Below are 115,343 nucleotides of genomic sequence, written 5' to 3'. Positions count from 1 at the left end.
GTTTCTGGACTCTCTAAGCTGACGTCTCTATCTTGCGCCGCGGGCCCGTTGTTTCGACGCGCGCCTCAGTCGCCACCCTTAAGGACGTCCATGCTTCCAGAATCGCTGCCGCTGTTGTTCGTCTGCGCCTTGCTGATCTGGGTATTGGTGGCGTTCGTAAGAGAGAGCTGGAGCCCGGATATCGTCGTGGCGATTGCCGTGGCGGTGCTGCTGGCGACGCAGCTGCTGACGCCCGGGGAAGTGCTCGGCGTGCTGTCCAACTCGGCCCCGGTCACCATCGCCTGCATGTTCATCATTTCGGCGGCGCTCGAACGCACTGGCTGCATCGATGCGCTGGGCAACTGGCTCGGTAATCTGGTGGGCACCAGCCCGACACGAGTGCTGTTCGGCCTGACGATCACCGCATTGGTGATTTCCGCCTGCCTGAACAATACGCCGGTAGTGGCGATCCTCACGCCGGTGGCGATTTCCCTGGCCAAGCGTGCCGGCACGACGCCCTCGAAACTGCTGATTCCGCTGTCGTACGCCACGATTCTCGGCGGCACGCTGACGATGATCGGCACCTCGACCAACATCCTCGTCGATGGTGTGGCGCGCAAGGCTGGGCTGACGCCGTTCGGCATGTTCGAGATCACCGGGGCGGGCTTGATCATGGCCGCCGCCGGCATGGTCTATCTGCTGACCATCGGCAAGCACCTGCTGCCGGAGCGCGACACGCTGTCCAAGCTGCTCGGTCCGCGCCTTGATCGCAACTTCATGACCGAGCTGCGCGTGCCGTCGAACTCACCAGTGATCGGAAAGACCCTCGCCGAGGCCAACCTGAACGGCGGCAGCGGGCTGCAGGTGCTGCAGGTAAACCGCAACGCGCAGCTGTTCAGCCGCCCGGAGCATGACTTCACCCTGACCGCCGGCGATCTGCTGGTGATCCATGGCCAGGTAAAGGACGTGGTGGAGCTGCGCGAAAGCGGCCACCTGACCTTTAACCGGGGCGACGCCTTCGAAACCATCAGCAGCGAAGACGTGATCCTTGCCGAAGCCATCGTCGGCCGCGGCTCGCGCTACAGCCACCGACCGATGCGCGACCTCGACCTGTCCGCGCGCTACGGCATCAGCGTCTTGGCCGTGCACCGGCAGGACGAGAACATTCAGGGCAACTTCGACGATTTCCAGCTGCAGTTCGGCGATGTGATGCTGGTCGAGGGCACGCCTGCGCAGATCAAGCGTTTTGCCGACAACGGCGAGCTGATCAGCCTCAACGCGGTACAGGAGCGCGCCTTTCGCCGCGACAAGGCACCGATCGCGATCATCGCCACCCTGGCGGTCATGGTGTTGGCAGCCTTTGGCGTGATGCCGATCGAAGGCCTGGCGATCATTGGTGCGGCCGCGGTGTTGGCGACGCGCTGTCTGGACGTCGAGGACGCCTACAAGGCAGTCGACTGGAAGATCCTCAGCCTGATCTTCGGCATGCTGGCAATCAGCATCGCCATGGACAAAGTTGGCTTGGTACAGCTGGTTGTGCAGAACGTGACGGCCATTACCCCCTGGGCCGGCCCGCTGTTCATGCTGTCGTTCATCTACCTGCTGACCTCAATGCTCACCGAGATGCTGTCGAACAACGCGGTGGCCGTACTCATCACTCCGATCGCAATCGGCCTGGCCCAGCATCTGGGAGTCGACCCGCGCGCGTTCGTGGTCGCCGTGATGTTCGCCGCCAGCGCCAGTTTCGCAACGCCGATCGGCTATCAGACCAACACCTTCGTCTACAACGCCGGTGGCTACCGCTTCACCGACTTCCTCAAGGTGGGCATACCACTGAACCTGCTGTTGTGGGTCGTGGCGACGCTGGTGATTCCGCTGTTCTGGCCGCTCACGCCACTCTGACGGTAAGGCTTGCCCTGGATCATTGACCGTCCAGGCGTTCAGTTTCATGCTCTCGGGCCTTTGCCCCCGACGAACAAGAACAAGGAGCGCGCCATGAAACTGGAAACCCTCGCCATCCATGCAGGCTACAGCCCGGACCCGACCACCCGGGCGGTGGCGGTACCGATCTACCAGACCACTTCCTATGCCTTCGACGACACCCAGCACGGCGCCGACCTGTTCGATCTGAAGGTGCCGGGCAACATCTATACACGCATCATGAATCCCACCACCGACGTGCTCGAGCAGCGCGTCGCGGCACTGGAAGGCGGGGTGGCGGCACTGGCCGTTGCCTCAGGAATGGCGGCAATCACCTACGCCATCCAGACCATCGCCGAAGTCGGCGACAACATCGTCTCGGTCGCCAAGCTCTACGGCGGTACCTACAACCTGTTCGCCCATACCCTGCCGCGCCAGGGCATCGAAGTACGCTTCGCCGCCCACGATGACATCGCCGCCCTGGAAGCGCTGATAGACGAACGCACCAAGGCGGTGTTCTGCGAATCCATCGGCAACCCGGCGGGCAACGTCATCGACCTAGCCGCCCTGGCCGAAGCCGCACACCGCCACGGCGTGCCGCTGATCGTTGACAACACCGTCGCCACGCCGATGCTCTGCCGCCCCTTCGAGCATGGCGCGGACATCGTCGTGCACTCGCTGACCAAGTACATGGGCGGCCACGGCACCAGCATCGGCGGCATCGTGGTCGACTCCGGCAAGTTTCCCTGGGCGCAGCACAAGGAGCGCTTCGCGCTGCTGAACACGCCCGATGTGTCCTACCACGGCGTCACCTACACCGAAGCGTTCGGTCCCGCCGCCTTCATCGGCCGCTGCCGCGTGGTGCCGCTGCGCAACATGGGCGCGGCCATTTCGCCATTCAATTCGTTCCTGATCCTGCAGGGGCTGGAAACCCTGGCGCTGCGCATGGAACGCCATTGCGAGAATGCACTGAAGGTCGCCGAGTTCCTGCAGGCACATCCGCAAGTGGCCTGGGTCAAATACGCCGGGCTACCGGATCACCCCGAGCACGAACTGGCTCGCCGTTATATGGGAGGCATGCCGGCGTCGATCCTCTGCTTCGGTATCGAGGGCGGCATGGAGGCCGGCGCGCGCTTTATCGACGCGCTCAAGCTGGTGGTGCGGCTGGTGAACATCGGCGACGCCAAGTCCCTGGCCTGCCATCCAGCCAGCACCACGCACCGCCAGCTGAATGCCGAGGAACTGGCCCGCGCCGGTGTGTCACAGGACCTGATCCGGCTATCCATCGGTATCGAGCACATCGACGACATCCTCGCCGATCTGGCCCAGGCGCTGAGCGCGTCCAAGGGCTGACTCGCGCTTGATATCCGCCGCCGAGGCTCCACATTAATGGCATACCGCCGTGGAGCCTCGTCATGACCGAATCACTGATCGTCCCCTGCGCGCACTGCGCCAGCCTCAATCGTATCCCCGCGGACCGGCTGCACGACGCACCGCGCTGCGGTCGGTGCAAGGCCGAGGCGTTGCCAAACGCTCCGTTCGACTTGCAACAGAGCCAGTTCGCCAACCAGATCAAGGGCGACCTGCCGCTACTGATAGATGTCTGGGCCAGCTGGTGCGGGCCCTGCCACAGTTTCGCCCCGACCTTTGCGCAGGCTGCCAGCCAGCTCCAGGGCCGCTGCCGCCTGGCCAAGCTCGACAGCGAGGCCAATGCACAGCTGTCGACGCAACTTGGCATCCGCTCGATTCCCAGCCTGATCCTGTTCCGCAAAGGCCGTGAAGTCGCCAGACAGAGCGGCGCCATGCCGTTGCCGCAGCTGATGGCGTGGCTGGCGCAGCACGGCGTGAAGTAAGTCACCGCAAGGAGGAAGTTCCGCTGAAATGTGCACGCAGCGCGTATACCGGAACGATTGTCGACGCCGTCGAGTCCACTGAACATCAGTGACTCAACAGGAGCGCCTTATGTTCGACAAGCCTTCGCATACATTCGAAATTAACTACATCTACCAGAACGATCCGCGCGCCGAGACCTATGACGCCGATGTGGGCAGCCTGTCTCAGGGCGAAGCGGCTCGCCATCTCATCGAGCTACACAATGGCGACGCCGAGAACAGTCTGGTGATGCCTAAAGCGGGTGCTGACGAAGCACAGTTACTTGAGCAGGCCGAAGTCATGGGCATCACCGACATCCGCGTTACCCGTGTGCCCAAGCAGGAGAAAGGCGAAACCCCTGCCCATTACAAACAGCCCTGACCTGATAGCTCGCCCTGCAAGCAGGCAGGGCCCCTCAGTAGTAGTACCAGCGCAGTTGTAACTGGACTTCAGTTTCGGCCTCGGCGCGATGGCTGAAGCTACGCTCCAGGCCCAGACGCAGGCCGATATCGTCATACAGTTCGAACTGCTGAGCGAAGCTGATGCGTCGGCGCACTTCGCCGTTGTGGAAATAGTCGCCGCGCGCTTCAAGGAGCAGATTTCCCGCTCTATTCCGCCAGAGCAGTCCGCTATCGAAACCCGCGGCCGGACTGATGGCGGCGCCGAAATCCGGGTTGTGCTCAAGCCGGGCCGTAGCCAAAGCAAAGCCGAGCAGACCGTCTCCAAACTGCCACGTGAAGCCACCGCCGCCGTTGAGATGCCCCACCAGTCGATCCTGATCAGCCTCCGGCACGCGTTCCAACCCCGCGGCGACCTGCCAGGACCAGGGCCTCAGCAACGGCGTAACGGGCGTCAACGAACGAATTCCGGCCAGGTCCAGCCGTTGCAGCGTCCAGCGGTTGCCTTCGTACTGACGCATCCGCAGCTGGGCGATTTCAATCTGCGCGCCCATCGGAAAGCCTTCAAGGTTGTCTAGCAGGTCGTGATAGGCCATGCGCAGCCCATACTCAGCGAAGGTTTGATCGCCGCGGCTGCCGAGGCCGAACTGCAACGTACGTGACTCATGGCCATATTCAGGCAGAACCGGTCGCTCGACCTCCAGGCGAGGCGGCGGGTTCCGATTGATTGCCTGCAACAGACGATAGCTTTGAGCGGCGTTGGCCGCATCGCGCTCCTCTCCAGTGACGCGATAGCGAACCAGGCGGTAAGCGCTGTCCTGAATCAAGGCGCGGCGATCTGCCGGCAGTTCGAGATAGTCGCTCTGCTCAAGCACCTGTGGATCGTCGGCCAGCTGGCGAGCCCAGTTCAGTTCCTCGGTTTCGAGTGGCTCGGTGCGAGCCAGCAATTCTCGCTCACGCGAAGGGCGGTAATCGATACTCTCGACAAGCCCTGCATCGATCACGGCACGTACGGTGTCGGCCGGTATTGCAGTCAACGGAAACTGCGCAGTCAGCCTAAGCCCGGGCCGGGCGATTTCCAGCAATTCAAGCAGGCGGTACGAGCAATTCTCGTCAAAGAAGAAGTAATCGAAGCGTATCTGCTTGAGTTCCCAGACATGCTCAAGCATCCGCCCCGTCTCATCCGGCGTCAGATTCAGCCGGTATTCCCACAGATCACGATTCTCCAGGCGGCTGTATTCGCCGATCTTCTCGCGATACGGCAACAGCGAAAACAATCCGGGATAGCCTCCCATCAGGCCCTTCCAGGCATAGAGGATGCTGTTATCCAACCCTTCGATAAAGGCCCCGAAATTGAGCGCGGAACTCAGCAGCGGGCTGCCCTGAGTATCGATGTCGGCCTGATCGATGCGCAGCAGCGTATGACCGAACATTGATGATGGGCTATTGAGATAGGCCGCCGGGAAGACCAGCACGGCGCTGTGCGGCGCGACTTCGGCGTACCAGGTTGTGAATTCGGAGCACTCGACCGCTGGCAGATCGGTCAGGCTCAACTGCTCGCGTAACCAACGGGTGCGCGCGGGATAAACGCATTGAGCATGCCGGTCACCCTGATCCGCGGGAGCATAAAGGGCGGCAAGCGTCGCCGCGAGCTCAGCAGCGGGATCTTGTTCGCCGCCCTCGGCCAGGAAGAAGTCGTCATCATCGACATAGTTTCGCCAGCCGCCAAGCTTGCCGCGCTCGTAATGACCAAGCGAATGCCAGTAGGTCTCGTCGGCAAGCCGATGCAAGGCAGAAACAGGGGGTGGAGAAGCCAGCACGACGGCGCTTAGGCTATATAGCGCCAGCAATAGCAGGGGTCGAAGCATATTCGGCCAACGGCAAACGGATATGAAAGTGCCCGCCGGAGCGGGCACGATGGTAGGCGCGTGAAACTCAGGCCTGCTCGACGTACTGAGCCAGACGAGCATCCGCTTTGAGCACCGCCAGGGTAGCAGCATGGACCTGCTCGGCGGTCACATCGGCGGAGCTGAAGATTTCGTCGAAATGCGCCTGGGTGACGCTGGCGAAATGTGCGCGATCCTCAGGCTTGATGCCCAGCACGACGGCATAGGTCGTCAGCGCCTCGCCTTCGCCCATGGCCATGTCTTCGGACAGTTCGGTCATGATGCTGCCAAGCACCAGCATCGATTTGCCGTTGTACTGCAGCGCCCCATCGGTGGAGCAACCATTAGTACCAGAGGTCATGCCGAAAGTGGCGTTACCGGAGGTGCCATTGGTGATTGAGGCCACTAGGTGGGAAGGCAAACCGCGCTGGCCTTCGAACAACATATTGCCCCAGCCGCAACCCGGACCACCCGGAGCGGTGGCGAAGGAACTGGCGGAAGCAGTAAGGAGCAGGGACGCTAGCAGAATCCGTTTCATAATCGTTCTCTTTGCATGGTAGAAAACCGGCGCCCTCGCCGGCTGCGCTGTAGCTTTGGCAGGGCAGTGGACAGTGTCAAGCTAAAAAGGCCCGCACCGCTGAACAGTTCAAGCTAAAGCCGCCGAGACCTTTCCGCCTACCACATAGCCATACAGCCCCAGCTAGATACCAACGCGTCAGCATTAACTGTGCAGCGACATGTCATATCGCCATCTTTCATGATAGTTTCCGCGACCGCGCGTCAAGGAGCGCGCATGTTCGCAATTACAAGGAGCTGTCGTGAAACTAACCCTTATCATTCTCGCCGATGCGATTCTCGCATCTACCGGCTGCGCGAGCGCGCCTGAATTCATATCAGAAATCCGAACTTCGCCACTATGAAGCCGCCGGGCTGGCGGTCGAAGAGAAAAGCCCCGCCCTCGGGACGGCACTCGGCCTGCTACCCGGCGGTGGCTCGTTCTACGGTCGGGAGTACGGTTTCGGCGTGGTCAACTTGCTGTTCTGGCCCCTGTCCATCCTGTGGGACCCGGTAAGCGGGCACAGCGCGGCGGAAACGATCAACTATCACGCGACCAAGCAGCACGTCAGCAAGCTGGAAAACAGCGAGATGGACGCGCTGGAAGATCAATTGGCGCAGAACCAGATCGATCTGACCCACTATACCCTGCAAAAGCGCAAGATCGAAGCAAAGTACGACTTCAACTGATCGCTCGGCCGGCAACGGCCAAGGCCCGCAACCGGTTTCGCGCGAGCCGCTTGAGAGGTGTTTCAACTGCCCGAAAGCGCCTCGCGCGTCACCAGATCCATGAAAGCCTGCGCCAGGGGCGACTGCTCCTGGCGGCGCTTGACCAGCCACACGGCCGTGGTGGCGTCCTTGTCCAGCAGCGTACGGAACCTTACGCCATCGATGCGTATACGGCGAAAGGATGCCGGCAGCACCGAAACGCCCAGCCCTGCAGCAACCAACCCGATGATGGTCAGCGCCTCGTTTGCCTCCTGCGCAATCCGCGGACTGAACCCGGCCTGTCGCGCCAGATTGAGCAACTGATCGTAGAGCCCGGTGCCGTAGCTGCGCGGAAAGAACACGAAGGGCTCGTCGGCCAGCTCCGCCAGAGCCAGGCCCTCCTCCCCTGCTTCGGCAAGCGAATGCCCCGTATGCATCAGCGCTACCAGTGGCTCGCTGAACAGCTCGACGGTCTGCAGGCCCGGCGGCAAGGCAAAGGGACGGATCATGCCGACCTGCAGCGTCTCGTCCTGCACCGCGTCGATCACCTGCTTGCTGGTCATCTCCTGCAGCGCAAGGTGCACCGCCGGGAAGGCCTGGCGAAAGGCCAGAATCGCCCGCGGCAGAATCGACGTAAAGGGCGCCGACGAGGTGAAGCCGACCTGCAACTCGCCGATCTCACCCTGCTCGGCACGCCGCACCACATCGACCGACTTGTCCACCTGAGCCAGCGTGCGCCGGGTCTCGTCGAGAAACAGCCGCCCCGCGTCGGTCAGCGACACCCGGCGGTTGGTGCGGTCGAACAGGCGCACGCCCAGCTCCTGTTCCAGAGCCTGGATCTGCTGGCTAAGCGGCGGCTGAGAGATACGCAGCAGTTCGGCTGCTCGACCGAAGTGCAGCTCTTCGGCCACCGCCACGAAATAGCGTAGATGTCTCAGTTCCACGTGCGCTCCAAACGATTCGTAAAACATATCAATAAGGACGAATAATATATTGGATAGCTTAAAAAAAGCTTCCTATCATTTCGCCCATAATCCGAACAACAGCAGTCGCGCCCCTTGATCGAAAAGGGATCACAGGCGTAACGGGCTGCTTTTGGCCGGAAAAAGCGAATCGGACAGAGGTCTCCATCGTGAGCAGTACGCACGGCGCCAGTGGCGCGTCAGCAGAGATACCTGCGCCTGGCGCGCCCATCAGCCATACCGAGAAAGGCACGCAGCGCTTCGCGCGCACTGCCCTGGCCCTGTTCGCTGGCGGCTTCGCCACCTTCGCCCTGCTGTACTGCGTGCAGCCGATGATGCCCATGCTGTCGCAGGCGTTCGGTATCAACGCAGCGCAGAGCAGCCTGATCCTTTCGCTCTCGACCCTGACACTGGCCGTCGGATTGCTGATCACCGGACCGATCTCCGATGCCATCGGCCGCAAGCAGGTGCTGGTCGTCTCCCTGCTCGCTGCCGCCGTGTTCACCGTCGGCAGTGCACTCGCACCCAGCTGGGAAGGCGTACTGCTGATGCGCGCGCTGGTTGGCTTGGCGCTCAGCGGAGTGACTGCGGTGGCCATGACCTACTTGAGCGAAGAGATCCACCCGCACCACCTCGGCCTGGCGATGGGGCTGTATATCGGCGGCAATGCCATCGGCGGCATGAGCGGACGCTTGCTGAGCGGCGTGCTGGTGGACTACCTGTCGTGGCACAGCGTGCTCGGAGTGATGGGCGGTCTGGCGCTACTGGCGGCGCTGTTGCTCTGGCGCTTCCTGCCGGAGTCGCGGCACTTCCACCCACGCCCGTTGCGCCTACGCGGCTTGCTGCAGGGCTACACGCTGCATTTTCGCGATGCCGGCCTGCCGTGGCTGTTCCTGCAGGGGTTCCTGCTGATGGGCAGCTTCGTCACGCTGTACAACTACATCGGCTATCGGCTGATTGCCGAGCCGTTCCACCTCAGCCAGACCATGATCGGCCTGCTGGCGGTGCTCTATCTGTCGGGCATCTACAGTTCGGCACAGGTGGGCGCGCTCGCCGATCGCTTCGGCCGTCGCCGGGTGTTCTGGCTGGTGATCGCTCTGATGCTGGCAGGCGTGGCCCTGACCCTGTTCGACCGACTGCCGCTGGTACTGCTGGGCATGCTGCTGTTCACCTTCGGTTTCTTTGGCGCCCATTCGGTGGCCAGCAGCTGGATCGGCCGTCGCGCGCAACAGGCTCGGGGCCAGGCGTCATCGCTCTATCTGTTCAGCTACTACCTGGGCTCGAGCATCGCCGGCACGCTGGGCGGTGTCTTCTGGCATGCTGCCGGCTGGGACGGCGTAGGTCTGTTCATCGCCTCGCTGTTGCTGATCGCCCTCGCTGTAGCCCTGCACCTGGCGCGCCTGCGCCCACTGCCGGAACCGCAAGCGGCTCACTGAGCCGGTAAAGCAAAACGCCCCGCAAATGCGGGGCGTTTTCCTGGAGCCGCTGGCAAATCAGCCGTGGTACTGCGCCGACAGCTCGTGGACCGACTCGATGAAGGCGCCGGCATGAGCGGGATCGACTTCCGGCGTGATGCCGTGGCCCAGGTTGAACACGTGGCCTTCGCCATGGCCGAAACTGGCCAGAATGCGCGCCACCTCCGCGCGGATGGCGTCGGGCTTGGCATAGAGCACGCTCGGGTCCATGTTGCCCTGCAGCGCGACCTTGCCGCCGACGCGGCGGCGTGCCTCGCCGATATCGCAGGTCCAGTCCAGCCCCAGCGCCTCGACGCCCGAATCGGCCATCGATTCCAGCCAGAGACCACCGCCCTTGGTGAACATGATGACTGGCACGCGGCGGCCGTCATGTTCGCGAATCAGGCCATCGACGATCTTGCGCATGTAGGCCAGGGAGAACTCCTGATAGGCCGCGGCCGACAGGCTGCCACCCCAGGAATCGAAGATCTGCACCGCCTGGGCACCTGCGAGGATCTGGCCATTGAGGTAACTGGTGACCGACTGCGCCAGCTTGTCCAGCAGGGCGTGCATCGCTTGCGGGTTCTCGTAGAGCATCGCCTTGGACTTGCGAAAGTCCTTCGACGAGCCGCCCTCGACCATGTAGGTCGCCAGGGTCCAGGGGCTGCCGGAGAAACCGATCAGCGGCACGCGGCCATTGAGTTCGCGGCGGATGGTACGCACGGCATCCATTACATAGCCCAGGTCCTTCTCCGGATCGGGAATTGGCAGCGCCTCGATGTCCGCAACGCTACTCACCACCTTTTTGAAGCGCGGCCCTTCGCCGGTCTCGAAGTACAGACCCAAACCCATGGCGTCCGGCACGGTAAGGATGTCGGAGAACAGGATCGCGGCATCCAGCGGATAGCGATCCAGCGGCTGCAGCGTCACCTCGCAAGCGAGTTCGGGATTCATGCACAGGCTCATGAAGTCACCGGCCTTGGCGCGGCTGGCCCGGTACTCGGGCAGATAGCGGCCGGCCTGGCGCATCATCCACACCGGGGTGACGTCGACAGGCTGCTTGAGCAGGGCACGAAGGAAGCGGTCGTTCTTCAAGACGGTCATGGCAGGGTTCCAGCGTAAAAGTGCCGTGCATTGTCGCAAAGCAGAAAAAAAAAGGCACGGCGAGCGCCGTGCCATTTAGCTATGGGCTTGATTCAAATCAGGCCACTCCGGGCGCCCTTCGATGCCCGGCAACGCCCGATCAGACGCCGAGATAATCCATGATGCCTTCGGCAGCCTGACGACCTTCGAAGATCGCCGTCACCACCAGATCAGAGCCGCGGACCATGTCGCCGCCGGCAAAGATCTTCGGGTTGCTGGTCTGGTGCTTGAACTGACCCACCTCGGGTGCCACGACGCGGCCCTGGTTGTCGATCTGGATGCCCTGGGCTTCGAACCACGGTGCCGGGCTCGGACGGAAACCAAAGGCGATGACCACGGCATCGGCCGGCAGCACCTGCTCGGAACCCGGAATCGGCTCCGGGCTACGGCGACCGCGGGCGTCTGGCGCGCCGAGACGTGTCTCGACCACCTTTACACCCTCAACCTTGCCTTCGCCGACGATCGCGATGGGTTGGCGGTTGAAGAGGAACTTCACGCCCTCTTCCTTGGCGTTCTTCACTTCGCGGCGCGAGCCCGGCATGTTCGCCGCATCACGACGGTAGGCGCAGGTCACGCTCTTCGCACCCTGGCGAATGGAGGTGCGGTTGCAGTCCATCGCGGTATCACCGCCGCCCAGTACCACGACCTTCTTGCCCTTCATGTCGATGAAGTCTTCGGCAGACTTCTCGAAGCCGAGATTGCGGTTGACGTTGGCGATGAGGAAATCCAGCGCGTCGTACACGCCCGGCAGGTCTTCACCGGGGAAGCCGCCCTTCATGTAGGTGTAGGTGCCCATGCCCATGAACACGGCATCGTAATCGGCCAGCAGCTGGTCGATGGTGATGTCCTTGCCTACCTCGGTGTTAAGACGGAACTCGATGCCCATACCGCCGAAGATTTCGCGACGACGGCTGAGTACGGTCTTTTCCAGCTTGAATTCGGGAATGCCGAACGTCAGCAGACCGCCGATCTCGGGGTTCTTGTCGAACACCACCGGGGTCACGCCGTTACGCACGAGAATATCGGCACAGCCCAGCCCTGCCGGGCCGGCACCGATGATCGCGACTTTCTTGCCGGTCGGCTTGACCTTGGACATGTCGGGCCGCCAGCCCATGGCGAAGGCAGTATCGGCGATGTACTTCTCCACCGAGCCGATGGTGACGGCGCCGAAGCCGTCATTCAGGGTACAGGCGCCCTCGCAGAGACGATCCTGCGGGCAAACGCGACCGCAGACTTCTGGGAGGGTGTTGGTCTGGTGCGCCAGCTCGGCGGCCGCGAGGATGTTGCCCTCGGAGACCAGCTTGAGCCAGTTGGGAATGTAGTTGTGGACCGGGCACTTCCACTCGCAATAGGGGTTGCCGCAACCCAGGCAGCGGTGAGCCTGTTCGCAGGCCTGCTGCGGCTTGAAGGGTTCGTAGATCTCGACGAACTCCTTCTTGCGCTGGCGCAGCAGCTTCTTCTTCGGATCCTTGCGCCCGACCTCGATGAACTGGAAGTCGTTATTCAGACGTTCAGTCATTTCAAAACCTCTCAACAGCAACCGTAGGCAATACATACGGCTGCAAGACAATCAGGGTGAGCAGCGGCCCCGCGTTGGCTGGGGCCGCTGCCTGAAGCGGCTTATTGTTATTGCGGGTTGGCCCGGGTGCTCGACAGCAGCGAAGCCAGGTTGGCCGCCTTGGGCTTGACCAGCCAGAACCGACGCAGGTAGTCGTCGAGATTATCCAGCAGCTCAGCCCCCCACTCACTCGCGGTTTCAGCAACGTATTCGCGCAGCACGTCCTGCAGATGGCTGCGATAGGCTTCCATCGCCTCGCCGGTGATGCGCTGCAGGTTGACCAGCTCGTTGTTCACCCGGTCCACGAAACTGTTGTCCATGTCCAGCACATAGGCGAAACCACCGGTCATGCCCGAGCCAAAGTTGTGTCCGGTCTTGCCAAGCACGCAGACGAAGCCACCGGTCATGTACTCGCAGCAATGGTCGCCAGTACCCTCGACAACTGCGTGGGCGCCAGAGTTGCGCACCGCGAAACGCTCACCCGCGGTACCTGCAGCGAACAGCTTGCCGCCGGTAGCGCCGTACAGACAGGTGTTGCCGATGATCGCCGAATCCTGGGACCGATAGCTGGCGCCCTGCGGCGGCGTGACCACCAGTTTGCCGCCGGTCATGCCCTTGCCGACGTAATCGTTGGCATCGCCTTCCAGATAGAGATTGAGGCCACCGGCGTTCCAGACGCCGAAGCTCTGGCCGGCAGTGCCTTTGAAGCGGAAGGTGATCGGCGCACCGGCCATGCCCTGGTTGCCATGCTGGCGAGCGATTTCGCCGGAGACACGGGCACCAATGGAGCGGTCGCAGTTACAGATTTCCAGCTCGAACTCGCCACCGCTCTTGGCATCGATGGCGCCTTTGGCCAGCTTGACCATTTCTTCGGCCAGCAGCCCCTGGTCGAACGGCGGGTTCTTCTCGACCAAGCAGAATTGCGGCTTGTCGGCGGCAATGTTGCTGCTGCCGAGCAGGGGCGACAGATCCAGGTTGTTCTGCTTGGCCGTTTCACCCGGCAGCACTTCGAGCAGATCGGTACGCCCGATCAGCTCGCCCAGGCTACGCACGCCCAGCTTGGCCAGCCACTCGCGGGTTTCTTCGGCGACGAACTGGAAGAAGTTGACCACCATGTCAACGGTGCCGATGAAGTGATCCTTGCGCAGCTGCTCGTTCTGCGTGGCAACGCCGGTGGCGCAGTTGTTCAGGTGGCAGATGCGCAGGTACTTGCAGCCCAGGGCGATCATCGGCGCGGTCCCGAAGCCGAAGCTCTCGGCACCGAGGATCGCGGCCTTGATCACGTCGAGGCCAGTCTTCAGGCCGCCATCGGTCTGCACCCGGACCTTGCCGCGCAGGTCGTTGCCGCGCAGGGTCTGGTGGGTTTCGGCCAGGCCGAGCTCCCACGGCGAGCCGGCATAGCGAATGGACGTCAGCGGCGAAGCGCCGGTGCCACCGTCGTAGCCGGAGATGGTGATGAGGTCGGCATAGGCCTTGGCCACACCGGCGGCGATGGTGCCGACGCCCGGCTCGGCCACCAGTTTGACCGAAACCAGCGCCTGCGGGTTGACCTGCTTGAGGTCGAAGATCAGCTGAGCCAGGTCCTCGATGGAGTAGATGTCGTGGTGCGGCGGCGGAGAGATCAGTGTGACGCCCGGCACTGCATAGCGCAGCCGCGCGATCAGGCCGTTGACCTTGCCACCAGGCAACTGGCCGCCTTCGCCAGGCTTGGCGCCCTGGGCGACCTTGATCTGCAGCACTTCGGCATTGACCAGGTATTCCGGCGTGACACCGAAGCGGCCGGTCGCTACCTGCTTGATCTTCGAGCTGCGCTCGGTGCCGTAGCGGGCCGGGTCTTCACCGCCCTCACCAGAGTTCGAGCGCGCGCCGATGCGGTTCATCGCCGCGGCGATGGCTTCGTGGGCTTCCGGCGACAGGGCGCCCAGCGAAATACCAGCGGAATCAAACCGCTTGAGAATCGCCTCAAGCGGCTCGACCTCTTCCAGCACCAGCGGCTGCTCAGCCACCTTGACCTTGAGCAAGTCGCGGAGCATGGCCACCGGACGCTGGTCGACCAACGCGGTGTATTCCTTGAAGCGGCTGTAATCGCCGCTCTGCACCGCCACCTGAAGCGCGCTGACTACATCCGGGTTGTACGCGTGGTATTCGCCACCGTAGACGAACTTCAGCAGGCCACCCTGCTGAATCGGCTTGCGGCTGCTCCACGCTTCGGCGGCGAGGGCCTTCTGCTCGGCCTCCAGATCCTCGAAGCGCGCGCCCTTGATACGGCTGGCCACGCCGCGGAAGCTGAGGTCCACGACTTCTTCAGCCAAGCCAACAGCTTCGAACAGCTGCGCGCCGCGGTAGGAGGCGATGGTCGAGATGCCCATCTTGGAGATGATCTTCATCAGCCCCTTGGAGATGCCCTTGCGATAGTGCTTGAACACCTCACAGAGGTCGCCCAGCACTTCGCCAGTGCGGATCAGGTCGCCCAGCACTTCGAAAGCAAGGAACGGGTAGACCGCAGTCGCGCCGAAGCCGATCAGTACCGCGAAATGGTGCGGATCACGGGCGGTGGCGGTTTCGACCAAGATGTTGCAGCTGCAGCGCAGGCCAGTTTCCACCAGACGATGGTGAACCGCGCCCACGGCCAGCGAAGCATGCACCGGCAGCCTGCCTGGCGCGATATGACGATCGCTGAGTACCAGCAGGACCTTGCCGCCACGTACGGCTTCCTCGGCCTGATCGGCAATATTGCGAATCGCCGCCTCGAGGCCGACGGCCTCGTCGTAGTTCAGGTCGATGACCAGACGCTCGAATCCCGGACGCTCCAGGTTCATGATCGTCCGCCACTTCGCCGGCGAGATCACCGGAGTGGTCAGAATCGCGCGGTTGGCGTGCTCGGCGGTTTCCTCGAAGACATTGCGCTCGGCACCCAGACAGGTTTCCAGCGACATGACGATGGCTTCGCGCAGCGGGTCGATTGGCGGATTGGTGACCTGCGCGAACTGCTGGCGGAAGTAGTCGTAGGGCGAGCGCACACGACGCGACAGGACCGCCATGGGCGTATCGTCACCCATCGAGCCGACCGCTTCCTGGCCCTGCTCGGCCAACGGACGCAGTACCTGGTCACGCTCCTCGAAGGTGACCTGGTACATCTTCATGTACTGCTTGAGCTGGTCGGCATCGTAGAAGGCCGAACCATGGTCGTTGTCGTCCAGGGTCGACTGGATGCGCAGGGCGTTCTGCCGCAGCCACTTCTTGTAGGGCTGCTGTGCCTTGAGGCGGTTGTCGATGTCGTCGGTGTGCAGCACCTTGCCGGTGTGGGTGTCCACGGCGAGGATCTGCCCCGGCCCGACGCGGCCCTTGGCCAGGACGTCTTCCGGTTTGTAATCCCAGACGCCAACTTCGGAGGCGAGGGTAATGTAGCCGTTTTTGGTGGTCACCCAGCGCGCCGGGCGCAAGCCATTGCGGTCGAGCAGGCAGACTGCATGGCGACCGTCGGTCAGCACCACGCCAGCCGGACCATCCCAGGGTTCCATGTGCATGGAGTTGAATTCATAGAACGCCCGCAGATCGGGGTCCATGGTCTCGACGTTCTGCCACGCCGGCGGAATGATCATACGCAGGCCACGGAACAGATCCATTCCGCCGGTGACCAAGAGCTCAAGCATGTTGTCCATGCTGGAAGAATCCGAGCCGGTGCGATTGATCAGCGGCGACAGGCTTTCCAGGTCGGGCAGCAGCTCGTTGGCGAACTTCAAGCGACGTGCCTGAGCCCAGTTACGGTTGCCGGTGATGGTATTGATCTCACCGTTGTGCGCGAGGAAACGGAACGGCTGAGCCAGGCGCCATTGCGGCATGGTGTTGGTGGAGAAGCGCTGGTGGAATACGCAGATCGCAGTGGCGAGACGCTCATCGCCCAGGTCAGGATAAAACTGCGCCAGGTCGGCGGGCATCATCAGGCCCTTGTAGATGATGTCCTTGTCGGAGAGGCTGCAAACGTAGAAGGCGCTGTCGTCGGCGAGCGCGACTTCGGCGCGGCGGCGTGCGAAGAAAAGCTTGATGCCGAACTCGCGCTCGTCCAATCCATCGCCGGAGACAAAGACCTGCTCGATCCGCGGCAGACGCTCAAGAGCAAGCTGGCCCAGCACGCTGGTATCGACCGGCACTTCACGCCAGCCGACCAGCGTCAGACCTTGGGCGATAATCTCTTCACTGAGACGAGCGCGGGCCTTGTCCGCCTTGCTGGCGTCCTGATCTAGAAAGATCATCCCGACGGCATACTGCGCAGGCAGCTCGGCGTTGAAATGCTCCAGAGCCTGGGCACGCAGAAATGCGTCGGGCTTCTGCATCAGCAGACCGCAACCGTCACCGGTTTTGCCGTCAGCGTTGATGCCACCGCGGTGAGTCATGCAGGTCAGGGACTGAATGGCAGTCTTTAGCAGGTGATGGCTAGCCTCGCCCTGCATGTGGGCAATCAGACCGAAGCCGCAGTTATCCTTGAACTCTTCAGGACGAAAAAGACCTGCTCTCATAGGCACTCCACCAGCTAAATGCGTTGTAAATCAACCCCTTATTGACGGGCAGAGACTCACCCCGTCATTCACGTGGGCAAAAGGGGGAGCAGTTTACAAAGCCAGCTAGAGCGACACAATTTATTTTTGCAAGCCCCAAAAAGGTGCATTGCGCACTTTTCTGGGGCATTTTTCTATCGAGTCTGTTTGATTTCCTGTTGCACGCCTGCCAAATTTCGTACCCACGGCTTGCCAGCCTGCAACGAGACGGGCAGCGTCTTGACCGCTGCGACCGCAGCAGCACGATTCGCGAAGTTGCCGTAAGTCACGACGTAGAGCGGCTTGCCTTCATGCACTTTGGCGAAGTATCGGTAGTTACCGCCATGCTGCCGGACGATCGCTTGAGCGTTCTTCTCGACACGAGTCCCCAGAATCTGGACCAGATAATTGCTTCCCGGCTGACTCGCATACCAAGTGCTATTGGTTGAGCCCGAGGCAGTTGCTGCAGCAGGCGCACGCTCTGCGGCATTCGGCCGCACTTGGCGTGACGCTGGCGCCGGAGCGGGAGCCGGAGCAGCAACTTGCGGAGCGGGTGCGGGCTGAACACGCTCGCTCGGTGCTGGTGCTGGTGCTGGTGCTGGTGCTGGTGCAGGTGCAGGTGCAGGTGCAGGTGCAGGTGCAGGTGCAGGTGCAGGTGCAGGAATTGTAGGGATTGCGGCATTCGCGGTGGGCCCGCCATTCTCGTCCTCGCTCTCGCCACCAGCAGCGGCTGCCAGCGGCTCGCGCACCACCGGCTGTGCGTCGCCACCCAGTGGCAGGGACAACGGCCGCTCTTGTCCATCGAACTCGATGGCAGCCGGGTCCTGCTCCGCGGTCTCAGCAGCCGGCCCCGAGACAGGCGAAGCATCGAGCGGCAGGGAGGTCACTTCGGGGGCCGAAGGGCGCTCGGAATCGCCGCCACGCAAGAAAAGAAAGCCGACCGCTATAAGAACAAGGACTGCGACTACAGCGACCAAATGTTTTTTGGGTAGCGGAAATCCGATACCGCCCGATTTCCGCCGACCGCGCTTGCTCTGCATCGCGGCGATGAGCTCGTCTCGGGCCAACTGATTGATCGCCCCCGGCCAACCACCAGACTGCTCATGGATACGACCAATCTGCTCTTCGCTCAGACACTCTAGGCCGCTACCGGCACCCTCCAGCCGCAATGCCAGGTACTCCCTGGTTTCGTCCTCTTCATACGGCTGCAGCGCGATGGCATGGTAGCGCTCCTCGCCATCACTCAAGGCCTCGAGCCGCCCGCCAAGCGCAGACTCACCGAACAGGAACACATGCGGCCTGGCCTCAGGGGTGCCCGCAGCTAGACGCAGAAGAGTTTCCACCGCAGCACCCGTCAACTGCTCGGCGTCGTCGACCAATAGATAGACTTCCTGACCTGTCAACGCCAGCTGGATGACCTGGGCCATCACGCCGTCGAAATCGGCCTCCTGGCTGTTCAGTGCTTGAGCGATCTGTGCCAACAGCGCGCTCGCATCCATCGTAGCCTGAGGGGTAATGACTACGCTCTGAACCGCCTGCTTGTTGCTACTGGCAACCAGTGCCTGACGCAAAAGGGTTTTTCCACTTCCCTCCGGCCCGGTAACCAGCAGCAGCAACTGGCTGTAGCGCGCCAGATGATGAAGCTGCCCAAGCACCGGCTTGCGCTGCGCGGGGAAGAACTTGAAGCCCGGAACGCGAGCAGCAAACGGGTCATGGCTGAAGCCATAGTGATTCAGAAACGCGTCGTCCGCAGACAAACTGGTCATGGAAATTTTCTTATGCTCCAAGGTGTTCCGTCATTGCACCGTAACTGGCGCTCAAGGTGGTTTCCAGCACGTTGCGAGGAAAGTCCCCGGTCACAACAGCCTCGCCCATTCGCCGCAGCAAAACGAGGCGCAGCCGACCGTCCAGAACCTTCTTGTCGACGGCCATGTGCTCGAGAAAGTCCTGCGGCTTCATCTGCGCAGGGGGCACGACCGGAAGCGCCGCGCGCTGCAGCAACTTGATGGCCCGGTCACGCTCCATCCGCGTGATCCAGCCCAGCTGACAAGACATCTCCAACGCCATCACGGTTCCCGCCGACACGGCCTCACCATGCAACCAGACGCCATAGCCCATATGTGTTTCTATCGCGTGGCCAAATGTGTGACCTAGATTGAGAATCGCGCGCACGCCGGACTCGCGCTCATCAGCGTTCACCACCTTGGCCTTTGCAGCGCAGGAGCGATGGATCGCCTCCGTCAGCACCACAGGATCAAGCGCTCGAAGTCGATCAACATTTGCCTCAAGCCAGCCAAGGAAGGGCTCGTCGCAGATAAGCCCATACTTGATCACCTCAGCCAGCCCCGCAGAAAGCTCACGAGGCGGCAATGTCTTCAAGGTCGCGGTGTCAATGATGACCGCTCGGGGCTGATAGAACGCCCCGATCATGTTTTTGCCTAGAGGGTGATTGATACCGGTCTTGCCGCCGACCGAAGAGTCCACTTGCGACAATAGCGTGGTGGGAACCTGAATGAAGTCCACGCCACGCTGATAGCTGGACGCTGCATAGCCCGCCATATCGCCAATGACGCCGCCACCCAGCGCGATGACCGTGGTATTGCGATCGTGCCTAGCTCCGAGCAGAGCGTCGAAGATCAGCTGCAGGGTTTGCCAATTCTTGTGTTCCTCCCCGTCGGGAAGAATCACCGGAGTAACGGTGTAGTCGGAAAGGGTCTGAGTCAGTCGATCGAGATACAGCGGCGCAACAGTTTCATTAGTGACAACGGCCACCTGTCGCCCGCGGATCCTGTCGGAAAACAGCTCGGCGCGATCAATCAACCGCTCGCCAATATGAATGGGATAGCTACGCTCACCGAGATCGACCTGAAGAGTCTGCATGGGGCCCCCAACAATAAAGGGGTCTAGGATAGCGCAGATTCATCTCGGCTTTCACGAGGCGGTAAAGACGCGAGCCGGTCGAGAATTTCCGTCACAACCATCCGCGGCGGACGTTCGTCGGTTTCGATGATGACGTCCGCTATCGAGCGATATAGCGGATCGCGAATGGCCATGAGGGCGGACAGAACGCTGCGGGGATCACTAGCCTGCAATAGCGGCCGGTTGCGGTCGCGGGCGGTGCGTTCGAGCTGCTGGTCGACCGACGTGCAAAGATAGACGACTTGCCCACCCGCACGAAGGGCCTGCCGATTATCCTCTCGCAACACCGCACCACCACCAGTGGCCAGCACCACTCCCTCGAGCTGGCAGAGATCGGCGATCACCGCCCGCTCCCGCTCACGAAAGCCACCCTCACCCTCCACGTCAAAGATCAGTGGAATGCTGGCACCGGTCCGTTGTTCGATCTCCTTATCGGAATCCTTGAATGGGAGACGAAGCTCTTTGGCAAGCAAACGCCCGATGGTGCTTTTGCCAGCACCCATCGGGCCTACGAGAATGAAGTTCTGCATTAATCTCAGCGACTGGCTTGAATCGCCTGATTATTCATGATCCGAGGCGTGATGAACACAAGCAGCTCCGATTTTCGATCCTGCACCAAATCACGACGGAACAGACGCCCTACGAAGGGAAGATCACCTAGCAAAGGAACCTTATCCACGGACTTGCTCTGCGTATTGGAAAAGACACCGCCGATAACAATCGTTTCGCCATCAGTCACCAGGACCTTCGCATTAACTTCGTTCTTACGGATGGCTGGAACACCACCGGTGCTGGCAGCTTGAGAAAAGTCAGGCTCGTCCTTAGTAACCTTTACCTCCATGATGATCCGGTTATCCGGGGTAATCTGTGGAGTCACCTCCAGCGAAAGAGCTGCCTCTTTAAAAGAAGTGCTAGTTGCACCGCTGGAACTCGCCTCTTGGTAAGGAACCTCCGCACCCTTCAGAATCTTTGCCGTTTCCTTATCAGCGGTCACCACTTTAGGCTGCGAAACGACTTCACCGTTGCCGGTTTTCTCCATCGCTGACAATTGCAGGTCAAGAATGGCATTATCGGTCACGAAGCCCAGCCCAAATCCCGACGTTGCGCCTATGGCACCCATATCCACAAATGGCGTGTTTAGTGGAATTTCCCGAACCCCAGGAAAGCGTCCAACCTGACGCGAAGGAATATAGTCCTCATCACCAGGCTTACCAGAGGCATCCGGGTCGTCTGCCACTCCAAGATTCCCGTCACGCCCCCAAGCATTCCACTTGTCGCCAGCCCAAAGATTGCCTCCCCAACGCACGCCAAGGCTCTTGTCATAATCGACATTGGCTTCGACTATCCTTGCCTCAATCATCACCTGGCGCACGGGTATATCCAACTGCGCCACAATACGGCGTAACTCATCCAACCTATCCTGTGTTTGATAAGCAATTATATTGTTCGTACGGTCATCGACAGCAATAGATCCCCGCTCTTCAGCGCCTCCTCCATTGTCTGTCACCGACTGAAACAACTGGGCAATATCTGCAGCCTTTGCATAACTGACCTGCACGACCTCGCGACGAAGTGGAGCAAGCTCGGCGATCTGCCGCTGCGACTCAAGCTCCTGACGCTCACGGGCAGCAATCTCGTCGGCAGGCGCGACCAGCAGCACGTTACCAACCTGGCGCTTATCCAGACCTTTGGTTTTAAGCACCAGATCCAGCGCCTGGTCCCAAGGCACGTTTTGCAGACGCAGGGTTATGTTGCCAGCGACGGTATCGCTCGCCACCAGGTTCAGATCGGTGAAATCAGCGATCAGCTGCAGTACGGACCGAACGTCGATATCCTGAAAGTTGAGCGAGAGTTTCTCGCCCGAATAAGCAAAGCGCTCAGCCTTGCGCTTCTCGGCTTCATCCTCGGTCAGAGGCTTGATGCTGATGGTCAGTTTGTTGTCTGTCTGGTACGCCAGATAATCGTATCGACCGGTCGGCTCGATGGCGACACTAGCTCCACCGGCCTGAGCGGACGAATCGACAAATTTCACGGGCGTAGCGAAATCCTGAACATCAAGACGAACACGCAGCGCCTCCGGCAGTTGAGCTTTGTCGAAGAGGACACGAATCTTTCCGCCCTGCTCCTCAATGGTCGAGCCTACCGATGGGTCAGAGAGCGTAATAACGACGTTTCCGGCACCGTCTTCACCCCGACGGAAATCGATGTTCTCGATCGCCTTACCTACAGCCATCGCCTTGGCAGGCGCAGCCACTGGAGCAACGGGCGCAGCTGAAACAGCTGGGGCACGTACAGCACCCGAACTTTCGCCCAGTACCACAAAGAGATTGTTACCATCTACGCGAGTGGAGTAGGGCACCAGAGTATTGAGATTAACGATCAGTCGGGTACGGCCTTGGGCTTCAACGACGGTCACGCTCCGCGCATTGCCAACTCCTAGCTCGCGATTCTTCGCTCCGAGCTTATTGGATATGCCGGGTAGGTCGAGCGCGATCCGCGCAGGCTGATCGAGGGTATAACCACGCGGTGCAGCCACCGGTTCGTCGAACGCAAACCTCAATTCAACACGGTCGCCAGGCAGCGTAGCGACATCGAGGGCGTTCAGGTTGGCCGCCAGCAGGGCTGGAGAAATAAACGCCGCCAGCAAAGAGATACCTAGGCGTGAAAGGGTAGTGTTCATAAATTGCTTCCGTTGTGCAGACCGGTAAAGGTTTTCCATGCTTTTGCCCCGCGCTAGGTGCGCTCTTTCAAGGTCAGACTGCGCGGGCGCTCGAGCCACCCACCCTCTCCATCAGGTACGATTTCCACTACATCCACTCCCGCATCGCTGATCTCGACGATACGGCCATGGTTGCGCCCCAAATAGTCACCAATCTTGACGCGATGAACCCCGTCGCCGCCCTTGATCAAGGCGTACCGCCCCCCACCATTGGCTAACGTGCCTACCATCGTGAAGTTCTCGATATTGAACCCCTCAAGAAACTGCTTGACTCGCGACTCATCGGGCTGGATATCTTTTGAGCCCTTTTGCCGCTGGGTTAAATCAAGCTTGACGGGAGGCTGAAACGGATGTCGCAGGGCGGCAGCGCTATAGGTAAAGGCTTCGTAGGGAATGAATGCCGGTAGCGGCTCAATTGTCCCTTTCGGCTTCGCCCTGACCTCATTCATATATTGCTGCAGATCGCCGAAGTCGTTGCTGCTGCCGCAGCCAGTCAGCGCAACCAGACTTAAGCCCAACGCAGTAAGTCTCGCGCGATTCATTTCTGCAGCCCCTTGTCGTTATAACGATAAGTCTTAGCGACGATGTTCATCCGCAATTTTGATGTAGCTTCGTTCTTTTCAGTCTTGATCTCGAAATCATGTAGCGTGACGATACGCGGAAGGCTTGCCACACCACTCACGAAAGTTGCCAGATCGTGATACCCCCCAACGACCTTAATATTTATAGGCAACTCGATATAAAACTGCTGAGCCACCTCTGGCTGCAACTTGATTTCCTCGAACTCCAGCCCACTACCGAGACCTGTTCGAGTGATATCTTCCAGAAGCCCAGGGACCTCGGTATCGCTTGGCAGTTGCCGCAATAACGCACCAAACGACGTTTCCATCTCGGCCATTTGCGCTTTATAAGCTTCCAAATTGGCGGCCTGGAAGGCTTTGGTCGAGAACTGCTGCTTCAAGGTTTCTTCCTGAGCGCGCTGCTGCTCCAATTGCAGTTGCATATCCTGCAAATGAAAGTAATAACCTAGAGCAAGCACCGCTGCGAGAAGCATAACGCCGGCAATGAACTTGACCGGCGCAGGCCAAGAACCGAGGTTATTAAGATCGAGATCAGCGAAGTCTATCTTGCGAAAACTATCTAACGATTCAGCCAGACTCATGGCTTTGCTCCTTCCGTAGCGGCAACCGGCTGCGTTTGCTGAACCGTCAGCTGGAACACATTTTCCTGATCCACGGCACCGGCGGTGACGGCTTTCACCTCGTTCAGATTCGGCGCTTCGAGCCAATCAGAGGCATCAAGATTGCGCATAAGGTTGGAGACACGATTGTTCGATTCGGCGGCACCAATGATCGCAATATTCTTTCCGGTCATTTTTACCGAAGTGAAATACACTCCATCCGGAAGAGTCCTTACAAGCTGATCAAAAACTCGCCCAATAATAGGTCGATTACCTTGCAAGTCCTGGATGATTTTCATTCGCTCCAGTAGTTGCTGACGACGCTCTTTCAATTCCTTGATTTCTTTAATACGAGCATCAAGAACCGCAATTTCCTTTTTGACAAACTCGTTGCGCGCACTCTGCTGCTCAATCGCAGCTTGGAAATAACGATCTCCAAGAAAGACCAGACCAGCCGCTATGACCAGCACACCGACGAGAGACGCTAGGAAACGCTGCTTTCGTTCTTCACGCAGCTGTTCACGCCACGGAAGTAAGTTGATTTGCGCCATTAGTCGAAGCTCCTCAGCGCCAGGCCCCAAGCAATCATCAAGGCCGGCGCATCGCTAGCCAGCGCTCCAGCATTCACTTTGCTGCTCAAAGCCATATCGGCGAATGGATTCGCAACTAGAGTCTGAGTACCGATCTTCTGCTGAATCATGTGATCCAACCCAGATATCGATGCCGTCCCGCCCGCTAACAGGATGCAGTCGACATCATGGAACTGTCCTGCCGCAAAGAAGAACTGCAACGAGCGAGAAACCTGCTGCACAACTGCCTCTTTGAACGGAAGCAAAACCTCACTGTCGTAGTCGTCTGGGAGGCCGCCTTGCTTTTTGGCTAGACCAGCTTCTTCTTGTGAAAGGCCGTAGCGTCGCTGAATTTCCTCCGTCAGCTGACGCCCACCAAAAAGCTGTTCACGGGTATAAATAGTACGACCGTTATGCAGAACACTGAGGGTAGTCATGGTGGCACCGATATCCACCACGGCGACGGTCAGCTCTCCATGCGCCGCACCCAACTGTGGAGCGAGTAGCCCGTATGACCGCTCAAGCGCATAGGCTTCGACGTCAACCACCTTGGCAGTGAGCCCCGCCAGCGCAAGCGCTGCCTCACGAATTTCGATGTTTTCCTTGCGGCAAGCGGCGAGCAGGACTTCTGCTCGGCCAGGAGAGCGAGGAGCCGGCCCCTGGACTTCGAAGTCGATCGCCACTTCTTCCAGCGGATAGGGAATGTACTGGTCCGCCTCGATCTTCAGCTGATTCTCGAGCTCTTCGTCGGACAAACCAGCATCCATCTCGATGATCTTGGTGATTACCGCGGAACCTGAAACAGCCACTACCGCCGACTTGCATCCGGTCTTGGCCTTGGCAACCACCCGCTGCAATGCCTGGCCGACGCCCTCGAGCTCAGCGATGTTCTTTTCAACTACGGCGTTTGCCGGGAGCGGCTCGACAGCATACGCCTCGACGCGGTAGCGACTACCTGATCGACTTAATTCGAGGAGCTTGACTGAGGTCGAACTGATATCGATCCCAAGCAGCGTGTTCGCTTTCTTAGTGAAGAGCCCTAGCACGACCGATTTCCTATCTTTATCCGCAACTTACGGATTAATTATGTTTATCCACATTAGATAACAGCCTTGACAGAAGCGCAAATGGCTACCCGGCAAAAAAACCGCATATAATGTGAACGGTTTTCCCTTTCAGCATCGCCGCAGTCTTCCTCCCCCAAATTCTGGATTCCAAGAACCCTGATGCGTTTTTTGAAATTTTTTCTCTGGTCGTGCTTCGCAGTCTTTTGCGCACTCTTGCTGAGCATCAGCGGCGCATTTCTCTACCTCAGCCCCAACCTCCCCTCCGTCGATTCCCTGCGGAGCATACAGCTTCAAATTCCGCTGCGGGTTTATAGCGCGGATGACAAGCTGATCGCCGAGTTCGGGGAAATGCGACGCTCACCGATCCACTTCGAGGACATCCCTGAGGAATTCATCCACGCACTGCTAGCTGCCGAGGACGACAATTTCGCTAATCATTATGGCGTCGACATAACCGGCCTGATGCGCGCTGCCACGCAATTATTGAAAAGTGGGCAGATTCAGACCGGCGGCAGCACCATTACCATGCAGGTGGCGAAGAATTACTTCCTTACCAGTGAGCGGAGTTTCTCGCGCAAGATCAACGAGATACTGCTGGCATTGCAGATAGAGCGCGAGCTCAGCAAGAACGAAATCCTCGAGCTGTACGTCAACAAGATCTACCTTGGCAATCGTGCCTATGGAATCGAGGCGGCTTCTCAGGTGTATTACGGCAAGCCCATTTCGGAGCTTAGCGTCGCACAGCTGGCGATGATCGCCGGCCTGCCGAAGGCACCTTCTGCATTCAACCCATTGGTTAATCCGACCCGCAGCAAAGAACGACGCGACTGGATCCTGGGCCGCATGCACAGACTTGGCTCACTGGATGAAACTAGCTATCGGCAAGCACTCGCCGAACCTGAGACCGCTCGGTACCACGGCGCAGCCCCCGAGCTGGATGCCGCCTACATCGCGGAGATGGCGCGCGCCGAGATGGTGGGCCGCTTCGGCAGCGCTGCCTACACGGATGGCTTCCGGGTAAAGACCACGGTGTCCAGCGAGCGGCAGCTTGCTGCCAACCTCGCACTCGACAACGGACTGATTGAATACGACCAGCGGCACGGCTACCGCGGACCGGAAGCGCGCCTCGCAGAACTGCCGCGCGATAGCTGGCCCAGCGAGCTGGCCAAGTACCGAAGCCTTTCCGGGTTGCAGCCGGCCGTCGTCACGCAGGTAGAGACCAGCGGGATTCTGGTGCTGACGCGCGACGGAAACGAGCACGCAGTCGCTTGGGACAGCATGAAGTGGGCCCGTCCCTACCTCGGCATCAACAGCATGGGGCCAAGGCCGCAGCGCCCAGCCGACGTGGTCAAGCTAGGCGACGTGGTCCGCATTCGCTGGCAGGATGATGAAACAGCCGTATTCAGCCAGGTGCCGCAGGCGCAGGCGGCACTGGTTTCACTCGACCCTCAGGATGGTTCGATCGAAGCGCTCGCAGGCGGTTTCTCGTTTGGCCAGAGCAACTACAACCGCGCCATCCAGGCCAAGCGCCAACCCGGGTCAAGCTTCAAACCGTTCATTTACAGCGCAGCGCTGGACGCGGGCTACACCGCCGCGAGCCTGGTCAACGATTCCCCCATCGTCTTTGTCGAACAGGGCATGGACCGCATCTGGCGCCCGAAGAACGACAACAATACGTTCCTCGGTCCGATCCGCATGCGCGAGGCGCTGTACAAATCGAGGAATCTGGTTTCGATTCGTCTGCTGCAGACAATGGGCATCGACCACACGATCGATTACATCAGCCGCTTCGGTTTCAATCCGCAGGACCTGCCGCGCAACCTATCTCTGGCATTGGGTACGGCGACGCTTACACCTATGGAGATCGCCACCGGCTGGACGACCTTTGCAAACGGTGGGTACAAGATCGAGCCATACCTGATTGAGCGCATAGAAGACCGTGAAGGCAAGCTGCTCTTCGAGGCCAACCCGGCACGCGTGCCATCGCGAAATACCCAGATCGAGGAAACAGAGGCCGAGGCTTACGCAGCGCCTGACACTAGAGACCTGAATGACGGCGAGGCACTCGACGCCGAACCACGCCTTGCCGAGCAGGTACTCGATGAACGTACCGCCTACATCATGACCAGCATGCTGCAGGACGTTATCAAGCGCGGCACAGGGCGACGTGCGCTGGCCATGGGGCGCGGTGACATCGCAGGCAAAACCGGCACCACCAACGACTCCATCGACAGCTGGTTCTCCGGCTATAACGCCGACATCGTAACCACGGTATGGGCGGGCTTCGACCAGCCACAAAGCCTGGGGCGCAACGAATATGGCGGCACGGTCGCTCTGCCGATCTGGATGAGCTACATGAGCGCAGTGCTAAAGGACATGCCCGAGCACCCGCCAGCGGAGCCGGACGGGCTGCTCAAGCTGCGCATCGATCCGGTCAGCGGTCGCTCTGCCACACCCAGCACGCCTGACGCCTATTTCGAGGTCTTCAAGAGCGAGGATTCGCCGCCCCCCATGGGTGAATTCGACTCTGGAATCCAGGCACCTGGAAGCCCTCTTCCGGCCGATGAAGCCGCCCCGCTGGATCTGTTCTGATCGACCGATTTTCGCCAGCCAACAAAAAACCCCGCCTTGGCGGGGTTTGTTTTTTCAGCGCGGTCAGCCGTTGAAAACGTCGTTAACCGACTGCAGCGGATAATGCGACGGGTAAGGCAATGTCGCCACGCCACTTTCGATGGCTGCCTTGGCCACGGCATCAGACACCAACGTGATCAGACGCGGATCCATTGGCTTCGGAATGATGTACTCGCGGCCGAATTCCAGACTATCCACACCGTACGCAGCAGCCACTTCAGCCGGCACTGGCAACTTGGCGAGATCGCGCAGCGCAATGGCGGCCGCGATCTTCATCTCCTCGTTAATGCGCTTGGCGCGAACATCCAGCGCGCCACGGAAGATGAACGGGAAGCCCAATACGTTGTTGACCTGGTTCGGGTAGTCCGAGCGACCAGTTGCCATGATGACATCCGAACGCGTCGCATGCGCCAGCTCCGGACTGATCTCCGGATCAGGATTGGAGCAGGCGAAGACAACCGGATTGGCCGCCATGCGCTTGAGACCTTCCGGACTCAGCAGGTTGGCGCCTGACAGGCCGACGAAAACGTCGGCACCTTCGAGCGCATCGTCCAGAGTGCGCTTGTCGGTTTCATGGGCGAACACAGCCTTGTACTGGTTCAGATCGTCACGGCCGGCGTGGATGACGCCCTTGCGATCGATCATGAAGATGTTCTCGATTTTCGCACCCATGCTGACCAGCAGCTTCATGCACGAGGTTGCGGCAGCCCCAGCACCGAGGCAGACGATCTTGGCCTGCTCGAGAGTCTTGCCGGCGATTTCCAGCGCATTGAGCATGCCGGCAGCCGTCACGATGGCGGTGCCATGCTGGTCGTCATGGAAAACCGGGATATCGCACTGCTCGATCAGCGCCCGCTCGATCTCGAAGCACTCCGGCGCCTTGATATCTTCCAGATTGATGCCACCAAAGGTGATCGAGATGCGCTTGACGGTATCAATGAAGGCCTGCGGGCTTTCCGCATCGACTTCGATGTCGAATACGTCGACGCCAGCGAAACGCTTGAACAGCACGCCCTTGCCTTCCATCACCGGCTTGGAAGCCAGCGGGCCAAGGTTGCCCAAGCCGAGAATAGCGGTGCCGTCGGAGATAACAGCCACCAGGTTGCCTTTGCCAGTGTAGCGGTAAGCCAGCTCCGCATCGCGAGCGATCTCGCGCACAGGCTCGGCTACACCCGGGCTGTAGGCCAGGGAAAGATCACGAGCGGTGGCGGTGGGCTTGGTCAGCTCGACGCTCAATTTCCCTGGACGGGGCTGGGCATGGTATTCGAGCGCGGCAGTTTTCAGGTCAGTCATGTGGCATTTCCGCTTATTTTACTGGGACAGACAGGCGGTCGAGCATACGCCAAGAACAAGCGCACTCACAAGCCAGCGGGCCGGCTGACTGTCAAGCCCAAGCCGCTACGACTTTCCGGGTAGATTCACGCGCCGTTACGAACAGCCGATCAGCGCGTCAACCCCAGCATCGCCGGATGGGTGACGCGCAGCATCCAGCGGGCCTGCCCGGCCCCCACCCGTCCGCGGCGGTCGACTACCCAGCCCCTCAGCTCGAGTCGCTTCCCGGCAAGCACGGTCATTGTCCGGACATCGAATGCGTCAAGCGCCTGCGGCGGTATGTTCACCACCAGCGGACCATCCATTTCCAGCCAATAGCCGCCGCGATTGCGCTCGACCCGCTCGACCCTGCCTTCGAGCAGCGCGAAGCCACCACGCTTCAACGATTGCGGCGAGCCGGGCTTCAGCTCGCGCCAGACACCCAGACCGTTTTGCCGCGCCTGCTGCTCGGCCCGCTGCTGACAGGCCACCAGCCTCGTATTCGGCGCCACCGCGACCATGAAGCCAAGGCCATCGGCAAGCAGCACGGCTTCGAGATTACGTCCCTGCACGTCATAAGCATGGGCCAGCGTGCGCCCATAGCGATCCTGCCGCTCCTGACCCAGGACCAGACCGACCCGCCCGTCACTGGCCTGCACCAATGCCTGCAGTCGGCGCCGTGCGGCCAGCGCGAAAGGCTCGGCCTTGCGCCCGTCACGCCCCAGCTCCGGCGTGTTGATGCCGATCAGCCGCACGCTGCGACCATCGACCAGACGCAGCGTATCGCCGTCAACGACTTGGGCCACTTCCAGCGTCGACAAGCGCCCCGGCGACGGGCAGAAGGCAAGCGCTTGAATTTGCCAGAAGACGGAAACGAAAAAGGCGCCCACCAGGGACGCCTTTTTCATGTGCTCGGAAAACCCCATTGGATTCCCGATACGCCAGCTTACTTGGCGCCGAACACACCGAAACGCTGCTTGAAGCGATCGATACGACCACCGGTATCCAGCACCTTCTGCTTGCCGGTGTAGAACGGGTGGCACTCGGAGCAGACGTCGAGGCTCAGGTTCTTGCCCAGCGTGGAGCGGGTCTTGATGACGTTGCCACAGCTGCAGGTGGCCTCGATTTCGACGTAATTAGGATGGATATCGGCTTTCATGGTGAATCCTCTAGGATTGTGTGCCGCCACCCGACCCTATGTCGAGTACCGCACGAAGTAGGGCGCGAATCATACCAGAGCGCTAGGGTGATGCAAGCGCGGGCGACAGACGCGCTGAGCCGCTGGCGCGCGCGCGACGACGCCGAATCGCGTCATCGTTTACCATCGCCGCACATCACCAAGGATCATCGAGTGTCTTCCAGCATCCTCCGCCTGGCGCTGCCCTCACCCCTGCGTCGCCTGTTTGATTACCTGCCGCCGGCTGGCGTGTCACCCGCCGCTCTTCAACCAGGCGTACGCCTGCGCGTGCCCTTCGGTCGACGCGAAGTGGTCGGCATTCTGGTCGAGCTGAGCGACCACAGCGAAGTGCCGGCGGAAAAGCTCAAGCCGGCCCTGGAACTGCTGGATAGCAAACCACCCCTGCCCGCCCCGCTATTCAAGCTTTGCCTGTGGACCGCGCAGTATTATCAGCACAGCCTTGGCGACACCCTCAGCTGGGCACTGCCGGTACTGCTGCGCCAGGGCGAACCCGCTGAAGCGCGACAAGAGCGCTACTGGCACGTAGCCGAAGGCGCGAGCCCTGACGATCCGCGATTGGTTCGTGCTCCCAGGCAGCGCGAAGCGCTGAAGGCCATCGCCCAGCACGCTCACGGCTTGCCACATGCGCTGCTCAGCAAACTGCAACTGAACAAGGACAGCCTCGATCTGCTGCTGGAAAAGGGGCTGGTGCGTATCGAATCCCGCCGCAGCAGGCCGACGCGCGGGCACAGTGGCGGCTGGCTGCTACAGACCGAGCTCACCTTGAATACACAGCAACGCGCAGCCTTCGAGGCGGTGAGCGCCGGCCTCGGAGGATTTCAGGCGTTCCTGCTGGCGGGGGTGACCGGCAGCGGCAAGACCGAGGTCTACCTGCAACTGATTCATCGCGTATTGGAAGCCGGCAAGCAGGCGCTGGTGCTGATTCCCGAGATCAACCTGGGGCCACAGACGCTTGCCCGCTTCGAACAGCGCTTCAACGCCCGGATCGCGCTGCTGCACTCCAACGTCAACGATCGTGAACGACTCGATGCCTGGCTCGCCGCCCGCGATGGCGAGGCGGATATCATCATCGGTACCCGTTCGGCCCTGTTCACGCCGATGAAGAATCCCGGCCTGATCATCATCGACGAGGAGCACGACGCCTCTTATAAACAGCAGGAAGGCTTGCGCTACCACGCCCGCGACCTGGCCCTGCTGCGCGCGCGCCAGGAGAACCTGCCGATTGTGCTCGGTTCGGCCACGCCCTCTCTGGAAAGCCTGCACAACGCCCACAGCGGCCGCTATGCGCTGCTCAAGCTGACGCAACGGGCCGGCAATGCACAGTCGCCGCGCTTCCTGCGCCTGGATGTCAAGAGTCGCCCGCTGGACGCCGGCATATCCGGCCCGCTGCAACAGGCCATCGGCCAGACCCTCGGCGCCGGCCAGCAGGTTTTGGTCTACCTCAACCGACGTGGCTTCGCCCCCACCCTGCTCTGCCATGACTGCGGCTGGCTCAGCCAGTGCCCACGCTGCGACGCGCGGATGACCCTGCATCAACGTCACAACGAACTGCGCTGCCACCACTGCGGGCACGTCGAGCGACCGCCGCGCAACTGTCCGGACTGCGGCAAGGTGGATCTGCGCCCGGTTGGCGCCGGAACGGAACGCGCCGAGGAACGCCTGGGCATCCTCTTTCCCGACTATCCGGTGCTGCGTATCGACCGCGACAGCACCTCGCGCAAGGGCGCGATGGAGCAGATGATCGGCACCATCAACCGCGGCGAACCCTGCCTGCTGGTCGGCACGCAGATGCTCGCCAAGGGTCACCATTTTCCGCGCGTCACGCTGGTGGCGATTCTCGATGCCGACGGCGGGCTGTTCTCAGCCGACTTCCGCGCCAGCGAGCGCATGGCCCAGCTGATTGTCCAGGTCGCCGGGCGCGCCGGGCGCGCAGAGGAGCCTGGCAAGGTCATCATCCAGACGCATCTGGCCGACCATCCGCTGCTGGTGCAGCTGACCGAACAGGGTTATTTCGCCTTCGCCGAGCAGGCCCTGTCCGAGCGCCGCGCGGCCGGCCTGCCGCCGTTCAGCCATCTGGCGCTGCTGCGCGCCGAGGCACAGAAGCCCGGCCAGGCCGAAGCCTTCCTCGACGACGCCTGCAACCTCGCCGAACAGTTGCTCGACCAGCTGCAGCTCAACGGCGTCGACCTGCTCGGACCGGTTCCCGCACCGATGGAACGGCGTGCCGGCCGCTACAGGGCGCAATTACTGCTTCAGGGCAACGCGCGGGCGACCCTGCACCGGCTGATGGGCGCCTGGGTCCCGATGCTCGAACAACTGCCCGGCGGTCGTGCCGTGCGCTGGAGCCTGGATGTCGACCCGATCGATCTGTTCTGATCGCCTGATCGAAACCCGGACTTTTGCCGCCCTGCGCGCCACGCACCTTGAAGCGATACCCATCGCGACCCGATAATGCCGGGTTTTCGCGCACACTTGCGGACTGAGCCGACCATGAAAGACAGCATTCGCCACCTGATCCAGCAAGCCCTCGTCCGCCTGACCGCTGAAGGCGTCCTGCCTGAAGGGCTGACCCCTGCGATTCAGGTGGAAAACACCAGGGACAAGAGCCACGGCGATTTCGCCAGCAACATCGCCATGATGCTGGCCAAACCGGCCGGGCTGAAGCCGCGCGACCTGGCCGAGAAGCTAATCGCCGCGCTGCCGCAGGATGCGCAGATCAGCAAGGTGGAAATCGCCGGACCAGGCTTTCTGAACTTCTTCCAGAACAGCGACGCACTGGCCGAGCGCCTCGAAGCGGCCCTGGCCGATCCACAGCTGGCAGTGCGCAAGGCGTCGGCGCCTCAGCGCGTGGTGATCGACCTGTCATCGCCGAACCTGGCGAAAGAGATGCATGTTGGCCACCTGCGCTCGACCATTATTGGTGACGCCGTCGGTCGTGTGCTCGAGTACCTCGGCGACGAGGTGATCCGGCAGAACCACGTCGGCGACTGGGGCACCCAGTTCGGCATGCTGCTGGCTTACCTCGAGGAGAAACCGGCGGCGACGGAAAGCGAGCTGTCCGACCTGGAGCAGTTCTATCGCGCAGCGAAACAGCGCTTCGACGAGTCCGCCGGGTTCGCCGACCGCGCCCGCGAACTGGTGGTAAAGCTTCAAGCCGGGGACGCACAGTGCCTGAGCCTGTGGACACGCTTCAACGATATTTCCCTGTCGCACTGCCAGAAGATCTACGACCGCCTCAACGTCAAGCTGACCCCGGCCGACGTCAAGGGTGAGAGCGCCTACAACGCCGAGCTTGCGGATATCGTCGAAGCCCTGCGCAGTAAAGGTCTGCTCACCGAGGACAACGGCGCGCAGTGCGTCTTCCTCGACGAATTCAAGAACGCCGAAGGCAATCCGCTCCCGGTGATCGTGCAGAAGGCCGGCGGCGGCTACCTCTACGCCACCACCGACCTGGCAGCCATGCGTTACCGCAGCCAGGTCCTGCATGCCGATCGCGCGCTGTATTTCGTCGATCAGCGCCAGGCCCTGCATTTCCAGATGGCTTTCGAAGTGGCGCGTCGCGCCGGTTTTGTCCATGCCGGTATGCAGCTTGAGCACATGGGCTTCGGCACCATGAACGGCGCCGACGGCCGCCCGTTCAAGACCCGCGACGGCGGCACGGTAAAGCTGATCGATCTGCTCGACGAAGCCGAGCAGCGCGCCTATGCCTTGGTCAAGGGCAAGAATCCGGACCTCGATGAAGCCGAGCTGCGCCAGATCGCCCGCGCGGTGGGTATCAGCGCCGTCAAATATGCCGACCTGTCCAAGCACCGCACCAGCGACTATCGCTTCAACTTCGAACTGATGCTGAGCTTCGAAGGCAACACCGCGCCCTACCTGCTCTATGCCTACACCCGCGTGGCCAGCGTTTTCCGCAAGCAGGGTCAAGGCATCGATGAGATCGCCGGACAGATTCAGCTCGAGGCTGAGCAGGAACTGGCGCTCGCCGCCAAGCTCGCCCAGTTCGGCGAAGTGCTGAACAGCGTCGGTGAGAAAGGCGAACCGCACTTGCTGTGCGCTTACCTGTACGATCTGGCCGGGCTGTTCTCCAGTTTCTACGAGCACTGCCCGATCCTCAGCGCCGAACAACCAGAGCAGAAGCAGAGTCGACTGCGCCTCGCTGCCCTGACCGGCAAGACCCTCAAGCAGGGCCTGGAACTTCTCGGCCTGGAAACTCTGGAGCGCATGTAAGTGGCTGCAAGGAAGAAAGCCGCGCCCAAACGAGGCGCGAGCCGCTATCAGGCGCCGGCCAAACAGGCCGTACCAGGCTGGATCTGGCTGGTCTGTGGCCTGGTCATCGGCGGTTTCATCATGTTTCTGATGAGCCTTGAGCCGGGTGGCGAGGAGGTCAAGCGCAACAAGGACGCACCCAAGACCGCGATCAAGGAGCAGCCCAAGCGCACGCCAGCCAGCGAGCAGGCGACCAAGCCGAAGTACGACTTCTATACGCTGCTGCCGGAGTCGGAAGTGATTCTGCCGCCGGAAGCCAAGCAGCCGGAACCGCCGACCAAGCCGGTAACGCCGGAGGAAGCAGCGAAGATCGACGAAGCCCGCGCGCAGGCCGCACTCAATGGCCAGGTACCACCGCCGCCGCCCACAGTGGCCAAGGCACCAGTTACCCAGTTCTTTCTGCAGGCCGGCTCGTTCCGCCAGCAGGCGGAGGCTGATCGGGTACGCGCGCAGATCATCCTGCTTGGTCAGGACGTGCGCGTGGAAAGCGTCAAGGTGCGTGATGAGCCCTGGTATCGCGTCCTGGTCGGACCCTTCGGCAGCCGCGAGCAACTGAATGCCGCACAAAAGACGCTGGCCGCCAGCGGCTACAAGAACCTGCTGTTGCAACAGCGGCAGACGCGCTGAATGAAAAACGCCGGGCTTTCGACCCGGCGTTTTTCATTCTGGCGCAGCAAACCGAATCAGCTTTCCCGCGGCGCGTAGGCAAACACGTCAGCGCGCATCTGATGCGGGTCCATCCCCGCCTCCACCAACGCATCCAGCGTGCCATAGACCATCGACGGCGAGCCGCTGGCATAGATATGCAACGGTTTGAGATCGTTGAAATCCTCGCGAATCGCTTCGTGCAGCATGCCGCAGCGACCGTCCCAGCCGCAGACGTCGCTGACGACACGATGCAGATGCAGATTGCTCATGCCTTGCCACTCATCCCAGTGCGACAGCTGGTAGAAGTCTTCGGGATGGCGAACACCCCAGTACAGATGCACCGGATGCGAAAACCCGGCTGCGCGGCAATATTCGATCAGACTGTGCATCTGCGCCATGCCGGTGCCCGCTGCAACCAGCACCAAGGGACCGTCCGGCAGTTCTGCCAGATGCGTGTCGCCGAATGGCAGCTGGATCCGCGCAAAGCCCTGCCGCCGCAGGAATGACAGCAGCTCGATCGCGGATTCCTCACGCGCCAGCACGTGCAGCTCCAGCTCTCGGCCACTGCCGGGAGCAGAGGCGAGGGAAAACGCCGACCACTCACCGTCCTCCCGTTGCAGCAACAGATATTGACCGGCGTGATAGCGCGGCTGGCGACCGGCCGGCAGGCGTAGGCGCAAGCGCACCACATCGCCACCGACCTCTTCGTAGCCACTGAGCTGGCAGCTCAGCTCGCGTACCGGCAATTCGCCGGGCGCCAGCACGCCATCCCAGAGCAGCACGCAGTCTTCCAGTGGCTCGGCCAGGCAGGCCAGCAGCTCGCCGTGATCGCGCACCTCGCCGGCCTGCCGCACACGTCCTTCGACCAGCAGCGAGGCGCAGATGTGGCAATTGCCGTTGCGACAGCTCTGCGGGCATTCGTAGCCCAGACGCCTGGCGGCATCTAGAAATCGTTCGCCGGGCCGCACGTCGAGCACGGCGCCGGATGGCTGCAAAGTAACTTTCATGTGCACGTCTTATCAGTGAACGGGATGACCCGCCAAGGCTTTCGGGCGGGCTCGGGCCCGCCTCTTCGGATATGTCAGTCGATACCCAGCTGCGACCAGAGTTCATCAACCCGCTGCTTCACCGCCGGGTCCTGAACGATGACCCGCCCCCATTCGCGGTTGGTCTCGCCCGGCCATTTGTGGGTGGCATCCAGGCCCATCTTCGAGCCCAGCCCGGAGATCGGCGAGGCGAAATCCAGGTAGTCGATCGGCGTGTTGTCGATCATCACCGTGTCGCGCTTGGGATCCATGCGTGTGGTGATGGCCCAGATCACATCGTTCCAGTCGCGGGCATTGATGTCGTCGTCGGTGACGATGACAAACTTGGTGTACATGAACTGACGCAGGAAGCTCCACACGCCGAGCATGACCCGCTTGGCGTGGCCGGGATACTGCTTCTTCATGGTCACCACCGCCATGCGGTAGGAACAGCCTTCCGGCGGCAGGTAGAAATCGACGATTTCCGGGAACTGCTTCTGCAGGATCGGTACGAACACCTCGTTCAGCGCCACGCCGAGAATCGCCGGCTCATCCGGCGGACGCCCGGTATAGGTGCTGTGATAGATCGGGTTTCGGCGATGGGTAATGCGCTCGACGGTGAACACCGGGAAGCGGTCGACCTCGTTGTAGTAGCCGGTGTGGTCGCCGTAAGGTCCTTCATCGGCCATCTCGCCCGGATGGATATGCCCTTCGAGGACGATCTCGGCGTACGCCGGCACCTGCAGATCGGAGCCGATCGCCTTGACCAACTCGGTGCGCGAACCGCGCAACAGGCCGGCGAAGGCATATTCGGACAGTGTATCGGGCACAGGCGTCACCGCACCGAGAATCGTCGCCGGGTCCGCGCCCAGTGCCACGGCGACCGGGTACGGCCGATCCGGGTATTTATTGCACCATTCACGGAAATCCAAGGCCCCACCACGATGGCTGAGCCAGCGCATGATCACCTTGTTGCGGCCGATGACCTGCTGGCGGTAGATACCGAGGTTCTGCCGCTCCTTGTTCGGCCCCTTGGTAATGGTCAGACCCCAGGTGATCAGCGGCGCGGCGTCGCCCGGCCAGCAGTGCTGTACGGGGATTGTCCCCAGGTCGACGTCATCACCTTCGATGATCACTTCCTGGCAGGGCGCGTCCTTGAGCACCTTGGGCGCCATGCTGATGACCTTCTTGTAGATCGGCAGCTTGCTCCAGGCGTCCTTCAACCCCTTCGGCGGCTCCGGCTCCTTGAGAAACGCCAGCAGCTTGCCGATCTCACGCAGTTCGGAGACATCCTCGGCGCCCATACCGAGGGCGACCCGCTGCGGCGTGCCGAACAGATTGCCAAGCACCGGCATGTCGAAACCCGTCGGGTTCTCGAAGAGCAGTGCCGGGCCCTGCTTGCGCAGGGTGCGGTCACAGATTTCGGTCATTTCCAGAACCGGGGAGACAGCAGCCGTGACGCGCTTGAGCTCACCGCGTTTTTCCAGGCCGCTGATAAAGTCGCGCAGATCGCGATACTGCATGCTTGAGCCTCGCATGGGCCGGCAGGGACGAGGCGCAAAGTTTAGCGCCCGCGTCGGGTTTTCCAAAACCTGCAGACAAACGAAGGCCGGGTTTCCCCGGCCTTGTTGGCAACGACGAGTCGCTTACTTGCGCTTCATGGACATGAAGAATTCGTCGTTGGTCTTGGTGTCCTTGAGCTTGTCGAGCAGGAACTCAATCGCAGCGCTTTCATCCATCGGATGCAGCAGCTTGCGCAGGATCCAGATGCGCTGCAGCTCTTCCTCACTGGTCAGCAGCTCTTCGCGGCGAGTACCCGAACGGTTGATGTTGATGGCCGGGAAGACACGCTTCTCGGCAATGCGACGATCCAGTTGCAGCTCCAGGTTACCAGTGCCCTTGAACTCCTCGTAGATCACCTCGTCCATCTTCGAGCCGGTCTCCACCAGCGCGGTGGCGAGAATGGTCAGCGAACCGCCTTCCTCGATGTTGCGCGCGGCACCGAAGAAACGCTTGGGCTTCTCCAGGGCGTGGGCATCGACACCACCAGTGAGCACTTTGCCGGAGCTCGGGATCACGGTGTTGTAGGCACGCGCCAGACGGGTGATGGAGTCGAGCAGAATGACCACGTCCTTCTTGTGCTCGACCAGGCGCTTGGCCTTCTCGATCACCATCTCAGCGACCTGCACGTGACGGGTTGGCGGCTCGTCGAAGGTGGAGGCGACCACTTCGCCGCGCACGGTGCGCTGCATCTCGGTCACTTCTTCCGGACGCTCGTCGATCAGCAGAACGATCAGGTGGCACTCGGGGTTGTTGCGGGTGATGTTGCTGGCGATGTTCTGCAGCATGATCGTCTTGCCCGCCTTTGGCGGAGCGACGATCAAGCCGCGCTGGCCCTTGCCGATCGGAGCACAGAGGTCGATTACGCGACCGGTGAGGTCTTCGGTGGAACCGTTGCCGGCTTCCATCTTCAGGCGCTCGTTGGCGAACAGCGGGGTCAGGTTCTCGAAGAGGATCTTGTTCTTCGCGTTCTCCGGCCGATCGTAGTTGATCGAGTCGACCTTGAGCAGGGCGAAGTAGCGCTCACCTTCCTTCGGAGGGCGAATCTTGCCGATGATGGTGTCACCGGTGCGCAGGTTGAAGCGGCGAATCTGGCTGGGCGAGACGTAGATATCGTCCGGGCCGGCCAGGTAGGAAGAATCCGCAGAGCGCAGGAAGCCGAAGCCGTCCTGGAGAATCTCCAGCACGCCATCACCGGAGATTTCCTCGCCGCTTTTAGCGTGCTTCTTGAGCAGGGAGAAAATCACGTCCTGCTTGCGCGAACGGGCCATGTTATCGATGCCCATCTGTTCGGCCATTTCCAGCAGTTCGGTGATGGGCTTTTGCTTGAGTTCAGTCAGATTCATAGAGAGAGTCAGGAAGGATGTAGAAAGCGATTAGCTTGAGAAGCCGCGCAGCAAGAGACGAACAGGTTCGTTGTGCTTTATGAGGCTGAAGTGCGTCGGCGACGGCGTGCAGAGGGCGACGGAAGAATGCGTCGCGAGGCCGAATTTAGCACCGTGCAGACGAAGCGTCCACCCTGCCGATGAAAAAAGCCCCCGCGACTGCGAGGGCTTTAGAGGGGAACTTCGGCGAAGTCAGATGTTGCTGTCGAGGAACGCCGCCAGCTGCGACTTGGACAGTGCACCGACCTTGGTCGCCTCGACATTGCCGTTCTTGAACAGCATCAGCGTCGGGATACCGCGCACGCCGTACTTCGGCGGGGTTTCCTGGTTCTCGTCGATATTGAGCTTGCAAACCTTCAGACGACCTTCGTAGTCCTTGGCGATCTCGTCGAGTACCGGCGCGATCATCTTGCACGGACCACACCACTCGGCCCAGTAGTCGACCAGTACGGGACCGTCGGCCTGGAGGACGTCCTGCTCGAAACTGCTGTCGCTGACATTGTTGATGTATTCGCTCATGGATTTTCTCCAGGGTCGGAACGGAAAGGTCGCCATCATAGCCCTACTGTGAGCGGATCGAAAGCTGCAGACCCTCGGGTCGGCGACGATCGCCCGCGAGCGGCGCCTCCGTGCGTCAACGACTGCGTTGGCGGATGGGGGCGATCATGTCAGGATGTCTGAGTTTTGCATCGAGACTGCCCAATGCGCCATAACACCGCTGAGACCTTTCCCATGATCGCCGCCCTGGATCTGGGCTCGAACAGCTTTCACATGGTGCTCGCGCGCACCAGCAATGGCGAAATGCGCATCCTCGAACGGCTCGGCGAGAAGGTCCAGCTGGCTGCCGGGATCGACGAAAACCGTCTACTCGACGAGGCCGCCATGCAGCGTGGGCTGGACTGTCTGCGTCGCTTCGCCCAGCTGGTCAATCATCTGCCGCAGGGCGCCGTACGCATCGTCGGCACCAACGCACTGCGTGAAGCGCGCAATCGCGCCACCTTCATCCGCCGCGCCGAAGAGATCGTCAACCATCAGGTCGAGGTCATCTCCGGCCGCGAAGAAGCGCGCCTGATCTATCTCGGCGTGTCGCACACCATCCCGAGCAGTTCCGGCCGCCGCCTGGTGGCAGACATCGGCGGCGGCAGCACCGAGTTCATCATCGGCGAAGGGTTCGAATCGCAGCTGCGCGAAAGCCTGCAGATGGGCTGCGTGAGCTACACCCAGCGTTTCTTCCGTGACGGCAAGATCACCCCGGCACGCTACGCCCAGGCCTACACCGCCGCGCGGGTGGAGCTGATGGGCATCGAGCATGGTCTGCGCCGGCTCGGCTGGCAGGAATCCATCGGCGCGTCCGGCACCATCCGAGCCGTCGGTCTGGCGATCAAGAGCGGCGGCTTCGGCAACGGCGAGGTCAACCTCGAAGGGCTGGGATGGCTCAAACGCAAGCTGTTCAAGCTCGGCGACGTGGAGAAGATCGACATCGACGGCATCAAGCCGGACCGTCGCGGCGTGTTTCCTGCGGGCCTAGCGATTCTCGAGGCGATATTCGATGCGCTGGAGATCAGCAGCATGACCCACTCCGAAGGCGCCCTGCGCGAAGGGGTGCTCTACGACCTGCTAGGCCGTCACCATGACGAGGACATCCGTGACCGCTCGCTGAGCTTCCTGATGGAGCGCTACCACGTCGACATGGAACAGGCCGCGCGAGTCGAAGCCAAGGCGCTGGAGGCGTTCGACCAGGTGGCCGAGGCGTGGAGCCTGGATCAGGACTGGCACCGGGAGCTGCTCGCCTGGGCTGCACGGGTGCATGAAGTGGGCCTGGATATCGCGCACTACCACTACCACAAGCATGGCGCCTACCTGATCGAGCATTCCGACCTGCCCGGCTTCTCCCGTCAGGATCAGCTGATGCTGGCGCTGCTGGTGCGCGGCCACCGACGCAATATTCCTCAGGACAAGTTCGGCGAGACCGGGGTCGATGCCGATGCACTGGTGCGACTGTGCATCCTGCTGCGCTTCGCCATCCTGTTCCACCACATCCGCGGTGCCAACGCCGTCTCCGAGGTGCAGCTAAAGGCGACCGAACGGGGCCTGGAGCTGATCTTCCCGACCGGCTGGCTGGGCGCGAACCCACTGACCAGGGCCGACTTCGAGGCCGAAGCCGCCTGGCTCGCGCGCGTGGGCTACGAACTGCGGATGAAATGAAACAAGGGCCCTAGGGGCCCTTGATGATACAGGTAACCAGTCTTCGCCTCCTGAGCCAGGCCGACGCGGCACGCGCCAGCCACATGCCTGAAAACGCACCGTGGGAAACACCCGACTCAGCGCACGCCGACCTGCGGCCCGGTGAGACGCTCCAGCAACGTACTCTGTATGTTGCGCGCATTCTGATTACCGGTGGGGCTGTTGCGCAGGTAGCTGCCGTCAGGCTGCAGAATCCAGCTCTGGGTGTTGTCGCTGAGGAAGCCTTCCAGCTCCTTCTTAACCCGCATCACCAGTTTCTTGCCTTCCACCGGGAAACAGGTTTCCACCCGACGATCGAGGTTGCGCTCCATCCAGTCGGCACTGGACAGGTAGAGCTTCTCGTCACCGTCATTCTGGAAGTAGAACACCCGACTGTGCTCAAGGAACCGGCCGATGATCGAGCGCACATGGATGTTGTGCGAGACACCGGCGATGCCCGGCCGCAGGCAGCACATGCCACGCACGATGAGATCGACGCGCACGCCGGTCTGGCTGGCCTTGTACAGCGCCTTGATCATCTTCGGATCGGTCAGCGCATTGATCTTCAGAATGATATGCGCGGGCCGCCCCTCGGCCGCGTGCTGGGTTTCCTGCGCGATCAGGTCCAGCAGCGTCTTCTTCAGGGTAAATGGCGCGTGCAGCAGCTTCTTCATGCGCATGGTCTTGCCCATGCCGATCAATTGACTGAACAGCTTGGAGACGTCCTCACACAGAGCGTCATCGGATGTCAGCAGACTGTAGTCGGTATACAGCCGGGCGTTGGCCGCGTGGTAGTTGCCGGTGCCCAGATGCGCGTAACGGCACAGCTCGCCATTTTCGCGACGCAGGATCAGCATCATCTTGGCGTGGGTCTTGTAGCCGACCACGCCATAGATCACCACCGCGCCGGCCTGCTGCAGGCGGCTGGCGAGCTGCAGGTTGGATTCCTCGTCGAAGCGGGCGCGCAGTTCGATCACCGCGGTAACTTCCTTGCCGCTGCGCGCCGCATCGACCAGCGCATCGACGATCTCCGAATTGGCACCCGAGCGATACAGCGTCTGCTTGATCGCCAGCACGCACGGGTCCTTCGCCGCTTCACGCAGCAGATCGACCACCGGCGTGAAGGACTCGAACGGGTGCAGCAGCAGGATGTCCTGCTTGTTGATCACACTGAATATCTTGTCGCTGTTCTGCAGCAACTTCGGAATTGATGGTGTGAAGGGGCTGTATTGCAGCTCCGGGTGGCTGTCCAGCCCGGTGATGCTGAACAGGCGGGTCAGGTTGACGGGGCCGTTGACCCGGTACATTTCGCCCTCGCCCAGACTGAACTGCTTGAGCAGAAAATCGGCCAGGTGCTGCGGGCAGGTATCGGCCACTTCCAGGCGCACGGCATCGCCATAACGACGCGAGATCAGCTCGCCACGCAGCGCACGTGCCAGGTCCTCGACGTCCTCGGTGTCAACCGAAAGGTCGGCGTTACGGGTGAGGCGGAACTGGTAGCAGCCCTTGACCCGCATGCCGTGGAACAGGTCGTCGGCATGGGCATGGATCATCGAGGAGAGGAAGACGAAATTGTCGCCGGCGCCGCCGACCGACTCCGGCACACGGATCACCCGCGGCAGCAGGCGTGGCGCCGGGATGATCGCCAGACCGGAATCGCGGCCGAAGGCATCGACGCCTTCCAGCTCGACGATGAAGTTCAGGCTCTTGTTCACCAGCAGCGGGAACGGATGGGTCGGATCGAGACCGATCGGCGTGACGATCGGCGCAATCTCGTCGCGGAAATAGCGGCGCACCCAGGTCTTGAGTTTGGCCGTCCAGTGCCTGCGGCGAATGAAGCGGATCTGATGCTCGGCCAGCGCTGGCAGAAGCACGTCGTTGAGGATCGCGTACTGGCGGTCGACCTGTTCGTGGACCAGCTCGGAGATGCGCGCCAGCGCCTGATGCGGCTGCAGGCCGTCGGCGCCCGCCTGTTCGCGGGCGAAGGTGACGCGCTTCTTCAGTCCGGCGACGCGAATCTCGAAGAACTCATCGAGGTTGCTGGAGAAGATCAGCAGGAACTTCAGCCGCTCCAGCAGCGGATAGGACTCATCCAGCGCCTGCTCGAGCACGCGGACGTTGAACTGAAGCTGCGAAAGCTCGCGATGGATGTACAGCGCACTGTCGTCCAGGTTGGTCACCAGCGCGACCGGCGTCTCCTCGACGACTTCCAGTGGCGCAGACACCACCTCGGGCAACGTCTGTTCCAGCACCTCGCCGACCACGGCGTCCTGCAGATCCTTTTCGCTGAGTCCCTGGTTGATCATCGCTTTGCCTCGAAAGGGCTCACTGGCCCCGTTTTAATTGTTGTGCCGCCTGTTTGGCGAAGTAAGTCAGGATGCCATCGGCCCCGGCACGCTTGAAGCCGACCAAAGACTCAAGGATGACGGCCTCGCTCAGCCAGCCATTCTGGATGGCGGCCATGTGCATGGCGTACTCGCCGCTGACCTGATAGACGAAGGTCGGCGCCTTGAAGGCATCTTTGACCCGCCAGACGATATCCAGGTAGGGCAGACCGGGCTTGACCATCACCATGTCCGCGCCTTCGGCCAGGTCGGCGCCCACTTCGTGCAGCGCCTCGTCACCGTTGGCCGGGTCCATCTGATAGGTATTCTTGTTGCTCTTGCCGAGGTTGGCGGCAGAGCCCACCGCATCTCGGAACGGGCCGTAGTAGGCGCTGGCGTATTTCGCCGAATAGGCCATGATGCGCACGTTGTGGTGTTCGGCCACTTCCAGCGCCTCGCGAATCGCCTGGATACGACCATCCATCATGTCCGACGGCGCGACCACCTGAGCGCCGGCTTCGGCGTGGGACAGCGCCTGGCGGACCAGCGCGTCGACAGTGACATCGTTCTGCACGTATCCGCTGTCGTCGAGAATGCCGTCCTGGCCGTGCGTGGTGAATGGATCGAGGGCTACGTCGGTGATGATCCCCAGCTCAGGGAAACGCGCGCGCAAGGCGCGCGTGGCGCGCTGGGCGATGCCCTCCGGGTTCCAGGCTTCGGCCGCATCGAGGGACTTCTTCTCCAGCGGTGTCACCGGAAACAGCGCCAGCGCCGGAATGCCCAGCGCCACCAGCTCTTCGGCCTCCTCGAGCAGCAGGTCGATGGACAGGCGCTCCACTCCCGGCATCGACGGCACCGGCTCGCGGCGATTCTCGCCGTCGAGCACGAACACCGGCAGGATCAGGTCATCGACGGTCAGCACATTTTCGCGCACCAGACGGCGGGAAAAATCGTCACGACGATTGCGACGCAGACGAGTAGCGGGGAACAGCCGGCTGGCAGGAACGAAACTCACGACGGACTCCTGGCCCGCAGAGCGGGCGAATATGACGTTTATAGGCCCGACACATGACGAAATGATGACAACGCCAGGCCGCCGAGCCTCCGAAACCGCGCCCATTGTCGCCAGCCATGCCGGCGACTGCCAGTGCTTTGATCAGGCGCAAACTGCCGCGCCAGACCTGCGGCAATGAACACCGGCGCATCGCGCGAATCCAACGGAACGTGTGGGGCTTACCTGGAACCGTCCCAGGTATTAGCATCGAACGCATCCGCCGTGCCCGACGCAGGGCCGCTGAACTTGACCAGGAGTACCACCATGAACAAGAAAGTCGCCGTGATCCTCTCCGGCTGTGGCGTCTACGACGGCTCGGAGATCTACGAAAGCGTCATCACCCTGCTGCGCCTGGACCAGCGTGGCGTCAAGGTGCAGTGCTTCGCACCGAACATCCCGCAGATGCACGTGATCAATCACCTGACCGGCGACGAGATGCCGGAGTCGCGCAACGTGCTGACCGAGTCCGCTCGCCTGGCCCGCGGCGAGATCAAGGATCTGCGCGAGGCGCGCGCCGAGGATTTCGACGCGCTGATCATCCCCGGCGGTTTCGGCGCCGCGAAGAACCTCTCCAATTTCGCTACCGAAGGCGCCAGCAGCAAGGCACTGCCGGATGTGGTGGCGCTCGCGCAGGCCTTTGCCGAGGCACGCAAGCCGGTCGGGATGATGTGCATCGCGCCGACCATGGCCGCGCAGATCTTCGGCGCCGGCGTGGTCTGTACCCTTGGCAGTGACGAGGCCGATGCCGCCAAGGCGGTCGCGCAGATGGGCGCCGAGCATCAGGCGTGCGAAGTCAGCGACATCGTCGTCGACAAGCAGCATCGACTGGTCACCACACCGGCGTACATGCTGGCGCAGTCCATCAGCGAAGCCGCTTCGGGCATCTACAAGCTGGTCGACCGGGTACTGGAAATGACCACCGAAGACTGATCCGAACGCCGCCGAATGATCCCGGGTCCGCCCGGGATTTTTTTGCGCGAAAGCCGCCAAAGCCGCGGCTGCTCGTGCCGCCACTCTGTTCAGCGCGAACATCCTCGGGCAGCTTGATCGCTCATCCACAGGAACGCCGACCATGAACCACGACGACGCCCTGCTCGCCGAGCAGGCCCAGGCGGTACGCCAGATGTTCGAACGCATCCCCTTCAACCAGGCGCTGGGCATCGAACTGGACGAGGTATCGACCTCCCAGGTCGTCATGCACCTGCCGATGAAGCCGGAGCTGGTCGGCAACTTCGTCCACGGCATCCTGCATGGCGGGGTCATCGCCTCGCTGCTGGACGTGGCCGGCGGGGCAATGGCAATGCTCGGCGCCTTCGACAAGCATCGCCATCTGACCACCCAGGAGCGCGCCGCACGGCTTTCCCGGCTGGGAACCATCGATCTGCGCATCGACTACCTTCGCCCAGGCCGAGGCACCCGCTTCAGTGCCAGCGCGATGCTGCTGCGCTCGGGCAACAAGGTCGCGGTGGTGCGTTCTGAGCTGCACAACGAACTGGGCACCCTGATCGCCGTGGGCACCGGCACTTATCTTTGCGGTTGATCAGCCGATAGGAGATTGGCGGCCAGGGTGACCTCTCGTACACTCTGCCACAGATGGCCATGCGCCACTATTCTCACGAGGCAGGACGCCCGACTGTTCGAGTGCCGCCGCGTGTCCAGACTTCTGGTTTCCGACCTTCCCGCCGACCAGATAGCCCTGCTCGGCCACAGTCACGATCCTCTGCTGGTCGTTCTCTCCTACCTGGTCGCCAGCGCGGCGGCGTTCACCGCACTGGCGCTGGCCAAGCGGGTCAGCCGCAGCGGCAGCCCGCGCGGCCGCGACTTGTGGCGTTGGGTCGGCGCGTTCGCTCTGGGTGGCGGCATCTGGTCGATGCATTTCATCGGCATGCTGGCCTTCAGCGCGCCACTGGACATCAGCTACGACCATCGCATCACCCTGCTTTCGCTGCTGATCGCCATGGCCGTATCTTATGTGGTGATGCGTCTGCTCGGCCGCGATCGCCTCAGCGTGCCGCAGTACGCGCTGGCCGGCACCGCCGCCGGCATCGGCATCGCCGCCATGCACTACACCGGGATGGCGGCGATACGCTCGCTGGCCACGCTCTACTACGCACCGCTGGCCTTCGCCGCCTCTGTTCTGATCGCCATCGGCGCCTCGATCGCCGCGCTGGTGCTGGGATATCACTTCCGCGCCAGCCAGAGCCGGCACCAGCACTGGCAGCGCCTGCTCTGCAGCCTGTTGATGGGCGCGGCGATCGTTTCGATGCACTACACCGGCATGCATGCGCTGACCCTGGCAGTCCCCGCCCACATGCTGGAGCACACCGCCCCGTTCGGCAGTCATGGCGGCCAGCATGCCGTCCTCGCCTCGGCAATCGGTCTGGTCGCCCTGCTGGTGATCGTCACCGGCATCGCCGCCAGCTGGGCCGAGCAGCGCTTCAGCGAGCAACGCCAGGCACTCGACCAGGCCGAGCACCAGCTCAACGCGATGACCCATTACGACCCGCTGACCAACCTGTTCAACGGTCGCGCCTTCACCGAGATGGTCACCCAGGTCCTGGCCGCGCGCGAGGAACGTCAGGCGCTGGCCGTGCTGGTGGTGGATCTGGACAACTTCAAGCGCATCAACGACAGCCTCGGCCACCGCAGCGGCGACCTGGCATTGCAACAGGCGGCGCATCGAATCCGCGCGGTACTCGGTCAGCACGACATGCTGGCGCGCTTCTCCGGCGACGAGTTCTGCGTCTTGACCCTCGGCCAGTGGGAGCAGGCCCAGGCGCTGGCCAACCACATCCTCGAACAGCTGCGCCCGCCCTTCACCTTGGGCGACACCCAGCTGCGCCTGACCGCCAGCATCGGCATCAGCCAGTACCCCGAAGACGGCCTGAACTTCGATGCGCTGTTCCGCCACGCAGGCCTCGCGGTCGGCCAGTGCAAGGCCAGCGGCCGCAACCGCAGCCTGCGCTTCAACCCCGCGCTGGAACTGCGCGCCCAGGAGGATCTGTCGCTGGAACAGGACCTGCGCCGGGCACTGAACGAAAACCTCCTCAGCGTGAACTATCAGCCCATCGTCGATGGCCGCAGCGGCGAGCCGGTGAGTCTCGAGGCGCTGGTGCGCTGGCAGCATCCGCAGCAGGGTTTCATCAGCCCCGAGCGCTTCGTCGGACTGGCCGAGCAACACGGTTTCGTCGCCGAGCTGGACGCCTGGGTCGCGCGCCGCGCCTGTGCCGACCTGGTCGCCTTGCTCGATGAGGGCTACGACCTGCGGGTAGCGGTCAATTGCTCAGCGCTCAACCTGTCCAATCTGCAGATGCCGGAGGTCGTCGCGCGCATTCTCGAACGTACCGGTCTCGACCCGGCGCGGCTGACCGTGGAAGTCACCGAGAATGCGCTGATGAACAGCCTTGGCGCGGCGGTGCGCACCCTCGATGCCGTCCGTGAGCTCGGGGTGAAGGTGTCCATCGATGATTTCGGCAGCGGCTATTCCTCGCTGGCCTACCTGCGCAAGCTGCCGGTGGACACCCTCAAGGTCGACCGCGCCTTCGTTCAGGAAATCGCCGAGCAGGCCAATGACCGTGCCATCACCGCGGCGATCATCGCCATGGCGCATAAACTCGGTCTCAAGGTGGTGGCCGAAGGCGTCGAGGAGGAGGTACAGCTGGCCTACCTGCGCGAAAACGGCTGCGATTACATCCAGGGCTACTACTACAGCCGCCCGCTGCCATTGTCGGCACTGCGCGACTGGCTGGCCGCGCGGCGGCCGCTCACTGCGGGCGCGACAATCGCGTGAGCAGGCGGTCCAGGGAATTGGCGAAGGCCTGGCGGTCGCGCTCGCTGTAGGCCCCCTGGCCGCCGCCCATCTGGCCCTGATCGCGTAGATCGGTGAACAGGTTGCGCACCGCCAGCCGCTCGCCCATGTTGCGCTCGTCGAACTCGCGACCGCGCGGGTCGAGCGCCGCGACGCCCTTCTTCACCAGTCGATCGGCCAGCGGAACGTCGCTGCAGATCACCAGATCGCCGGGCTCGGCATGTTCGACCAGATAGTCATCGGCTGCATCCGGCCCGCTCGGCACCACGATCAGCCGCACGCAAGCGAACGCCGGCTTGACCTGGCTCTGGCCGGCAACCAGCAGCACCTCGAACCGCCGTTTGAGGGCGAACTTGATCACCTGGTCCTTGGCTGCACGCGGGCAGGCATCGGCATCGATCCACACGCGCATGGCGGTTGCCTCGCTCATGCCACCGCGCGCCTTACGGTCGCCAGCAGCGCCGCCGCGCCGGCGAACATTGCGGCGAAACTGCGGTTGACCAGGCGCTGCTGACGCGGCGTGCGCAACAGCCGCAGCACTTTCGCCGCCAGCCCGGTGTAGCCGGCCATGACGATCAGGTCGACCACCACCATGGTCGCGGCCATCTCGCTGTATTGCAGCAGCAACGGCCGCTGCGGGTCGAGAAACTGCGGCAGTACGGCGAGGATGAAAACGATTGCCTTGGGGTTGCTGGCGTTGACCACAAACCCGCGCAGCATCAGGCTCAGCGGCCTGCCGATGGGTCGCGGGGCGGCGGAATCATCCAGCGCCTCGGGCTGCGCCTGCCACTGCTTCCAGGCCAGCCAGAGCAGATAGCCGACGCCGAACCACTTGATCAGGCTGAATGCCAGTTCCGACGCGGCCAGCACCGCACCGACGCCCGCCGCGACCACGGCGATCTGCAGCACCAACGCCAGCTGCAGGCCGATGGCATTCCAGTAGCCGCGCCAGAAGCCGTACTGCAGCCCGCAGGACATCGACGCGATGGCGCCGGCACCCGGGGACAGGCTGATCACCCAACAGGCAACGAAGAACGCGAGCCAGGATTCCAGGGACATGCTGATTACCTCCATTCAACGAGCGCCGGCCGCCCGGTCGGCGCTTCGGTTCAGTCCGGCGAGCCCTTGCCCAGCTTTACCGGCTCCTTGAGCTTGCGCTTCATCGCCTTGCGCATGCGAATGTTCAGTGCCTCGACGCCCAGCGAGAAAGCCATCGCGAAGTAGACGTAGCCCTTCGGCACATGCACATCGAAGGCTTCGGCGATGAGCAGCGTGCCGACGACGATGAGGAACGACAGCGCCAGAATCTTCAGCGTCGGGTGCTGGTCGATAAACTCGCTGATGGTACCGGCAGCCAGCATCATCACCAGCACCGCGATGACGATCGCCGCGACCATCACCGGGACGTTCTGCACCAGACCGACCGCCGTGATCACCGAGTCCAGCGAGAAGATGATGTCGATCACCGCGATCTGCAGGATGATCCCGATAAACCCGGCCTTTACCACGGCGCCGCCCGCAGCCTGCTCCTCTTCCTCGCCTTCGACGCTGTGCCAGATCTCCATGGTGCTCTTGAACAGGAGGAACAGGCCTCCGAAGAAGAGGATCAGGTCCCGCCCGGAAACGCCCTCGTCCAGCACCGTGAACAAGTCATTGGTCAGGCGCATCACCCAGGCGATGGATAGCAGCAGCAGGATCCGCGTGCCCATGGCCAGCGCCAGGCCGAAGAAGCGCGCCTTCGGCTGCTGCTCCTTGGGCAGGCGGCTGACCAGAATCGAAATGAAGATGATGTTGTCGATGCCGAGGACGATTTCCAGGGCGGTCAGGGTCAGAAAGGCGACCCATATCTCAGGGTTGCTGAGCCATTCCATGAGGGTTCTTACTCGTTGGGGTTACGGTTATAGAGTTGCACTTCGCTGCCACGCCAACGGCGTACGGCCTTCTGGAAGAACAGGCTGTTGGGCACCTGAACGATGGCGCCGGTGCCGGCTTCGGCCACCTCTTCCAGGGTGGTGTAGACCAGATTGATGTCGATGACCCGACCCTTGACGATCGGCTTGTCGAACGCCTCGACAATTTCCACCACATCGCCCAGCCGGAACGGGCCGACAGTGAGGATGAGCACCGCACAGAGCAGGTTGGACAGCACGCTCCAGATCGCGAAGAACGCGATGGCCGCCACTGCGACGAAACCGGAGATGGCTGTCCACAGCACGGTGGCGGAGACGCCGAAGCGCTCCAGCACCATGAGCAGCGCGCCGCCGATGATGAACCAGCGAATACCGCCGCGCACCGGGATCAGCAATTCCGGCGGCAACGGATAACGCGACGACAGCCGAGTTAGTCCACGGGCGACCAAGCGCTGCAGGACATAGGCGACCAGCAGGATCAACAGCACCTGCAAGCCCAGCATCCACTGCAAACGCCATTCTTCAACCAATGTCAGCCAGGGTTCGCTCATGCACTGGCCTCCAGTTGCGCCTGCAGGCTCTCCAGTATTTCCAGCGCCTCCAGCCAGGCTTCCTCCAGCTCGCCTTCGCGAACCTTCAGCTCGGCCTGCTTGGCCAGCAGCTCACGCAACTCGTCCTTGCGAGCAGACTCATAAAGCGCACTGTCGCCCAGCTGCGCCTCGAGCGTCGCCAGCTTCTCGTGCACCATCGCCAGATCCTTCTCCAGTTTGTCCGCTTGGCGCTTGTGCGGCGCCAACTGCTGGCGCAGGGCGGCGGCGGCCTGACGCTGGGCGCGCTTGTCGGTCTTGTCCGCCGCCGGCTCGCCGCTGGCCACGGGTTGTTGGCGCGCACGGTAATCCACCAGCCAGCGTGCATAGTCTTCGAGATCGCCGTCAAAGCTCTGCACCTGACCATCGGCGACCAACAGGAACTCGTCGGTGGTGCTCTTGAGCAGATGACGGTCGTGGGATACGACCAGCACCGCACCTTCGAAATCCTGCAGGGCAAGCGTCAGGGCCAGGCGCATTTCCAGGTCGAGGTGGTTGGTCGGTTCGTCGAGCAGCAACAGGTTGGGCTTGCCCCAGGCGATCAGCGCCAGGGCCAGGCGCGCTTTCTCGCCGCCGGAAAAATTCAGCACCGGCTCGTCGCAGCGCGCGCCGCGGAAATCGAAGCCGCCGAGAAAATCACGCAGTGTCTGCTCGCGCTCGGCCGGAGCGATGCGCTGCAGGTGCAGCAAGGGGCTGGCCTTGGGATCGAGCGAATCCAGCTGATGCTGGGCGAAATAGCCGACCGCCAGGTTCTCGCCGCGCTGCAGACGACCGGACAACGGGGCCAGTTCTGCGGAGAGTGTCTTGATCAGCGTTGACTTGCCGGCACCATTCGGCCCCAGCAAACCAATACGCGCGCCGGGCACCAGCTGCAGCTTGACCTTGTCCAGCACCACCTTTTCGCCGTAGCCGAGGCGCCCTTCGGCGAGGTCCAGCAAGGGGCTGGACACCTTGTCCGCCTCGCGGAAGCGGAAGTCGAACGGCGAATCCACGTGCGCCGGCGCCAGTTCCTCGAGGCGCTCCAGCGCCTTGATCCGGCTCTGGGCCTGGCGTGCCTTGGTCGCCTGGGCCTTGAAGCGGCGGATATAGCTTTCCATGTGGGCGCGCTGCGCCTGCTGCTTCTCGAAGGCTTGCTGCTGCTGCGCCAGACGCTCGGCGCGGGTTCTCTCGAAGGCCGAGTAGCCGCCGCGGTAGAGCGTCAGTTTGCGCTGTTCCAGATGGATGACGTGATCGACCACCGAGTCGAGGAAATCGCGGTCGTGGGAAATCAGCAGCAGGGTGCCGGGATAGCCCTTGAGCCAGTCCTCGAGCCAGAGGATCGCATCGAGATCGAGGTGGTTGGTCGGTTCGTCCAGCAGCAGCAGGTCGGACGGGCACATCAGTGCCTGGGCGAGGTTGAGACGCATGCGCCAGCCACCGGAGAAGCTGCTGACCGGCAGCGTCATCTGCTCGTTGGCAAAGCCCAGCCCGGCGAGCAACTTGCGCGCACGGGCGTCGGCGCTGTAGCCGTCGACGTTGTCCAGCTCGGTGTGCAGACGCGCCAGTGCGTTGCCATCGTGGGCCTGCTCGGCGGCGGCAAGTTCGCGCTGAATGCGCCGTAGCTCGACGTCGCCATCGAGCACATAGTCCACGGCCAGGCGATCGAGGGTATCGATCTCCTGGCGCATGTGCGCGATGCGCCAGTCCGGCGGCAACTGGCAATCGCCGCCGTCGGGCACCAGCTCGCCACGCAGCAGCGCGAAGAGGGTGGATTTGCCAGCGCCATTGGCGCCGATCAGGCCAGCCTTCTGGCCGGGGTGCAGGGTCAGCTCGGCGCCTTCCAGCAAACGCTGAGGGCCACGCTGTAGAGTGAGGTTCTGGAGTCGGATCATAATGCCGGCGAGTTTATCAGTTCGCCTGGAAAGCCAGCCGGGCCACCCGCAAAAAAAGGCGTACCACTTATGCCCAACCTGGATCTCTGGACGTTTGCCCTCAACTGCTACGCACGAGAGGGGGTCGAGACTGCCTGCCTGGAACTGCAAAGTCAGGGGGCGGACGTCTGTGTGCTGATCTGCGCGGCCTGGCTGGAAGCACGCGGGGTGGCCTGCAATCTGGAGCGGATGTGTGTGCTGGAAGACGTCGCCGCACCCTGGCGACACATAGTGGTGGAGCCGCTGCGCGAACTGCGTCAGGCATGGCGCTCGCCGGCTGAACAGGACGAAGCGCTGCGAGAACTGCGCAAAACACTCAAGACACTGGAACTGCAAGCCGAGCGCAGCCTGCTGGAACGGCTACAGACGGCAAGCCGCGAATGGAACGAAAGCACTGACGCCAACCAGTGGTTGAGCGCTCTTGCGCCGAAAGGTAGTTGCCGCGTTGCGCTGGAAACCCTGCGCAACGCGGCCTATCAGACTCAGCTGGAGCTGGCCGGTGTCTGAGTCGCGGTGCGCTTGGCTGCAGGTTTGCGAGTGGCAGGCTTTTTCGCCACGGCCTTGGCTGCGGGCTTCGCAGTCGCAGGCTTGGCCGCTGAGTCAGCCGCGGCGGGCGCTGCACTGTCAGCTGATTGCGCGGCCGCAGCGGGTTTGGACACAGTAGCCGAGCGGGCGCGAGTCGGTGCCTTGGCCGTTGCAGGACGTGAGGCTGCAGGCTTGGCCGCGGCACCGCCAGCTGATGTCTTCGCTGCTGTCTTGGTCGGTGCTTTCGTTGGAGCCTTGGCTGGCGTTTTAGCCGCCGGCGCTGTCGCTGCCTTGGTGGTCGGAGCCTTGGCGGATGCTGCTGCCGATTTGGCTGCAGTCGGGGCGGCCTTGCTGGCCGGCTTGCGCGCTGCCGGACGGGAGGTTGCGGCGGGCTTGACGGCCGTCGCCTGCTGCTGGGCGCGCAAGGCCTTGTCAGCGTCATCTGCGACCTTGCGGATGCCCTGAGCCAGCTTCAGGCTCTGCTCGGCATCGCGCTTGAGGTCGGCCAGGTAGGTCAGGGTTTCGCTCTGCCGGCTCTGCAGCAATGCAAGGGATTCTTCCAGCTCGCCGAGCCGGGAGCGCGCTTTGGTCTGCGCCTTGGTCTTGCCCGTGCTGCCGGCCTCGTCGAGCTTGGCGCGCGCCTTGGTCAATTTGTCTTGTGCCTTGCCACGCTGCTTTTGCAGCTTGGCGAGCGCACTTTCGGCATCCTTGATCGCCTGGCTGCAGGCTTTGTCCAGATGCTCGATGAGACTGTGGGAAAGCTGCTGCAACAGATGCAGCGGAGTGGTGACCGACTTCTTCTTCGCGGGCATGAAAGTGCCTCCTGGCGGGAACGATGCCCCCATACTAGACGGCCCGCCAGGTGGCCGCCAGGGGACGCGAAGCGCCACACCCGCCGAAGCGGATGGAAGATCTCAGGCCGGAGCAGCCGCCTGCTTGTGCGCGGTATGCAGCACCTCGATCAGGCAGTCTTCCAGCTCGAACCGCTCATGCAACAGCTGACCGAGTTTCTTGAGCTCATCGGCCAAGCCCGGGCTACCCAGGCAATCGCCCTTCTCGCAACGATCGTTGAAGCCCAGCGAGACCTGGGTGATGGTTTCGATACGCGGATAGATCTGCTTGGCCAGTTCGATGGCGCGAGCATCACCGAAGGCTTCGGCCTCGGCGAGCAGTTGTTCATAGATTTCGAAGTGGCCGGCAGAGACGTAGTCGACCAGATATTCGCAAAACCGCTGCAGGGCCTGGCGAGCGGCGGCATCGTCACGCTCGGTATGCAGCCCGTCGTACGCATTGATAAGCGCGTGGCGCTCGTTCAACCAACGGTCGATCAGCAGATGTACACCACCCCAGCGTTCTTGGGCATTCCGACAGCTCTCGAGCATGATGACCTCACTTCCCTAATCGATGTTGCTTTACGCCATTCCGAGACGTTTTTGTCTTTCGGTATCGGCCTTTGGGTGAGTGACGGTGACGAGTGGCAAGAATCCGTCACCGCACGAGCAGACTATGCCGCGCTGCTCGAAGCATCAAGCAAAATGCCGACGAATCTTGCGAGCGCAGCGGCACCGGGTGGATGCCGCACGTCGAGAAGAAGACCGCACAAGCGTGACGGGAGTTCGCCGGGGGAAGGTAAAGATCGGTTCAGTCGCGACGCAACAGTTGCCACGCACAGACGATGGCCATGCCGATGAAGCCCAGCAGGCTCCACTCGGGGATGCTCAGGCCGAGCATGGTCCAGCTCACCTCGGCGCACTCGGCGGTACCGTGCAGCACCAAGCGCGCGATCTCCTGGAATGGCAACGCCTCCATCATGTATTCCAGGCTCGGCAGGCAGCTCGGCAGCTGATCGGCAGGCACGCTCTGCAACCAGATCTGGCGAATCGCCGTGGCCGCGCCGGTAGCCACGAAGAGCAAGGCGAAACCGGAGTAGACACGCCGCCCCGTCTTTGCCGGCCCGTGAATCGCCGCGGCCAGGCAGATCAGGCCGAAACCGATGACGCAGATGCGCTGGACAATACACAGTGGGCAAGGCGCAAGCCCCATCACGTGCTCCATGTAGAGCGCGATGGCGATCAGCAGGGCGCTGCCCAGAGAGGCGAGAGCGAACAGGGAACGAGGGCTGGCCAGGCGCATGATGGCTCCACTAGCTGGAAAAGTTCGCTACGGTAGTGGAAACGTCGATAGGCTTACAAGCCGCGCGGCAGCGTCAGGCCCGCCACATGGCGGACCTGACTAACCGATCACAAGGTGGCCGGGAGATTGCGATCGAGCAGAACCACGCCCTGCTGGAATAGCCGATTGCTGCTTTCGGTATCACCCAGCTGAGCCAGCAGCCGCGCCAGCTCGGCACAGGTTTCCGGACGATGATCGAAGCGCAGACTCGCTTCCAGGTAATCACGCGCCTTGCCCCACAGCTCGTTGCGCAGGCTGATCCGCCCCAGCGCCAGCAGCAGCACCGGGTTCTGCGGATGATCCTTGAGCCAGCCTTCGGCGTGTGCGAGCTGGCGCGCCGGATCGCGACCCTGCACCCTTCCATAGCGTTCGACCAGGCGATCATCGAGCTGGCGTTTGATCGCCGTGTAGAGCACCTCTTCGGCCTTCGCCTGGGCGCCGAGACGAGCGAGCCCGTCAGCATAGCCGCGCACCACCAATGGCTCGGCGCGCAGCGCGCTGGGCACGGTCTGCCAGCGCTGGTTCAGTGCTTCGAGACTGGTCTCGGCAGGCAGGTCGGAGGGCTGACCGGCCTGCTCCACCGCGGCAGTCCAGGCCAGCACTTCCAGCTCGTTCAGGCGTGCCGGTGGCAGCACGCGGTGCTTGCGCAGCTCCGGCAGCAACCGGCACAGCGCCGACCAGTCCTCCAGCTGCACGTAGAGTTGCTGGAGCAAGGTAAGAACGTAAGGGTGACGCGGATGGTCGTTTTGCAGTTCACCAAGCGATGCGCGCGCCTCGACATACTGGCCGCGGGCGATCTGCAGCTGCGCCTGCGTCAGGCCGATCGCCAGCGCCGCCTCGGGCTCGCGCTCGCGCGCCTTCTGCAGCAGCTCGTCGCTCTGCGCATATTCACCCAGCTCATTGGCTGCGCGCGCAGCACCCAGGTAATGCACCAGCGGCTGCTGATCCTTTTCTGCCGCCAGCTGCAGATGCCCCAGCGCCGGCGCCCACTGCCCCTCGGCAAGCTCGCGCAGCCCGCGGCGAGAAGCCTTCTCCACCCGCCGGGCGCGGTGCCGGCGCGACCAGGGGTTAACCAGCGCCCCGGAGACCTGCAGCAGCCCGAGTAACCAGTGCACCAGCATGGCCACCAGCCAGAGGCAGGCGACCAGGGCGAGGAATACCCAGAAGCTGGATTCGTAGCGGAACTGGTCGTAGGTGATCAGCACGTAGCCGGCACTCTGGCTGATTGCCCAGCCGAGAAAGCCCGCGATCGCCAGCAGAAGGATGAATACAAGAGCCAGACGTTTCATGTGCGCTGAGCCTCCTGCGCCTCATCCTCGGCCTCCGGCTGAGCCGGCGAATCTGAGGATTCAGACGATTCCGGCGCTTGCGCCTCATCGCCGCGCTCACGCTTCTGCACGTAGCCCTGCAGCGCCTGCAATGCTGGCGCGAGATCAGGCAGGGTCACCTCCACCTCGCGCCGTGACAGCTCGTCGAGACGCTTGCGCAGGCCACTCGCCTGGCCATTGTCTTCGCTGAAGTGATCCTTGAGCACAGAGCTGGCCTGCTCCAGCGACTGCCGGTAGACCTCGGCATTGCCATTGAGCACCGCCCACTGGGCCTGCTCGATGGCCAGCGAAAGGGCCAATCGCACCTGCCCCAGGGTCTGCCCGGCGAGCAGCGGCTTGACGTCGCCACTGGCATCGAACTCCACACGCACATAGCGCGTCAGCTCGTTCAGCCAGCGCTGCCAGCGGCTGTCCTGCGCGCTTTCCGACTGCGCCTCGCCATTGACGAACTCCGGCGCCAGCGCGCTGAGCTGAGCGGTCTGCCCGCGCAAGGCGCCGAGCTGCAGAAACAGCCCGGTGCGATCGAGCTCCGGCAGGCTGCGCAGGGCCTCGAGCCCTTCCAGCAGTTTCTGCCGCGTGCTGTAAGCACCGGGATCGTCCTGTTTCTGCAGAATCAGGTCAGCTTCGTGCACCAGCATCTCGGCGCTGTTCACGTCCTGCATGGCCGAGAGCTGCAGCATCGCCATGCGCAGCAGGTGTTCGGCCTCGGCCAGGCGCCACTCTTCGCGACTGGCACCGAGCACCTGCTCGACACGCCCGGAAAGGCGCTGTTGATCGCTCTGCAATGTCGCCAGCAAGCGCCGCCGCTCCTCCAGCTCGCTAGCCGAAGGCAGCTGCTCCAGCCGGCCCAGACGTGCCGCCAGCTCACGCTCACGCTCGGCCAGCTGGCGAGTCTTCTCATCGGCACTCTGCAGGGCTTCGAGCTGACGATCCTCGTCGGCGCCAAGCTGCTGCAGCTGCCAGACGCCATAGCCGCCAAGCGCCACACCGCCCAGCCCGACCAGCAGCGCCAGAGCCGCAAGAGACTTCCCGCCACCGCTGGACGCCGGCCTGGATGGCACAGGCTTGGCGGGTTTGACCGGATCAACAGCGGGGGTCGGCTCACTGGCGGGGGGTTGCAGCGGTTCTTTCTTGGAATCTGCTTCGCTCACGTTTCCATCCTTTGCTTCAGGAGGCAGGCACCGCGGTTTCCCGCAACGCCGCCAGCAAGGCCGCGACGCTGGCGCCACGGCAATCCACAATTCGTTTGGCGCCCAACTGCCGAGCCATCTCCGCTACCCGCGGACTGGGTACGAACAAGGGTAGCTCAAGCATTTCGGGCCAGGTATCGGCCGCCAGCTCACGCAGCGACAGCAAACCCTGCCCACTGCTGACCACCAGGCCGTTGAGCCGTTCCGAGCGGAGCGTGGCGGCGAGTGTTCCCGCGAGGTAATCGGGAAGGTAGCGCCGGTACAGCTCGAGGATATCCACCTGCACCCCGCGCGCGCGCAATGTCTCGGCGAGCAGCTCGCGGCCGCCCTCCCCACGCAGGATCAGCACCTTCGGATCGGGTCGGGCCAACGCCTCACCGAGCCGCGGCAGCGCCAGCAGCGCCTCGCTGTCGTCGCCGCGCTCCGGCCAGCTGGCGTCCAGTCCGTAGTCGGCGAGTATCGCGCCGGTAGCGGCACCGACGCTGAACCAGGCTGGGCCGAGCGGAGGTTGCGGCCAATAGCGATCGAGTAGCTCGATACCCAGCCGGGCCGCCGGCTTGCTGACCACAATGACCGCGCAGTAGCGATCCAGCTCGAGAACCGTCGCGCGCTGCTCGGCGGTTTCCGGCAAGGGTTCGATCGCAAGCAGCGGCAGGCTGGCACTGTGAATCCCGGCTTCAGCCAGTACGTCCGCAACCGCGCCGCACTCCTCGGCCGGCCGGGTCAGCAGCAGGCGCCAGCCGGTCACGCGTGACCAGCCTCGCCGTAGACTGCCTGGAGAATCTGCTCCGCGCCCTGATCCAGCAGCGCTTCGGCAACCTGCACACCCAACGCCTCGGCATCGGCGGCGGGCGCACGGCCCTCGGCGCGCAGCAGCACGGTGCCGTCCGGCTGGCCGACCAATCCGCGCAACCACAGCTGGTCGCCTTCGAGCACCGCGTAACAGGCGATCGGCACCTGGCAGCCGCCGTTCAAGCGCTTGTTCAAGGCGCGCTCGGCGACGACACGTGTCGCGGTCGGCGCGTGGTTCAGGCATTCCAGCAGCGCATGCAGTTCGCTGTCGGTGGTACGGCATTCGATGCCGACTGCACCCTGACCGCCGGCCGGCAGGCTCTCGTCGACGCTGATGCTGGAGCGGATGCGTTCACCGAAGCCAAGGCGGATCAGCCCGGCGGCAGCGAGGATGATGGCGTCGTACTCGCCAGCATCGAGCTTGGCCAGTCGGGTGTTAACGTTTCCGCGCAGGAACTGGATCTTCAGGTCCGGTCGACGCGCCAGCAGCTGGGCCTGACGGCGCAGCGACGAGGTGCCGACCACACTGCCGGGCGGCAGCGCATCGAGGTCGTCGAAATGATTGGAGACGAAGGCGTCGCGCGGGTCTTCACGCTCGCAGATGCAGTACAGGCCCAGCCCTTCGGGAAACTCCATCGGCACATCCTTCATGGAGTGCACGGCGATGTCCGCTTCGTTCTCCATCAGCGCTGTTTCCAGCTCCTTGACGAACAGGCCCTTGCCGCCGATCTTCGCCAGCGGCGCGTCAAGCAGCTTGTCGCCGCGGCTGACCATCGGCACCAGGCTGACCTTCAGCCCTGGGTGCGACGCCTCCAGGCGCGCCTTGACGTATTCGGCCTGCCACAGGGCCAGGGCACTCTTGCGGGTAGCGATGCGAATTTCGCGAGACATGGGCAATTCCAGAACAGTGAATTGCCGGCGATGATAACAGGCCGGACAACCAGCCTGGGTTGGCCGGAATCAAGTAAAAGGTGGTGTCACGCCACCGCGCCGGCGCCCGCCAGCTGCACGAGCTGACGGCCTCCAACGCAGCGAACCGTACTGGTTCAGAGGTTCTGCATCAGCTTGCGCACACCGGCCACATGGCGACGGCTCACCGTCAGCGCCTCACCCTCGAGCCCCTTGAGGAACAGCTGGAAATGCCCGAGCGGCGTGCGCTGCAGGCGCTCGATACGATCACGGAACACCAGCGCGTTGCGGTGAATACGCACGAAGCGCTCGCCGAACTCGTCTTCCAGAGACTTCAACGGCTCGTCCAGCAGCACCTCGCCACCGATATGGCGCAGGGTGACGTACTTGTGGTCGGCGATGAAGTAGATCACGTGGTCCAGCGGAATCAGCTCGATGCCCTTGCGGGTACGCGCGCTGATGTGGGTGCGAGGCCCGGCACCGGAAACCGCTGCCGGCCGGGTCAACGCAGCGAGCTGCACTCGGTTCGGCCGTTCCGCCTTCTTCAAGGCCTCGGTGAGGTGTTCCGGGCGCACCGGCTTGACCAGATAGCCAACCGCGCTGACCTGGAAAGCCTCCAGAGCAAATTCATCATGGGCAGTACAAAAGATCACGGCAGGCGGCGCATCCGTCTCGCAAAGCCTGGCTGCAACCTGCAGGCCATCTAGCCCCGGCATGCGGATATCCAGCAGCACGACATCAGGGCGCAGTTCCTCGATCAGCGTCAGTGCTTCTTCGCCATTGCTGGCAGCGGGCTCGAGGACACGATAGCCGTCGAGGTCACCTACCAGTCGGCTGAGGCGCTCGCGGGCTAGAGGTTCGTCATCGACAATCAGGACATTCATATAGATCTGGCTTCCTGCGTTTGTCTCGCACATGGATAGCGTAGACATGTGTAATGGCGGCCTTCACGGCGCTCCACGCTGAGACTCGCTAGCGGACCGAAAAGTGCCGCTAATCGTGCGTCGATGTTCTGCAGACCCTGCCGTGTCCCGCGTGAAGCCTGCGCTTGAGCGGTTTCGTCGAAGGGGTTGCTGACCACCAACTGAAACACGCCATCGACATAATCGGCGGTTACGCTCACCACACCTCCCTCGATACGGGGCTGGATGCCATACACCAGCGCATTCTCCAGCAACGGTTGCAGCGTCAGCTGCGGAATCGGCAGATCGTCCGGTACGCCGGCGACCTGCCAGTCCATCTGTAGACGGTCGCCCAGGCGATATTGTTCGATCGACAGGTAGCGCCGCGACAACTCCAGCTCCTCGCTCCAGGCCACCAACGTGCCGGGCCGCGCCAGGCTGGCACGGAACAGGTCCGACAGATCCAGCACCGCCTGCTCGGCCTTGACCGGATCGCTGGCCACCAGTGCGGCGATGCTGTTGAGGCTGTTGAACAGGAAATGCGGACGGATGCGTGCCTGCAGCGACTCGATCCGTGCCCGCAGTTCGGCCTGCTCCTGGCGGCGCCACTGACTCTGCAGATAGAAATAGCGTAGCAACAGCCCGGACATGATCAGGCTGATCAGCGCGTGACGCAGGTAGAGATTGACCTCCCCGTCGCGCGAAAGCGGGCCGCCGAGCTGGTAGATATCGGCCACCGCGGTGCAGGCCAGGGTCAGCCCGACCACCAGCGCGCAGCAGGCCAGCCCGGCGAAGGCAGTACGCAGACGCGCCAGCACGGGCCGCAGCAGACACATGGTGCCGGCCGAGAGCAGCACGATCCACTGCACGAACAACGACGTCAGCGCCAGCCGCATCCAGTCAAAGCCAGGCTGCATCGGCTCGGCCAGCACCAGCACGAACACCAGCAACTCGGCGAGCAGGACCAGGCCAAGCAAGGCATCGGGCTGGCACAGCTCGGGGACGAAGAAGTCATCGGATACGGCAGTGGATTTCACGCGCTTCAGCCTGTGGTTTACCTGCCCGGCAGTTTCCTTGCACACCCGGTCAACGGCAAGCCGGGCGCCGGTCAGCCCAAGTGGAATAATCCGGAATTGCCAGCCAGCTCACCCTTCGCCGCCGTAGCGGCGACGTCCCCGACAGCGGCACCATCCCTGTTATCATCGCCGCCTTTCCTCAGCCTTCGGATTTCAGCGAGCGCATACATGAGCACCGACAAGACCAACCAGTCCTGGGGCGGCCGTTTCAGCGAGCCCGTCGACGCCTTCGTCGCCCGATTCACCGCCTCCGTCGAGTTCGACAAGCGCCTCTACCGCCACGACATCATGGGTTCGATCGCCCATGCGACGATGCTGGAAAAAGCCGGCGTGCTGAACGCCGATGAGCGTGACCAGATCATCGCCAATCTGAAAGACATCCAGGGCGAAATCGAAGCCGGCACCTTCGACTGGCGCGTCGACCTGGAAGACGTGCACATGAACATCGAAGCACGCCTGACCGACCGCATCGGAGTGACCGGCAAGAAGCTGCACACCGGCCGCTCGCGCAACGACCAGGTCGCCACCGACATCCGCCTGTGGCTGCGTGACGAAATCGACCTGATCCTCGGCGAAATCAGCCGTCTTCAAGAAGGCCTTCTGGGTCTGGCGGAAGCCGAAGCGGACACCATCATGCCCGGCTTCACCCACCTGCAGACCGCGCAGCCGGTGACCTTCGGCCACCATCTGCTGGCCTGGTTCGAGATGCTCAGCCGCGACTACGAGCGCCTGGTCGACTGCCGCAAGCGCACCAACCGCATGCCGCTCGGTTCGGCCGCGCTGGCCGGCACCACCTACCCGATCCAGCGGGAGATCACCTGCGAACTGCTGGGTTTCGAGGCCATTTCCGGCAACTCGCTGGATGGCGTCTCGGATCGTGACTTCACCATCGAATTCTGCGCCGCTGCCTCGGTGGCGATGATGCACCTGTCGCGCTTCTCCGAAGAGCTGGTGCTCTGGACCAGCGCGCAGTTCCAGTTCATCGACCTGCCCGACCGTTTCTGCACCGGCTCCTCGATCATGCCGCAGAAGAAGAACCCGGACGTACCCGAGCTGGTACGCGGCAAGACCGGCCGCGTATTCGGCGCGCTGGCAGGCCTCCTGGTGCTGATGAAGGGCCAGCCGCTGGCCTACAACAAGGACAATCAGGAAGACAAGGAACCGCTGTTCGACGCCGCCGACACCCTGCGCGACAGTCTGCGCGCCTTTGCCGACATGGTTCCGGCGATCAAACCCAAGCGCGAAATCATGCGCGAAGCGGCGCTGCGTGGCTTCTCCACCGCGACGGATCTCGCCGATTACCTGGTGCGCAAGGGCCTGCCCTTCCGCGACTGCCACGAGATCGTCGGCCACGCGGTGAAGTACGGCGTGCAGACTGGCAAGGACCTGGCCGAGATGAGCCTCGACGAGCTGCGCCAGTTCAGCGACCAGATCACTGACGACGTGTTCGCCGTGCTGACCCTGGAAGGCTCGGTCAACGCCCGCGACCATATCGGCGGCACCGCGCCGAACCAGGTGCGCGCCGCGGTGGCTCGTGGCAAGAATCTGCTGGCGACTAGATGATCACGTCTGGCCGCCGTATTTCGGTGGTCGGCTGTTCAGGTACCGGCAAGACCATGCTGTCGCGCCGTCTGGCGCAGCAGCTCGGTTATCGCCATATCGAGCTGGATGCCCTGTTCCATCAACCGGGCTGGCAGCCGTTGCCCACCGAGCAGTTTCAGCAGGCGACCCGTGATGCGCTGCAGGGCGACGGCTGGGTCGCAGAAGGCAATTATTCGGCGGTGCGCCCGTTGGTGCGAGAGCGCTCGGACATGGTGATCTGGCTGGATCTGCCACGCTACAAGGTAATGCGCCAGGTCATCTGGCGCACCCTGCGACGCCTGGCCTGCCGTGAGGAGTTGTGGAATGGCAACCGCGAGCGCTGGAGCAATTTATTCAAATTGAACCCACGCCAATCCATCCTGGCTTGGTCGTGGACCCGCCACCCGGTTTACCGGCAGCGCTACGCCGAGGAAATGCGTAACGCACCGCCATCCTGCCGATACCTACGACTGGACTCACGGCAGGCCATCAACGCCTTTCTGGCGAACTGTCGTCCCGTTAAACCTTATTGAGGGCCTGCCTGTAATGTCTCTGCACATTCGCCCCGCAGTTCGCGAAGACGCCGCGCTGATCCTGCGCTTTATCACCGACCTGGCCATCTACGAAAAGGCCGAGCACGAGGTCACGAGCGACGTCGCCGGCATAGAGAATAGCCTGTTCGCCGACGGCAGCACCGCCCATGGCCTGATCTGCGAGCTGGACGGCGAGCCGATCGGTTATGCGGTGTATTTCTTCAACTACTCGACCTGGCTGGGCAAGCACGGCCTGTATCTGGAAGACCTTTACGTCACCCCGCAGCAGCGTGGCGTCGGTGCCGGCAAGGCGTTGCTGCGTCATCTGGCCAAACTGGCGGTGGCACGCGGCTGCGGGCGCTTCGAGTGGTCGGTGCTGGACTGGAATCAGCAAGCCATCGACTTCTACGAATCCATCGGCGCCCGGCCGCAGAGCGAGTGGATCGGCTACCGCCTTGCCGGCAACGCACTGTCAGAGTTCGCGGCAGGTTGAGCAATCGTTCCAGCACGCCTGCGCCACCCGCCGCGATGCCGCCGCGAAAAGCGCGCCTGCCCTTTGCCAATGCCTGGTTCTTCCCGGCTGCCGCGCTCTACGCGGCACTGATTCTGCCGTATTCGGTACTGGCACTACTTGGCCTGCTTCCCGCGTTGCCCGGGCTCGCCACATCCGCCGGTCACGCCCACGAAATGCTCTTCGGCTTCGCCCTGGCGGTGATCGCCGGCTACCTGCTCGGCCCGCAGCGACTGCGCTTTACCCTGGCGCTGCTCGGCTGCTGGGCGCTGGCACGACTGAGCTTCCTGCTGTGGCCGGGCTCGTGGCTGGCGCTGATCTGCGCCGCCGCCTTTGCCACCGGCCTTGCCTGGAAAGTGCTGCCGCGCTTTCTCGGCGCCGCGAAGAAATGGCGTAACCAAAGCGTCGCACCCGTGGTCGCTGGGCTGAGTCTGCTCAGCGCCATCGCCAGCGGCGGCTTTGGAGCTAGCTACGACCGCCTCATGCTGGAGGAGGCGCTGCTATTGCTCGCCACCCTGATGTTCTTCATGGGCGGACGGATCATCGCGCCAGCCATCGCCGGTTACGCGCAGAGCCGGGGATGGCGACTGGATGCGCGGGTGCAGCCGCAGATCGAAGGCGCCGCGCTGATCCTGCTCGGCCTCGCCCTGCTGTTGAATCTCCTGCCCTGGCCGCTCACGCGGCAACTCACCGGCGCCGTACTGGTCGCCGCTGCCGTACTCACGACGATCCGCCTAATGCGCTGGCAACCCTGGCGCTGCGCAAGTCCGGAGTTGCTGACGCTGCTGCTCGGCTATGCCTGGCTCGCCATTGGCCTGCTATTGCTTGGCGTGGGTACGCTGCTACCGGCGCTGCCATTGAACGCAACGCTGCACGCCTTGACCGTCGGCGCGCTGGGCAGCCTGACTTTCGCGGTCATGGCCCGCACGCGACTGATCTACCGTTTCCGCGATCCCGCGGCGCAGCCCTGGATACAGGGCGTGGCGTTGCTGATCCCCCTGGCGGCGCTGGCTCGCGTGCTGCCCGCCCTGCTGAGTCAGCCTCACCCAGCCTGGCTGCTGCTCGCTGCCGGTTGTTGGTCGCTGGCCTTTCTGGCGCTGACCTTGCTGCTCTGGCGTTGTCGCGACGCGCACGCGGACAGCCCTCGCGGCAACGCTGACAACTGAGTCATCAACCGGAACTCTCGCGCATTACGCTTGACCTACATGCAACCGCCGGCGACTCCTCCCATGTCCGCCGCCGCATTCGCCGAGGCCTGCATGACCGACCTGCGCACCCTGCTGCTGAACCAGGACACCCAGGGCGCCGAGCTCTTCGACTCGCCCAAGGAACGCCTGATCTTCTACCGCTCCGAAATCCATTTCGAATCTTCCCTGCTGGCCGAACGCACCAGCGCCTACCTGTCGTCGCAGTCGTTCCTGATGATTGCCTTTGCCTCGTCGATGGCCAACAGCAACCCTGAATGGGGCGAGCTGTTCCGCCTGGTGGTGCCGGCGATTCTCTCGGTACTCGGCCTGATCACATCGCTGCACGCGATGCCCGGTATCAAGTCCAATTTCGACGTCATCGAGCGCTGGCATCAGAAACAGTCCGAACTGCTGCAGCTCGAAGGCCGCGTCGGTATGCTGCCGAACAACGAATCGGCGCTGTTCGGCGAAGGCAGCAGCCCAGTCGGCGGGCCTCGCTACAAGCGCACCCTGCTGTTCTCGCTGCGCACGCCGATCATCTTCTCGCTGGTCTGGAGCGCATTCGGCCTGCTCTGCCTGGCCCTGAGCCTGATGGACTGACGCACCGCACACCGCCGCATTGCCCCACGCGGCAGCAGATGCTTAGCTGGACGCATCCGTATGGAGGAACCCCATGTCCGATTCAGACCGCCCCCGCTATCGCGTCGATGCTGATCGCCAGGCCGCCCAACGCCGGGTACGCTACGTCGAAACCAACCGCCCGGATGACGGCAGCTGCACGATATGCCAGCTGGACGAAGAAAACCCGGCACCGCTCGACGAGACCCCCGCCATGGCGCAAGAAAACCCCAGTAACGATGAAGATGAAGCCTTCGCCGAGTCGATCCTGATCCAGGCGATCGAGAACCAACTTGAAGCCGGCGAGCCCGCGGCTACCCAGGCCACGCTTAACAAGCTCACCCTGGTCGGCTACGAGCGGGACGAATGCCTGCAGATGATGGCGCTGGTCCTGGCCCATGAGATCCGCACGATGCTCAGTGAAGACCGCCCTTTCGACGGTGCCGCCTACGAGGCCATGCTGCGCAAGCTGCCGGAACTGCCGGAAGCATCCGAATAGGATCTGGATCAAGGCAGGGCCACCGACAGCATCTACACTCAGCAAACAGGGCATGAGCCCACCATCCGAGGAGCGAGCATGTCGTACACCCCTGAGCTGGTTGCTGAACTGGACGTACTCCGACAGTTCAATCTGGAAAATCTGCAGGAAGGGCTGAAGGTGCATCACGAAGCCAGCCCCGCCACCATCGCCGCTTTTGGCCGCCTCCACGCCAAGGGCCTGATCACCCAGGCCGACGGCGGTTACCTCACCAGCCTTGGCCGCGACGCGGCCGAACAGGCGCAAACGCTGCATACCATCCTCTCGGAAACCGTCACGGCCTGACATCGCCATGCCGTTCCGCTTCACCAGTCCAGGGCACGGATGACGCCGGCCCTGGCCGTTGGTCGCTCACTGCAGGCAAACTTGCGCCGCGCCTCAAGCCGCACGCCGATTGGCCGATGAACAGGGGTTAGCCTCGCCTGCACGAACCACAATGACCCGCACCCAGCACATCCACCCGATTCTCGAAGAAGGCATCGACCGCAAGGTGCTGACCACGCTGCGGGCGCGCTTTCTCGCGGTCAACTCCGCACGCCTGGAGCGCGCCCTGCAGGCCATGTCGACGCGCCAGCAGCAGGTACTCAAGCTGCTGCCGCTGCTGTTTCACGTCAACCATCCGATTCTCCCCGGCTATGTCTCGGCGACTACCCCTGCCGGACTCGCGCACTTCGTTCCGGACGCCGAACAGCTCGCCGAAGCACAGCGCCTGAGCCGCTCGTTCGCCTACAAGCCGGCGCGCGGAAAACTGCCGCAGCCGATACTCGGCCTGTTCCTCATGGGCAGCCTCGGCACCGTGGCGCAGGACGAGCACAGCGATCTGGACGTGTGGGTCTGCCACGATCCCGCCCTGGACGCCGGCCAGATCGAGGAACTGCGCCGCAAGTGCGAACTGCTGCAAGCCTGGGCGGCGAGCCAGGGCAGCGAAGCGCACTTCTTTCTGGTCGATCCGCAGCGCTTCAATCAGGGTCAGCGCGAAGCCAGGTTGACCTCCGATGACTGCGGCACCACCCAGCACTACCTGCTGCTCGACGAGTTCTACCGCACGGCACTCTGGCTCGGCGGGCGAATCCCGCTCTGGTGGCTGGTGCCGGACTACGAGGAGCACCGCTACGACGAATATGTGGCGACGCTGCTGGCCAAGCGTTTCGTGCGCGCAGACGAAGTGCTCGACCTCGGCCACCTGGGCCAGGTGCCGCCCGGCGAGTTCGTCGGCGCCGGACTCTGGCAGCTCTACAAGGCCATAGCCTCGCCCTACAAATCGCTGTTCAAGCTGCTGCTGGTGGAGGTCTACGCCAGCCAGTATCCGCAGCTGCGCTGCCTGGCGCTGGACTTCAAACAGGCCATCTATCAAGGGCGGATCGAACTGAACGAGCTCGACCCGTATATCGCCGCCTACCTTGCCATCGAGCGTTACCTCGGCGCGCGCGGCGACCACGAACGCCTGGAGCTGGCGCGGCGCTGCCTGTACCTGAAGATCAATCGACCGCTGAGCCGGCCGCCGGTCAACCGCAACAAGAGCTGGCAGCGCAGCCTGCTCGAGCGGCTGACCCACGACTGGCATTGGGACGAGCGGCAGTTCGCACTGCTCGACAACCGTGGCCACTGGAAAGTGCGGCAGGTCAGCCAGGAACGTCGCGTGCTAGTCAACGAACTGACCTACGGCTATCGCTTTCTCAGCGACTTCACCCGACGCCTTCAGGCCACCAGCCCGCTCAGCAGTCGCGACCTCGGCGTGCTGGGTCGTCGCCTGTACGCAGCGATCGAACGCAAGGCCGGCAAGGTCGAGGTGGTCAATCTTGGTATCTCGCCGGATATGGCTGAACACAGCCTGACCCTGGTGCACGATTACGACGCTGCGGGCGACGTGCGCTGGTCGCTCTATCAGGGCCAGCTCACCGCGCCGGAACTGAGCAATTTCGCCCCATTGAAGCGCTCTCGCGAGCTGGTCGCGCTGCTGGCCTGGTGTCACCGCAACGGCGTGGTGGATGTCAGCACCCACCTGTCGCTGTTCCCTGGCGACAGCGGCCTGAGCGAAGCGGAACTGTTCGCCCTGTTCAGCGACCTGCGCCGTGCGCTGCCGATGCCGCTATGCCCGGTGGACGAAGAAGCGCTACTGGCCGCGAGCAAACCAAGCCGGGTGCTGCTGCTGATCAACATCGGCCTGGACCCCACCCAGCAAGCCCCGACAGCATCTGCCATCGGCGAGCAGTCGGTGCTGAACGCGGCGCCGGAAAGCCTGGTGCTGAGCGTGGATCAGGTCACGCTCAACAGCTGGAACGAGATGCTGGTGACCCGCTACGAAGGGCCGAAGGCGCTGCCACTGTGCCTGCGCGATTATCTGGATAGCCTCGAGCGGGTCGTGCAGGCACCGCAGCTGCAGGTCTTCTGCTTCGCCCGCAATCGCGGACAGGCCATCGCGCGGCGAGTCGAGCAGATATTCGAGGATGCCCGCCAGAGCCTTGCCAGCGTCGCTCATGGACGCTACCTGCTTCAGGTTCGCCAGCATTTCCACATGCTGCAGCGCGAGGCGAACGCGCTGCGTCTCACCCATCTGAGCGATCGCGCCGCACTGCTCGAACACCTTGGCGAGGCTCACCACGCCTACAGCCCGTTCCGGCTCGATCGTGCGGCGCTGGACGGTGACGATCTGGCGCTGATTCTTGCGCAAGGCCGCCCGGGATGCCTGCAGGTGTTCTACCGCACGGCCGGGGAAATCGCCGAACTCAGCGTACTCGATGAATGCAATGCCCTCTGGCGCCAGCAGCTGCCCTATCGCGACGAGCGCACCCTGCTGCGCCCGCTGATGCGCTTTCTCGAGTCAATGCTGTATCGGCGTAACGCGCAGCAGCCCGGACAAAGCCAGGAGCTGGTCGACCCGGCGATCCTCTTCTACCGCATTCAACCCGGACAAGGCGCCCGACCGGCACAACTGGAACGAAGACCGGCGCCCCAGGGCGAGGTCAACGATCCGTTCTACGACGTGCAGGCGATTGTCGAGGCGGGCGAAAACGGTCGCTCGCAGGTCACCCTGTACTGTAACCATCAGGAGTTTTCCGGCCTGGAATATGGTGCCGAGCTGTTCGCCGCCGTGACACGCACGATCATTTCCCGGCGCCGCGACGGTGAACGCTACCCCTGCTACATCACCGACCTCGACCTCACTGGCCTGCACGGCAGCGGACGCAGCCAGACTGTGCAACACCTACGCTACAAGGCGCGCCTGGAGGCGGCGCTGAACGCGGCAATGGAGTCATAAGAGGGCGCTGACGGGGCTTCAGTCAGCGTCTCGACGAGGTTCCGGCCTGGCGAACCAGCTGCATTGCGCAGTGGCTATCCAACGCTTTTCGCGCCAACAAAGGCAGAGCTGCGGAAAGCTGCTACCAGCCCGATCGCAGCGGCGGCCAGGCTGATCATCTCGCAAGCGTCGCCCGTCAGAACGGATCGCCTGCCGCTTCGGGCTGGTATTCGATCGCGAGCAGGGTGAGCTTGATCATCTTGCCGGATGGAGTCGGCCAGTCGATGTGCTGGCCTACACTCATGCCCAGCAGCGCCGTACCGACCGGTGCGAGGACGGACACGGTGCCTTCCTTGCCGGCGTCGTGGGGATAGACCAGCGTCAGGTGGTAGTCCTTGCCCGTGCCTTCGTCGCGGCAGTGCACGCGCGAATTCATGGTCACGACGCCCGCAGGCATCTCGCTGCGTTCCACGATCTGCGCCCGCGACAGTTCCTGCTCGAGCGCTTCGGCGGCCGGACCGTAGTCGTCCAGACTGTCGAGCAGCCGCTCAAGGCGCTGCAGATCGAGTTGGGTAAGGATGATCGGCGGTGCACTGGTCATGGGTTCTGGCAAGCTCCTGCGAAAAAATAAAACACGAAAAAAGCAAAACCCCGCCCGAAGGCGGGGTTTTGTTGACCTGCGAAGACACTATCACAGCAGCCCGAATAAGCAAGGCCCCCACCGGCAGCGCCCGGCTCGCGGGGGCTGCACGCAGATTGCGTCAGATATCCTCGAATTCCAGCGCTTCGCCGCCCTGCTCCAGCGTCACCCGCGAGAGCAGCTCTCCGAGGCGCTCGCCGCTTGCATCGCACAGCCACAGCTGGCTGCCTTCGTCGTAGTCGAAATGAAAGCCGCCGGAGCGCGCCGCGACCCACAGCTGGCGCAACGCGGGCTGGCGGCTGAGGATCAGCTGACTGCCGTTATCGAAGCGCACTGTCAGCACACCACCGGAGTTCTCCAGGTCGACGTCCAGACTGGTGTCATCGAATACGTCCTCGACGCTCTCCTGCACAGCATCGACCAGATCGTGATAACGGGCTTCGCTCAGGCTCATGCAACACTTCCTCGAATTGTTCTGCACGCGACGCGGGCCGCATGCGATGGCGGCGAGCTTAGCAGGGCGCAGCCGGATCAAGCGAGCCGCCCGCCAGCACGGCCGCCGTGTGACGTGCTGCTCGCATAGGCAATCCGCCGGGTGCTGGGTATACTCCGGCGATTAGATTTTTCAAGGATTCCAGTCCCCATGAAGCGCCTTCTGCTTCCCTTCATCGCACTCGCCGTCTTCGCTGCCGCGCTCAGCGGTTGTGGCCAGAAAGGTCCGCTGTACCTGCCGGATGACGAGAAAACCGTCAAAGAACGTTCCAAAGACCGTTTCGAACTCTAAAGGAGGCTGTTCATGGAGGCCTTCTCGTACCGCGACGGTCAACTCTTCGCGGAAGGCGTGGCACTGCCCGCACTTGCGCAACGCTTCGGCACCCCGACCTACGTCTATTCCCGCGCGCACATCGAAGCCCAGTACCGGGCGTATGCCGATGCGCTGGATGGCATGCCGCATCTGGTCTGCTTCGCCGTCAAAGCCAATTCGAACCTGGGCGTACTGAACGTTCTGGCACGTCTCGGCGCCGGTTTCGACATCGTCTCGCGCGGTGAGCTGGAGCGCGTACTGGCCGCCGGCGGACAGCCGGACCGTATCGTCTTCTCTGGCGTCGGCAAGACCCGTGACGACATGCGCCGAGCGCTGGAAGTCGGCGTGCACTGCTTCAACGTGGAATCCACCGATGAGCTGGAGCGCCTGCAGCAGGTCGCCGCCGAGCTCGGCAAAAAGGCGCCGGTGTCGCTGCGGGTCAATCCGGACGTCGATGCCGGCACCCACCCGTACATTTCTACAGGTCTCAAAGAGAACAAGTTCGGCATTGATATCGACAACGCAGAGGCGGTCTATGTCCGAGCTGCCGAGCTGCCGAACCTGGAAGTGGTCGGCGTCGATTGCCATATCGGTTCGCAGCTGACCAGCCTGCCGCCCTTCCTCGACGCGCTCGATCGCCTGCTCGCACTGACCGATCGACTCGCCGCACGCGGCATCCAGATCCGCCATCTGGACCTCGGTGGCGGCCTCGGTGTGCGTTACCGCGACGAGCAGCCACCGCTGGCCGGCGACTACATCCAGGCCGTGCGCCAGCGCATCGAAGGCCGCGGGCTGGCGTTGGTATTCGAGCCGGGCCGCTCCATCGTCGCCAACGCAGGCGTACTGCTGACCCGCGTGGAATACCTCAAGCACACCGCGCACAAGGATTTTGCCATCGTCGATGCGGCGATGAACGACCTGATCCGTCCGGCGCTGTACCAGGCGTGGATGAACGTCATCGCAGTGCAGCCCCACGAAGGCGATACGCGCCGCTACGACATCGTCGGACCGATCTGCGAGACCGGCGACTTCCTCGCCAAGGATCGTGAGCTGGCGCTGGTCGAAGGCGACCTGCTGGCGGTGTGTTCGGCCGGTGCCTACGGCTTCGTCATGAGTTCCAACTACAACACCCGTGGCCGCGCCGCCGAGGTGCTGGTGGACGGTGACCAGGCGTTCGAAGTGCGCCGTCGCGAGAGCGTTCAGGAGCTATACGCCGGCGAAAGCCTGCTGCCCACTTGAGGCCAAGATCATGCTTCTGCGCTTTACCAAGATGCACGGTCTGGGCAACGACTTCATGGTCATCGACCTGGTCAGCCAGCACGCGCACATCCAGCCCAAGCACGCCAAGCAGTGGGGCGACCGTCACACCGGGGTCGGCTTCGATCAGCTGCTGATCGTCGAGCCGCCGCAGAACCCGGACGTGGATTTTCGCTACCGCATCTTCAATTCCGACGGTTCGGAAGTGGAGCAGTGCGGCAACGGTGCGCGCTGCTTCGCTCGCTTCGTGGTCGACAAGCGCCTGACCGTCAAACGCAAGATCAAGGTCGAAACCAAGGGCGGCATCATCGAACTGGATATCCGCCCTGACGGCCAGATCCGGGTCGATATGGGCCCGCCACGCCTGGTGCCAGCAGATATCCCTTTCCAGGCCGAGCAGGAAGCCCTGAGCTATCCGCTCGAAGTCGATGGCCAGCGCGTCGAGCTTGCCGCCGTATCCATGGGCAACCCCCATGCGGTGCTGCGCGTAGATTGTGTCGAGCAGGCGCCGGTGCACGAGCTGGGCCCGAAGATCGAACATCACTCGCGTTTTCCACAACGGGTCAACGTCGGCTTTTTGCAGGTCGTCGACCGCCGTCATGCGCGCCTGCGCGTATGGGAGCGCGGTGCCGGGGAAACCCAGGCCTGCGGCACCGGCGCCTGTGCGGCCGCAGTAGCCGCCATTCGCCAGGGCTGGATGGACTCGCCCGTGCAGCTCGACCTGACTGGCGGCCGTCTGTCCATCGAATGGGCAGGCCCCGGACAGCCGGTTATGATGACCGGCCCCGCCGTTCGTGTATTTGAAGGACAGGTTCGCCTATGACCGACCAGACCCAGGGCAGCACCCCGCTACCCGACGCCGAAGCCGTCGCCGCCTACCTGCGCGCCCATCCGGAATTTTTCGTCGACCACGACGAGCTGATTCCGGAGCTGCGCATCCCCCATCAACCTGGCACCGCCGTGTCGCTGGTGGAGCGCCAGGTCAAGCTGCTGCGCGAGCGCAACATCGAGATGCGCCATCGTCTTTCGCAATTGATGGACGTGGCACGCGACAACGACCGTCTGTTCGACAAAACCCGCCGCTTGGTGCTCGACCTGCTCGACGCTAGCAGCCTGGAAGAAGTCGTCAGTGCCGTGGAAGACAGCCTTCGCCATGAATTCCAGGTGCCCTACGTCAGCCTCATCCTGTTCAGTGACGCGACGCTGCCGGTAGGCCGCTGTGTCAGCACTGGCGAGGCTCAGCAGAGCATCGGTGGGCTGCTCGACGGCGGCAAGACCATCTGCGGCGTGCTGCGCCCGCATGAACTGAGCTTTCTCTTCGGCGCCGAAGACAGCGGTAGCGTTGGCTCCGCGGCAGTAGTCAGCCTGAACAATCAGCTGGGTGTACTCGCAATCGGCAGCCCGGACCCACAGCATTACAAGAGCTCGCTGGGCACCCTCTTCCTCGGCTATATCGCCGAAGTGCTGACCCGCGTATTGCCGCGCTTCGGCACGCCGCTGCGCTCGGTACGCTGAGCGCAATTGCAGACCAACGCCAAGCACCACGCACGCCTGCTCGCGGCCTGAGGCTGGAGCCTGCTTATGCAGAATGAACTCGACGCCTACTTCGAATACCTGCGCAGTGCCCGACAGCTGTCGGGCCACTCGCTGGATGGCTACCGGCGTGACCTGCACAAGCTGCTGGCCTATTGCGAGCGCGAAAACATCGGCGAATGGACCGCGCTCCAGGGCCGACACCTGCGCCAGCTGATCGGCGAGCTGCATCGCCAAGGCCAGTCCAGCCGCAGCCTGGCACGGCTGCTGTCATCGGTGCGCGGCCTCTACCGCTACTTGAATCAGGAAGGAATCTGCCAGCACGATCCGGCTACCGGTCTATCCGCGCCGAAAGGTGAACGCCGACTGCCGCGACTGCTGGATACCGACCGCGCCATGCAGCTGCTCGACGGCGGCGTGGAGGACGATTTCATCGGCCTGCGCGATCAGGCGATGCTCGAACTGTTCTACTCATCCGGCTTGCGGCTGTCGGAACTGGTCGGCCTGAACCTCGACCAGCTCGACCTGCCCGCGGGCATGGTCAGGGTGCTCGGCAAGGGCAACAAGGTGCGCGAGCTACCGGTCGGGCGCAAGGCACGCGAGGCCTTGCAAGCCTGGTTGCCAATACGTGCGCTGGCCAACCCGGCCGATGGCGCGGTATTCATTGGCCAACAGGGTCGTCGCCTCGGCGCGCGGGCCGTCCAGCTGCGGGTCCGTCAGGCCGGCGTGCGCGAGCTTGGCCAGCACCTGCATCCGCACATGTTGCGCCACAGCTTCGCCAGTCACCTGCTGGAGTCATCCCAGGACCTGCGTTCGGTGCAGGAACTGCTCGGCCACGCCGACATCGGCACCACGCAGATCTACACCCATCTGGACTTTCAGCACCTGGCCAAGGTCTACGATCAGGCGCATCCGCGCGCCAAGCGCAAGCAGGACACCGACACATGAGCATTCGCCTGATCACCTTCGACCTGGACGATACCTTCTGGGAAACCACGCCGGCCATCCAGAGCGCAGAGACCGCCCTGCGCAGCTGGCTGGGCGTGCATGCGCCGCGCCTGGGCGAATTTCCCGTCGAAGCCCTCGGCGCGATCCGCCGCATGCTGATCGAACGGGACCCGGCGCTGCGCCACCGTATCAGCGAGCTGCGCCGGCGCATCCTGCAGCATGCCCTGCAGGATGCCGGCTACCCCGCCGACGAGGCGTACGGCCTGGCCGAGCAGGCGTTCCAGGTGTTCCTCGATGCTCGTCACGAGGTGCAGATCTTCCCCGACGTGCAACCCACCCTGGAGTTCCTGGCCAATCACTACACCCTCGGCGTGATCACCAACGGCAACGCGGATGTGCGCCGCCTGGGCCTGGCGGACTACTTCCAGTTCACCCTGTGCGCTGAGGATCTGGGCGTCGGCAAACCGGATCCGCATCCATTCCAGCAGGCCCTGCGCCTGGGTGATGCGCGCCCGGAACAGGCGGTGCACATCGGCGACCATGCCCTGGACGACATCGCCGGCGCACAGCAGGCCGGGCTACGCGCGGTGTGGTTCAACCCGAAGCGGATCGCCTGGGCGCACGACTACCAGCCCGACGCCGAGATCCAGCGCCTGGCCGACCTGCCCAAGCTGCTGCTCGCCTGGCGCGACAACTGAGCCACCGCCAGCGCGCCGCTGAAACGAAGAAGCCCGCTCAATAGCGGGCTTCTTCGTGATCCGTGCAGCTCAGATAGGACGACTGCCGTACTTGCTATCCGGCTTCTTCGGCGGGTCGGCGACCACATTGGGTTCGACCTCCTGAACGCGGCCGCCACGTGCCAGGAACTCTTCTATGGCCCGCGCCAGCGCTTCGCGCTCCTTCTGCTTGGCTTCCAGGCTCGGCAGCTCGTCCGGCTCGGCGGACTTGGCCTTGGCCTTCTTGGTCGGGGTGGCCCGCTCGCTGTCGGTGCCCTCCTCGTCGTGGCTGTCGTCGCCGTCATCGGCAGCGTTCAGCTCCTCCCCTTCCTCCTCGTCGCCCACTTCCAGATCGTCTTGTTCTAGTTCTTCGTCGCTCATGTTCTACCTCATGGCTTGCCAAAGCGGAGTAAGTTATAGCCCAGCGATGCGGAATGACCGACATCACCAAAAAAAATTCAACTTGCCGTCCCGTGCAGCGTTGCCACTATCTGCCGCGCGCCACCCTGGTCGCGGTGCTCTCCGAGATAGACGCCCTGCCAAGTCCCCAGTGCCAGGCACCCCGCGCTTACCGGCAGGCTCAGCTGGCAGCCGAGCAGGCTGGCCTTGAAGTGTGCCGGCAAGTCGTCCGGCCCTTCGTAGTCATGCTCGTAACCGTCCTCGCCCTGCGGCACCAGACGATTGAAGAACCGTTCGAAATCGCGTCGTACCGCTGAGTCGGCATTCTCGTTGATCGTCAGCGAGGCCGAGGTATGCCGCAGCCACAGGTGTAACAGACCGACCTGACATTGCCGCAGTTCCGGCAGCGCGGCGAGCAGCTCGTCGGTGATCAGATGAAAACCGCGTGGGCGCGCGCGCAAGGTGATCAGGGTCTGTTGCCACATGTGCAGCACTCATGTTCGACGGCTGGTCGCGCGCATTCTAGCGTGGCGCCAAAAAAAACAAAGGGCGCCAAAAGGCGCCCTTGTCATGTATCAGCGAAACATTACTGGCGAGTGAACTCCGGGTACGCCTCCAGGCCGCACTCGACCACGTCCACGCCCTCGTACTCCTCTTCCTCGCTGACGCGCAGGCCCATCACCGCCTTGATGATGCCCCACACGATCAGGCTGGCTATGAATACCCAGAGGAAGATCGACACCAGGCCCAGCAGCTGCGCGCCGAAAGAAGCGTCGGCATTGGTCAGCGGCACGGCCAGCAGGCCCCACATGCCGGCGACACCATGCACGGAGATGGCACCGACCGGGTCATCGAGCTTGAGCTTGTCCAGACCGAGGATGCTGAACACCACCAGTACACCACCGACACCGCCGATCAGGGTGGCTTGCAGCGCGCTCGGGGTCAGCGGTTCGGCAGTGATCGCCACCAGGCCGGCCAGGGCGCCGTTGAGCACCATGGTCAGGTCGGACTTGCCGAACAGCAGGCGCGCGGTGATCAGGGCCGCGATCAGGCCACCGGCGGCACCCATGTTGGTGTTGACGAAGACCTGGGCCACCGCGTTGGCGTCCTCGATGGTGCTCATTTTCAGCTGCGAGCCACCGTTGAAGCCGAACCAGCCCATCCACAGGATGAAGGCACCGAGGGTCGCCAGCGGCATGTTGGCACCGGGGATGGCGTTGATCTGACCGTTCGCACCGTACTTGCCCTTACGCGGACCGAGCAGCAGCACACCCGCCAGAGCAGCAGCCGCACCGGCCATGTGTACGATGCCCGAGCCAGCGAAGTCGAGGAAACCCGCCGCGTCGAGGAAACCACCGCCCCACTTCCAGAAGCCCTGAACCGGGTAGATGAAGCCGGTCATCACCACCGCGAAGGCGATGAACGCCCACAGCTTCATGCGTTCGGCCACCGCACCGGAAACCACCGACATACAGGTCGCGGCGAACACGATCTGGAAGAAGAAGTCGGCACGCGCGGAGTAGTAAGGCGCGTCCTCACCACCGGCGGCGACCACGTCGACGGCGTTCTCGTCGCCGATCAGGAAGCCCAGGCTCGGCAGGATGCCGCCGTCCGGGCTGGAGTACATGATGTAGTAGCCGACCAGCAGATACATGATCGACGCCAGCGCGTAGAGCACGATGTTCTTGGTGAGGATCTCGGCGGTGTTCTTCGCCCGGACCAGACCGGCTTCGAGCATGGCGAAACCTGCCGCCATCCACATCACCAGCGCTCCGCAGATCACGAAGTAGAAGGTATCGAGTCCGTACTGGACGGGTATCAATGCAGTGCTATCCATGTTTCACCTCTTGCTGTCGCGCTTTGTGCGCTGTTCGGTCCACAGGCCATCGCATGCCGCGTCGATGGCCGGTGCCGCTTTTCGGATTGGCCCCGGGGTTGGCTCCGGGGTGCCCTGAATGGATTACAGGTTGTAGCCACGCTCGTTATGCAGGCTGAGGTCGAGGCCGATGGTCTCCTGCTCCTCGTTCACCCGCAGGCCCATCACCAGATCGATCGCCTTGAGGATCAGGTAGGTGACGATGCCGGTGTACACCACGGTGAACAGCACGCCCTTGAACTGAATCCACAGCTGCAGGCCGATGTTCTCAACTTCGCCGAAGCCACCCAGCATGGGTGCCGCGAAGATGCCGGTGAGCAGCGCACCGACGATGCCGCCGATGCCGTGCACACCGAAGGCGTCCAGCGAATCGTCGTAGCCGAGCTTGCGTTTCAGGCTGGTGGCGCAGAAGAAGCAGACCACCCCGGATACCAGGCCGATGACCAGAGCGCCCATCGGGCCCACTGTGCCGGCAGCCGGCGTGATAGCGACCAGACCGGCAACCACGCCCGAGGCGATGCCCAGTGCGCTGGGCTTGCCGTGGCCGATCCACTCGGCGAACATCCAGCCCAGCGCCGCGGCGGCGGTAGCGATCTGGGTGACCAGCATGGCCATGCCCGCGGTGCCGTTGGCGGCCACGGCGGAACCGGCATTGAAGCCGAACCAGCCGATCCAGAGCATTGCCGCGCCGACCAGGGTCAGGCCCAGGTTGTGCGGCGCCATCGGCGTGGTCGGATAGCCCTTGCGCTTGCCCAGCACCAGGCAGGCCACCAGTCCGGCGATACCGGCGTTGATGTGCACCACGGTGCCGCCAGCGAAGTCGAGCACCCCCCAATCCCACATCAGGCCGCCGTCGCCGCCCCAGACCATGTGCGCGATCGGCGCGTAGACCAGGGTGAACCAGACGCCCATGAACACCAGCATCGCGGAGAACTTCATGCGTTCGGCGAAGGCGCCGACGATGAGTGCCGGGGTGATGATGGCGAAGGTCATCTGGAAGGTGATGAACACGCTTTCAGGGAAGGCGCCGACCAGGCTGTCGGGCGTCAGACCGCTGAGAAAGGCGCGGTCCAGGCCGCCGACGAAGGAATTGAAGTTGGTGACCCCAGCTTCCATACCGGTGGTGTCGAACGCGAGGCTGTAGCCGTAGACCATCCAGAGGATGCTCATCAGGCCGGTGACCGCAAAGCACTGCATCATCACCGAGAGAATGTTCTTCGAGCGGACCATGCCGCCGTAGAACAGCGCCAGCCCAGGGATGGTCATGAACAGCACCAGCGCAGTGGCCGTCAGCATCCATGCCGTGTCGCCTGAATCCAGCGTTGCCTCCTGCGCCAGGGCCAGGCCTGGACTTATCAGAGACAAAAGGGCTCCTAGCCCTGCGAATTTTCGCAGAGTCATGGTTTTACTCCTGGGGCGTGGGGGTTCGGAGGTGCTGCTTAAATCGCGTCGGTATCGGTTTCGCCGGTACGGATGCGGATGGCCTGTTCAAGGTTGACCACGAAGATCTTGCCGTCGCCGATCTTGCCGGTGTTGGCCGCCTTGGTGATGGCCTCGATGACGCGATCGAGCTGATCGTCAGCGATGGCCACGTCGATCTTTACCTTCGGCAGGAAGTCGACGACGTATTCGGCACCGCGATACAGCTCGGTGTGGCCCTTCTGACGACCGAAGCCTTTGACTTCGGTTACGGTGATGCCCTGTACGCCAATTTCCGACAGCGACTCGCGCACGTCGTCCAGCTTGAACGGCTTGATGATGGCAGTGACTAGTTTCATGAAAACTTCTCCCGTTTTAGGTGGACTTGCCCCAGAAGTACGAACCCGGCTCAAGTCTAAGCTCAGTGTCTGGCTCTTGTAACGCTCCGGCTGTAGCCGGTCCGCAGTCCGACACCACCAACCTCTCCGACAAAGCGTCGCGAATCACCGATGCACCGCAACCCGTTGGTGCATGCGTCGCTGGGGACAAAGCAGAATCAGTGCCAGCTTTACGCAATGCCCGTTTTTACGGGGTGCGCACGGATGGAATGGATGCCCGACGGACGGTAGCGGCCAGAACACGCACAATATTGGTGCGCGCATGCACCAGCAGCTGCTCATTTTTTGTGCACGCCACCTGAGAAAGACCGGAAAAAGCCCGTGCTACACTGCGCCCGGTTCAACCACAGGTGTTTTCAATGTTGCCGCCAAAAGCTTTCCTAGATGCCATCGGCTCCCAGGCCTCGCGCCTGTTCAACGGCGAGACGCCGCTGCCGCGTGGCGAGTTCGAAGCCCAGCTCAAGGGCGTGGTCCAGGGCGCACTGAACAAGCTCGACGTGGTCAGCCGCGACGAATTCGACAGCCAGATGGTGGTGCTCGCCCGCACCCGCGCGCGCCTGGAGGCGCTCGAAGCCAAGGTTGCCGAACTGGAAGAAAAGCTCACGCCGCCCGCGTCCTGAAAGACCGGGCCGGCGAAACGATCAAAGGAGTGATCGGATGTCCCTGGCCATAGTTCATAGCCGCGCGCAGATTGGCGTCGAAGCGCCGTCGGTGACCGTCGAAGCACATCTGGCCAACGGCCTGCCGGCACTGACCCTGGTCGGCCTGCCGGAAACCGCGGTCAAGGAAAGCAAGGATCGCGTGCGCAGCGCCATTCTCACCTCCGGCTTCGATTTTCCCGCTCGACGCATCACCCTAAACCTCGCCCCCGCCGACCTGCCAAAGGACGGCGGCCGCTTCGACCTGTCCATTGCCCTGGGCATCCTCGCCGCCAGCGGTCAGCTGCCGGCCGAGCGGCTCGACAATCTGGAATGCCTCGGCGAACTGGCACTGTCCGGCGCCTTGCGCCCGGTCCAGGGAGTCCTGCCGGCTGCCCTCGCCGCTCGAGCGGCAGGGCGCGCGCTGCTGGTGCCACGGGCCAACGCCGAGGAAGCCAGCCTGGCCTCGGGGCTCACCGTCTATGCCGCCGAGCACTTGCTCGAGGTCGCTGCGCACTTCAACGGCATCACGCCGCTCGAACCCTATGTGGCCCAGGGCCTGCTACGACAGATTCAGCCTTACCCCGACCTGGCCGACGTGCAAGGTCAGCAGGCGGCCAAGCGCGGGCTGCTGATCGCCGCGGCTGGCGCGCACAACCTGCTGTTTTCCGGCCCGCCAGGCACCGGCAAGACGCTGCTGGCCAGCCGCCTGCCCGGTCTCTTGCCGCCGCTGGACGAGCAGGAGGCGCTGGAAGTCGCCGCCATCCATTCGGTGGCCAGTCACAGCCCTCTCGAGCATTGGCCGCAACGGCCTTTTCGGCAGCCCCATCACAGTGCATCCGGCCCGGCGTTGGTCGGTGGCGGCAGTCGCCCGCAGCCGGGGGAGATCACCCTGGCGCATCAGGGCGTACTGTTTCTCGACGAGCTGCCGGAGTTCGACCGCAAGGTGCTCGAGGTCTTGCGTGAGCCACTGGAGTCGGGGCATATCGTCATCGCCCGGGCCCGCGACAAGGTGCGTTTTCCGGCGCGCTTTCAGCTCGTGGCGGCGATGAATCCCTGCCCCTGTGGCTACCTCGGTGATCCCAACGGACGCTGCCGCTGCACGCCGGACCAGATCCAGCGCTATCGCAACAAGCTCTCCGGCCCGCTGCTCGACCGCATCGACCTGCACCTGACCGTTGCGCGCGAGGCCACGGCCCTCAACGCCCCGCCGCAGACGGGCCAGAGCAGTGCCGTACTCGCCGACCAGGTAGCCCAGGCGCGGCAGCTGCAACTCGCCCGTCAGGGCTGCGCCAATGCCTTTCTCGACCTCGCCGGATTGCGCAGCCATTGCCAGCTCGGCACCGAGGATCAGGCCTGGCTGGAGCGCGCCTGCGAACGCCTGGCGCTGTCGCTGCGCGCAGCGCACCGCCTGCTCAAGGTGGCGCGCACCCTCGCCGATCTGGAACAGGCCGAGCGAATCAGCCGCCAGCACCTCGCCGAAGCCCTGCAGTACCGGCCCGGCAGTCAAGGCTGAGCCTGCTCTAGCACGGGCTTCGGGTCGCATCGATCAGCGGCGGACAACGGGCATCCTTTGCGGTCTGTGTTAAGTTGGATGGCTTTCGCCACAGGCGGCCACTCCCCAGAAACAACCCGAAGGAGCGCAGCATGGAGGCAAAACAGCCCTCGTCGTCCCACCTCAACGCCCCGGTCTTCTACGGCTCGGCGGTCATCATCCTGGCGCTGGTGATCTACAGCGTCGCTTTCCAGAGTCATGCGCAAACGCTGTTTGGCGATACCCAGGCCTGGATCATCGCCAACGTCAGCTGGCTCTACATCCTCGCCGTTGCACTCATCCTGCTCATGGTGGTGCTGCTGGCGTTCAGTCGTTACGGCGACATCAAGCTCGGGCCGGATCACAGCGAACCGGATTACAGCGCCCTGACCTGGTTCGCCATGCTGTTCTCCGCCGGCATGGGCATCGGCCTGATGTTTTTCGGCGTCGCCGAGCCGGTGATGCACTTCCTCTCACCGCCGGTGGGCGAAGGCGGCACCAGCGCGGCCGCTTATGAGGCGATGAAGATCACCTTCTTCCACTGGGGCCTGCATGCCTGGGCGATCTACGCCATCGTGGCGATGATCCTGGCCTACTTCGCCTACCGCCACGGCCTGCCGCTCACCCTGCGCTCGGCGCTCTACCCGCTGATCGGCGAGCGCATCTATGGGCCGATCGGCCATGCCGTGGACATCTTCGCCATCATCGGCACGGTGCTCGGGGTCGCCACCTCACTGGGCCTCGGCGTCACCCAGATCAACACCGGGCTGAATCACCTGTACGGCCTGCCGGTATCCGTGCCGGTGCAGATCGGCCTGATCATCGCCACCACGCTGCTGGCGACGATTTCGGTGGTCACCGGCCTGGACAAGGGCGTGCGCCGGCTGTCGGAGCTGAACCTGACGCTGGCGGCGCTGCTGTTGCTGATGGTGCTGATCGCGGGGCCGACGGTGTTCATCCTGCAGACTTTCGTGCAGAACACCGGCAGCTACCTGTCGGATATCGTCAACAAGACCTTCAACCTCTATGCCTACGAGCCGAACGACTGGATCGGCGGCTGGACGCTGTTCTACTGGGGCTGGTGGCTGGCCTGGTCGCCCTTCGTCGGCCTGTTCATCGCGCGCATCTCGCGGGGCCGGACGATTCGCGAATTCGTCACCGGCGTGCTGCTGGTGCCGACCGCATTCACCCTGTTGTGGATGACCGTGTTCGGCGACACCGCGATCCACATGATCCTCTGGGAACACGTCTCCAGCCTTGGTGAAGCCATCGAGCAGGACAGTTCGCTGGCCCTGTTCGCCTTCCTCGAGCACTTCCCCTTCTCGGGCTTCATCTCGCTGATCGCGATCATCATGGTGGTGGTGTTCTTCGTCACCTCGGCGGACTCCGGCGCGTTGGTGGTGGACATGCTCGCCTCCGGCGGCCAGCAAGGCACTCCGGTCTGGCAACGCATCTTCTGGGCCGCATCCATGGGTGGGGTGGCCATCGCGCTGCTGCTCGCCGATGGCCTGACCGCGCTGCAGACGGCGACCATCGCCAGCGCCCTGCCCTTCACCATCGCGCTGCTGTGTTCGATGTGGGGTCTGCTCAAGGCGCTGCGCCTGGATGCCACGAAGCAGGGGCTGCGCTACCAGGCCCTGAGCACCTCGCCCAGCGCACCGCGCAGTGCCGGTGGCTGGCAACGTCGCCTGCGTACGCTGATGCTGTTCCCGCGACGCGCCCATGTGGTGCGCTTCATCACCGAAGTGGTGCGTCCGGCCTACGAGGACATCGCCGAGGAAATGCGCAAGCAGGGCTATGCGGTGGACATCAGCGAAGGTGATGATCGTCGCTTGCGCTTCGAGATCACCCACGAAGGCGAGCCAGACTTCATCTACGAAGTGCGCCCGCGGGCCTACGCCATGCCGAGCTTCGTCGCCACCAGCGAGGACGACGAGCGCGAGGAGCGCAAGTACTTCCGCGCCGAGGTGCATCTCAAGGAAGGCGGCCAGGATTATGACGTGATGGGCTGGAGCCGCGAGGATGTCATCAGTGACATCCTCGGCCAGTACGAGAAGCACATGCACTTCCTGCACATGGTTCGCTGAAGCCGAGCTGCGTCCTGGCGCCGGCCAGGACGCGGTCGATCAGTGTGCCAGGCCGGCTGCCAGTCGCTCGGCGCTCATGAAATGCAGCAGCTCGGCCAGCGGCAACGGCTGGCTGACCAGATAGCCCTGCACCTGCTGCGCGCCGAACTGGCGCAGCAGCTCGAGCTGCTCGGTGGTCTCGACACCCTCGGCCACCACATCCAGATCGAGGTTGTGCGCCAGGCCGACCATCGCCTGCACCAGCTGCGACTTCTCGGGCCGCACGACCATGCCGGCGACAAAGCTCTTGTCGATCTTCAGCAGGGTGATCGGCAGGCTGGACAGGTGCACGAACGACGAGAAGCCGGTGCCGAAATCGTCCAGCGAAAAGCGCACGCCGAGCTCGCCCAGCGCATGCATGGCGCTCTGCACCTGCTCGCTGCGGCGCATCACCGCGGTTTCGGTGAGTTCGAATTCCAGCCAGTGCGGGTCGATGCCGCGCTCGTCGATCAGCCGGTTGAGCGTCGGCAGCAACTGACTGTCCTGAAACTGGCGGAACGACAGGTTGATCGCCATGTGCAGTGAATCCGCGCCGCCCTCATGCAGGCTTTGCAGATCGCGCAGCGCGCGGGCGATCACCCAGTAGCCGAGCGGCACGATCAGGCCGCTCTCCTCAGCCATGGGAATGAAGGCATCCGGCCCCAGCAGCCCTCTTTCCGGGTGCAGCCAGCGCACCAGTGCCTCCAGTCCGACGATGCGCCCGCTTTCCAGGCACAGCCTCGGCTGGTAGTGCAGCTCCAGCTCACCGCGACGCAACGCACGGCGCAGCTCGCCTTCCTGATCGGCGAGGCTGCGCGCGCTGCGGCTGACCTGTTCATCGTAGAAACACCAGGTGCAACCCTGGGCCGCCTTGGCCTGGCGCATGGCGATCTGCGCGTGCCAGAGCAGCGGATCGGCGTCGATCCCCTCGCTGGCACGCGCCAGTCCGACGCTGCAGCCCAGCATCAGGCTCTCGCCCTCCACCCAGTAAGGCTCCGCCAGTGCTTCGACGATGCGATCGGCGACCGCCACAGCGCGCTCCGGATCGTTGCGGGTATCGAGCAGCAGGGCGAACTCGTCGCCGCCCAGCCGCGCCAGCATGTCGCCGACCTCCAGCTGCGCCTTGAGCCGCGCCACCACCTGCAGGATCAGGCGATCCCCGGCCTGGTGGCCGAGGGCATCGTTGACGTGGCGGAAGTTGTCGAGATCGAGATAGCCAAGCACCAGGTCCTGTTCCTGATGCTCGGCCAGGGCATCGAACAGCAGCGCCTGGAAGCCCTGGCGGTTGACGATGCCGGTATGCGGGTCCTGCTCGGCCAGCCTTTGCAAGGTTCCCTGCAGGTTGCAGCGCTCGCGCACGTAGCGCAGGCAGCGGCGCAACACCTCGGCACTGAGCTGGTCGCCCACCAGCCAGTCGACCGCGCCTTCCGGCATCTGCGTCGGTTCGTCGTCGAGCAGCAGGATCAGCGGCCAGGGGAAGCGTTCGGCGAGCGCCTGGCATTCCGGTGTCGCCAGCAGCAGGCAGGGCGTTTCCAGATACGCACTGGCCGTGTCCCAATCCGCCGCAATGATCAGCCGTTCCTTGCTGTGCGAGCCCTGCAGGCAGGCGCGCAGCCGCTCGGCCCATTCGGGTCGATCAGCCAACAGCAACAGCGGCATGGATTGAGCGGGCGCTGGCAAGCGGCCTCCGGACTCGGTGATTTGCAAGACGGGCGCTACACGCCCGATTTCCCGCACAGCCCTATGCAAACGCCCTGCCTCCTGCAGCGCGCACAAGACTAATCCATTATTTCGATCAGCCAAGCCCCAACTGCGACGATCGGTGATTTATTGAACCTGCAACGGGCCAGCATCGGCGCGGCAGCCTGTTAAACTCCCGCCCCCGCTTCGAATGACCTGAACACCATGTCCCGACTCAACCCTCGGCAGCAGGAAGCCGTGAACTACGTCGGCGGCCCACTTCTGGTGCTCGCCGGTGCCGGCTCCGGCAAGACCAGCGTGATCACCCGCAAGATCGCCTATCTGGTGCAGCATTGCGGCATCCAGGCCCGCCACATCGTCGCCATGACCTTCACCAACAAGGCCGCGCGCGAGATGAAGGAGCGTGTCGGCAGCCTGCTCAAGGGCGCCGAGGCACGCGGCCTGACCGTGTCCACCTTCCACAACCTGGGCATGAACATCATCCGCAAGGAATACGCACGGATGGGCTACAAGCCCGGCTTCTCGATCTTCGATGACGGCGACATCAAGGCGCTGCTCACCGACATCATGCAGAAGGAATATTCCGGGGACGATGGTGCCGACGAAATCAAGAACTACATCGACAGCTGGAAGAACGACCTGATCCTGCCCGACGAAGCCCTGGCCAACGCACGCAACCCCAAGGAGCAGACCGCCGCCATCGTCTATCTGCACTACCAGCGCACGCTCAAGGCGTACAACGCGGTGGACTTCAACGACCTGATCCTGCTGCCGGTGAAACTCTTCCAGGAGCACGCCGACATCCTGGAGAAATGGCAGAACCGCATCCGCTACCTGCTGGTGGACGAATACCAGGACACCAACGCCAGCCAGTACCTGCTGGTCAAATTGCTGGTCGGCATGCGCAACCAGTTCACCGTGGTCGGTGACGACGACCAGTCGATCTACGCCTGGCGCGGCGCGCGTCCGGAAAACCTGATGCTGCTGAAGGAGGACTACCCCTCACTGAAGGTGGTGATGCTGGAGCAGAACTACCGCTCCACCAGCCGAATCCTCAAGTGCGCCAACATCCTCATCGCCAACAACCCGCACGTGTTCGAGAAGCAGCTGTGGTCGGAGATGGGCCACGGCGACGAGATCCGCGTGATCCGCACGCGCAACGAGGACGCCGAGTGCGAGCGCGTGGCGCTTGAAATCCTCACCGAACACCTGCGTACTCAGCGCCCCTACAGCGACTTCGCCATCCTCTACCGCGGCAACTACCAGGCCAAGCTGATGGAGCTGAAGCTGCAGCACCACCAGATTCCCTATCGCCTGTCCGGCGGCACCAGCTTCTTCGCCCGCCAGGAGGTGAAGGACCTGATGAGCTACTTCCGCCTGCTGGTCAACCCGGACGACGACAACGCCTTCCTGCGGGTGATCAACGTGCCGCGCCGCGAGATCGGCTCTACCACCCTGGAGAAGCTCGGCAACTACGCCAGCGAGCGCGGCATCAGCATGTACGCCGCCGCTGACGAGATCGGCCTCGGCGCGCATCTGGACGGCCGCTACGCCGAGCGCCTGGCGCGCTTCAAGCACTGGATGGACAACGTGCGCCAGCAGTGCGTGGTCAACGAGCCGATCGCCGCCATCCGCAGCATGGTGATGGACATCGACTACGAGAACTGGCTGCGCCAGAACGCCTCCAGCGACAAGGTGGCCGACGCACGCATGGGCAACGTCTGGTTCCTCGTCGACGCGCTGAAAAACACGCTGGATAAGGACGAAGACGGCGACATGACCATCGAGGACGCCATCGGCAAGCTGGTGCTGCGCGACATGCTCGAACGTCAGCAGGAAGAGGAAGAAGGTGCCGAAGGCGTGCAGATGATGACCATGCACGCCTCCAAGGGCCTGGAATTTCCCTCGGTGTACATCATCGGCTTCGAGGAGGAGATTCTGCCGCACCGTTCCAGCATCGAGGCCGACACCATCGAGGAAGAGCGGCGCCTGGCCTATGTCGGCATCACCCGTGCCAAGCGCAACCTGGCGCTGACCTTTGCCGCCAAGCGCAAGCAGTACGGCGAGGTGATCGACTGCACGCCGAGCCGCTTCCTCGACGAGCTACCGCCGGAGGACCTGGTCTGGGAAGGCCAGGAAGACGCGCCGGTGGAGGTCAAGGCCGCGCGCGGCAACGACGCCCTGGCGGCGATGCGGGCGATGCTCAAGCGCTGATCGCAGCGCCTGGGTTCGAGGAGCGTTCAACGCCGGTTTGTATCCCGTCACCTAACCGCGGCATGCTTGGCCGATCGCGGTTTCTGGAGGGATTCGATGTACCACGGTGAACGCTTCAATGCCTGGACGCATCTGGTCGGTGCACTGCTGGCCTGTCTGGGCGCCATCTGGCTGCTGGTGCTGGCGGCGCTCGACGGCGAGCTGGCGAAGATCGTCAGTGCAGCGATCTACGGCCTAAGCCTGATCCTGCTCTACAGCATCTCGACGCTGTACCACAGCCTGCGCGGGCGGGCGAAAGTGGTCATGCGCAAGCTCGATCACCTGTCGATCTACCTCTTGATCGCCGGCAGCTACACGCCGTTCTGCCTGGTCACCCTGGCCGGCGCCTGGGGCTGGACGCTGTTCGGCATCGTCTGGGGCCTGGCCGTGATCGGCATGCTGCAGGAAATCAAGCCGCGCTCCGAGGCGCGGGTACTGTCACTGGTGATCTATGCGGTGATGGGCTGGATCGTGCTGGTGGCGGTCAAGCCGCTGTTCGCCGCCCTCGGTGGCGCCGGTTTCAGCTGGTTGCTGGCCGGCGGCATCTGCTACACGGTGGGCATCGTGTTCTTCGTCTTCGACGACCGTTTCCGCCACTGGCATGGCATCTGGCACATCTTCGTGATGGTTGGCAGCCTGCTGCACTTCATCGCCATTCTGTTCTACGTGATCTGACTCAGCGCGGCTCCAGCGCCGCCACGCTGCCGAGCACCGCTTCCAGCTCGCTCGCCGCGGCGCGCAGCCGTGGCACGAACTCCAGCAGCTGCGCCATCGAGCAGCGAATCACCGGCGCATGGCTGAACAGGCAGGCCAGCAGCTCGCCGTCGGCATCACGCACCGGCACAGCACAGGCGACCATGCCGTCGATGAACTCCTCGGAGTCGGTGCCCAGCTGCTCTTCCCGCACCCGCGCCAGGTCGTCACGCAGCGCGCTGAGGTCGGTCAGGGTGTTGCGCGCCATCCGTTGCAGCGGCAGGCGCGGCAGCACCCGTTCCAGTTGCTCCGGCGGCAGCGAGGCCAGATAGAGCTTGCCGCTGGCGGTGCACCAGAGCGGCGTGTGGCTGCCGATCGGCAGGTTGATCTGCAGCGGCCAGTTGGTCTGCACCCGGTCGAAATAGAGCATGTCCAGCCCATCCGGGATCGCTAGCCCGCAGGTTTCACCGATGGCTTCGGAGAGCTGGCGCAGGATCGCCTGGCGCAACGCCTTGTGCCGACTGCTGCGCAGGATGTTCAGCGCCGCAACGTGCAGGCGCTCGCCCGGCAACAGCCCACCGCGCAGGCCGAACTGCAGGAAGCCTTCCTTTTCCAGCGTCTGCACCAGCCGGTGCGCGCTGGCCTTGGGAATGTCCAGCCGTTCGGCCAGGGCCGTCGGGCTGAGCGGCTCCTTCGCCGCAGCGACCGCCTCGATGATTTCCAGCACGCGGGTGATGGAGGAGCCTTTCTCGCGGGGAATGCTGCGCATCGTCTGCCTTGTCGTTCAATGAGCTGAGCGCCCCGCAGGGCGCGCACGAGTGTAGCGACCGGCACCGTCTGTGCAACGGTGCCGCGAGGGTTACTTCATGGTCGGCATGGCGAACTCGGCACCGGCGCGGATACCGGTGGGCCAGCGGCGGGTCACGGTCTTCATGCGGGTGAGGAAGCGCACCCCATCCGGGCCGTGCATGTTCAGCGGACCGAACACCGAGCGCTTCCAGCCGCCGAAGCAGTGGAAGGCCATGGGCACGGGGATTGGCACGTTGACGCCAACCATGCCGACCTTGACGTTTTCCTCGAACTGCCGCGCGGTGTCGCCGTCGCGGGTGAAGATCGAGGTGCCATTGCCGTATTCATGGTCGTTGATCAGTTGCAACGCCTCGTCGAAGCTCTTCACCCGCACCACAGCCAGCACCGGGCCGAAGATTTCCTCACGGTAGATGCGCATGCTCGGCGTGACACGGTCGAACAGCGTCGGGCCGACATAGAAGCCGTTCTCATGGCCCTCGACCTTGATGCCGCGACCGTCGCAGACCAGCGTCGCGCCCTCTTCCACGCCCAGATCGATATAGCCGCTGACCTTCTGCTGGTGCTCGCGGGTCACCAGCGGGCCCATGTGCGGCTCGGGCTCGGTGCCCAGGCCCGGGCCGGTGCGCATCTGGCCGATCTCGTCTTGCAGCATGCCGACCAGCTTGTCCGCCACCTCGTCACCGACGCACACCGCCACCGAAATCGCCATGCAGCGCTCGCCGGCCGAGCCGTAGGCCGCGCCGATCAGCGAGCTGACCACCTGCTGCGGATCGGCGTCGGGCATCACCACCATGTGATTCTTCGCCCCGCCCAGGGCCTGGCAACGCTTGCCGTGGGCCGAGGCGGTGGCATAGATGTATTCGGCGATGGGCGTCGAGCCAACGAAGCTGACCGACTGCACGCGCTCGTCGGTGAGCAGCACGTCCACGGCTTCCTTGTCGCCGTTGACGATGTTCAGCACGCCGGCCGGAAGCCCGGCTTCGGCCAGCAGCTCGCCGAGCAACATGGTCGCGCTTGGATCCTTTTCCGAGGGCTTGAGCACGAACGTGTTACCGCAGGCGATGGCCACCGGCAGCATCCACAGCGGCACCATCGCCGGGAAGTTGAACGGGGTGATGCCGACGCAGACGCCGAGCGGCTGCATCAGCGAGTTGGAGTCGATGTCGCGGCCGACATTGGAAGAGAACTCGCCCTTGAGCAGGTGCGGGATGCCGCAGGCAAACTCGACCACTTCCAGCCCGCGGGTGACTTCACCCTGGGCGTCGGAAAAGACCTTGCCGTGCTCGCTGGTGATCAGCCGGGCAACGTCGTCACGACGTTTTTCGAGCAACTCCTTGAAACGAAACATGACCCGCGCGCGCACCAGCGGCGGCGTCTTCGACCAGCCGTCGAAGGCGGCCTGGGCGGCGGCAATCGCTTCGCGGGTTTCGTCCGCCGAGGACAGCGAGACGTACAGGCGCGGCTCACCGGTGGCCGGGTTGTAGACGGTGGCGTGGCGCTCGGAGCGGCCGGCGACGGCCTCGTTGTTGATCAGGTTGCCGAGGGTCTGCATGGCTTCACTCCTGGTTCCAGACGGTTTCGTAGAGGTCGATGATTTCCGCTTCCGTGGGCACGCGCGGGTTGTTGCCCGGCGAACCGGAGGCCAGCGCCTGCTTGGCCATGGTCTCGCGCAGCTCGAAGAAGCGTTCGCGGGCGATACCGAACTGCTCGGGGCTCGGCACCTTGAGTTCCTGATTGATGGCACGCAGCTCGACCAGCAGCTTGGCGTTGGCCGTCTCGACATCGTCGGTCTGCGCGGCGACGCCCATGGCGCGGGCGCAGTCGGCGTAGCGCTCGGGCGCCGCGGGAATAGAGAAGGCGGTGATCGCCGGCAGCAGCATGGCGTTGGACAGCCCGTGCGGCACGTGGAAGAAGGCGCCGATCGGCCGGCTCATGCCATGCACCAGCGCCACCGAGGCGTTGGAGAAAGCGATGCCGGCCAGTGTCGCGCCGAGCATCATCGCCTCACGCGCGGCGCGGTTGCCCGGCTCGTGGAAGGCTGCACGCAGGTTCGGCGCCAAGAGGCGCATGGCCTGCAAAGCCTGGGCATCGCTGTAGAGGCTGGCCTTGCGGCTGACATAGGCCTCGATGGCGTGGGTCAGCGCGTCGATGCCGGTGTCGGCGGTGACCCGCGGCGGCAGCGAGAGGGTCAGCTCGTAATCGATCAGCGCGGCGATGGGCATGAAACCAAGGCCCGCGCAGAGCATTTTCTCGTCGCTGGTCTCATCAGTGATGATGGTGAAGCGCGTCGCCTCCGAGCCGGTGCCGGCAGTGGTGGGGATGGCGATCAGCGGCAGGCCGGCTTCGCTGACGTCGCGCGGGAAGCGGTAGTCGCGCATCTCGCCGCCGAACTTGCCGAGTATGCCGATGGCCTTGGCCGAATCGATCGGGCTGCCGCCGCCGAGGGCGACGATGGAGTCGAAGTCGCCCTGGCGGACCATTTCCACGCCGGCGCGAATCGAGGCCGCGGTCGGTTCGGGCAGGGTATCGGCGAAGCACTGGCTGGCGATGCCGGCCTCTTCGAGCTGACCGGCGATACGGGCGACATAGCCCAGTTCGACCATCATGCGGTCGGTGACGATCAGTGGGCGATTACAGCCCAGCTCCTTCAGCACGCGGGCGAGTTGCCCGCTGGCGCCGGCGCCGACTTCCATCAGGCGCGGCAGGACGATGCGATGACTCATGGCACTCTCCGAAATGGACCGCCTGACAAGCTGGCAGCTTCTTATTCTGAGACTTTACGTCTCACTATCGAAACTGGAGAGTAGAAAGCGAACTGACAGCCGTCAATAAAAAACGAGACCGATGGTCTCGTTTTATCTGCTGCGTGGTCGTTATCTGCCATACCGATCAACCCGAAGGTCGCCGGTAGTGGTTTGCCGCCATGGCCAGTCGCTCGGCCACCGCCTGCACCCTTGCCCGTGCTTCCGAGTCGCCCAGCCCCTGCAGATCGGCCTCGACGTTGAGCAGTACGGCATCGACGCCGGCGACCAGCAACAGCACCGCCGCCTCGACATCACAGCGCAGCGACGGCTCGACCATCGGCAAGGCGCGCTCGGCAACGCCCAGCGCCTCGACGCAGGCGTGTGCCGTCGCCAGCGGCACCGCGCATGCCTGCCGCGACAATTCGGGCGCTCGACCCTCGTCCTCCTTCAGATATTCGGAGAAGACCGCCACGTCGTCATCGGCGAAGGCACCGGGACGACCCAGCAGCGAGCGGGCTTCGGCCAGCAGCGCCTCACAGGAAGAACCGCCATGCGCGGCGCTGACCCGCAGCGCCTTAACGATCAGCGCTACGGCGAGGTCCGCGCTGACCGCGGTTACCGCACCGCAGCCGGGCAACGCACGCTCGGCCACGGCGTGGCGAAACTGCGCGAGGCTCAGCTGCCAGAGCCCCTGCCCCGCGCCCGGCCTGTCGGCTTCGCCCATCAGGCCGACTTGGCTCCATCCCAGTGCAGCAGCACATCGAGCATGCGGTTGGAGAAGCCCCACTCGTTGTCGTACCAGGCCATCACCTTGACCAGCTCGCCCTGCACGCGGGTCTGGCTGAGGTCAGCGACGCATGACGCCGGATAGCCGTTGAAGTCGCAGGAAACCAGTGCTTCCTCGTTGCACTCCATGACACCGGCCGGCATCTTTTGCGCACCTTCGCGCAGGATCTGATTGATCGCCTCGACGCTGTCCGGCGCGTTCTCAGCGATGAAGGTCAGGTCGACCAGCGAGACGTTCGGCGTCGGCACCCGCACCGAGAGGCCGTCCAGACGCCCGGCCAGCTCCGGCAGCACCAGGCCGATCGCCTTGGCCGCACCGGTGGTGGACGGAATCATCGACAACGCCGCGGCGCGCGCGCGGTAGAGATCGCTGTGCGCCTTGTCCAGCAGGTTCTGGTCGTTGGTGTAGGAATGCACAGTGTTGAGCAGGCCCTGACGAATGCCGACTGCCTCGTGCAGCACCTTGGCCAGCGGCGCCAGGCAATTGGTGGTGCAGGAGGCATTGGAGACGACGCGCTGATCGCCGAGCAGCTGGTGGTTCACGCCGTAGACCACGGTCAGGTCGCCGCCATCCAGCGGGTGCGAGGCGAATACCCGACCTGCGCCCGCCTGTAGATGCTGCTCGATCAGCGCACGTTTCTTGAACTTGCCGGTGCACTCCAGCACCACATCCACGCCCAACTCCTTCCACGGCAGCTGGGTTGCATCGCGCTCGGCCAGCAGGCGGATCGCTTGGCCGCGCACCACCATTGACTCACCGTCCAGTTCCACCGGTTCGGGAAAGCGACCGAAGGTCGAATCGAAGCGCGTCAGATGCACCAGCGTTTTGTGGTCGCTGAGATCGTTGATGGCAACGACCTGTACCCGATCCTGCAATCCACGCTCGAACAGCGCTCGTACGACGGCGCGACCAATACGTCCATACCCATTGATGGCAATACGCAGCATGGCAAATCTCCTCGGAGGGGGTTGAAAGTCAGTAGTTAGCTTAGGCGGAGTATCCACCCTTGCGTTCATCGCCGAACGACCAGGATCAATTAAGTGGCGAACCCATGTGCCGTTGGCCAGTCGTAAACCTGACGAGGCGGCGGTGCAGGGCCGGCCGCGACCTGAGGCAAATCAGGGGGTGCGTAGCAATGAGCGAGACAACCCGAACACCGTGGTGGATGGGCGCGACCGTTTATCAGATCTACCCGCGATCCTTCGCCGACAGCAACGGCGACGGCATTGGCGACCTCAATGGCGTGCTGCGCCATCTCGATCATCTGCAACAGCTGGGCGTCGATGCGCTGTGGTTGTCGCCGATCTTCCGCTCACCCATGGCCGATGCCGGCTACGACATCAGCGACTATTGCGATATCGATCCGCTGTTCGGTTCGCTGGCCGACATCGACCGGCTGATTGCCGAAGCCCATGCCCGCGGTATCCGCGTGCTGCTGGATTTCGTGCCCAATCACACCTCCGATGAACACCCCTGGTTCGTCGAGTCGCGCAGCTCGCGGGACAATCCCAAGCGCGACTGGTACGTCTGGCGCGACCAGCCGAACAACTGGCGCGCCGCGCTGGGCGCCGGCAGCGCGTGGACCTGGGACGAGCACACCCAGCAGTACTACCTGCACCTGTTCCTGGCCAAGCAGCCGGACCTGAACTGGCGCAACCCCGAGGTGGTCGAGGCGATGCACGACGTGCTGCGCTTCTGGCTCGACCGCGGCGTGGACGGCTTTCGTATCGACGTCATTCATTGCACCGGCAAGGACCCGAGCTTCGCCGACGATCCACGCTGCCAGGCCGGCCAGCCGCTGTCGGACTTCAACGATCAGCCTTACAGCCATGAAGTGCTGCGCGGCCTGCGCAAGTTGGTCGACAGCTATCCCGGTAATCGCATGCTGGTGGGCGAGGTGAACATCCGCTCCACCGAACGCGTGCTGCAGTACTACGGCGCCGGCGACGAGCTGCACCTGGCCTTCAACTTCAATCCGCTCGATGCGCCCTGGGACCCGGTGCTGTTTCGCACCTGCATCCGCGAGGTCGAACACTGGCTGCAACCCGCTGGCGCCTGGCCGACCTGGGTGCTGTCCAATCACGACAACGTGCGCCAGCGCAGCCGTTACCAGGGCTCCGAGCGCGCCTCACGGGCGGCTGCGGTAATGCTGCTCACCCTGCGCGGTACGCCGTTCATCTATCAGGGTGAGGAATTGGGGCTGGAAGACGCGGTTATTACCGCCGAAACCCGAACCGATCCGGGCGGCCGCGATGGTTGTCGCGCCCCGATTCCATGGCAGGCCCAACCGCCACATGGCTGGCAAGGTGCAGAACCCTGGCTGCCCTTCCCGCCTGACGCCAACGAGCTGGCAGCCGAGCGGCAGACTGGTGAAGCGAACTCCATGTTCGCGCTCTACCAGCGCCTGCTGGCCGCTCGCAAAGCCAGCCCGGCGCTGCATCACGGCGATTTCGAAGAACTGGCCTCACACCCCGAAGTGCTTGCCTACCGCCGGCACTTGGGCGGCGATCAGCGACTGGTCTGCATCAACTTCTCCGACCAGCCCCACGCCCACCCGCACGCCGGAGAATGGCACGTCGAGATCGCCAGTGACGGCGTCGGTGAAGGCGCTCCCTACAACGGCACCCTTAACCCAGGGCAGGCCGTCGTGCTGCGCCCAACGGAGAACTGAGCATGCGTCCACTCTGGTACCGCAACGCGGCGATCTATCAGATCGATCCCACCCTGTTTCGTGACAGTAATGGAGACGGCTGCGGCGATCTGCGCGGCATCACCGAGCGCCTCGACTACATTCGCGGCCTCGGCTGCACGGCCGTATGGCTGATGCCGTTCTATCAGTCGCCCTTCAACGACGCGGGCTACGACATCACTGACCATCTGCAGGTGGACAAACGTTTCGGTGATCTGGCCGACATCGTCGCTCTGTTGGAGAAGGCCGAAGAGCTGGGCCTGCACGTCATCATCGAGCTGGTAGTGCAGCACACGTCCATCCAGCACAAGTGGTTTCAGGAGGCGCGCCGCGACCGCGAGTCGCCCTATCGCGACTACTACATATGGGCCGACGAGCCGGACGACTTCATGGAGCCGATTTTCCCGACGGTCGAGGACAGCATCTGGACTTGGGACGAGGAAGCCGGCCAGTACTACCGCCATCTGTTCTACAAGCACGAGCCGGATCTTGACCTGACCAACCCGAAGGTCATCCACGAGATCGAGCGGATCATGTCGTTCTGGCTGCGCCTAGGTGTTTCCGGTTTCCGCATCGACGCCGCGGTGCACATGGTGCGCCAGGCAGGCGGCGGTGAACTGGAGAAAGGCTACTGGCTACTCGAACACATGCGCGACTTCGTGACCATGCGCCGGCCCGAGACTGTGCTGCTCGGCGAGATCGACACCGATCCTGAGAAGTACGTCGAATACTTCGGCGACGAGGCCGATCGCGTCACTCTGCTGCTGGATTTCTGGACCAACAATCACCTGTTCCTGGCCCTGGCACGGCAGCAGGCCGAGCCGCTGGTGCGCGCCCTGAACAGCCAACCGCTGCCGCCCAGTCATTCGCAATACGCGCTGTGGATCCGCAACCACGACGAGCTGAGCCTCGACCGGCTGGAGGAGGATGAGCGCAACGAGGTGATGGAGACCTTCGCCCCCGACGAGAACATGCGCGCCTACAACCGCGGCATTCGCCGGCGGCTCGCGCCGATGCTCGACGGCGACGAGCGACGCATCGCGGCCACTCATGCGTTGCTGTTCTCGCTGCCCGGCACGCCGATCATCCGCTACGGCGAGGAAATCGGTATGGGCGATGACCTCGACCGCCCCGAGCGACTGGCCGTACGCACGCCCATGCAGTGGTCCAACGAACCCAACGCCGGGTTCTCCTGTACCAAAGGTGAGCTGGCCGCACCGGTGATCGACGAAGGGCCCTTCGCCTTCGACAGGGTCAACGTATTCGCCCAGACCCTGCGCAGCGACTCGCTGATGGCACGCACCGGCAACATGATCCGCACCCGCATCGGCCTGCGCGAGATCGGCATCGGCAAGCGGCGCACGGTGGAGGTGGACGACCCGAGCGTGTTCGCCATTCGCCACGACAACGATTCCACGGTGCTGATGCTGGTGAATCTGGCGGACCGCGAGACCACCGTGACGATCACCGACGACGACCTGCAGGACATGGTCGATGTACTCGCCGACTGCGACTACGGGCAGCCCGACGGCACCCCGCTCCAGCTGCGGCTGGGTCCGTACGGCTACCGCTGGCTGCGGCGCAAGCAGCAACTGTTCGGATAGGAGCGACGCATGATTCTCGACGCAACACAGTGGCGTGGCTGGCACGGCGCCGATTTTCCCGAGGGCAGCTGGTACCGCGACGAGGAGCAGCTGTGCGCCATCGTCGGTGCGCCGCGGATCGACCTGATATCCCGCGAGCGCTACGCGAACTTCATCCTGCGTTTCGAATACGCGCTGCCGGTCGGCGGCAACTCCGGGGTGTTCTACCGCGTCGACGAGGCCGCCGAACTCGCCTGGCACAGCGGGCCGGAAATGCAGCTGCTGGACGATGCCGTGCATCCCGACGGCGCCGAGCCGACCACACGCAACGGCGCCCTGTACGGCCTGCGGGCAACGCAGCAGGAAACGCCGATCGAACCGGGCAGTTTCATGGAAGGCGCGCTGGTGGTTCGCGACGCGGACGTCGAACACTGGCTGGACAACCGCATGGTGCTTTCTTATCGCCTGGATGACCCGGATCTGCACATGCAGATTCGGACCAGCAAGTTCGCCGACAAGCCGTTGTATGCACAGGCCACCGCCGGCCACATCGTGCTGCAGCACCATGGCGAGGCCGTGCGCTTTCGCCGCCTGTCGATCGAACCGCTCAGCTGAACGTCGCCCTTGGATCGGCGCCGCGAATTGAGCGAGAATGCGCGGCTTTTCCAGGCTGCGAAACGCAGTGACGGCAGAAGCGCCACCGCGCCGAGCGTCAGGCAAACCGCGGCCGCCCACGCTTGAGGTAGCGTTCGTGGAACAGCTGAAAGATAAGATTCGCAGTCATGGCATCGTGCTTTCCGACCGGGTTCTCAAGGTCGACGCGTTCCTCAATCACCAGATCGACCCGGTGCTGATGCAGGCCATCGGCCGAGAATTCGCTCGTCGCTTCCGCGATGACGGGATCACCAAGATCGTCACCATCGAGGCCTCGGGCATCGCACCGGCCGTGATGGCCGGCCTGGAGCTGGGCGTACCGGTGATCTTCGCCCGCAAGCATCAGTCGCTGACCCTGCATGACAACCTGCTCACCGCGACCGTCTATTCGTTCACCAAGCAGGTGGAAAGCACCATCGCTGTATCGACGCAGCACTTGTCTGCCAACGATCGCGTGCTGATCATCGACGACTTCCTGGCCAACGGCAAAGCCGCCAAGGGTCTGATCTCGATCATCAACCAGGCCGGTGCCAGCATCGCCGGTCTCGGCATCGTCATCGAGAAATCCTTCCAGACCGGTCGCAAGGAACTGGAAGAGGCTGGCTACCGCGTCGAGTCACTCGCCCGGGTCGCCTCGCTGGCCGACGGCGCGGTGCAGTTCATCGACTGAGCGCGACCGGCGCCGACTCATCGGCTGACCGGCGCGGCCTCCCCGCGCCAGAGCGTCACCAGTGCGCCCTGCGTGCCGGCCAGCGGATCGCTGACGGGCACGCCGACGCGGGCGATGCGTGCCCGCGAGGCATCATGGCTGGCCGCATCGGGGCGCTGCATGTCGTACTGCTGATCCAGCGGATAACCGGCTACCACCTGAAAATCCTCGCTGGCCTCCAGTGCGCAATGGCCAGTGCCGGCAGGCAATACCAGCGCATCGCCGGCACGCAGCTCGACTTCCTCGCCTTTCTCCCCGCCGAGCATCAGCCGCGCCCAGCCGCTGGCCACCCCGAGCACTTCGTGGGCGGTGGAATGGTAATGGTGGTAGTCGTAAACCGTTCCGCGCCAGGCGGAGGGCCACAGATGGCTGTCGAACAATCGCTCGAACGCCTCGGCCGGGCTCGGCCCCGCCAAGGGTAGCTAACGATAGATCAGCACCGGGTGCGGGCTGTTGGGCGTGCGCCCGTCACTACAGAGCTGCAGCTGTTCGGGATGCGGCGCGGTACTGGGCATGCGGGGCCTCCTGCTCGGGTCGATGAGTCAGGCCGATCGGCCTATCCGTTTCGACTCGAGGCAGCCGCGCTTTGCTCCCTCCAGAAACGACAAAGCCGCCCGGAGGCGGCTTTGCTGGTGACGCCTGGCGCTCGATCAGAGGCCGGACATGTGCTGGATGGCGGCCTTCAGCTCGTCATCGGAGCAGTCGCCACAGGTGCCCTTCGGCGGCATGGCGTTGATACCGCTGATGGCATTCTTCAGCAAGCCGTCCAGGCCACCCGATGCATCGGCACGGGCCGTCCAGGCTGCACTGTCACCGGTCTTCGGCGCGTTCAGCAGGCCGGAGCCGTGGCAGGCAGTGCAGAACTTGCCGTACACGTCGGAACCGCTACGGGCGGCACCACCGGCGGCTGCGGCAGCGCCGGCACCAGCGGCTGCGCACTCTTCACCTTGAATACATACTTCGCCCACCGGCTTGAGGCGCTCGGCGATTGCTTCGTCGGTCGCAGCCTGAGCGCTCATTGCCCACAGGGCCAATACGGCAGTCTGTGCTACCAGGATCTTCTTAATCAGGTTCACCTTACACCCTCATTGTGGCTAGACACGCCCGCGGCCACGGTATCGCGAGCGGCGGTCAGTATAACGGCAAGCCATGCCAGCCGAAACAATACGAAAGGCCCGGCGTTTCTCCGCGACGCTTTGTCGCAGCGCAACTTTCGGATGAACCAAGGCCGCTGCGGTTAAAAGTTCGCCGGCGTCGTCGCGCTGATCAACCGTGCCGGCGCATCGTACGGATTGCGGAAACGATGCGGCTTGCTGCTCTCGAAGTAGTAGCTATCGCCGCTCTCCAGCACGTACACCTGACCGTTCACCGTCAGCTCCAGACGGCCTTCGACCAGCATCCCCGCCTCCTCGCCCTGGTGCGAGAGCATGTCCATTCCGGTGTCGGAGCCCGGCGGATAGGTTTCGTCGAGAAAGGCGATGGCTCGTCCCGGATGCGCCTTGCCCACCAGTTTCATGCTCACCGCGCCGTCGGATATATCGATCAACTCGCCGGCCTTGTAGACCACCTGGGTGTCGCTGTCCTGCTCGAAGTCGGGGGAAAAGAACTCCACCAGCGACATGGGAATCCCACTCAGCACCTTCTTCAGCGAACTGATCGAGGGGCTGACGCTGTTCTTTTCGATCATGGAAATGGTGCTGTTGGTAACGCCGGCACGCTTGGCGAGTTCACGCTGGGACAGACCCTTGAGCTTGCGGATGGTTTGCAGTCGAACGCCAACGTCCAATACGGGAGCCCCCTTTCAAGAGCGATGCGAAGAGGGGGCTATCATGGCAATGGCGTTCAGAATTTACAACACTGGCTCCGGACGAGCCGCCGCCCGGTACGCACGGCTCTCCCAAGGGTCAGAGGACCGGGCCGGCGAGATCCGGCATGGCAGCGACGACGGTGATCTCGACCCGCACATCCGGCGAATACATCAGGGCCTGAACCGTGGTCCGTGCCGGCGCCGTGCCCGGTGTGATCCATGCATCCCACACCTCATTCATGCCGGCGTAATCGGCGGCGATGTCCTTCAGGTGAATGGTTGCCGAAAGCAGGCGCGACTTGCTGGTACCCGCCTCGTCCAGCAAGCGCTCGATGCTCGACAGCGTTTCGCGGGTCTGCTCGCGGATATCACCGGTCAGGTCATCGGCCAGTTGCCCGGAGAGATACACCGCGCCGTTGTGGATCACCGCTTCGCTATAGCGGGTTTCAGTGTGCAGCCGCCGGATGGGCATGTTTACGGGTCTCCTTGTGCTTGCCGTAACGGAAGATATCCAGCCCCTCGGTGCTGATCTGCGGGCGCTTGGACGCCAGCAGGTCAGCGAGCACACGGCCGGAGCCGCACGCCATGGTCCAACCAAGGGTGCCATGGCCGGTATTGAGGAACAGGTTGCGATAGGGTGTCGCGCCGATGATCGGTGTGCCATCTGGCGTGGCCGGTCGCAGACCGGTCCAGAATACCGCGTCAGACGGATCGCCGCCCTGCGGATAGAGGTCGCCCACCACCATTTCCAAGGTTTCCCGCCGGTGCGGGTTGAGCGACAGATCGTGCCCGGCGATCTCCGCCATGCCACCGACACGGATGCGCTGATCGAAGCGGGTGATGGCGACCTTGTAGGTTTCATCGAGTACGGTCGACTGCGGTGCCATCGCCGGATCGCTTATCGGTACGGTCAGCGAATATCCCTTGAGCGGGTACACCGGTGCACGAATGCCCAGTGGCTTGAGCATCTGCGGGCTGTAGCTGCCGAGCGCCAGCACGTAGCGATCAGCCGTCTCCAGTTTGCCGTCGATCCACACACCGGCCAGCCGGTCGCCGGCGTAGTCGAGGCGTTGAATATTCTGTTCGAAACGGAACTCGACACCGAGCGCCACGGCCATTTCCGCCAGGCGCGAGGTGAACATCTGGCAGTCGCCGGTCTGGTCATTGGGCAGCCGCAGCGCACCGCTGAGCTTGTGCGAAACCTTCGCCAGAGCCGGTTCGACCCGAGCAATGCCGGCGCGATCGAGCAGCTCGTAGGGCACCCCGGAGCGCTGCAGCACAGCGATGTCCTTGGCGGCGGCATCAAGCTGCGCCTGGGTGCGGAACAGCTGCGTGGTGCCGAGCTGACGACCTTCATAGGTGATTCCGGTTTCCGCGCGCAGCTCATCGAGGCAGTCACGGCTGTACTCGGACAGGCGCACCATGCGCTCCTTGTTTACCGCGTAGCGGGCCGCCGTGCAGTTGCGCAGCATCTGCGCCATCCACAGGTACTGGTCGACGTCACCGGTAAGCTTGATCGCCAGCGGCGCATGGCGCTGCAACAGCCACTTCATCGCCTTCAGCGGGACGCCAGGCGCCGCCCACGGCGAGGCATAGCCGGGCGAGACCTGCCCGGCATTGGCGAAGCTGGTCTCCATCGCCACCGCTGGCTGCCGGTCGACCACTACCACTTCGAAACCGGCCCGCGCCAGATAATAGGCGCTGGCAGTACCGACCACGCCGCTACCCAATACCAGTACACGCATTGCAGCCTCCCACCCGCTCGAACGGGCTTTTCCGGATCACTATTGAAACGGAGTATAAAAATGCTCAAGCAGTGTTATTCACCATATAAAGAGCTATCTTTGGTCGTTATTCACGCCATCGACGCTTTATTTGGAGGGCATATCCCTTGAGAACCCGGCACCAGACGCGACGCGAACTGGACAAGATCGACCGCCACATCCTGCGCATTCTCCAAGCCGAAGGGCGCCTGCCCTTTACCGAGCTGGGCGAGCGCGTCGGCCTGTCGACCACGCCCTGCACCGAGCGCGTCCGGCGCCTGGAGCGCGAAGGCATCATCATGGGCTACTCGGCGCGGCTGAACCCGCAGCATCTGAAGGCGGGGCTGCTGGTGTTCGTCGAGATCAGCCTGGCGTACAAGTCCGGCGACATCTTCGAGGAATTCCGCCGCGCCGTGCTCAAGCTGCCCCACGTGCTCGAATGCCACCTGGTGTCCGGCGACTTCGATTACCTGGTCAAGGCGCGGATCTCGGAGATGGCTTCCTACCGAAAATTGCTCGGCGACATCCTGCTGAAGCTGCCGCACGTTCGCGAATCGAAGAGCTATATCGTGATGGAAGAGATCAAGGAATCCCTCGACCTGCCGGTCCCGGACTAGAGCCGATGACGGCCAGTTCTGCGGCCTCGTCGGGCAGCCTGCGAGGCACCGCTGGTCATGCCCGGCTTTGCTCCGCGGCCTCGCTCCGGTCTACCCTAGGCGCATGCAGACCTCTCATGACACCTTGATGAATCACCGCGCATCCGCGCCGAACGGCGCCGTACATGCACCCTCCTACTATGCCGCAAGCGTCAATCGCGAACTGGCCTTCGAGCCGTTGCAGGGCGAGCAGCGGGCCGACGTCTGCGTCGTCGGCGGTGGGTTCTCCGGCCTCAACACGGCCATCGAACTGGCCGAGCGGGGCCTCAGCGTCATCCTGCTGGAAGCGCACCGAATCGGCTGGGGCGCCAGCGGGCGAAACGGCGGGCAATTGATCCGCGGCGTCGGCCATGACGTCGAGCAGTTCAGCAAGATCATTGGCGCAGAAGGCGTCGATGAACTCAAGCGCATGGGCTTCGAAGCCGTCGACATCGTCCGCCAGCGCATCGAGCGCTACGCCATCGACTGCGACCTGACCTGGGGCTATTGCGACCTGGCGACCAAGCCACGGCATCTGAAAGGCTTCGACGAGGAGTATTCCGACCTACTGCGCCTCGGCTATCCGCACCCACTGCAGCGCGTGTCACGTCCCAACCTGGTCACGGTGGTGGGCTCGCAGCGTTACCTCGGCGGCCTGCTGGACATGGGGTCGGGCCACCTGCACCCGCTGAATCTGGCACTCGGCGAGGCGGCGGCGGCACAGTCGCTGGGCGTGCGGCTGTTCGAGCAGTCGGCGGTCGAGCGCATCGAGTATGGCCCGCAGGTCAAGGTGCATACGGCTCAGGGTGTAGTGCACGCGGACAACCTGGTGCTGGCCTGCAATGCCTACCTCAACGGCCTACAACCGAAGCTCGCCGGCAAGGTGCTGCCGGCCGGCAGCTACATCATCGCCACCGAGCGACTGCCCGAGCCGCTCTGCCGCGAGCTGTTGCCGCAGAACATGGCGGTCTGCGATCAGCGCGTGGCGCTCGATTACTTCCGTCTCAGCGCCGATGGCCGTCTGCTGTTCGGCGGCGCCTGTCACTATTCCGGCCGTGACCCACAGGACATCGCCGCCTATATGCAGCCGAAGATGCTCGAGGTATTTCCGCAGCTGGTCGGCATCGGCATCGACTATCAGTGGGGCGGGATGATCGGCATCGGCGCCAACCGGCTGCCGCAGATCGGTCGCCTGGCCGAACATCCCAACGTGTTCTACGCCCAGGCCTATTCCGGCCACGGGCTGAATGCCACGCACCTGGCCGGTCGCCTGCTTGCCGAAGCCATTGCCGGCCAGCAAAGCAGCGGCTTCGATCTGTTCGCCAAAGTGCCGCATCCGACCTTCCCCGGCGGACCGGCACTGCGCTCGCCACTGCTGGCGTTGGGCATGCTCTGGTATCGACTGAAGGACCGATTCTGAATTTTCGGACGAAGCGCAACGTCCAAGCATGAATGAACGGATGCATACCCGGAGAAACCTTGCGCACTTACCTGACGCTCCTGCTGCTACTGCTGCTGGCCGGTTGTGCCAGCCACCCCACGCCAACCGAGTCCTATTCCGTGGCACCGGACGCGTCGCCGCTTGGCCGGCGCATCCAGCAGCTCGCCACCGAGCACGCGTACGGCCACTCGGGTTTTCGCCTGCTACCGGAGAGCACCGAAGCCTTCGCCGCACGCACCGAGATGATCCGCGCGGCGCAGGTCAGCCTCGATATCCAGTACTACATCGTCCATGACGGCCTCACCACACGTGCGCTCATCGACGAAGTGCTGCAAGCCGCCGACCGCGGCGTGCGCGTGCGGCTGCTGCTGGATGACACCACCAGCCATGGCGAGGACTACCGCATCGGCACTCTGGCCGCGCACCCCAACATTCAGATCCGCGTCTTCAACCCGCTTCACCTCGGCCGCAGCAACGCCATCACCCGATCCATGGGACGCCTATTGCACCTTTCCCTGCAGCATCGGCGCATGCACAACAAGCTGATGCTGGTCGATGGCAGCCTGGCCGTCGTCGGCGGACGCAACCTCGGCGACGAGTACTTCGAGGCCGACCAGGCGATGAACTTCACCGACATCGACCTGCTTGGCGCCGGCCCGGTCGCCGAGCAGCTCGGCAAGAGTTTCGACCGCTACTGGAACAACCAGCTGAGCGTGCCTATCCAGCATTTTCTCTGGTGGCAACCGAAACCGCGCCAGCTGGACAAGGCGCGCCAGCAGCTGAGCGACTATCTGCAGCAGGCCAAACAGGAAAACAGCGAGCAGTACCAGCGCCTGATGCAGTACAAGCAGCGCCCGCAATTGCAGCAGTGGCTGGACGAACTGATCTGGGCACCGGGCAGGGCGATGTGGGACGCGCCGGAAAAACTGGTCGCCGAAGGCGTACCGGCGGCATCGCTGCTGCTGACCACGCAACTTGCACCGACCATGCAGGCCGTGAGCAGCGAGCTGACACTGGTTTCGGCATACTTCGTGCCGACCGATAGCGGCGTGGACTACCTGGCGGATCGCACCGGCGCGGGCGTGACCGTGCGCATCCTCACCAACTCGCTGGAGGCCACTGACGTGCCGGCCGTGCATGGCGGCTATGCGCGCTACCGCGAGGCCATGCTGGAACTCGGCGTGCGCCTGTTCGAACTGCGCCGGCAGCCGGAGCAGGAAGCCTCTTACAGTTTTCTCGGGGAGTCGGAATCCAGCCTGCATAGCAAGGCAGCGGTATTCGACCAGCAGAAGGTTTTCATCGGCTCGCTGAATCTCGATCCGCGCTCGGTGCTGTGGAACACCGAGGTGGGGATTCTGGTGGAAAGCCACGAACTGGCCCGCGAGGTCCACCGCCTCACGCTGGAGGGTATGTCGCCGGCACTGAGCTACGAAGTTCGCCTGGTGGAGCGCGACGGCCGCAAGCAGCTCACGTGGATCGCCGAGGATGGCGGCCGGCTGCGCACCATCGAAAAGGAGCCAGGCGGGCTCTGGCGACGCTTCAACGCCTGGTTCGCCGACGTCATCGGCCTGGAGAAGATGCTTTAGTGGCCTGTTTGGTAAGTTCGGCGCCCATGGCCCGATACCGCGTTGCTGCTCCGTGCCACAGGCCCGCTATGACCCGTCGCAGCGCCTTGTCCCGGAGCCATGTTCAGCCGAACTTGCCTCAACCAACTCACCGCACAGGCCACTAGGTTCGCAACAAGCTGCCGCACGATGTCGTCCGTTTGGCTACAAGCCGTCACAAATCATTCTTTGGGGTGATACCACTCGGCCAGCAGTCCGTTAGGCTCCAGCGTGCTGCTGCCATGCACGCATAGCTTCTATAAAAATAAAAAGGAGCACGACAATGGACCGTTTAACTCGCTTTTGGCTATTGCTGATACTCGTAATGCTGCCCGGCTTTACCGAGGCGGCCCCGCCCGAAACCATCTCTGCGCTGCAGAACTTGCAGATCCACGCCAATCGCGCGACCAGCAGCCTGCTGCTCTACCGCGGCGAAGGCTTTCAGAAGGCGCACCTGTTGCGTCTGGAAGACGACATCCGCGCGCTGAATGCAGCCCTGCTCAATGTCGCCAATCCCACCAGCGCCCTGCGCGAAAGTCACCAGGCGCTTCAGGCTCGGCTGCGCGAAGGCGCCGGCTTCGGCTACGAAGAGGACGACATGCCCTGGGGCTGGCCGCTGGAGATGAGCAAGGCCCTGCGCGACTTCCTCACCGCCGTTCGCGCTCAGCAAGGGGCGGACGCTCAGGCCGAACTGCCGGCTAAGGTTGAATACTTGGCCGTTCAATACCTCAGTCGTGCCTACATCGGCTCGTTCGAGATCGCCCGCGAACAGCCGGACACCTATCTCGGGCAGGACGAGCGCCACCTGGTGCCGGCGATCGACGCTCAGCTGGCCGAACTGGATGGCAAGCGCGATCCCGCGCTGGCCAAACTCAAGACCCGCTGGGATTTTCTGAAGGTGGCGCTGGAAGACATGAACAGCGGCAGCAACAACTTCACCACCGCCTCAGGCCGGCCCTTCGCGCCAATCATGGTAGACCGCCATGCGCGCAGCCTCAGCGATCAGTGGATGGCGGCCAAGCCCTGACTCAGCCATGGGCGGCTGAGTCGCGCAGACGCACAGGACCGACCCGCGCCTCGATAGCGAGGCGCAGCGGCTCGCGCAGACCGAGCATGAATCCAAGCTCGGCAGCGACGAACAAAGGCCCGATGATCAGCCCGGTGAGATCGTCGACGAACGCCGGCTTGCGACCCTCGAAGTAGTGCCCGATGAACTGGATGATCCAGCCGAGCACGAACAATCCCGCGCCAACACCCAGCCACAGCGCCATCGTTGTGCCGGCCAGAACTGCGCCCAGCCATACGCAGAGCAGCAGCACGGCGCTCATCAGCAAGCCGTAACGCAGATCCAGACGAAGGTAGAAAACCGCAGCGGCGAGCGACACCAGTGCCGCAGGGCTTAGCCACAACCCGGCCCATTCGATGCCCGGCCGCGACAGGAGGATCGCCACCGCCAGCACGATCAGCGGAATGCCGATGAAATGGGTCAGGAGGTTGCGTGGATCGCGATGATAGGCCGCGTACTGTGCCAAATGATCGGTGAGGGTCTTCATTGGCGGCATCTCCGGAAGTCGCGTCTCACCAAGCTTAGTCGGTCGCAGCGACTGGAGCGCCGCCGGACACAGGGCGATCGCGCCAACATCGGTGGTTGCCGGGCTATTGCTCGGGACGATAGCCCAGCCGCAGACCACCCCAGTGACGCCCACCGACCATGATCGGCACGGACAGGTCGTGCATCAGCTCCCCGGTATCGCGACTGTAGGTCTGCAACAGCAGGCGGCGCTGATGACTGCCGCAGCGCCCGCCGGTGCGGTCGTTGAACAGGCGCTTGCTACGGCTCTTGACCCGATCGATCTCCGGGTTGCCCACCGGCGGCTGGCTGAACGCGCGGTTGTGGGTCGGCACGTAGCCCTCCGGCGTCGTGGCGATGGCGTAGACCAATGCGGCATGCTTCTGCAGCACCGGCTCCTGAATCGCCGGCAAGACCTCGTCGGCATAGCGGTCGAAGCGGGTCTGATACTTCACCGGATCGGTATTGGCCTGCGCCCGGTAATTGCGGTCGAACAGGTCATCGAGACTGACGCGCCCGGCCTGGATATCAGCCTCGAAACGCGCGCTGATGGCCGCAGCCCCCTGACGCGCCAGGTCGAACATGGTCTGGTGATAATCGTCGAGCTGGACCTCGGCCAGTTGCTCGCTGGCGCTTTCGGCCTGGGCCACCAGGCGTTCCGCCGCCAGCTCGAGCTGGCGGGTCTGCTCCTCGCTGTCCAGGGCATCGGTGCGCAGCTGATCGAGGGCGACGAACTGTCCGGTCAGGCGCTGATGGTTGTCGGCGGTGCCGGTGGTGATCTGCTCGACCTGGCTTTCGACGCTGCCGGCCAGTTCGGCGATGCCGCTAAGCTGCTCACCGGTGGTGGCAATCTGTTCAGCCGCGGCGTCCAGCTCGTTGCCCTGGCGCTGGATGTAGCTGACCACTGCTTCGCTTTGCTCGCGGATGTCGGCCACCATGCGACCGACCTCCTCGGTAGCGCTGGAGGTACGCGCCGCCAGACTGCGTACTTCGTCGGCGACCACGGCAAAGCCGCGGCCGGCCTCACCGGCACGGGCGGCCTCGATGGCTGCGTTGAGAGCCAGCAGGTTGGTCTGGCTGGCGATGGACTGGATCACGTCGGTAATGCGGCGGATTTCCTCCGTCCGCGCCGAAAGCTCATCAATCAGCTCGCGGCTGGCGTGGGTCTGAGCACTCAGCTGTTGCATGCGTTCGATGGCGCGCTGCAGTTCGGCTTGCCCGGTATCGCTGCGCTCGCGCACCGCTTGCGCGGCATCCAGTGTGTGGCGGGCCCGCTCGGCGCTGTCCTGCTCGGTGGCGGCGATAGCCTGGGCACCATTGGCAATTTCGCTGACAGCCTGCAGCTGCGACTTCAAGCGGATCGCCAGCTGCTCGGCGCTGAAGGCGACCTGAGCAGCAGACAGGGCGTTGTGGCAGGTACTGCGCGAGAGATTCTTGGTCAGCTCGGCGAAGCTCTGCGGCGCCCCGTCGGCAGGCGGGGCGCCGCCGGCCACCACACCCCACGAGGTGAACCAGGGCCAAAGCGCCGCCACCATCAGCAGCGCACCGGTCACAAGCAGGGGCGGTGCCAGCCAGTAATGCACAAGCAGCAGACCGATGATCAGCACGGCATGGAACACGGCGGCCTTGGGGTGGCGGTTGGCGGGGCTCATAGTCGGCCTCTTGTTCTTGTCGGATCGATCCGACGTTGTACGCATACCCTCCAATAAAGAACAGTAGTGCCTTAGTAGCAACGTGCCGTCATCGGAGGCTCACCCCAGTCTTAACGGCCGCCGCCGCACAAACTGAAGCGATCCACCTCATCTCGAGTCACCGTCGGTCGTCAGCCGGCGACCGGACGATCAGGCGCGGTCAGCGGCAGGCACAACCGCACGCGCCGGCGCAACCAAGGACTGGGGCGATAACGTGCCTCGCCGCCATAGCAACCCTGCATCGCCTCAAGGATGGCGAGAATTCGCCCCGCACCGTAATGCTCGGCAAAGCCCAGCGGCCCTTTCGGATAGCCCAGGGCCAGGGTGATTGCACGGTCGAGTATCTGCGGGTCGGCAATGCCCTTCTGCGCGATCTCGCAACCGAGATTGACGATGCTCGCCACCACCCGCTGACTGACGAAACCGGGCGAGTCGTTGATCACCTCCACCGGCACGCCATCGTGACTCAGGGCCTGTTGCGCCTGTGCTTCGAGCGCGGGGTCGAGCGCCGGTTGGCGCATCAGTACCCGGCGCCGATCGAAGTCGGCGAACAGGTCGAAGGCGATACTGCGGGTGGCGGGCAGATCAAGCCTGGCGATCATCGTGCTGGCATCCTCGCCCAGCGGGGTGATCAGGCAGATGGCGCGCTCAGACGGCGCCTCACCGGTTTCCAGCTGAGTACCGGCCCCGCACAACAACGCCGCCAGCCGGCCACGCAATTCGGCATCCTGACTGTCCAGCCAGAACGGGCGCTCGACGACTATCGGCCGCCATTGCGGCTCCGGCGTGCGGATCTGCTGGCCGTTCTCGTAGCGGTAGTAACCCTGTCCGGTCTTGCGTCCGAGCAATCCCGCGGCGACCCGCTGCGCCGCCTGGTAGGACGGTGTATAGCGCGGGTCCTGATAGAACTGCTGATACACCGACTCCATCACCGCATGGGAAATATCCAGCCCGGTGAGATCGAACAGCTCGAACGGCCCCATGCGAAAGCCCGGGCCGTCGCGCAGGATGCGGTCGATCTGCTCGGCACCGGCGATACCCTCGGCAAGGATGCGCTGTGCCTCGGTGCTGTAGGCGCGACCGGCGTGGTTGACCAGAAAGCCGGGAGTATCCGGCGTGATTGCCGGAAAATGCCCAGCCTCTTCGGCCAGTTTGACCAGCCGCTCGATAACCTGCGGATCGCTGCGCTCACCGCGCACCACTTCCACCAGCTTCATCAACGGCACCGGGTTGAAGAAGTGAAAACCCGCCACCCGCTCTGGATGCTGGCAGGCAGCAGCGATGCGTGTGACGGAAAGCGATGAGGTGTTGGTCGCCAGCACCGTGTCCTCGGCGAGCAAGGACTCCAGCTCGATGAACAACGCCTGCTTGGCCTCGAGATTCTCGACAATCGCCTCGATCACCAGATCGCAGCCGGACAGATCGGCCAGCGCAGGCGCCGCCTGCATTCGGGCCAGCGTGGCGTCCAGTTCGGCGACGCTCAGCCGCCCCTTGGCCACGCCGCGTTCTAGCAGCTCGCGGTTGAAGCGCAGCGCCTCGCTGATCGAAGCGCTGCGTGCATCGTGCAACCAGACCTGCTTGCCGGCGCTGGCGAACAACTGCGCGATCCCGCGGCCCATGGCGCCCGCGCCGACGATGCCGATACGCTCAAACATGCAAACCTCCTAACGAGCAATGCGATATTCCGCAGTGCGGAACAAGATTCCATCGAATTGACCATGAGCGTAAAGACTGCCAATCTCCAGCGCAAGTCAGCCGCCGAACCCACTCGCTCATGTCCGATCAGCCCTATCCCGCCGCCACACTGCAACAGGTCGAAAGCTCGTTGACCGGGTTCTTCCAGGACCTCGGTTGCCAGCTCAAGGAGTACGGCCCGGAGCGCGCGGTGGTCGAACTGCTGTTGTTGCCGCGCCACCTGAACAACGCCAGCAACCTGCACGGCGGCGTCACGGCGACCCTGCTGGACGTGGCGATGGGCCTCTGCGGAACCTGGGTGGAACAGCCGGAACAGCGCCGCGTAGCGACCACGCTGTCGATGAACGTCAACTTCAGCGCACCGGCACCAGTCGGCAGCCGCATCCGAGCTGTCGCAGTCTGCCGCTCCGCGGGGCACAAGGTATTCATGGCCAGCTGCGATCTGCTGGACGAAAAGGACCAGTTACTGGCCTTCGGCGAAGGCGTATACAAGCGCGGCAAACTGCGCAGCGAGCTGCCCTGAGCGATGCTCGCCCTGCTCCCGCTGGCGCTCGTCTGTGAGCTATTCGCGCTGGTAACGCGCCTGCCGCTGCTGAGTGTGGTCAGCGGTGCGCTATTGGTGCTTTTCTTCGCCTGGCACTGGCGCTCGCTGATGCCCTATCCGCGCCGGCTCGGGTTGGTCACGCTGGGGCTGTTCGCCTACTGGGCACTGCTCCGTGACCCCGACTGGCAGCAGACCCAGCGGATGCTCGGCGCCGCGGCCTACTACGGCGCGTTCATCGGCGCGCTCGGGCTTGCCCATTGCGCGGTCAAGCGGATGCCGCAGCTCGGCGAGCTGCATCGGCTCTTACTGCGGCTACCCCGTACCAGCCTCTATCCAAGCTACCTGCTCAGCACCTTTGCGATCAGCTCGGTGCTGAGCTTCGGCATGCTCAATCTGGTCTGCGGTTCACTGGAACGTTATCTGGATCGGCAGTCGCATAGCCCGAGCCAGCGCCGCGAGGGCGCCAGGGGCGTAATGGTGACAGCCCTGCGCGGCTTCGCCCTGGTGCCCTTGCTGGCACCGACCAGCGTGGCGGTGGCGATCCTCACCCGCGAGTTGCCGGGACTGAGCTGGAGCGCCCTGCTGCCATTCGGCTTGGTCTGCGGGGCAATCCTGCTTTTGGTGGGGTGGCCGATGGAAAACCATCGTCTGCGGCAGTTGCGGGAGACCGCTGCCCCGGCAAATGACTCGAGCGCTACCGGGTCGGCAAAGGGGCTGCGCAACCTGCTGTACGGCAGCTTGCTCGGCATCCTGCTGATCGCGCTGCTGGCCAGCCTGACCCCACTGTCGGCGACCCAGGCCGCCATGCTGCTGGTTCCGCTCGCGGTGGTCGGGCTGCTGCTGTATCAGGGTGGATCGCCGACAACGGCCTATGCCGAAGTACGCGACACCCTGGCCGGCATGCGCAACGAAACCTTCATCTTCGCCTGCTCGGCACTGCTTGGCGGACTTACGGCAGTGCTGATCCCGGTCGAACGACTCGCCAGCCACTTCAGCAGCACGCCGCTGGCGCTGTTCGGTCTTGGCAGTGCCGGCATGCTGGCAATCATCGCCCTGGCCCTGCTCGGTGTCGCGCCCATCATCTCCCTGAGCCTGTGCGCCGCACTGCTCGCGCAGCTGGCCGGACACGGCGTGGCGATCATGCAGCCGGCAGTGGCGCTGCTGATCGGCTTTTCGCTGGCCATGCTGCTGTCGCCCTATGGCCCTTCGGCACTGATGCTGGCGCGCCACGCGCAATTATCGCCGTGGCGCATCGCCTTCGGTTGGAACGGCCGTTTCGTGCTGTTGGTGCTCGGCCCACTGCTGCTGGTGCCGCTGCTGGCGTAGTACTCACATCCAGCCGTATTCGGCCATCGACAGGGGCTCGCCGTCACCGACGATGAAGTGATCGAGCACCCGCACATCGATCAGCGCCAAAGCTTCTTTCAGCCTCAGGGTCAGCTGACGATCCGCCTGGCTCGGCTCGGCCACGCCCGATGGATGGTTGTGCGTGAGGATGACCGCCGCCGCATTCTGCGCAAGGGCACGTTTAACCACTTGCCGCGGGTAGACGCTGGCGCCATCGATGGTGCCGTGGAACAACACCTCGAAGGCCAGCACGCGATGCTTGGAGTCGAGAAACAGGCAGCCGAACAGTTCGTGCGGCTCATGCCGCAGCCGCGCCTTGAGGTAGTCGCGTACCGCCTGCGGCGACTCCAGTGCCGAATCGCGGCGCAGCCGCTCGGCCAGATGCCGGCGGCCCATCTCCAGCACCGCCTGCAGCTGGGCAAATTTCGCCGGCCCCAGGCCCAGATGCGCGCTGAACTGATCGAGCTCCGCCTCCAGCAGCGCGCGCAGGCTGCCGAACTCGGCGAGCAGGTGCCGCGCCAGATCCACCGCGCTTTTGCCGGCAACCCCGGTGCGCAGGAATATCGCCAGCAATTCGGCATCGGAAAGCGCGGCAGCGCCCTGTTCGAGTAGCTTTTCCCGCGGCCGCTCCGCCGCCGGCCAGTCACGTATGCTCATGTCCTCTCCCTGTCGAGCAAGCCCACTTTTCCGCTGTGGGCGCTGTGCTATCTTAGCCCGTCATTTTTCCGGGGTATCGGGCGTGTTCTGACCTGGTTCTCACTCCGGAGAGTCCCTACGAGATTACAAGGCAGGCCTATGCAGCGGCTGTATCGTAAACGCATCGTCCTGGGCGTCGGCGGCGGTATCGCCGCTTACAAGAGCGCCGAACTGGTCCGTCGCCTGCGCGACCACGGTGCCGAAGTCCGGGTTGTTATGACCCAGGGCGGACGTGAGTTCATCACGCCTCTCACCCTGCAGGCGCTCTCCGGCCACCCGGTTCATCTGGATCTGCTCGACCCCGCCGCCGAAGCGGCGATGGGTCACATCGAACTGGCGCGCTGGGCCGACCTGGTGTTGATCGCGCCGGCCACCGCCGACCTCATGGCACGCCTGGCCCAAGGCGTCGCCAATGATCTACTGACCACCGTGGTGCTGGCGACCAATGCCCCGGTCGCCCTGGCGCCGGCCATGAACCAGGCCATGTGGGCCGACCCGGCCACTCAGGCCAATCGCGAATTGCTGTTGAAACGTGGCATTCGTCTGTTCGGCCCCGGCTCCGGCAGCCAGGCCTGCGGCGATGTCGGCATGGGCCGCATGCTCGAGGCCGACGAACTCGCCCAGGCCGCCGCGGACTGCTTCGCGACCGGCCTGCTGACGGGCAAGCACCTGCTGATCACTGCAGGTCCAACCCAGGAAAACATCGACCCGGTTCGCTACATCACCAACCACAGCTCCGGCAAGATGGGCTTCGCTCTGGCCGAGGCGGCCGCCGAGGCCGGTGCGCGGGTCACGCTGGTGACCGGCCCGGTGTTCCTGCCGACGCCCGATCGCGTGCAGCGCATCGACGTGGTCAGCGCCCGCGACATGCTTGCCGCGTGCGAAGCGGCGATGCCCTGCGACATTCTCGTCGCCGCAGCGGCGGTAGCCGACTACCGCCCGGAAGTGGTGGCACCGCACAAACTGAAGAAAGATCCCACGACCGGTGACGGCCTGCTGCTGCAGATGGTGCGCAACCCGGACATCCTCGCCACGCTGGCCAGCCGCACGGACCGTCCGTTCTGCGTCGGTTTCGCCGCAGAAACCGAGAATCTGCTGGAGTACGCCACGCGCAAGCTGCGCGACAAGAATCTCGATCTGATCGTCGCCAATGACGTGGCCAACCCCAGCATCGGCTTCAACAGCGAAGACAACGCCGTCAGCGTGATCGACCGCCAGCAACACGAAACCCGTTTCGGCCAGGCCAGCAAGGGACATATCGCCCGCGCGCTGGTGGCCTTCATTGCCGACCG

General features: G+C 63.4%; 102 protein-coding genes and 2 pseudogenes (1 of these 104 cut by a window edge). 45 read left to right on the top strand and 59 right to left on the bottom strand.

Annotated features, from left to right (window positions below):
• Nucleotides 1-48: 48 nt before the first annotated feature.
• From RT582_RS01580 to RT582_RS01565, 4 genes are all read left to right on the top strand, one after another.
• Nucleotides 49-1,881, top strand: coding sequence for an SLC13 family permease (locus RT582_RS01580; protein ID WP_376780553.1), 1,833 nt, complete (start codon nt 49-51; stop codon nt 1,879-1,881).
• Nucleotides 1,882-1,974: 93 nt separating this feature from the next.
• Nucleotides 1,975-3,252, top strand: coding sequence for a bifunctional O-acetylhomoserine aminocarboxypropyltransferase/cysteine synthase (locus RT582_RS01575; RefSeq protein WP_044315412.1), 1,278 nt, complete (start codon nt 1,975-1,977; stop codon nt 3,250-3,252).
• A gap of 62 nt (nt 3,253-3,314) precedes the next feature.
• Nucleotides 3,315-3,752: a thioredoxin TrxC gene (gene trxC / locus RT582_RS01570; RefSeq protein ID WP_312965390.1), complete on the top strand. Its 438-nt coding sequence runs from the start codon at nt 3,315-3,317 to the stop codon at nt 3,750-3,752.
• Nucleotides 3,753-3,861: 109 nt separating this feature from the next.
• Nucleotides 3,862-4,152 carry a hypothetical protein gene (locus tag RT582_RS01565; protein WP_044315410.1) on the top strand — a complete coding sequence of 97 codons (291 nt, stop codon included), beginning with the start codon at nt 3,862-3,864 and terminating at the stop codon, nt 4,150-4,152.
• Between the two features lie 34 nt (nt 4,153-4,186).
• Here the strand turns inward: RT582_RS01565 and RT582_RS01560 are convergent, their stop codons facing one another.
• Together RT582_RS01560 and RT582_RS01555 are read right to left on the bottom strand one after the other, a co-directional pair.
• Nucleotides 4,187-6,037, bottom strand: a complete 1,851-nt coding sequence (locus RT582_RS01560; RefSeq protein WP_313476292.1) for an Lnb N-terminal periplasmic domain-containing protein — start codon at nt 6,035-6,037, stop codon at nt 4,187-4,189.
• A gap of 67 nt (nt 6,038-6,104) precedes the next feature.
• Nucleotides 6,105-6,593 (bottom strand): DUF3015 domain-containing protein, encoded by a 489-nt coding sequence (locus tag RT582_RS01555; RefSeq protein WP_014821711.1) that lies wholly within the window; start codon nt 6,591-6,593, stop codon nt 6,105-6,107.
• 280 nt (nt 6,594-6,873) lie between these two features.
• On the opposite strand from RT582_RS01555, the pseudogene RT582_RS01550 reads away from it, so the two are divergent.
• Nucleotides 6,874-7,300 (top strand): annotated as a pseudogene (locus tag RT582_RS01550) (hypothetical protein).
• Nucleotides 7,301-7,362: 62 nt separating this feature from the next.
• Here the strand turns inward: RT582_RS01550 and RT582_RS01545 are convergent.
• Nucleotides 7,363-8,262 carry a LysR family transcriptional regulator gene (locus RT582_RS01545; protein WP_014821713.1) on the bottom strand — a complete coding sequence of 300 codons (900 nt, stop codon included), beginning with the start codon at nt 8,260-8,262 and terminating at the stop codon, nt 7,363-7,365.
• 227 nt (nt 8,263-8,489) lie between these two features.
• Between RT582_RS01545 and RT582_RS01540 the strand changes: the two genes are divergently transcribed.
• Nucleotides 8,490-9,716, top strand: coding sequence for an MFS transporter (locus RT582_RS01540; protein ID WP_446750905.1), 1,227 nt, complete (start codon nt 8,490-8,492; stop codon nt 9,714-9,716).
• A 57-nt stretch (nt 9,717-9,773) separates the two neighbouring features.
• On the opposite strand, the gene hemE is transcribed toward RT582_RS01540, so the two are convergent.
• The 11 genes from hemE to RT582_RS01485 all read right to left on the bottom strand — a co-directional run bounded on the left by hemE (nt 9,774) and on the right by RT582_RS01485 (nt 25,403).
• The gene (gene hemE / locus RT582_RS01535; protein ID WP_102832891.1) at nt 9,774-10,838 is read right to left on the bottom strand and encodes a uroporphyrinogen decarboxylase; all 1,065 of its coding nucleotides are present in this window, start codon (nt 10,836-10,838) and stop codon (nt 9,774-9,776) included.
• A 139-nt stretch (nt 10,839-10,977) separates the two neighbouring features.
• Entirely contained in the window at nt 10,978-12,396 is a 1,419-nt protein-coding gene (locus RT582_RS01530) for an FAD-dependent oxidoreductase (RefSeq protein WP_003283491.1), read from the bottom strand.
• A 107-nt stretch (nt 12,397-12,503) separates the two neighbouring features.
• Entirely contained in the window at nt 12,504-16,952 is a 4,449-nt protein-coding gene (gene gltB, locus RT582_RS01525) for a glutamate synthase large subunit (protein ID WP_313476277.1), read from the bottom strand.
• 173 nt (nt 16,953-17,125) lie between these two features.
• Nucleotides 17,126-18,736, bottom strand: a complete 1,611-nt coding sequence (locus RT582_RS01520) for an AAA family ATPase (protein ID WP_313476275.1) — start codon at nt 18,734-18,736, stop codon at nt 17,126-17,128.
• A gap of 10 nt (nt 18,737-18,746) precedes the next feature.
• Nucleotides 18,747-19,850, bottom strand: coding sequence for a 3-dehydroquinate synthase (aroB, locus tag RT582_RS01515; protein WP_014821718.1), 1,104 nt, complete (start codon nt 19,848-19,850; stop codon nt 18,747-18,749).
• A 23-nt stretch (nt 19,851-19,873) separates the two neighbouring features.
• Complete coding sequence (gene aroK, locus RT582_RS01510; RefSeq protein ID WP_014821719.1) at nt 19,874-20,419, bottom strand: shikimate kinase AroK; 546 nt, start codon at nt 20,417-20,419, stop codon at nt 19,874-19,876.
• Nucleotides 20,420-20,424: 5 nt separating this feature from the next.
• Entirely contained in the window at nt 20,425-22,569 is a 2,145-nt protein-coding gene (pilQ, locus tag RT582_RS01505; protein WP_014821720.1) for a type IV pilus secretin PilQ, read from the bottom strand.
• Nucleotides 22,570-22,622: 53 nt separating this feature from the next.
• Nucleotides 22,623-23,150 (bottom strand): type 4a pilus biogenesis lipoprotein PilP, encoded by a 528-nt coding sequence (gene pilP, locus RT582_RS01500; RefSeq protein WP_003301042.1) that lies wholly within the window; start codon nt 23,148-23,150, stop codon nt 22,623-22,625.
• A complete protein-coding gene (gene pilO, locus RT582_RS01495) occupies nt 23,147-23,770 on the bottom strand; it encodes a type 4a pilus biogenesis protein PilO (protein WP_003301043.1) in 624 nt (207 codons plus the stop codon). Before pilO ends, pilP begins: the two co-directional genes overlap by 4 nt.
• On the bottom strand, nt 23,767-24,339 hold the full coding sequence (pilN, locus tag RT582_RS01490; protein WP_014821721.1) for a type 4a pilus biogenesis protein PilN: 573 nt from the start codon (nt 24,337-24,339) through the stop codon (nt 23,767-23,769). Before pilN ends, pilO begins: the two co-directional genes overlap by 4 nt.
• A complete protein-coding gene (locus RT582_RS01485; protein WP_313476271.1) occupies nt 24,339-25,403 on the bottom strand; it encodes a pilus assembly protein PilM in 1,065 nt (354 codons plus the stop codon). Before RT582_RS01485 ends, pilN begins: the two co-directional genes overlap by 1 nt.
• A gap of 180 nt (nt 25,404-25,583) precedes the next feature.
• On the opposite strand from RT582_RS01485, the gene RT582_RS01480 reads away from it, so the two are divergent.
• Nucleotides 25,584-28,016 (top strand): penicillin-binding protein 1A, encoded by a 2,433-nt coding sequence (locus RT582_RS01480; protein ID WP_014821723.1) that lies wholly within the window; start codon nt 25,584-25,586, stop codon nt 28,014-28,016.
• A 63-nt stretch (nt 28,017-28,079) separates the two neighbouring features.
• Here the strand turns inward: RT582_RS01480 and RT582_RS01475 are convergent, their stop codons facing one another.
• The 3 genes from RT582_RS01475 to rpmE form a co-directional block, all read right to left on the bottom strand.
• Nucleotides 28,080-29,348 carry a malic enzyme-like NAD(P)-binding protein gene (locus RT582_RS01475; RefSeq protein WP_014821724.1) on the bottom strand — a complete coding sequence of 423 codons (1,269 nt, stop codon included), beginning with the start codon at nt 29,346-29,348 and terminating at the stop codon, nt 28,080-28,082.
• 149 nt (nt 29,349-29,497) lie between these two features.
• A complete protein-coding gene (locus tag RT582_RS01470; RefSeq protein ID WP_313476269.1) occupies nt 29,498-30,292 on the bottom strand; it encodes a thermonuclease family protein in 795 nt (264 codons plus the stop codon).
• A 20-nt stretch (nt 30,293-30,312) separates the two neighbouring features.
• The gene (gene rpmE, locus RT582_RS01465) at nt 30,313-30,525 is read right to left on the bottom strand and encodes a 50S ribosomal protein L31 (RefSeq protein WP_014821726.1); all 213 of its coding nucleotides are present in this window, start codon (nt 30,523-30,525) and stop codon (nt 30,313-30,315) included.
• A 192-nt stretch (nt 30,526-30,717) separates the two neighbouring features.
• Between rpmE and RT582_RS01460 the strand changes: the two genes are divergently transcribed.
• The 3 genes from RT582_RS01460 to RT582_RS01450 all read left to right on the top strand — a co-directional run bounded on the left by RT582_RS01460 (nt 30,718) and on the right by RT582_RS01450 (nt 35,460).
• Nucleotides 30,718-32,940 carry a primosomal protein N' gene (locus RT582_RS01460; RefSeq protein ID WP_312965397.1) on the top strand — a complete coding sequence of 741 codons (2,223 nt, stop codon included), beginning with the start codon at nt 30,718-30,720 and terminating at the stop codon, nt 32,938-32,940.
• A gap of 114 nt (nt 32,941-33,054) precedes the next feature.
• Entirely contained in the window at nt 33,055-34,794 is a 1,740-nt protein-coding gene (gene argS / locus RT582_RS01455; RefSeq protein ID WP_312965399.1) for an arginine--tRNA ligase, read from the top strand.
• Nucleotides 34,795-35,460 (top strand): SPOR domain-containing protein, encoded by a 666-nt coding sequence (locus RT582_RS01450; RefSeq protein WP_179484965.1) that lies wholly within the window; start codon nt 34,795-34,797, stop codon nt 35,458-35,460.
• Between the two features lie 56 nt (nt 35,461-35,516).
• Here the strand turns inward: RT582_RS01450 and RT582_RS01445 are convergent, their stop codons facing one another.
• From RT582_RS01445 to trxA, 4 genes are all read right to left on the bottom strand, one after another.
• Entirely contained in the window at nt 35,517-36,488 is a 972-nt protein-coding gene (locus RT582_RS01445; RefSeq protein WP_014821730.1) for a CDP-6-deoxy-delta-3,4-glucoseen reductase, read from the bottom strand.
• Between the two features lie 74 nt (nt 36,489-36,562).
• Nucleotides 36,563-38,029 (bottom strand): 4-hydroxy-3-polyprenylbenzoate decarboxylase, encoded by a 1,467-nt coding sequence (ubiD, locus tag RT582_RS01440; RefSeq protein ID WP_041015163.1) that lies wholly within the window; start codon nt 38,027-38,029, stop codon nt 36,563-36,565.
• A 123-nt stretch (nt 38,030-38,152) separates the two neighbouring features.
• Nucleotides 38,153-39,412: a transcription termination factor Rho gene (gene rho, locus RT582_RS01435; protein ID WP_014821732.1), complete on the bottom strand. Its 1,260-nt coding sequence runs from the start codon at nt 39,410-39,412 to the stop codon at nt 38,153-38,155.
• A gap of 231 nt (nt 39,413-39,643) precedes the next feature.
• On the bottom strand, nt 39,644-39,970 hold the full coding sequence (trxA, locus tag RT582_RS01430; RefSeq protein WP_003283463.1) for a thioredoxin TrxA: 327 nt from the start codon (nt 39,968-39,970) through the stop codon (nt 39,644-39,646).
• A gap of 183 nt (nt 39,971-40,153) precedes the next feature.
• On the opposite strand from trxA, the gene ppx reads away from it, so the two are divergent.
• The gene (gene ppx, locus RT582_RS01425) at nt 40,154-41,656 is read left to right on the top strand and encodes an exopolyphosphatase (RefSeq protein WP_014821733.1); all 1,503 of its coding nucleotides are present in this window, start codon (nt 40,154-40,156) and stop codon (nt 41,654-41,656) included.
• Between the two features lie 116 nt (nt 41,657-41,772).
• On the opposite strand, the gene ppk1 is transcribed toward ppx, so the two are convergent.
• Nucleotides 41,773-43,980 carry a polyphosphate kinase 1 gene (gene ppk1 / locus RT582_RS01420; RefSeq protein ID WP_041015164.1) on the bottom strand — a complete coding sequence of 736 codons (2,208 nt, stop codon included), beginning with the start codon at nt 43,978-43,980 and terminating at the stop codon, nt 41,773-41,775.
• A 19-nt stretch (nt 43,981-43,999) separates the two neighbouring features.
• Nucleotides 44,000-45,013, bottom strand: a complete 1,014-nt coding sequence (gene hemB, locus RT582_RS01415) for a porphobilinogen synthase (RefSeq protein WP_003301081.1) — start codon at nt 45,011-45,013, stop codon at nt 44,000-44,002.
• Between the two features lie 303 nt (nt 45,014-45,316).
• Here hemB and elbB point away from each other — a divergent pair, with 303 nt between their 5' ends.
• The 3 genes from elbB to RT582_RS01400 all read left to right on the top strand — a co-directional run bounded on the left by elbB (nt 45,317) and on the right by RT582_RS01400 (nt 48,842).
• Nucleotides 45,317-45,982, top strand: a complete 666-nt coding sequence (elbB, locus tag RT582_RS01410) for an isoprenoid biosynthesis glyoxalase ElbB (protein ID WP_003301082.1) — start codon at nt 45,317-45,319, stop codon at nt 45,980-45,982.
• 142 nt (nt 45,983-46,124) lie between these two features.
• A complete protein-coding gene (locus tag RT582_RS01405) occupies nt 46,125-46,592 on the top strand; it encodes a thioesterase family protein (protein WP_003301083.1) in 468 nt (155 codons plus the stop codon).
• 111 nt (nt 46,593-46,703) lie between these two features.
• Nucleotides 46,704-48,842 carry a putative bifunctional diguanylate cyclase/phosphodiesterase gene (locus tag RT582_RS01400; protein ID WP_041015165.1) on the top strand — a complete coding sequence of 713 codons (2,139 nt, stop codon included), beginning with the start codon at nt 46,704-46,706 and terminating at the stop codon, nt 48,840-48,842.
• On the opposite strand, the gene RT582_RS01395 is transcribed toward RT582_RS01400, so the two are convergent.
• The 5 genes from RT582_RS01395 to RT582_RS01375 are packed head-to-tail and all read right to left on the bottom strand — an operon-like array spanning nt 48,817 to nt 53,228.
• The gene (locus RT582_RS01395) at nt 48,817-49,272 is read right to left on the bottom strand and encodes a YaiI/YqxD family protein (RefSeq protein ID WP_003301085.1); all 456 of its coding nucleotides are present in this window, start codon (nt 49,270-49,272) and stop codon (nt 48,817-48,819) included. The two genes, RT582_RS01400 and RT582_RS01395, sit on opposite strands and share 26 nt — an antisense overlap.
• 14 nt (nt 49,273-49,286) lie before the next feature.
• A complete protein-coding gene (locus RT582_RS01390; RefSeq protein ID WP_003301086.1) occupies nt 49,287-49,919 on the bottom strand; it encodes a LysE family transporter in 633 nt (210 codons plus the stop codon).
• Between the two features lie 50 nt (nt 49,920-49,969).
• Nucleotides 49,970-50,731, bottom strand: coding sequence for a TerC family protein (locus RT582_RS01385; protein ID WP_003301088.1), 762 nt, complete (start codon nt 50,729-50,731; stop codon nt 49,970-49,972).
• An 8-nt stretch (nt 50,732-50,739) separates the two neighbouring features.
• The gene (locus RT582_RS01380) at nt 50,740-51,321 is read right to left on the bottom strand and encodes a mechanosensitive ion channel domain-containing protein (protein WP_014821740.1); all 582 of its coding nucleotides are present in this window, start codon (nt 51,319-51,321) and stop codon (nt 50,740-50,742) included.
• Complete coding sequence (locus RT582_RS01375) at nt 51,318-53,228, bottom strand: ATP-binding cassette domain-containing protein (RefSeq protein ID WP_041015166.1); 1,911 nt, start codon at nt 53,226-53,228, stop codon at nt 51,318-51,320. Before RT582_RS01375 ends, RT582_RS01380 begins: the two co-directional genes overlap by 4 nt.
• 69 nt (nt 53,229-53,297) lie before the next feature.
• Between RT582_RS01375 and RT582_RS01370 the strand changes: the two genes are divergently transcribed.
• Entirely contained in the window at nt 53,298-53,774 is a 477-nt protein-coding gene (locus RT582_RS01370; RefSeq protein ID WP_312965411.1) for a TIGR02444 family protein, read from the top strand.
• Here RT582_RS01370 and RT582_RS01365 read toward each other — a convergent pair.
• The 9 genes from RT582_RS01365 to RT582_RS01325 all read right to left on the bottom strand — a co-directional run bounded on the left by RT582_RS01365 (nt 53,750) and on the right by RT582_RS01325 (nt 62,122).
• Entirely contained in the window at nt 53,750-54,604 is an 855-nt protein-coding gene (locus RT582_RS01365; RefSeq protein WP_312965413.1) for an AlgP family protein, read from the bottom strand. The genes RT582_RS01370 and RT582_RS01365 overlap by 25 nt on opposite strands.
• Before the next feature lie 102 nt (nt 54,605-54,706).
• Entirely contained in the window at nt 54,707-55,174 is a 468-nt protein-coding gene (locus RT582_RS01360; protein WP_014821744.1) for an Rsd/AlgQ family anti-sigma factor, read from the bottom strand.
• 259 nt (nt 55,175-55,433) lie between these two features.
• Nucleotides 55,434-55,925, bottom strand: a complete 492-nt coding sequence (locus RT582_RS01355) for a disulfide bond formation protein B (RefSeq protein WP_312965414.1) — start codon at nt 55,923-55,925, stop codon at nt 55,434-55,436.
• Between the two features lie 107 nt (nt 55,926-56,032).
• Nucleotides 56,033-57,253 carry a heme biosynthesis HemY N-terminal domain-containing protein gene (locus RT582_RS01350; RefSeq protein WP_312965416.1) on the bottom strand — a complete coding sequence of 407 codons (1,221 nt, stop codon included), beginning with the start codon at nt 57,251-57,253 and terminating at the stop codon, nt 56,033-56,035.
• On the bottom strand, nt 57,250-58,443 hold the full coding sequence (locus RT582_RS01345) for a uroporphyrinogen-III C-methyltransferase (protein WP_313476262.1): 1,194 nt from the start codon (nt 58,441-58,443) through the stop codon (nt 57,250-57,252). The genes RT582_RS01350 and RT582_RS01345 overlap by 4 nt, the downstream gene beginning before the upstream one ends.
• A 16-nt stretch (nt 58,444-58,459) precedes the next feature.
• Nucleotides 58,460-59,230, bottom strand: a complete 771-nt coding sequence (locus RT582_RS01340) for a uroporphyrinogen-III synthase (RefSeq protein ID WP_044315189.1) — start codon at nt 59,228-59,230, stop codon at nt 58,460-58,462.
• Complete coding sequence (gene hemC / locus RT582_RS01335; protein ID WP_023446096.1) at nt 59,227-60,165, bottom strand: hydroxymethylbilane synthase; 939 nt, start codon at nt 60,163-60,165, stop codon at nt 59,227-59,229. The genes RT582_RS01340 and hemC overlap by 4 nt, the downstream gene beginning before the upstream one ends.
• A 155-nt stretch (nt 60,166-60,320) precedes the next feature.
• Nucleotides 60,321-61,067 carry a LytR/AlgR family response regulator transcription factor gene (locus tag RT582_RS01330; protein WP_014821750.1) on the bottom strand — a complete coding sequence of 249 codons (747 nt, stop codon included), beginning with the start codon at nt 61,065-61,067 and terminating at the stop codon, nt 60,321-60,323.
• Nucleotides 61,064-62,122: a sensor histidine kinase gene (locus RT582_RS01325; protein ID WP_041015348.1), complete on the bottom strand. Its 1,059-nt coding sequence runs from the start codon at nt 62,120-62,122 to the stop codon at nt 61,064-61,066. The genes RT582_RS01330 and RT582_RS01325 overlap by 4 nt, the downstream gene beginning before the upstream one ends.
• A 207-nt stretch (nt 62,123-62,329) precedes the next feature.
• Between RT582_RS01325 and argH the strand changes: the two genes are divergently transcribed.
• The 8 genes from argH (at nt 62,330) to RT582_RS01285 (ending at nt 70,388) form a co-directional block, all read left to right on the top strand.
• Entirely contained in the window at nt 62,330-63,724 is a 1,395-nt protein-coding gene (argH, locus tag RT582_RS01320; RefSeq protein ID WP_313476258.1) for an argininosuccinate lyase, read from the top strand.
• Complete coding sequence (locus RT582_RS01315; RefSeq protein ID WP_313476256.1) at nt 63,721-64,275, top strand: AAA family ATPase; 555 nt, start codon at nt 63,721-63,723, stop codon at nt 64,273-64,275. Before argH ends, RT582_RS01315 begins: the two co-directional genes overlap by 4 nt.
• A gap of 13 nt (nt 64,276-64,288) precedes the next feature.
• Nucleotides 64,289-64,768, top strand: coding sequence for a GNAT family N-acetyltransferase (locus RT582_RS01310; protein WP_256076723.1), 480 nt, complete (start codon nt 64,289-64,291; stop codon nt 64,766-64,768).
• Nucleotides 64,769-64,803: 35 nt separating this feature from the next.
• Nucleotides 64,804-65,952, top strand: a complete 1,149-nt coding sequence (locus RT582_RS01305; protein ID WP_125877250.1) for an NnrS family protein — start codon at nt 64,804-64,806, stop codon at nt 65,950-65,952.
• A 93-nt stretch (nt 65,953-66,045) separates the two neighbouring features.
• Nucleotides 66,046-66,573, top strand: coding sequence for a hypothetical protein (locus RT582_RS01300; protein ID WP_031297359.1), 528 nt, complete (start codon nt 66,046-66,048; stop codon nt 66,571-66,573).
• A gap of 73 nt (nt 66,574-66,646) precedes the next feature.
• Entirely contained in the window at nt 66,647-67,090 is a 444-nt protein-coding gene (locus RT582_RS01295; protein ID WP_080902106.1) for a hypothetical protein, read from the top strand.
• A 78-nt stretch (nt 67,091-67,168) separates the two neighbouring features.
• Entirely contained in the window at nt 67,169-67,414 is a 246-nt protein-coding gene (locus tag RT582_RS01290) for a TIGR02647 family protein (protein ID WP_014821758.1), read from the top strand.
• Nucleotides 67,415-67,565: 151 nt separating this feature from the next.
• Nucleotides 67,566-70,388 carry a class I adenylate cyclase gene (locus RT582_RS01285; protein ID WP_313476253.1) on the top strand — a complete coding sequence of 941 codons (2,823 nt, stop codon included), beginning with the start codon at nt 67,566-67,568 and terminating at the stop codon, nt 70,386-70,388.
• Between the two features lie 175 nt (nt 70,389-70,563).
• Here RT582_RS01285 and rnk read toward each other — a convergent pair whose 3' ends face one another.
• Together rnk and cyaY are read right to left on the bottom strand one after the other, a co-directional pair.
• Nucleotides 70,564-70,968, bottom strand: a complete 405-nt coding sequence (gene rnk, locus RT582_RS01280) for a nucleoside diphosphate kinase regulator (protein WP_014821760.1) — start codon at nt 70,966-70,968, stop codon at nt 70,564-70,566.
• Nucleotides 70,969-71,128: 160 nt separating this feature from the next.
• Complete coding sequence (cyaY, locus tag RT582_RS01275; RefSeq protein WP_003301128.1) at nt 71,129-71,461, bottom strand: iron donor protein CyaY; 333 nt, start codon at nt 71,459-71,461, stop codon at nt 71,129-71,131.
• A 189-nt stretch (nt 71,462-71,650) separates the two neighbouring features.
• Between cyaY and lptM the strand changes: the two genes are divergently transcribed.
• The 6 genes from lptM to RT582_RS01245 all read left to right on the top strand — a co-directional run bounded on the left by lptM (nt 71,651) and on the right by RT582_RS01245 (nt 76,248).
• A complete protein-coding gene (gene lptM / locus RT582_RS01270; RefSeq protein ID WP_014821761.1) occupies nt 71,651-71,791 on the top strand; it encodes an LPS translocon maturation chaperone LptM in 141 nt (46 codons plus the stop codon).
• A gap of 12 nt (nt 71,792-71,803) precedes the next feature.
• Entirely contained in the window at nt 71,804-73,051 is a 1,248-nt protein-coding gene (gene lysA, locus RT582_RS01265; RefSeq protein ID WP_313476251.1) for a diaminopimelate decarboxylase, read from the top strand.
• Between the two features lie 10 nt (nt 73,052-73,061).
• On the top strand, nt 73,062-73,892 hold the full coding sequence (dapF, locus tag RT582_RS01260) for a diaminopimelate epimerase (protein WP_102820685.1): 831 nt from the start codon (nt 73,062-73,064) through the stop codon (nt 73,890-73,892).
• Nucleotides 73,889-74,584: a DUF484 family protein gene (locus tag RT582_RS01255; protein WP_003283418.1), complete on the top strand. Its 696-nt coding sequence runs from the start codon at nt 73,889-73,891 to the stop codon at nt 74,582-74,584. The genes dapF and RT582_RS01255 overlap by 4 nt, the downstream gene beginning before the upstream one ends.
• 66 nt (nt 74,585-74,650) lie before the next feature.
• Nucleotides 74,651-75,550, top strand: coding sequence for a tyrosine recombinase XerC (gene xerC / locus RT582_RS01250; RefSeq protein WP_003283416.1), 900 nt, complete (start codon nt 74,651-74,653; stop codon nt 75,548-75,550).
• Nucleotides 75,547-76,248 (top strand): HAD family hydrolase, encoded by a 702-nt coding sequence (locus tag RT582_RS01245; RefSeq protein ID WP_313476250.1) that lies wholly within the window; start codon nt 75,547-75,549, stop codon nt 76,246-76,248. Before xerC ends, RT582_RS01245 begins: the two co-directional genes overlap by 4 nt.
• 69 nt (nt 76,249-76,317) lie before the next feature.
• Here RT582_RS01245 and sutA read toward each other — a convergent pair whose 3' ends face one another.
• From sutA to glnK, 5 genes are all read right to left on the bottom strand, one after another.
• Complete coding sequence (gene sutA / locus RT582_RS01240; RefSeq protein ID WP_313476249.1) at nt 76,318-76,647, bottom strand: transcriptional regulator SutA; 330 nt, start codon at nt 76,645-76,647, stop codon at nt 76,318-76,320.
• A gap of 77 nt (nt 76,648-76,724) precedes the next feature.
• Nucleotides 76,725-77,150, bottom strand: a complete 426-nt coding sequence (locus RT582_RS01235) for a secondary thiamine-phosphate synthase enzyme YjbQ (protein WP_019405713.1) — start codon at nt 77,148-77,150, stop codon at nt 76,725-76,727.
• Nucleotides 77,151-77,251: 101 nt separating this feature from the next.
• The gene (locus tag RT582_RS01230; RefSeq protein ID WP_313476245.1) at nt 77,252-78,502 is read right to left on the bottom strand and encodes an ammonium transporter; all 1,251 of its coding nucleotides are present in this window, start codon (nt 78,500-78,502) and stop codon (nt 77,252-77,254) included.
• A 123-nt stretch (nt 78,503-78,625) separates the two neighbouring features.
• Complete coding sequence (locus RT582_RS01225; RefSeq protein WP_278446203.1) at nt 78,626-79,942, bottom strand: ammonium transporter; 1,317 nt, start codon at nt 79,940-79,942, stop codon at nt 78,626-78,628.
• A 38-nt stretch (nt 79,943-79,980) separates the two neighbouring features.
• Nucleotides 79,981-80,319, bottom strand: a complete 339-nt coding sequence (glnK, locus tag RT582_RS01220) for a P-II family nitrogen regulator (RefSeq protein WP_003096476.1) — start codon at nt 80,317-80,319, stop codon at nt 79,981-79,983.
• Nucleotides 80,320-80,717: 398 nt separating this feature from the next.
• On the opposite strand from glnK, the gene RT582_RS01215 reads away from it, so the two are divergent.
• The 3 genes from RT582_RS01215 (at nt 80,718) to RT582_RS01205 (ending at nt 84,617) form a co-directional block, all read left to right on the top strand.
• On the top strand, nt 80,718-80,978 hold the full coding sequence (locus tag RT582_RS01215; protein ID WP_013981620.1) for an accessory factor UbiK family protein: 261 nt from the start codon (nt 80,718-80,720) through the stop codon (nt 80,976-80,978).
• Between the two features lie 37 nt (nt 80,979-81,015).
• Nucleotides 81,016-82,512 carry a YifB family Mg chelatase-like AAA ATPase gene (locus RT582_RS01210; RefSeq protein WP_312943613.1) on the top strand — a complete coding sequence of 499 codons (1,497 nt, stop codon included), beginning with the start codon at nt 81,016-81,018 and terminating at the stop codon, nt 82,510-82,512.
• 131 nt (nt 82,513-82,643) lie between these two features.
• Nucleotides 82,644-84,617 carry a BCCT family transporter gene (locus RT582_RS01205; RefSeq protein ID WP_014821771.1) on the top strand — a complete coding sequence of 658 codons (1,974 nt, stop codon included), beginning with the start codon at nt 82,644-82,646 and terminating at the stop codon, nt 84,615-84,617.
• Nucleotides 84,618-84,656: 39 nt separating this feature from the next.
• Here the strand turns inward: RT582_RS01205 and RT582_RS01200 are convergent, their stop codons facing one another.
• Nucleotides 84,657-86,294, bottom strand: coding sequence for a putative bifunctional diguanylate cyclase/phosphodiesterase (locus RT582_RS01200; protein ID WP_023444605.1), 1,638 nt, complete (start codon nt 86,292-86,294; stop codon nt 84,657-84,659).
• Nucleotides 86,295-86,540: 246 nt separating this feature from the next.
• Between RT582_RS01200 and rep the strand changes: the two genes are divergently transcribed.
• Both rep and trhA read left to right on the top strand, forming a co-directional pair.
• The gene (gene rep, locus RT582_RS01195) at nt 86,541-88,550 is read left to right on the top strand and encodes a DNA helicase Rep (protein WP_023444604.1); all 2,010 of its coding nucleotides are present in this window, start codon (nt 86,541-86,543) and stop codon (nt 88,548-88,550) included.
• A 96-nt stretch (nt 88,551-88,646) separates the two neighbouring features.
• Nucleotides 88,647-89,264, top strand: a complete 618-nt coding sequence (trhA, locus tag RT582_RS01190; RefSeq protein WP_312397170.1) for a PAQR family membrane homeostasis protein TrhA — start codon at nt 88,647-88,649, stop codon at nt 89,262-89,264.
• Nucleotide 89,265: 1 nt separating this feature from the next.
• Here the strand turns inward: trhA and RT582_RS01185 are convergent, their stop codons facing one another.
• The 5 genes from RT582_RS01185 to gap form a co-directional block, all read right to left on the bottom strand.
• Nucleotides 89,266-90,051, bottom strand: coding sequence for an IclR family transcriptional regulator (locus tag RT582_RS01185; protein ID WP_312916629.1), 786 nt, complete (start codon nt 90,049-90,051; stop codon nt 89,266-89,268).
• Between the two features lie 90 nt (nt 90,052-90,141).
• A complete protein-coding gene (locus RT582_RS01180; RefSeq protein ID WP_313476241.1) occupies nt 90,142-91,644 on the bottom strand; it encodes a CoA-acylating methylmalonate-semialdehyde dehydrogenase in 1,503 nt (500 codons plus the stop codon).
• Nucleotides 91,645-91,648: 4 nt separating this feature from the next.
• Nucleotides 91,649-92,815, bottom strand: a complete 1,167-nt coding sequence (locus tag RT582_RS01175; RefSeq protein ID WP_313409113.1) for an iron-containing alcohol dehydrogenase — start codon at nt 92,813-92,815, stop codon at nt 91,649-91,651.
• Nucleotides 92,816-92,981: 166 nt separating this feature from the next.
• Nucleotides 92,982-93,560 carry a cyclodeaminase/cyclohydrolase family protein gene (locus tag RT582_RS01170; RefSeq protein WP_313476238.1) on the bottom strand — a complete coding sequence of 193 codons (579 nt, stop codon included), beginning with the start codon at nt 93,558-93,560 and terminating at the stop codon, nt 92,982-92,984.
• Nucleotides 93,560-94,570, bottom strand: coding sequence for a type I glyceraldehyde-3-phosphate dehydrogenase (gap, locus tag RT582_RS01165; protein ID WP_104098063.1), 1,011 nt, complete (start codon nt 94,568-94,570; stop codon nt 93,560-93,562). The genes RT582_RS01170 and gap overlap by 1 nt, the downstream gene beginning before the upstream one ends.
• A 188-nt stretch (nt 94,571-94,758) precedes the next feature.
• Between gap and RT582_RS01160 the strand changes: the two genes are divergently transcribed.
• The 4 genes from RT582_RS01160 (at nt 94,759) to RT582_RS01145 (ending at nt 99,219) form a co-directional block, all read left to right on the top strand.
• The gene (locus RT582_RS01160) at nt 94,759-96,294 is read left to right on the top strand and encodes an alpha-amylase family glycosyl hydrolase (RefSeq protein WP_313476234.1); all 1,536 of its coding nucleotides are present in this window, start codon (nt 94,759-94,761) and stop codon (nt 96,292-96,294) included.
• Between the two features lie 2 nt (nt 96,295-96,296).
• Complete coding sequence (locus RT582_RS01155) at nt 96,297-97,916, top strand: alpha-amylase family protein (RefSeq protein ID WP_313476232.1); 1,620 nt, start codon at nt 96,297-96,299, stop codon at nt 97,914-97,916.
• 9 nt (nt 97,917-97,925) lie between these two features.
• The gene (locus tag RT582_RS01150) at nt 97,926-98,510 is read left to right on the top strand and encodes a 3-keto-disaccharide hydrolase (RefSeq protein WP_126526976.1); all 585 of its coding nucleotides are present in this window, start codon (nt 97,926-97,928) and stop codon (nt 98,508-98,510) included.
• Between the two features lie 136 nt (nt 98,511-98,646).
• On the top strand, nt 98,647-99,219 hold the full coding sequence (locus tag RT582_RS01145) for a xanthine phosphoribosyltransferase (protein ID WP_013981607.1): 573 nt from the start codon (nt 98,647-98,649) through the stop codon (nt 99,217-99,219).
• A gap of 17 nt (nt 99,220-99,236) precedes the next feature.
• Here the strand turns inward: RT582_RS01145 and RT582_RS01140 are convergent.
• The 5 genes and pseudogenes from RT582_RS01140 to dadA all read right to left on the bottom strand — a co-directional run bounded on the left by RT582_RS01140 (nt 99,237) and on the right by dadA (nt 102,810).
• A pseudogene (locus RT582_RS01140) lies at nt 99,237-99,773 on the bottom strand (cupin domain-containing protein).
• Nucleotides 99,774-99,908: 135 nt separating this feature from the next.
• On the bottom strand, nt 99,909-100,334 hold the full coding sequence (locus RT582_RS01135; RefSeq protein ID WP_090521942.1) for a c-type cytochrome: 426 nt from the start codon (nt 100,332-100,334) through the stop codon (nt 99,909-99,911).
• A gap of 161 nt (nt 100,335-100,495) precedes the next feature.
• Complete coding sequence (locus tag RT582_RS01130; protein ID WP_003297842.1) at nt 100,496-101,044, bottom strand: cupin domain-containing protein; 549 nt, start codon at nt 101,042-101,044, stop codon at nt 100,496-100,498.
• Nucleotides 101,045-101,162: 118 nt separating this feature from the next.
• A complete protein-coding gene (locus RT582_RS01125; RefSeq protein WP_278420374.1) occupies nt 101,163-101,537 on the bottom strand; it encodes a RidA family protein in 375 nt (124 codons plus the stop codon).
• Nucleotides 101,512-102,810: a D-amino acid dehydrogenase gene (gene dadA / locus RT582_RS01120; RefSeq protein ID WP_313476229.1), complete on the bottom strand. Its 1,299-nt coding sequence runs from the start codon at nt 102,808-102,810 to the stop codon at nt 101,512-101,514. Before dadA ends, RT582_RS01125 begins: the two co-directional genes overlap by 26 nt.
• Nucleotides 102,811-102,956: 146 nt before the next feature.
• Here dadA and RT582_RS01115 point away from each other — a divergent pair, with 146 nt between their 5' ends.
• The 4 genes from RT582_RS01115 to RT582_RS01100 all read left to right on the top strand — a co-directional run bounded on the left by RT582_RS01115 (nt 102,957) and on the right by RT582_RS01100 (nt 107,535).
• A complete protein-coding gene (locus RT582_RS01115) occupies nt 102,957-103,445 on the top strand; it encodes an Lrp/AsnC ligand binding domain-containing protein (protein WP_003295466.1) in 489 nt (162 codons plus the stop codon).
• 127 nt (nt 103,446-103,572) lie between these two features.
• A complete protein-coding gene (locus tag RT582_RS01110; protein WP_044314065.1) occupies nt 103,573-104,883 on the top strand; it encodes an NAD(P)/FAD-dependent oxidoreductase in 1,311 nt (436 codons plus the stop codon).
• Nucleotides 104,884-104,942: 59 nt separating this feature from the next.
• On the top strand, nt 104,943-106,490 hold the full coding sequence (locus RT582_RS01105; protein WP_313476224.1) for a phospholipase D family protein: 1,548 nt from the start codon (nt 104,943-104,945) through the stop codon (nt 106,488-106,490).
• Nucleotides 106,491-106,791: 301 nt separating this feature from the next.
• Nucleotides 106,792-107,535: a hypothetical protein gene (locus RT582_RS01100; protein WP_023444590.1), complete on the top strand. Its 744-nt coding sequence runs from the start codon at nt 106,792-106,794 to the stop codon at nt 107,533-107,535.
• Nucleotide 107,536: 1 nt separating this feature from the next.
• Here the strand turns inward: RT582_RS01100 and RT582_RS01095 are convergent, their stop codons facing one another.
• From RT582_RS01095 to RT582_RS01085, 3 genes are all read right to left on the bottom strand, one after another.
• Nucleotides 107,537-108,061: an Mpo1 family 2-hydroxy fatty acid dioxygenase gene (locus tag RT582_RS01095; RefSeq protein WP_278348498.1), complete on the bottom strand. Its 525-nt coding sequence runs from the start codon at nt 108,059-108,061 to the stop codon at nt 107,537-107,539.
• Nucleotides 108,062-108,164: 103 nt separating this feature from the next.
• Nucleotides 108,165-109,730, bottom strand: a complete 1,566-nt coding sequence (locus RT582_RS01090; RefSeq protein WP_313476221.1) for a methyl-accepting chemotaxis protein — start codon at nt 109,728-109,730, stop codon at nt 108,165-108,167.
• Nucleotides 109,731-109,900: 170 nt separating this feature from the next.
• A complete protein-coding gene (locus RT582_RS01085; protein ID WP_313476219.1) occupies nt 109,901-111,424 on the bottom strand; it encodes a 3-hydroxyacyl-CoA dehydrogenase in 1,524 nt (507 codons plus the stop codon).
• A gap of 119 nt (nt 111,425-111,543) precedes the next feature.
• On the opposite strand from RT582_RS01085, the gene RT582_RS01080 reads away from it, so the two are divergent.
• Both RT582_RS01080 and RT582_RS01075 read left to right on the top strand, forming a co-directional pair.
• Entirely contained in the window at nt 111,544-111,987 is a 444-nt protein-coding gene (locus RT582_RS01080; protein WP_313476217.1) for a PaaI family thioesterase, read from the top strand.
• Nucleotides 111,988-111,990: 3 nt separating this feature from the next.
• Nucleotides 111,991-113,334 (top strand): hypothetical protein, encoded by a 1,344-nt coding sequence (locus tag RT582_RS01075; RefSeq protein ID WP_313476215.1) that lies wholly within the window; start codon nt 111,991-111,993, stop codon nt 113,332-113,334.
• A gap of 3 nt (nt 113,335-113,337) precedes the next feature.
• On the opposite strand, the gene radC is transcribed toward RT582_RS01075, so the two are convergent.
• The gene (radC, locus tag RT582_RS01070) at nt 113,338-114,012 is read right to left on the bottom strand and encodes a RadC family protein (RefSeq protein ID WP_014821796.1); all 675 of its coding nucleotides are present in this window, start codon (nt 114,010-114,012) and stop codon (nt 113,338-113,340) included.
• A gap of 138 nt (nt 114,013-114,150) precedes the next feature.
• Between radC and coaBC the strand changes: the two genes are divergently transcribed.
• Nucleotides 114,151-115,343 carry the 5' portion of a bifunctional phosphopantothenoylcysteine decarboxylase/phosphopantothenate--cysteine ligase CoaBC gene (gene coaBC / locus RT582_RS01065; protein ID WP_014821797.1) on the top strand. The gene runs 16 nt beyond the window's last position, so the window shows 1,193 of its 1,209 coding nt (coding positions 1-1,193); the start codon lies at nt 114,151-114,153; the stop codon falls past the right edge of the window.

The sequence above is a fragment of the Stutzerimonas kunmingensis genome, from assembly GCF_032106285.1.
In the GTDB taxonomy this organism is placed as follows: domain Bacteria; phylum Pseudomonadota; class Gammaproteobacteria; order Pseudomonadales; family Pseudomonadaceae; genus Stutzerimonas; species Stutzerimonas kunmingensis_B.
This window is presented reverse-complemented; position numbering and strand designations above follow the sequence as displayed.

Coding starts and splice junctions, on each gene's coding strand:
- radC (WP_014821796.1), bottom strand. CDS start 114,012: ATGAGCATACGTGACTGGCCGGCGGCGGAGCGGCCGCGGGAAAAGCTA.
- RT582_RS01470 (WP_313476269.1), bottom strand. CDS start 30,292: ATGGGGTTTTCCGAGCACATGAAAAAGGCGTCCCTGGTGGGCGCCTTT.
- RT582_RS01565 (WP_044315410.1), top strand. CDS start 3,862: ATGTTCGACAAGCCTTCGCATACATTCGAAATTAACTACATCTACCAG.
- RT582_RS01205 (WP_014821771.1), top strand. CDS start 82,644: ATGGAGGCAAAACAGCCCTCGTCGTCCCACCTCAACGCCCCGGTCTTC.
- sutA (WP_313476249.1), bottom strand. CDS start 76,647: ATGAGCGACGAAGAACTAGAACAAGACGATCTGGAAGTGGGCGACGAG.
- RT582_RS01170 (WP_313476238.1), bottom strand. CDS start 93,560: ATGGGCGAAGCCGACAGGCCGGGCGCGGGGCAGGGGCTCTGGCAGCTG.
- RT582_RS01225 (WP_278446203.1), bottom strand. CDS start 79,942: ATGACTCTGCGAAAATTCGCAGGGCTAGGAGCCCTTTTGTCTCTGATA.
- gap (WP_104098063.1), bottom strand. CDS start 94,570: ATGCTGCGTATTGCCATCAATGGGTATGGACGTATTGGTCGCGCCGTC.
- RT582_RS01480 (WP_014821723.1), top strand. CDS start 25,584: ATGCGTTTTTTGAAATTTTTTCTCTGGTCGTGCTTCGCAGTCTTTTGC.
- gltB (WP_313476277.1), bottom strand. CDS start 16,952: ATGAGAGCAGGTCTTTTTCGTCCTGAAGAGTTCAAGGATAACTGCGGC.
- trxA (WP_003283463.1), bottom strand. CDS start 39,970: ATGAGCGAATACATCAACAATGTCAGCGACAGCAGTTTCGAGCAGGAC.
- ubiD (WP_041015163.1), bottom strand. CDS start 38,029: ATGCAGTATCGCGATCTGCGCGACTTTATCAGCGGCCTGGAAAAACGC.
- RT582_RS01185 (WP_312916629.1), bottom strand. CDS start 90,051: ATGCGCAGCATTCCCCGCGAGAAAGGCTCCTCCATCACCCGCGTGCTG.
- RT582_RS01375 (WP_041015166.1), bottom strand. CDS start 53,228: ATGATCCGACTCCAGAACCTCACTCTACAGCGTGGCCCTCAGCGTTTG.
- RT582_RS01095 (WP_278348498.1), bottom strand. CDS start 108,061: ATGAAGACCCTCACCGATCATTTGGCACAGTACGCGGCCTATCATCGC.
- cyaY (WP_003301128.1), bottom strand. CDS start 71,461: ATGAGCCTGAGCGAAGCCCGTTATCACGATCTGGTCGATGCTGTGCAG.
- RT582_RS01180 (WP_313476241.1), bottom strand. CDS start 91,644: ATGCAGACCCTCGGCAACCTGATCAACAACGAGGCCGTCGCCGGCCGC.
- RT582_RS01175 (WP_313409113.1), bottom strand. CDS start 92,815: ATGAGTCATCGCATCGTCCTGCCGCGCCTGATGGAAGTCGGCGCCGGC.
- lysA (WP_313476251.1), top strand. CDS start 71,804: ATGGAGGCCTTCTCGTACCGCGACGGTCAACTCTTCGCGGAAGGCGTG.
- RT582_RS01215 (WP_013981620.1), top strand. CDS start 80,718: ATGTTGCCGCCAAAAGCTTTCCTAGATGCCATCGGCTCCCAGGCCTCG.
- pilP (WP_003301042.1), bottom strand. CDS start 23,150: ATGAATCGCGCGAGACTTACTGCGTTGGGCTTAAGTCTGGTTGCGCTG.
- RT582_RS01090 (WP_313476221.1), bottom strand. CDS start 109,730: ATGAGCCCCGCCAACCGCCACCCCAAGGCCGCCGTGTTCCATGCCGTG.
- aroK (WP_014821719.1), bottom strand. CDS start 20,419: ATGCAGAACTTCATTCTCGTAGGCCCGATGGGTGCTGGCAAAAGCACC.
- RT582_RS01530 (WP_003283491.1), bottom strand. CDS start 12,396: ATGACTGAACGTCTGAATAACGACTTCCAGTTCATCGAGGTCGGGCGC.
- RT582_RS01555 (WP_014821711.1), bottom strand. CDS start 6,593: ATGAAACGGATTCTGCTAGCGTCCCTGCTCCTTACTGCTTCCGCCAGT.
- pilO (WP_003301043.1), bottom strand. CDS start 23,770: ATGAGTCTGGCTGAATCGTTAGATAGTTTTCGCAAGATAGACTTCGCT.
- RT582_RS01110 (WP_044314065.1), top strand. CDS start 103,573: ATGAATCACCGCGCATCCGCGCCGAACGGCGCCGTACATGCACCCTCC.
- RT582_RS01560 (WP_313476292.1), bottom strand. CDS start 6,037: ATGCTTCGACCCCTGCTATTGCTGGCGCTATATAGCCTAAGCGCCGTC.
- RT582_RS01235 (WP_019405713.1), bottom strand. CDS start 77,150: ATGTGGCAACAGACCCTGATCACCTTGCGCGCGCGCCCACGCGGTTTT.
- dadA (WP_313476229.1), bottom strand. CDS start 102,810: ATGCGTGTACTGGTATTGGGTAGCGGCGTGGTCGGTACTGCCAGCGCC.
- rep (WP_023444604.1), top strand. CDS start 86,541: ATGTCCCGACTCAACCCTCGGCAGCAGGAAGCCGTGAACTACGTCGGC.
- RT582_RS01200 (WP_023444605.1), bottom strand. CDS start 86,294: ATGCCGCTGTTGCTGTTGGCTGATCGACCCGAATGGGCCGAGCGGCTG.
- RT582_RS01395 (WP_003301085.1), bottom strand. CDS start 49,272: ATGCGCGTGTGGATCGATGCCGATGCCTGCCCGCGTGCAGCCAAGGAC.
- RT582_RS01285 (WP_313476253.1), top strand. CDS start 67,566: ATGACCCGCACCCAGCACATCCACCCGATTCTCGAAGAAGGCATCGAC.
- rpmE (WP_014821726.1), bottom strand. CDS start 30,525: ATGAAAGCCGATATCCATCCTAATTACGTCGAAATCGAGGCCACCTGC.
- pilN (WP_014821721.1), bottom strand. CDS start 24,339: ATGGCGCAAATCAACTTACTTCCGTGGCGTGAACAGCTGCGTGAAGAA.
- RT582_RS01575 (WP_044315412.1), top strand. CDS start 1,975: ATGAAACTGGAAACCCTCGCCATCCATGCAGGCTACAGCCCGGACCCG.
- rnk (WP_014821760.1), bottom strand. CDS start 70,968: ATGACCAGTGCACCGCCGATCATCCTTACCCAACTCGATCTGCAGCGC.
- RT582_RS01330 (WP_014821750.1), bottom strand. CDS start 61,067: ATGAATGTCCTGATTGTCGATGACGAACCTCTAGCCCGCGAGCGCCTC.
- RT582_RS01160 (WP_313476234.1), top strand. CDS start 94,759: ATGAGCGAGACAACCCGAACACCGTGGTGGATGGGCGCGACCGTTTAT.
- RT582_RS01390 (WP_003301086.1), bottom strand. CDS start 49,919: ATGTCCCTGGAATCCTGGCTCGCGTTCTTCGTTGCCTGTTGGGTGATC.
- trxC (WP_312965390.1), top strand. CDS start 3,315: ATGACCGAATCACTGATCGTCCCCTGCGCGCACTGCGCCAGCCTCAAT.
- RT582_RS01315 (WP_313476256.1), top strand. CDS start 63,721: ATGATCACGTCTGGCCGCCGTATTTCGGTGGTCGGCTGTTCAGGTACC.
- RT582_RS01380 (WP_014821740.1), bottom strand. CDS start 51,321: ATGAGCGAACCCTGGCTGACATTGGTTGAAGAATGGCGTTTGCAGTGG.
- dapF (WP_102820685.1), top strand. CDS start 73,062: ATGCTTCTGCGCTTTACCAAGATGCACGGTCTGGGCAACGACTTCATG.
- RT582_RS01305 (WP_125877250.1), top strand. CDS start 64,804: ATGCCGCCGCGAAAAGCGCGCCTGCCCTTTGCCAATGCCTGGTTCTTC.
- rho (WP_014821732.1), bottom strand. CDS start 39,412: ATGAATCTGACTGAACTCAAGCAAAAGCCCATCACCGAACTGCTGGAA.
- RT582_RS01365 (WP_312965413.1), bottom strand. CDS start 54,604: ATGCCCGCGAAGAAGAAGTCGGTCACCACTCCGCTGCATCTGTTGCAG.
- RT582_RS01360 (WP_014821744.1), bottom strand. CDS start 55,174: ATGCTCGAGAGCTGTCGGAATGCCCAAGAACGCTGGGGTGGTGTACAT.
- RT582_RS01295 (WP_080902106.1), top strand. CDS start 66,647: ATGTCCGATTCAGACCGCCCCCGCTATCGCGTCGATGCTGATCGCCAG.
- RT582_RS01125 (WP_278420374.1), bottom strand. CDS start 101,537: ATGCCCATCCGGCGGCTGCACACTGAAACCCGCTATAGCGAAGCGGTG.
- hemC (WP_023446096.1), bottom strand. CDS start 60,165: ATGTCTCGCGAAATTCGCATCGCTACCCGCAAGAGTGCCCTGGCCCTG.
- pilQ (WP_014821720.1), bottom strand. CDS start 22,569: ATGAACACTACCCTTTCACGCCTAGGTATCTCTTTGCTGGCGGCGTTT.
- argH (WP_313476258.1), top strand. CDS start 62,330: ATGAGCACCGACAAGACCAACCAGTCCTGGGGCGGCCGTTTCAGCGAG.
- RT582_RS01085 (WP_313476219.1), bottom strand. CDS start 111,424: ATGTTTGAGCGTATCGGCATCGTCGGCGCGGGCGCCATGGGCCGCGGG.
- trhA (WP_312397170.1), top strand. CDS start 88,647: ATGTACCACGGTGAACGCTTCAATGCCTGGACGCATCTGGTCGGTGCA.
- RT582_RS01300 (WP_031297359.1), top strand. CDS start 66,046: ATGACCGACCTGCGCACCCTGCTGCTGAACCAGGACACCCAGGGCGCC.
- RT582_RS01155 (WP_313476232.1), top strand. CDS start 96,297: ATGCGTCCACTCTGGTACCGCAACGCGGCGATCTATCAGATCGATCCC.
- RT582_RS01370 (WP_312965411.1), top strand. CDS start 53,298: ATGCCCAACCTGGATCTCTGGACGTTTGCCCTCAACTGCTACGCACGA.
- RT582_RS01475 (WP_014821724.1), bottom strand. CDS start 29,348: ATGACTGACCTGAAAACTGCCGCGCTCGAATACCATGCCCAGCCCCGT.
- elbB (WP_003301082.1), top strand. CDS start 45,317: ATGAACAAGAAAGTCGCCGTGATCCTCTCCGGCTGTGGCGTCTACGAC.
- RT582_RS01075 (WP_313476215.1), top strand. CDS start 111,991: ATGCTCGCCCTGCTCCCGCTGGCGCTCGTCTGTGAGCTATTCGCGCTG.
- ppk1 (WP_041015164.1), bottom strand. CDS start 43,980: ATGATCAACCAGGGACTCAGCGAAAAGGATCTGCAGGACGCCGTGGTC.
- RT582_RS01445 (WP_014821730.1), bottom strand. CDS start 36,488: ATGAAAGTTACTTTGCAGCCATCCGGCGCCGTGCTCGACGTGCGGCCC.
- RT582_RS01405 (WP_003301083.1), top strand. CDS start 46,125: ATGAACCACGACGACGCCCTGCTCGCCGAGCAGGCCCAGGCGGTACGC.
- RT582_RS01150 (WP_126526976.1), top strand. CDS start 97,926: ATGATTCTCGACGCAACACAGTGGCGTGGCTGGCACGGCGCCGATTTT.
- argS (WP_312965399.1), top strand. CDS start 33,055: ATGAAAGACAGCATTCGCCACCTGATCCAGCAAGCCCTCGTCCGCCTG.
- RT582_RS01520 (WP_313476275.1), bottom strand. CDS start 18,736: ATGACCAGTTTGTCTGCGGACGACGCGTTTCTGAATCACTATGGCTTC.
- aroB (WP_014821718.1), bottom strand. CDS start 19,850: ATGCAGACTCTTCAGGTCGATCTCGGTGAGCGTAGCTATCCCATTCAT.
- RT582_RS01350 (WP_312965416.1), bottom strand. CDS start 57,253: ATGAAACGTCTGGCTCTTGTATTCATCCTTCTGCTGGCGATCGCGGGC.
- RT582_RS01080 (WP_313476217.1), top strand. CDS start 111,544: ATGTCCGATCAGCCCTATCCCGCCGCCACACTGCAACAGGTCGAAAGC.
- RT582_RS01290 (WP_014821758.1), top strand. CDS start 67,169: ATGTCGTACACCCCTGAGCTGGTTGCTGAACTGGACGTACTCCGACAG.
- RT582_RS01100 (WP_023444590.1), top strand. CDS start 106,792: ATGGACCGTTTAACTCGCTTTTGGCTATTGCTGATACTCGTAATGCTG.
- xerC (WP_003283416.1), top strand. CDS start 74,651: ATGCAGAATGAACTCGACGCCTACTTCGAATACCTGCGCAGTGCCCGA.
- RT582_RS01230 (WP_313476245.1), bottom strand. CDS start 78,502: ATGGATAGCACTGCATTGATACCCGTCCAGTACGGACTCGATACCTTC.
- lptM (WP_014821761.1), top strand. CDS start 71,651: ATGAAGCGCCTTCTGCTTCCCTTCATCGCACTCGCCGTCTTCGCTGCC.
- RT582_RS01255 (WP_003283418.1), top strand. CDS start 73,889: ATGACCGACCAGACCCAGGGCAGCACCCCGCTACCCGACGCCGAAGCC.
- hemE (WP_102832891.1), bottom strand. CDS start 10,838: ATGACCGTCTTGAAGAACGACCGCTTCCTTCGTGCCCTGCTCAAGCAG.
- RT582_RS01355 (WP_312965414.1), bottom strand. CDS start 55,925: ATGCGCCTGGCCAGCCCTCGTTCCCTGTTCGCTCTCGCCTCTCTGGGC.
- RT582_RS01210 (WP_312943613.1), top strand. CDS start 81,016: ATGTCCCTGGCCATAGTTCATAGCCGCGCGCAGATTGGCGTCGAAGCG.
- glnK (WP_003096476.1), bottom strand. CDS start 80,319: ATGAAACTAGTCACTGCCATCATCAAGCCGTTCAAGCTGGACGACGTG.
- RT582_RS01245 (WP_313476250.1), top strand. CDS start 75,547: ATGAGCATTCGCCTGATCACCTTCGACCTGGACGATACCTTCTGGGAA.
- RT582_RS01310 (WP_256076723.1), top strand. CDS start 64,289: ATGTCTCTGCACATTCGCCCCGCAGTTCGCGAAGACGCCGCGCTGATC.
- ppx (WP_014821733.1), top strand. CDS start 40,154: ATGCGCCATAACACCGCTGAGACCTTTCCCATGATCGCCGCCCTGGAT.
- RT582_RS01385 (WP_003301088.1), bottom strand. CDS start 50,731: ATGGAATGGCTCAGCAACCCTGAGATATGGGTCGCCTTTCTGACCCTG.